Origin of the sequence: Maribacter litopenaei (assembly GCF_025244665.1) — a bacterium.
In the GTDB taxonomy this organism is placed as follows: domain Bacteria; phylum Bacteroidota; class Bacteroidia; order Flavobacteriales; family Flavobacteriaceae; genus Maribacter; species Maribacter litopenaei.
Window position 1 is genome coordinate 1037594 of record NZ_CP104205.1, and the last position, 115343, is coordinate 1152936.

The 115343-nt window shown below is 39.3% G+C and carries 110 protein-coding genes, 2 tRNA genes and 27 pseudogenes (1 of these 139 cut by a window edge); 62 read left to right on the forward strand and 77 right to left on the reverse strand.

Going from position 1 to position 115343, the window contains the following annotated elements; translation table 11 throughout:
- Nucleotides 1–73 precede the first annotated feature (73 nt).
- From NYZ99_RS05510 to lysA, 4 genes and pseudogenes are all read right to left on the reverse strand, one after another.
- A complete protein-coding gene (locus NYZ99_RS05510) occupies nt 74–1060 on the reverse strand; it encodes a M1 family aminopeptidase (protein WP_260574307.1) in 987 nt (328 codons plus the stop codon).
- Nucleotides 1041–1523, reverse strand: coding sequence for a gluzincin family metallopeptidase (locus tag NYZ99_RS05515; protein WP_260574309.1), 483 nt, complete (start codon nt 1521–1523; stop codon nt 1041–1043). Before NYZ99_RS05515 ends, NYZ99_RS05510 begins: the two co-directional genes overlap by 20 nt.
- A gap of 228 nt (nt 1524–1751) precedes the next feature.
- A pseudogene (locus tag NYZ99_RS05520) lies at nt 1752–2221 on the reverse strand (thioredoxin family protein).
- Nucleotides 2222–2341: 120 nt separating this feature from the next.
- Nucleotides 2342–3580 (reverse strand): annotated as a pseudogene (gene lysA / locus NYZ99_RS05525) (diaminopimelate decarboxylase).
- 210 nt (nt 3581–3790) lie between these two features.
- Here lysA and NYZ99_RS05530 point away from each other — a divergent pair.
- From NYZ99_RS05530 to NYZ99_RS05540, 3 genes are all read left to right on the forward strand, one after another.
- Entirely contained in the window at nt 3791–4429 is a 639-nt protein-coding gene (locus NYZ99_RS05530) for an LON peptidase substrate-binding domain-containing protein (RefSeq protein ID WP_260574310.1), read from the forward strand.
- Between the two features lie 109 nt (nt 4430–4538).
- The gene (sucC, locus tag NYZ99_RS05535) at nt 4539–5732 is read left to right on the forward strand and encodes an ADP-forming succinate--CoA ligase subunit beta (protein WP_260574312.1); all 1194 of its coding nucleotides are present in this window, start codon (nt 4539–4541) and stop codon (nt 5730–5732) included.
- A 416-nt stretch (nt 5733–6148) separates the two neighbouring features.
- Entirely contained in the window at nt 6149–6484 is a 336-nt protein-coding gene (locus NYZ99_RS05540; RefSeq protein WP_260574313.1) for a hypothetical protein, read from the forward strand.
- 39 nt (nt 6485–6523) lie between these two features.
- On the opposite strand, the gene NYZ99_RS05545 is transcribed toward NYZ99_RS05540, so the two are convergent.
- Complete coding sequence (locus tag NYZ99_RS05545) at nt 6524–6886, reverse strand: DUF1456 family protein (protein WP_260574321.1); 363 nt, start codon at nt 6884–6886, stop codon at nt 6524–6526.
- 184 nt (nt 6887–7070) lie between these two features.
- Between NYZ99_RS05545 and NYZ99_RS05550 the strand changes: the two genes are divergently transcribed.
- Entirely contained in the window at nt 7071–7439 is a 369-nt protein-coding gene (locus tag NYZ99_RS05550) for a TerB family tellurite resistance protein (RefSeq protein ID WP_260574323.1), read from the forward strand.
- A gap of 28 nt (nt 7440–7467) precedes the next feature.
- On the opposite strand, the gene NYZ99_RS05555 is transcribed toward NYZ99_RS05550, so the two are convergent.
- On the reverse strand, nt 7468–8736 hold the full coding sequence (locus tag NYZ99_RS05555) for a DUF2254 domain-containing protein (RefSeq protein WP_260574324.1): 1269 nt from the start codon (nt 8734–8736) through the stop codon (nt 7468–7470).
- 199 nt (nt 8737–8935) lie between these two features.
- On the opposite strand from NYZ99_RS05555, the gene NYZ99_RS05560 reads away from it, so the two are divergent.
- Nucleotides 8936–9361 (forward strand): Hsp20/alpha crystallin family protein, encoded by a 426-nt coding sequence (locus NYZ99_RS05560; protein WP_260574326.1) that lies wholly within the window; start codon nt 8936–8938, stop codon nt 9359–9361.
- 139 nt (nt 9362–9500) lie between these two features.
- Here NYZ99_RS05560 and NYZ99_RS05565 read toward each other — a convergent pair whose 3' ends face one another.
- The 6 genes and pseudogenes from NYZ99_RS05565 to NYZ99_RS05590 all read right to left on the reverse strand — a co-directional run bounded on the left by NYZ99_RS05565 (nt 9501) and on the right by NYZ99_RS05590 (nt 16687).
- On the reverse strand, nt 9501–10931 hold the full coding sequence (locus NYZ99_RS05565) for a M20/M25/M40 family metallo-hydrolase (RefSeq protein ID WP_260574328.1): 1431 nt from the start codon (nt 10929–10931) through the stop codon (nt 9501–9503).
- A gap of 228 nt (nt 10932–11159) precedes the next feature.
- A pseudogene (gene uvrB / locus NYZ99_RS05570) lies at nt 11160–13151 on the reverse strand (excinuclease ABC subunit UvrB).
- A 105-nt stretch (nt 13152–13256) separates the two neighbouring features.
- Nucleotides 13257–14366 (reverse strand): T9SS type B sorting domain-containing protein, encoded by a 1110-nt coding sequence (locus tag NYZ99_RS05575; protein WP_260574329.1) that lies wholly within the window; start codon nt 14364–14366, stop codon nt 13257–13259.
- Nucleotides 14306–14686, reverse strand: coding sequence for a hypothetical protein (locus NYZ99_RS05580; RefSeq protein WP_260574331.1), 381 nt, complete (start codon nt 14684–14686; stop codon nt 14306–14308). The genes NYZ99_RS05575 and NYZ99_RS05580 overlap by 61 nt, the downstream gene beginning before the upstream one ends.
- Before the next feature lie 257 nt (nt 14687–14943).
- The gene (locus NYZ99_RS05585) at nt 14944–15777 is read right to left on the reverse strand and encodes an ABC transporter permease (RefSeq protein ID WP_260574333.1); all 834 of its coding nucleotides are present in this window, start codon (nt 15775–15777) and stop codon (nt 14944–14946) included.
- 8 nt (nt 15778–15785) lie between these two features.
- Nucleotides 15786–16687 (reverse strand): annotated as a pseudogene (locus tag NYZ99_RS05590) (ABC transporter ATP-binding protein).
- A 271-nt stretch (nt 16688–16958) separates the two neighbouring features.
- Between NYZ99_RS05590 and NYZ99_RS05595 the strand changes: the two are divergent.
- Nucleotides 16959–18038 (forward strand): hypothetical protein, encoded by a 1080-nt coding sequence (locus NYZ99_RS05595; protein WP_260574334.1) that lies wholly within the window; start codon nt 16959–16961, stop codon nt 18036–18038.
- Nucleotides 18039–18058: 20 nt separating this feature from the next.
- Here the strand turns inward: NYZ99_RS05595 and NYZ99_RS05600 are convergent, their stop codons facing one another.
- The 7 genes and pseudogenes from NYZ99_RS05600 to NYZ99_RS05625 all read right to left on the reverse strand — a co-directional run bounded on the left by NYZ99_RS05600 (nt 18059) and on the right by NYZ99_RS05625 (nt 23656).
- Complete coding sequence (locus NYZ99_RS05600; RefSeq protein WP_260574338.1) at nt 18059–19117, reverse strand: nucleoid-associated protein; 1059 nt, start codon at nt 19115–19117, stop codon at nt 18059–18061.
- 43 nt (nt 19118–19160) lie between these two features.
- Nucleotides 19161–19658 (reverse strand): annotated as a pseudogene (locus tag NYZ99_RS05605) (IS1096 element passenger TnpR family protein).
- Nucleotides 19659–19684: 26 nt separating this feature from the next.
- Nucleotides 19685–20395 (reverse strand): COX15/CtaA family protein, encoded by a 711-nt coding sequence (locus tag NYZ99_RS05610; protein ID WP_338039330.1) that lies wholly within the window; start codon nt 20393–20395, stop codon nt 19685–19687.
- Nucleotides 20341–20718: a COX15/CtaA family protein gene (locus tag NYZ99_RS21405; protein WP_338039331.1), complete on the reverse strand. Its 378-nt coding sequence runs from the start codon at nt 20716–20718 to the stop codon at nt 20341–20343. The genes NYZ99_RS05610 and NYZ99_RS21405 overlap by 55 nt, the downstream gene beginning before the upstream one ends.
- Nucleotides 20719–20827: 109 nt before the next feature.
- Complete coding sequence (locus NYZ99_RS05615; protein WP_260574340.1) at nt 20828–22246, reverse strand: CCA tRNA nucleotidyltransferase; 1419 nt, start codon at nt 22244–22246, stop codon at nt 20828–20830.
- Between the two features lie 16 nt (nt 22247–22262).
- Entirely contained in the window at nt 22263–22823 is a 561-nt protein-coding gene (locus tag NYZ99_RS05620) for an L-threonylcarbamoyladenylate synthase (protein WP_260574350.1), read from the reverse strand.
- Nucleotides 22820–23656, reverse strand: a complete 837-nt coding sequence (locus tag NYZ99_RS05625; protein ID WP_338039332.1) for a glycosyltransferase family A protein — start codon at nt 23654–23656, stop codon at nt 22820–22822. The genes NYZ99_RS05620 and NYZ99_RS05625 overlap by 4 nt, the downstream gene beginning before the upstream one ends.
- Nucleotides 23657–23757: 101 nt before the next feature.
- Here NYZ99_RS05625 and NYZ99_RS05630 point away from each other — a divergent pair.
- Nucleotides 23758–24564, forward strand: a pseudogene (locus NYZ99_RS05630) (glycosyltransferase family 2 protein).
- 5 nt (nt 24565–24569) lie between these two features.
- Here the strand turns inward: NYZ99_RS05630 and NYZ99_RS05635 are convergent.
- Nucleotides 24570–25361: a glycosyltransferase family 2 protein gene (locus NYZ99_RS05635; RefSeq protein ID WP_260574354.1), complete on the reverse strand. Its 792-nt coding sequence runs from the start codon at nt 25359–25361 to the stop codon at nt 24570–24572.
- A gap of 285 nt (nt 25362–25646) precedes the next feature.
- Nucleotides 25647–26461: pseudogene (locus NYZ99_RS05640) on the reverse strand (2,3,4,5-tetrahydropyridine-2,6-dicarboxylate N-succinyltransferase).
- 100 nt (nt 26462–26561) lie between these two features.
- On the opposite strand from NYZ99_RS05640, the gene ruvX reads away from it, so the two are divergent.
- The 7 genes and pseudogenes from ruvX (at nt 26562) to NYZ99_RS05675 (ending at nt 31519) form a co-directional block, all read left to right on the forward strand.
- Nucleotides 26562–26972, forward strand: a complete 411-nt coding sequence (gene ruvX, locus NYZ99_RS05645; protein WP_260574356.1) for a Holliday junction resolvase RuvX — start codon at nt 26562–26564, stop codon at nt 26970–26972.
- Nucleotides 26973–27564 (forward strand): annotated as a pseudogene (gene def / locus NYZ99_RS05650) (peptide deformylase). It begins immediately after the preceding gene.
- Nucleotides 27565–27621: 57 nt separating this feature from the next.
- Complete coding sequence (locus tag NYZ99_RS05655; protein ID WP_260574357.1) at nt 27622–28056, forward strand: DUF5606 family protein; 435 nt, start codon at nt 27622–27624, stop codon at nt 28054–28056.
- A gap of 107 nt (nt 28057–28163) precedes the next feature.
- A complete protein-coding gene (locus NYZ99_RS05660) occupies nt 28164–29441 on the forward strand; it encodes a hypothetical protein (protein WP_260574362.1) in 1278 nt (425 codons plus the stop codon).
- Entirely contained in the window at nt 29380–30036 is a 657-nt protein-coding gene (locus NYZ99_RS05665; RefSeq protein WP_260574363.1) for a TolB family protein, read from the forward strand. Before NYZ99_RS05660 ends, NYZ99_RS05665 begins: the two co-directional genes overlap by 62 nt.
- Before the next feature lie 30 nt (nt 30037–30066).
- Complete coding sequence (locus NYZ99_RS05670; RefSeq protein WP_260574365.1) at nt 30067–30705, forward strand: amidohydrolase family protein; 639 nt, start codon at nt 30067–30069, stop codon at nt 30703–30705.
- Nucleotides 30605–31519, forward strand: a complete 915-nt coding sequence (locus NYZ99_RS05675) for an amidohydrolase family protein (RefSeq protein WP_260574367.1) — start codon at nt 30605–30607, stop codon at nt 31517–31519. The genes NYZ99_RS05670 and NYZ99_RS05675 overlap by 101 nt, the downstream gene beginning before the upstream one ends.
- 46 nt (nt 31520–31565) lie before the next feature.
- Here NYZ99_RS05675 and NYZ99_RS21410 read toward each other — a convergent pair whose 3' ends face one another.
- The 12 genes and pseudogenes from NYZ99_RS21410 to NYZ99_RS05730 all read right to left on the reverse strand — a co-directional run bounded on the left by NYZ99_RS21410 (nt 31566) and on the right by NYZ99_RS05730 (nt 39415).
- Nucleotides 31566–32357: a family 20 glycosylhydrolase gene (locus NYZ99_RS21410; RefSeq protein ID WP_338039333.1), complete on the reverse strand. Its 792-nt coding sequence runs from the start codon at nt 32355–32357 to the stop codon at nt 31566–31568.
- Nucleotides 32260–33183: a family 20 glycosylhydrolase gene (locus NYZ99_RS21415; protein WP_338039334.1), complete on the reverse strand. Its 924-nt coding sequence runs from the start codon at nt 33181–33183 to the stop codon at nt 32260–32262. Before NYZ99_RS21415 ends, NYZ99_RS21410 begins: the two co-directional genes overlap by 98 nt.
- A gap of 112 nt (nt 33184–33295) precedes the next feature.
- The gene (locus tag NYZ99_RS05685) at nt 33296–33862 is read right to left on the reverse strand and encodes a GDSL-type esterase/lipase family protein (RefSeq protein ID WP_260574369.1); all 567 of its coding nucleotides are present in this window, start codon (nt 33860–33862) and stop codon (nt 33296–33298) included.
- A gap of 50 nt (nt 33863–33912) precedes the next feature.
- Complete coding sequence (locus NYZ99_RS05690; RefSeq protein WP_420845187.1) at nt 33913–34122, reverse strand: alpha/beta hydrolase family protein; 210 nt, start codon at nt 34120–34122, stop codon at nt 33913–33915.
- Between the two features lie 45 nt (nt 34123–34167).
- Nucleotides 34168–34773, reverse strand: a complete 606-nt coding sequence (locus tag NYZ99_RS05695) for an alpha/beta hydrolase (protein ID WP_260574371.1) — start codon at nt 34771–34773, stop codon at nt 34168–34170.
- A gap of 10 nt (nt 34774–34783) precedes the next feature.
- Nucleotides 34784–35505, reverse strand: a pseudogene (locus tag NYZ99_RS05700) (MIP/aquaporin family protein).
- Nucleotides 35506–35551: 46 nt separating this feature from the next.
- Nucleotides 35552–36010, reverse strand: a complete 459-nt coding sequence (locus NYZ99_RS05705; protein ID WP_260574372.1) for a DUF1569 domain-containing protein — start codon at nt 36008–36010, stop codon at nt 35552–35554.
- The gene (locus NYZ99_RS05710; RefSeq protein WP_260574374.1) at nt 35949–36908 is read right to left on the reverse strand and encodes an SMP-30/gluconolactonase/LRE family protein; all 960 of its coding nucleotides are present in this window, start codon (nt 36906–36908) and stop codon (nt 35949–35951) included. Before NYZ99_RS05710 ends, NYZ99_RS05705 begins: the two co-directional genes overlap by 62 nt.
- Nucleotides 36909–36931: 23 nt before the next feature.
- On the reverse strand, nt 36932–37543 hold the full coding sequence (locus NYZ99_RS05715) for an amidohydrolase family protein (protein WP_260574375.1): 612 nt from the start codon (nt 37541–37543) through the stop codon (nt 36932–36934).
- Nucleotides 37530–38393 (reverse strand): N-acyl-D-amino-acid deacylase family protein, encoded by an 864-nt coding sequence (locus NYZ99_RS05720; RefSeq protein WP_260574376.1) that lies wholly within the window; start codon nt 38391–38393, stop codon nt 37530–37532. The genes NYZ99_RS05715 and NYZ99_RS05720 overlap by 14 nt, the downstream gene beginning before the upstream one ends.
- Complete coding sequence (locus NYZ99_RS05725) at nt 38327–38584, reverse strand: hypothetical protein (protein WP_260574379.1); 258 nt, start codon at nt 38582–38584, stop codon at nt 38327–38329. The genes NYZ99_RS05720 and NYZ99_RS05725 overlap by 67 nt, the downstream gene beginning before the upstream one ends.
- Nucleotides 38585–39415 carry a sugar phosphate isomerase/epimerase family protein gene (locus tag NYZ99_RS05730; RefSeq protein WP_260574381.1) on the reverse strand — a complete coding sequence of 277 codons (831 nt, stop codon included), beginning with the start codon at nt 39413–39415 and terminating at the stop codon, nt 38585–38587.
- A gap of 116 nt (nt 39416–39531) precedes the next feature.
- Between NYZ99_RS05730 and mazG the strand changes: the two genes are divergently transcribed.
- The 13 genes from mazG to NYZ99_RS05795 all read left to right on the forward strand — a co-directional run bounded on the left by mazG (nt 39532) and on the right by NYZ99_RS05795 (nt 49095).
- Complete coding sequence (gene mazG, locus NYZ99_RS05735) at nt 39532–40308, forward strand: nucleoside triphosphate pyrophosphohydrolase (RefSeq protein ID WP_260574389.1); 777 nt, start codon at nt 39532–39534, stop codon at nt 40306–40308.
- 122 nt (nt 40309–40430) lie between these two features.
- Complete coding sequence (locus NYZ99_RS05740; RefSeq protein ID WP_420845215.1) at nt 40431–41735, forward strand: MATE family efflux transporter; 1305 nt, start codon at nt 40431–40433, stop codon at nt 41733–41735.
- Nucleotides 41736–41778: 43 nt separating this feature from the next.
- Entirely contained in the window at nt 41779–42579 is an 801-nt protein-coding gene (locus tag NYZ99_RS05745; RefSeq protein WP_338039335.1) for a phosphatase PAP2 family protein, read from the forward strand.
- Nucleotides 42576–43331 carry an ArnT family glycosyltransferase gene (locus NYZ99_RS05750; RefSeq protein ID WP_260574392.1) on the forward strand — a complete coding sequence of 252 codons (756 nt, stop codon included), beginning with the start codon at nt 42576–42578 and terminating at the stop codon, nt 43329–43331. Before NYZ99_RS05745 ends, NYZ99_RS05750 begins: the two co-directional genes overlap by 4 nt.
- Nucleotides 43332–43646: 315 nt before the next feature.
- Nucleotides 43647–44240 carry a hypothetical protein gene (locus NYZ99_RS05755; RefSeq protein WP_260574393.1) on the forward strand — a complete coding sequence of 198 codons (594 nt, stop codon included), beginning with the start codon at nt 43647–43649 and terminating at the stop codon, nt 44238–44240.
- A 248-nt stretch (nt 44241–44488) separates the two neighbouring features.
- Nucleotides 44489–44911, forward strand: a complete 423-nt coding sequence (locus NYZ99_RS05760; RefSeq protein ID WP_260574395.1) for an ABA4-like family protein — start codon at nt 44489–44491, stop codon at nt 44909–44911.
- 46 nt (nt 44912–44957) lie between these two features.
- Nucleotides 44958–45833 carry a hypothetical protein gene (locus NYZ99_RS05765; protein WP_260574397.1) on the forward strand — a complete coding sequence of 292 codons (876 nt, stop codon included), beginning with the start codon at nt 44958–44960 and terminating at the stop codon, nt 45831–45833.
- 215 nt (nt 45834–46048) lie between these two features.
- Complete coding sequence (locus NYZ99_RS05770) at nt 46049–46930, forward strand: sensor histidine kinase (protein WP_260574399.1); 882 nt, start codon at nt 46049–46051, stop codon at nt 46928–46930.
- Complete coding sequence (locus NYZ99_RS05775) at nt 46911–47510, forward strand: LytR/AlgR family response regulator transcription factor (protein ID WP_260574401.1); 600 nt, start codon at nt 46911–46913, stop codon at nt 47508–47510. The genes NYZ99_RS05770 and NYZ99_RS05775 overlap by 20 nt, the downstream gene beginning before the upstream one ends.
- Nucleotides 47483–47662 (forward strand): LytTR family transcriptional regulator DNA-binding domain-containing protein, encoded by a 180-nt coding sequence (locus tag NYZ99_RS05780; protein ID WP_260574403.1) that lies wholly within the window; start codon nt 47483–47485, stop codon nt 47660–47662. Before NYZ99_RS05775 ends, NYZ99_RS05780 begins: the two co-directional genes overlap by 28 nt.
- A 109-nt stretch (nt 47663–47771) precedes the next feature.
- On the forward strand, nt 47772–47975 hold the full coding sequence (locus NYZ99_RS05785) for a hypothetical protein (protein ID WP_260574404.1): 204 nt from the start codon (nt 47772–47774) through the stop codon (nt 47973–47975).
- Nucleotides 47976–47994: 19 nt separating this feature from the next.
- Nucleotides 47995–48423 (forward strand): M20 metallopeptidase family protein, encoded by a 429-nt coding sequence (locus NYZ99_RS05790; RefSeq protein WP_260574405.1) that lies wholly within the window; start codon nt 47995–47997, stop codon nt 48421–48423.
- 216 nt (nt 48424–48639) lie between these two features.
- Nucleotides 48640–49095, forward strand: coding sequence for a M20/M25/M40 family metallo-hydrolase (locus NYZ99_RS05795; protein ID WP_260574406.1), 456 nt, complete (start codon nt 48640–48642; stop codon nt 49093–49095).
- 172 nt (nt 49096–49267) lie between these two features.
- On the opposite strand, the gene NYZ99_RS05800 is transcribed toward NYZ99_RS05795, so the two are convergent.
- The 7 genes from NYZ99_RS05800 to NYZ99_RS05830 all read right to left on the reverse strand — a co-directional run bounded on the left by NYZ99_RS05800 (nt 49268) and on the right by NYZ99_RS05830 (nt 53704).
- Nucleotides 49268–49552: a flippase-like domain-containing protein gene (locus tag NYZ99_RS05800; protein ID WP_260574407.1), complete on the reverse strand. Its 285-nt coding sequence runs from the start codon at nt 49550–49552 to the stop codon at nt 49268–49270.
- Complete coding sequence (locus tag NYZ99_RS05805; protein ID WP_260574408.1) at nt 49533–50162, reverse strand: lysylphosphatidylglycerol synthase transmembrane domain-containing protein; 630 nt, start codon at nt 50160–50162, stop codon at nt 49533–49535. Before NYZ99_RS05805 ends, NYZ99_RS05800 begins: the two co-directional genes overlap by 20 nt.
- Nucleotides 50146–51105 carry a glycosyltransferase family 2 protein gene (locus tag NYZ99_RS05810; protein WP_260574409.1) on the reverse strand — a complete coding sequence of 320 codons (960 nt, stop codon included), beginning with the start codon at nt 51103–51105 and terminating at the stop codon, nt 50146–50148. The genes NYZ99_RS05805 and NYZ99_RS05810 overlap by 17 nt, the downstream gene beginning before the upstream one ends.
- 70 nt (nt 51106–51175) lie before the next feature.
- Nucleotides 51176–51361 carry a hypothetical protein gene (locus tag NYZ99_RS05815; protein ID WP_260574410.1) on the reverse strand — a complete coding sequence of 62 codons (186 nt, stop codon included), beginning with the start codon at nt 51359–51361 and terminating at the stop codon, nt 51176–51178.
- 51 nt (nt 51362–51412) lie between these two features.
- Nucleotides 51413–52135, reverse strand: coding sequence for a methylmalonyl Co-A mutase-associated GTPase MeaB (gene meaB / locus NYZ99_RS05820; protein WP_420845188.1), 723 nt, complete (start codon nt 52133–52135; stop codon nt 51413–51415).
- A 78-nt stretch (nt 52136–52213) separates the two neighbouring features.
- Nucleotides 52214–52774 carry a DUF2911 domain-containing protein gene (locus NYZ99_RS05825; protein WP_260574411.1) on the reverse strand — a complete coding sequence of 187 codons (561 nt, stop codon included), beginning with the start codon at nt 52772–52774 and terminating at the stop codon, nt 52214–52216.
- A 21-nt stretch (nt 52775–52795) separates the two neighbouring features.
- Nucleotides 52796–53704: an aldose epimerase family protein gene (locus NYZ99_RS05830; protein ID WP_260574412.1), complete on the reverse strand. Its 909-nt coding sequence runs from the start codon at nt 53702–53704 to the stop codon at nt 52796–52798.
- Between the two features lie 107 nt (nt 53705–53811).
- Here NYZ99_RS05830 and NYZ99_RS05835 point away from each other — a divergent pair, with 107 nt between their 5' ends.
- From NYZ99_RS05835 to NYZ99_RS05845, 3 genes are read left to right on the forward strand one after another with little or no spacing between them, the layout of a single operon-like run.
- A complete protein-coding gene (locus NYZ99_RS05835) occupies nt 53812–54354 on the forward strand; it encodes an RNA polymerase sigma factor (RefSeq protein ID WP_260574413.1) in 543 nt (180 codons plus the stop codon).
- Nucleotides 54338–54925 carry a hypothetical protein gene (locus tag NYZ99_RS05840; protein WP_260574414.1) on the forward strand — a complete coding sequence of 196 codons (588 nt, stop codon included), beginning with the start codon at nt 54338–54340 and terminating at the stop codon, nt 54923–54925. The genes NYZ99_RS05835 and NYZ99_RS05840 overlap by 17 nt, the downstream gene beginning before the upstream one ends.
- Nucleotides 54897–56336 (forward strand): hypothetical protein, encoded by a 1440-nt coding sequence (locus tag NYZ99_RS05845; RefSeq protein ID WP_260574415.1) that lies wholly within the window; start codon nt 54897–54899, stop codon nt 56334–56336. The genes NYZ99_RS05840 and NYZ99_RS05845 overlap by 29 nt, the downstream gene beginning before the upstream one ends.
- A gap of 19 nt (nt 56337–56355) precedes the next feature.
- Here the strand turns inward: NYZ99_RS05845 and NYZ99_RS05850 are convergent, their stop codons facing one another.
- The 6 genes and pseudogenes from NYZ99_RS05850 to msrA form a co-directional block, all read right to left on the reverse strand.
- Complete coding sequence (locus NYZ99_RS05850) at nt 56356–57684, reverse strand: Gfo/Idh/MocA family protein (RefSeq protein WP_260574416.1); 1329 nt, start codon at nt 57682–57684, stop codon at nt 56356–56358.
- 3 nt (nt 57685–57687) lie between these two features.
- Nucleotides 57688–59067 (reverse strand): annotated as a pseudogene (locus tag NYZ99_RS05855) (3-keto-disaccharide hydrolase).
- Between the two features lie 83 nt (nt 59068–59150).
- On the reverse strand, nt 59151–59900 hold the full coding sequence (locus NYZ99_RS05860) for a hypothetical protein (protein ID WP_260574417.1): 750 nt from the start codon (nt 59898–59900) through the stop codon (nt 59151–59153).
- Between the two features lie 31 nt (nt 59901–59931).
- Nucleotides 59932–61086, reverse strand: coding sequence for a hypothetical protein (locus NYZ99_RS05865; protein WP_260574418.1), 1155 nt, complete (start codon nt 61084–61086; stop codon nt 59932–59934).
- Nucleotides 61059–61685, reverse strand: a complete 627-nt coding sequence (locus NYZ99_RS05870; RefSeq protein WP_260574419.1) for an MG2 domain-containing protein — start codon at nt 61683–61685, stop codon at nt 61059–61061. Before NYZ99_RS05870 ends, NYZ99_RS05865 begins: the two co-directional genes overlap by 28 nt.
- Nucleotides 61686–61743: 58 nt before the next feature.
- On the reverse strand, nt 61744–62442 hold the full coding sequence (msrA, locus tag NYZ99_RS05875) for a peptide-methionine (S)-S-oxide reductase MsrA (protein ID WP_260574420.1): 699 nt from the start codon (nt 62440–62442) through the stop codon (nt 61744–61746).
- A gap of 101 nt (nt 62443–62543) precedes the next feature.
- Here msrA and NYZ99_RS05880 point away from each other — a divergent pair, with 101 nt between their 5' ends.
- The 3 genes from NYZ99_RS05880 to NYZ99_RS05890 all read left to right on the forward strand — a co-directional run bounded on the left by NYZ99_RS05880 (nt 62544) and on the right by NYZ99_RS05890 (nt 64213).
- A complete protein-coding gene (locus NYZ99_RS05880; protein ID WP_260574421.1) occupies nt 62544–63227 on the forward strand; it encodes a peptidoglycan DD-metalloendopeptidase family protein in 684 nt (227 codons plus the stop codon).
- Nucleotides 63228–63408: 181 nt separating this feature from the next.
- The gene (locus NYZ99_RS05885; protein ID WP_260574422.1) at nt 63409–63645 is read left to right on the forward strand and encodes a hypothetical protein; all 237 of its coding nucleotides are present in this window, start codon (nt 63409–63411) and stop codon (nt 63643–63645) included.
- A gap of 331 nt (nt 63646–63976) precedes the next feature.
- Nucleotides 63977–64213 (forward strand): hypothetical protein, encoded by a 237-nt coding sequence (locus NYZ99_RS05890; protein ID WP_260574423.1) that lies wholly within the window; start codon nt 63977–63979, stop codon nt 64211–64213.
- Here NYZ99_RS05890 and NYZ99_RS21420 read toward each other — a convergent pair.
- Entirely contained in the window at nt 64210–64623 is a 414-nt protein-coding gene (locus NYZ99_RS21420) for a GDSL-type esterase/lipase family protein (protein WP_338039337.1), read from the reverse strand. The genes NYZ99_RS05890 and NYZ99_RS21420 overlap by 4 nt on opposite strands.
- Complete coding sequence (locus NYZ99_RS21425; RefSeq protein WP_338039338.1) at nt 64608–64934, reverse strand: SGNH/GDSL hydrolase family protein; 327 nt, start codon at nt 64932–64934, stop codon at nt 64608–64610. Before NYZ99_RS21425 ends, NYZ99_RS21420 begins: the two co-directional genes overlap by 16 nt.
- A gap of 58 nt (nt 64935–64992) precedes the next feature.
- Here NYZ99_RS21425 and NYZ99_RS05900 point away from each other — a divergent pair.
- From NYZ99_RS05900 to NYZ99_RS05910, 3 genes and pseudogenes are all read left to right on the forward strand, one after another.
- A pseudogene (locus NYZ99_RS05900) lies at nt 64993–65684 on the forward strand (ABC transporter ATP-binding protein).
- A 47-nt stretch (nt 65685–65731) separates the two neighbouring features.
- A pseudogene (locus tag NYZ99_RS05905) lies at nt 65732–68231 on the forward strand (ABC transporter permease).
- Between the two features lie 223 nt (nt 68232–68454).
- Entirely contained in the window at nt 68455–68712 is a 258-nt protein-coding gene (locus NYZ99_RS05910; RefSeq protein ID WP_260574424.1) for a hypothetical protein, read from the forward strand.
- A gap of 220 nt (nt 68713–68932) precedes the next feature.
- Here NYZ99_RS05910 and NYZ99_RS05915 read toward each other — a convergent pair.
- The 12 genes and pseudogenes from NYZ99_RS05915 to NYZ99_RS05975 all read right to left on the reverse strand — a co-directional run bounded on the left by NYZ99_RS05915 (nt 68933) and on the right by NYZ99_RS05975 (nt 82312).
- Nucleotides 68933–70519 (reverse strand): annotated as a pseudogene (locus NYZ99_RS05915) (amidohydrolase family protein).
- A gap of 220 nt (nt 70520–70739) precedes the next feature.
- Nucleotides 70740–70982, reverse strand: coding sequence for a sensor histidine kinase (locus NYZ99_RS05920; protein ID WP_260574425.1), 243 nt, complete (start codon nt 70980–70982; stop codon nt 70740–70742).
- Nucleotides 70983–70988: 6 nt separating this feature from the next.
- Nucleotides 70989–71429, reverse strand: coding sequence for a sensor histidine kinase (locus tag NYZ99_RS05925; protein ID WP_260574426.1), 441 nt, complete (start codon nt 71427–71429; stop codon nt 70989–70991).
- Nucleotides 71430–71444: 15 nt separating this feature from the next.
- A complete protein-coding gene (locus tag NYZ99_RS05930; RefSeq protein ID WP_260574427.1) occupies nt 71445–71864 on the reverse strand; it encodes a hypothetical protein in 420 nt (139 codons plus the stop codon).
- A 109-nt stretch (nt 71865–71973) separates the two neighbouring features.
- Nucleotides 71974–73368, reverse strand: a complete 1395-nt coding sequence (locus NYZ99_RS05935; RefSeq protein ID WP_260574428.1) for a Gfo/Idh/MocA family oxidoreductase — start codon at nt 73366–73368, stop codon at nt 71974–71976.
- A gap of 147 nt (nt 73369–73515) precedes the next feature.
- A pseudogene (secA, locus tag NYZ99_RS20815) lies at nt 73516–76879 on the reverse strand (preprotein translocase subunit SecA).
- A 197-nt stretch (nt 76880–77076) separates the two neighbouring features.
- The gene (locus tag NYZ99_RS05950) at nt 77077–77301 is read right to left on the reverse strand and encodes a DUF2795 domain-containing protein (protein WP_260574431.1); all 225 of its coding nucleotides are present in this window, start codon (nt 77299–77301) and stop codon (nt 77077–77079) included.
- Between the two features lie 137 nt (nt 77302–77438).
- Complete coding sequence (locus tag NYZ99_RS05955) at nt 77439–78014, reverse strand: cob(I)yrinic acid a,c-diamide adenosyltransferase (RefSeq protein WP_260574432.1); 576 nt, start codon at nt 78012–78014, stop codon at nt 77439–77441.
- A 301-nt stretch (nt 78015–78315) separates the two neighbouring features.
- Nucleotides 78316–78726: a hypothetical protein gene (locus tag NYZ99_RS05960; RefSeq protein WP_260574433.1), complete on the reverse strand. Its 411-nt coding sequence runs from the start codon at nt 78724–78726 to the stop codon at nt 78316–78318.
- 147 nt (nt 78727–78873) lie between these two features.
- A complete protein-coding gene (locus tag NYZ99_RS05965) occupies nt 78874–79110 on the reverse strand; it encodes a hypothetical protein (RefSeq protein ID WP_260574434.1) in 237 nt (78 codons plus the stop codon).
- 223 nt (nt 79111–79333) lie between these two features.
- Nucleotides 79334–81200, reverse strand: a pseudogene (locus NYZ99_RS05970) (ABC-F family ATP-binding cassette domain-containing protein).
- Nucleotides 81201–81238: 38 nt separating this feature from the next.
- Nucleotides 81239–82312 carry a lipoprotein N-acyltransferase Lnb domain-containing protein gene (locus NYZ99_RS05975; protein ID WP_260574435.1) on the reverse strand — a complete coding sequence of 358 codons (1074 nt, stop codon included), beginning with the start codon at nt 82310–82312 and terminating at the stop codon, nt 81239–81241.
- 272 nt (nt 82313–82584) lie between these two features.
- Between NYZ99_RS05975 and NYZ99_RS05980 the strand changes: the two genes are divergently transcribed.
- The 7 genes from NYZ99_RS05980 to NYZ99_RS06010 all read left to right on the forward strand — a co-directional run bounded on the left by NYZ99_RS05980 (nt 82585) and on the right by NYZ99_RS06010 (nt 87568).
- Entirely contained in the window at nt 82585–83322 is a 738-nt protein-coding gene (locus NYZ99_RS05980) for a CDP-alcohol phosphatidyltransferase family protein (RefSeq protein WP_260574436.1), read from the forward strand.
- Nucleotides 83323–83332: 10 nt separating this feature from the next.
- Nucleotides 83333–83773: a DinB family protein gene (locus tag NYZ99_RS05985; RefSeq protein WP_338039339.1), complete on the forward strand. Its 441-nt coding sequence runs from the start codon at nt 83333–83335 to the stop codon at nt 83771–83773.
- 113 nt (nt 83774–83886) lie between these two features.
- A complete protein-coding gene (locus tag NYZ99_RS05990) occupies nt 83887–84369 on the forward strand; it encodes a GyrI-like domain-containing protein (protein ID WP_338039340.1) in 483 nt (160 codons plus the stop codon).
- A gap of 234 nt (nt 84370–84603) precedes the next feature.
- Complete coding sequence (locus NYZ99_RS05995) at nt 84604–85644, forward strand: MFS transporter (protein WP_338039341.1); 1041 nt, start codon at nt 84604–84606, stop codon at nt 85642–85644.
- Nucleotides 85645–85682: 38 nt separating this feature from the next.
- Nucleotides 85683–86027: a DUF4345 domain-containing protein gene (locus NYZ99_RS06000; protein ID WP_420845189.1), complete on the forward strand. Its 345-nt coding sequence runs from the start codon at nt 85683–85685 to the stop codon at nt 86025–86027.
- 50 nt (nt 86028–86077) lie between these two features.
- Nucleotides 86078–86884, forward strand: a complete 807-nt coding sequence (locus NYZ99_RS06005; protein ID WP_260574437.1) for a DUF4198 domain-containing protein — start codon at nt 86078–86080, stop codon at nt 86882–86884.
- Between the two features lie 75 nt (nt 86885–86959).
- A complete protein-coding gene (locus tag NYZ99_RS06010) occupies nt 86960–87568 on the forward strand; it encodes a low molecular weight phosphatase family protein (RefSeq protein WP_260574438.1) in 609 nt (202 codons plus the stop codon).
- Nucleotides 87569–87669: 101 nt separating this feature from the next.
- Here the strand turns inward: NYZ99_RS06010 and lptB are convergent.
- The 4 genes and pseudogenes from lptB to NYZ99_RS06035 form a co-directional block, all read right to left on the reverse strand.
- Nucleotides 87670–88412, reverse strand: a pseudogene (lptB, locus tag NYZ99_RS06015) (LPS export ABC transporter ATP-binding protein).
- 52 nt (nt 88413–88464) lie between these two features.
- A complete protein-coding gene (locus NYZ99_RS06020; RefSeq protein ID WP_260575200.1) occupies nt 88465–88818 on the reverse strand; it encodes a carboxymuconolactone decarboxylase family protein in 354 nt (117 codons plus the stop codon).
- Nucleotides 88802–89622 (reverse strand): annotated as a pseudogene (tatC, locus tag NYZ99_RS06025) (twin-arginine translocase subunit TatC). Before tatC ends, NYZ99_RS06020 begins: the two are co-directional and overlap by 17 nt.
- A 28-nt stretch (nt 89623–89650) precedes the next feature.
- A pseudogene (locus tag NYZ99_RS06035) lies at nt 89651–90616 on the reverse strand (KpsF/GutQ family sugar-phosphate isomerase).
- Between the two features lie 322 nt (nt 90617–90938).
- Here NYZ99_RS06035 and NYZ99_RS21430 point away from each other — a divergent pair.
- Nucleotides 90939–92308, forward strand: a pseudogene (locus NYZ99_RS21430) (RecQ family ATP-dependent DNA helicase); the annotation flags it as partial.
- Nucleotides 92309–92350: 42 nt separating this feature from the next.
- Nucleotides 92351–93013 carry an HRDC domain-containing protein gene (locus NYZ99_RS21435; RefSeq protein WP_338039439.1) on the forward strand — a complete coding sequence of 221 codons (663 nt, stop codon included), beginning with the start codon at nt 92351–92353 and terminating at the stop codon, nt 93011–93013.
- Nucleotides 93014–93021: 8 nt separating this feature from the next.
- Here the strand turns inward: NYZ99_RS21435 and NYZ99_RS06045 are convergent, their stop codons facing one another.
- Nucleotides 93022–94041, reverse strand: coding sequence for a S66 peptidase family protein (locus NYZ99_RS06045; RefSeq protein ID WP_260574442.1), 1020 nt, complete (start codon nt 94039–94041; stop codon nt 93022–93024).
- A 186-nt stretch (nt 94042–94227) separates the two neighbouring features.
- On the opposite strand from NYZ99_RS06045, the pseudogene NYZ99_RS06050 reads away from it, so the two are divergent.
- Nucleotides 94228–94705 (forward strand): annotated as a pseudogene (locus NYZ99_RS06050) (fasciclin domain-containing protein).
- A 159-nt stretch (nt 94706–94864) separates the two neighbouring features.
- Here the strand turns inward: NYZ99_RS06050 and NYZ99_RS06055 are convergent.
- The 4 genes and pseudogenes from NYZ99_RS06055 to NYZ99_RS06070 all read right to left on the reverse strand — a co-directional run bounded on the left by NYZ99_RS06055 (nt 94865) and on the right by NYZ99_RS06070 (nt 98357).
- Complete coding sequence (locus tag NYZ99_RS06055; protein WP_338039342.1) at nt 94865–96013, reverse strand: carboxypeptidase-like regulatory domain-containing protein; 1149 nt, start codon at nt 96011–96013, stop codon at nt 94865–94867.
- 217 nt (nt 96014–96230) lie between these two features.
- Nucleotides 96231–96967 (reverse strand): annotated as a pseudogene (rluF, locus tag NYZ99_RS06060) (23S rRNA pseudouridine(2604) synthase RluF).
- Nucleotides 96968–98128: a class A beta-lactamase-related serine hydrolase gene (locus NYZ99_RS06065; RefSeq protein ID WP_260574443.1), complete on the reverse strand. Its 1161-nt coding sequence runs from the start codon at nt 98126–98128 to the stop codon at nt 96968–96970.
- Entirely contained in the window at nt 98115–98357 is a 243-nt protein-coding gene (locus tag NYZ99_RS06070; RefSeq protein ID WP_260574444.1) for a hypothetical protein, read from the reverse strand. The genes NYZ99_RS06065 and NYZ99_RS06070 overlap by 14 nt, the downstream gene beginning before the upstream one ends.
- A gap of 216 nt (nt 98358–98573) precedes the next feature.
- Between NYZ99_RS06070 and NYZ99_RS06075 the strand changes: the two genes are divergently transcribed.
- The 6 genes and pseudogenes from NYZ99_RS06075 (at nt 98574) to NYZ99_RS06100 (ending at nt 104887) form a co-directional block, all read left to right on the forward strand.
- Complete coding sequence (locus tag NYZ99_RS06075; RefSeq protein ID WP_260574445.1) at nt 98574–99428, forward strand: peptidyl-prolyl cis-trans isomerase; 855 nt, start codon at nt 98574–98576, stop codon at nt 99426–99428.
- Nucleotides 99421–100847, forward strand: a pseudogene (locus NYZ99_RS06080) (peptidylprolyl isomerase). The gene NYZ99_RS06075 and the pseudogene NYZ99_RS06080 overlap by 8 nt, the downstream one beginning before the upstream one ends.
- A 2-nt stretch (nt 100848–100849) precedes the next feature.
- Nucleotides 100850–101802 (forward strand): annotated as a pseudogene (locus NYZ99_RS06085) (AAA family ATPase).
- A 181-nt stretch (nt 101803–101983) separates the two neighbouring features.
- Nucleotides 101984–104255, forward strand: a pseudogene (locus NYZ99_RS06090) (aconitate hydratase).
- A 78-nt stretch (nt 104256–104333) separates the two neighbouring features.
- Nucleotides 104334–104687 (forward strand): TlpA family protein disulfide reductase, encoded by a 354-nt coding sequence (locus NYZ99_RS06095; protein WP_260574446.1) that lies wholly within the window; start codon nt 104334–104336, stop codon nt 104685–104687.
- 8 nt (nt 104688–104695) lie between these two features.
- Nucleotides 104696–104887 (forward strand): hypothetical protein, encoded by a 192-nt coding sequence (locus NYZ99_RS06100; protein WP_260574447.1) that lies wholly within the window; start codon nt 104696–104698, stop codon nt 104885–104887.
- 6 nt (nt 104888–104893) lie between these two features.
- Here the strand turns inward: NYZ99_RS06100 and NYZ99_RS06105 are convergent, their stop codons facing one another.
- The 5 genes and pseudogenes from NYZ99_RS06105 to NYZ99_RS06125 form a co-directional block, all read right to left on the reverse strand.
- Nucleotides 104894–105346, reverse strand: a complete 453-nt coding sequence (locus NYZ99_RS06105; RefSeq protein WP_260574448.1) for a sterol desaturase family protein — start codon at nt 105344–105346, stop codon at nt 104894–104896.
- Complete coding sequence (locus NYZ99_RS06110; RefSeq protein ID WP_260574449.1) at nt 105346–106185, reverse strand: phytoene/squalene synthase family protein; 840 nt, start codon at nt 106183–106185, stop codon at nt 105346–105348. Before NYZ99_RS06110 ends, NYZ99_RS06105 begins: the two co-directional genes overlap by 1 nt.
- A 9-nt stretch (nt 106186–106194) precedes the next feature.
- Nucleotides 106195–107651: pseudogene (locus tag NYZ99_RS06115) on the reverse strand (phytoene desaturase family protein).
- A 2-nt stretch (nt 107652–107653) separates the two neighbouring features.
- Nucleotides 107654–108427 carry a cobalamin B12-binding domain-containing protein gene (locus NYZ99_RS06120; RefSeq protein ID WP_420845216.1) on the reverse strand — a complete coding sequence of 258 codons (774 nt, stop codon included), beginning with the start codon at nt 108425–108427 and terminating at the stop codon, nt 107654–107656.
- Nucleotides 108428–108666: 239 nt separating this feature from the next.
- Nucleotides 108667–108750 (reverse strand) — tRNA-Leu (locus NYZ99_RS06125).
- A gap of 207 nt (nt 108751–108957) precedes the next feature.
- On the opposite strand from NYZ99_RS06125, the gene NYZ99_RS06130 reads away from it, so the two are divergent.
- From NYZ99_RS06130 to NYZ99_RS06165, 8 genes and pseudogenes are all read left to right on the forward strand, one after another.
- Nucleotides 108958–109362, forward strand: coding sequence for a hypothetical protein (locus tag NYZ99_RS06130; RefSeq protein WP_260574450.1), 405 nt, complete (start codon nt 108958–108960; stop codon nt 109360–109362).
- A pseudogene (locus tag NYZ99_RS23180) lies at nt 109338–109454 on the forward strand (hypothetical protein); the annotation flags it as partial. The gene NYZ99_RS06130 and the pseudogene NYZ99_RS23180, both read left to right, overlap by 25 nt.
- Before the next feature lie 162 nt (nt 109455–109616).
- Nucleotides 109617–109829, forward strand: coding sequence for a hypothetical protein (locus tag NYZ99_RS06140; protein WP_260574451.1), 213 nt, complete (start codon nt 109617–109619; stop codon nt 109827–109829).
- Nucleotides 109796–110161, forward strand: coding sequence for a hypothetical protein (locus NYZ99_RS06145; protein ID WP_260574452.1), 366 nt, complete (start codon nt 109796–109798; stop codon nt 110159–110161). Before NYZ99_RS06140 ends, NYZ99_RS06145 begins: the two co-directional genes overlap by 34 nt.
- Nucleotides 110148–110789, forward strand: a complete 642-nt coding sequence (locus NYZ99_RS06150) for a hypothetical protein (RefSeq protein ID WP_260574453.1) — start codon at nt 110148–110150, stop codon at nt 110787–110789. Before NYZ99_RS06145 ends, NYZ99_RS06150 begins: the two co-directional genes overlap by 14 nt.
- Before the next feature lie 135 nt (nt 110790–110924).
- Nucleotides 110925–111641, forward strand: coding sequence for a beta-L-arabinofuranosidase domain-containing protein (locus NYZ99_RS06155; protein WP_260574454.1), 717 nt, complete (start codon nt 110925–110927; stop codon nt 111639–111641).
- A gap of 42 nt (nt 111642–111683) precedes the next feature.
- On the forward strand, nt 111684–111917 hold the full coding sequence (locus tag NYZ99_RS06160) for a hypothetical protein (RefSeq protein WP_260574455.1): 234 nt from the start codon (nt 111684–111686) through the stop codon (nt 111915–111917).
- Nucleotides 111886–113016 (forward strand): glycoside hydrolase family 127 protein, encoded by a 1131-nt coding sequence (locus tag NYZ99_RS06165; protein ID WP_260574456.1) that lies wholly within the window; start codon nt 111886–111888, stop codon nt 113014–113016. Before NYZ99_RS06160 ends, NYZ99_RS06165 begins: the two co-directional genes overlap by 32 nt.
- Nucleotides 113017–113103: 87 nt before the next feature.
- Here NYZ99_RS06165 and NYZ99_RS06170 read toward each other — a convergent pair.
- Nucleotides 113104–113178 (reverse strand) — tRNA-Lys (locus tag NYZ99_RS06170).
- Between the two features lie 138 nt (nt 113179–113316).
- Between NYZ99_RS06170 and NYZ99_RS06175 the strand changes: the two genes are divergently transcribed.
- Nucleotides 113317–113832 carry a shikimate kinase gene (locus tag NYZ99_RS06175; RefSeq protein WP_260574457.1) on the forward strand — a complete coding sequence of 172 codons (516 nt, stop codon included), beginning with the start codon at nt 113317–113319 and terminating at the stop codon, nt 113830–113832.
- Here the strand turns inward: NYZ99_RS06175 and NYZ99_RS06180 are convergent.
- Nucleotides 113824–114322, reverse strand: a pseudogene (locus NYZ99_RS06180) (phosphoribosyltransferase domain-containing protein). The gene NYZ99_RS06175 and the pseudogene NYZ99_RS06180 overlap by 9 nt on opposite strands.
- 102 nt (nt 114323–114424) lie before the next feature.
- Complete coding sequence (locus NYZ99_RS06185; protein WP_260574458.1) at nt 114425–114808, reverse strand: RNA-binding S4 domain-containing protein; 384 nt, start codon at nt 114806–114808, stop codon at nt 114425–114427.
- A gap of 162 nt (nt 114809–114970) precedes the next feature.
- Here NYZ99_RS06185 and NYZ99_RS06190 point away from each other — a divergent pair, with 162 nt between their 5' ends.
- On the forward strand, nt 114971–115343 hold the 5' portion of the coding sequence (locus NYZ99_RS06190) for an FKBP-type peptidyl-prolyl cis-trans isomerase (RefSeq protein WP_260574459.1). The gene runs 260 nt beyond the window's last position; the window shows 373 of its 633 coding nt (coding positions 1–373); its start codon is at nt 114971–114973; its stop codon lies off the right edge, out of view.

Below are 115343 nucleotides of genomic sequence, written 5' to 3' on the forward strand. Positions count from 1 at the left end.
CCAACCGCTTCGGTTACTTTTACGGTGTTTCCTGTAAATTCCACGGGAATTCTTTGAATGGTATCGGTGTGGATTAAGGAGATCTCGAAAATCGGGGCCAAATATAGTCCGAAGCATCTTCGGCCATTTGTCTCAATTCAAAAGAGGATATCTTGCCGCCCTCCGTATATGTTACACTATCCTTGAAAATAGGCCTGCCGGAACTGTTTACCCATACGTTACTCCAAGTAAGAAGGTCTATATCCGTACGGTCATCCAAAATCTTCACGAGGTCGTTCCAATTCGCATTCGAATTTTGATAGGTTTTTATATATTCCTGAATACCCATTTGAAAGTTTTCCTTACCCAAGACCGCTTCCAACTGTCGCATCATAATGGGCGCCTTGTTATAGATGATACTGCCATAAAGCGAACCCGCATTGTTGAGGTTTTTCAATTCTTGCCTGATTGGATTCGTACCTTTTGTACGGTCTTCACCGTAAGCACTTGGGTAATGGCCCACCATAAATGCCAATTCATGGTTTATTGAAGGAAATGTGGGATTTACGATTTTATCCGCCATGAAGTTGGCAAAAACTTCCTTCATCCAAACATCATTGAACCAATCCATGGTTACCAAATCCCCGAACCACATATGGGAGGTTTCATGGGCGATCAGTTTGGCCCTACCCAGTTTTCTGTTTTCCGTAGCGCTGCCATCCAAAAAAAGGGAACTTTCCTTGTATTGAATGGCCCCCACATGTTCCATGCCACCGTATTGAAAGCCTGGAATCGTGGCAAAATTCAATTTTTGAAAGGGGAAGGGAAAATCGTTATAGAATTCGAGAAACAGTTTGGAACTGTGGTGCAACTGGAAAATGGAATCGATACTGTACCTGATTTTTTCTTCATCGGTTTCCCGATATAACATTTTCATAGGAAAATTGGCTATTGCCATTTCTTCGGATTTAAACTTTCCCGCCACGAATGAAAAAAGATAGGTGCTCATTTTGTCCGACTCCCCAAACCGGTGCTCCGTAAATCCGTTTTTGTTGACCTCGTCAATTTCTCGGAGCGGCACAGAGTACTTTCCAGTTTTCAGGGGCGGTAATTGTCAACGTGTAGGTAGACTTTAAATTAGGTTGGTCAAAGCAGGGAAAAAGGGTTCGTGCACGATCCGGAACCAATAACGTATATAAGTATTCTTCATTTCGATTTAGCGAAAGTTCACCTGCCCAAAAATCGATTTCTATTGTATTTGTTCCTTCCTTTAAATGATTCGTAGGAATTATAATATGTTCGTTCCTATGTTCGATTTCAATTTCGGAGCCATTGACTACTAACTTTTTTAAATGGTCCGATTCTTCTTTGAAATCGAGAAAAAGTGGAGTGTTTGAATCTTGGAGTGATAGTGCTAGTAATAATTTGGAGTCAATTGGGTTCGCTTTGTTTTCGGGTATACTAAAACTTAAATGGTAATTTACATTGGATATATTTTCCTTCCTGATTTTGGCCAGCTTTAAGGGAACACCGGCTTCAGGCATATATTGTTTATCGGGACCTGAACTACAATTGAAACAAATAAGAACAGGAAGGAGAAATATTATAGGACGCATATTTTAATCTAATTTATTACAAGAAAATTAGTTAAATACGCTTGAGTGGGCAAGGTTGTAATTAAATAAGAGAGGATACGACCATCATTTGTCCAATAGGGTAAAACAAAAAAGGCGTGGTTTCAAAACCACGCCTTTTTACTTTATCTCGTTTTTCTATTTACCAGCTCCCGAATAAGTCTTCCAGTCTTTGTCCTTGTAAATATTATCACCAAAATATCTAGCAATATTTAAGAAGGGTTCTGGTTTTTGGTAACCTGGGACGGGGGATAGCATATTGAATTGTTCGTCTAAGAAAATAGTTGTTGGGTAGCTTAATCTTCCCTGCATTAATGCTGCGGCCAATTCATGATATCCTTTCCTGCCTGAAGGCACAAATTTATAGGTTTTTCCTTTGAATTCGATAGGTTCCGCGCCTTCGCCGTCAAGCTTTACCATATAGAAATTTTTAGTCATATAAGCGGCTACTTCGGATTTTGGAACGTATCCTTGTCCATTTTTTTGCACCACCCGCACCAATCGGTATAGACGTCAACAAAAACTTTTTTTGGATTTTTATCAGTAGCCGCCAACTCAGCAGCTTCGTTCCAGGAAAGCCATTTCACTTCCTGGGCCTCGATTCCCATGGAAAGAAGGAAAAAAGAAGCTAAAAAAAGGTGTTTAATATGAGTGGCAATGCTAGTTTTCATAAGTTTTTATGGAGTTAGTCCAACAATTATACCAAAACTAACGTTTTTTTTCGCTCTTTATTTCACTTTTTCTCGCTGCTTGACAGCAAATAGATCCTTTACATCTACTTGATTTTTAATCAAATCGTCAAACGTCTCACGTTCCCTAATTAAAATAGCTTGTCCTTTATGCCATAAAACCTCCGGTGGTCTAAATCCGGAGTTATAATTGCTGGCCATAGTAAAGCAGTAGGCGCCGGCATTTTTGAAACAAAGAATATCTCCTTCCGATATCTCATTAATCCTCCTATTGCTGGCAAATGTGTCGGTTTCACAGATATAACCAACAATGGAATAGTAGCGCTCCCTTCCTTCGGATTTGAAATGTTTTCTATGGAATGGGTAGCACCATAAAACATAGGTCGTATCAAATGGTTAAAACCGGAATCAATACTAGCGAATACCGTAGAAGTGGTTTGTTTTACAACATTTACCTTTGCCAAGAAGAATCCGGCTTGACTTACCAAGAATTTTCCAGGTTCGAAAGCCAAGGTCAATTCCTTTCCATATTCCTTGCAGAATTCATTGAATCTTGAACCCAACTTTTTTCCCAATTCCTCAACGTTCGTCTCAATATCGCCTTCTTTGTAGGGAACCTTGAATCCACTTCCAAAATCGATAAAATCCAAATTTTTGAAGTTTTTGGCGGTTTCAAAAAGAATTTCCGAAGCGTAGAGGAATACATCGATGTCCAAAATATCGCTTCCGGTATGCATGTGGATTCCGTTGATGTTCATTTTGGTAAGCTCAACAATTCGCAATAAATGCGGTATTTGATGTATGCTAATTCCGAATTTCGAATCAATGTGACCCACGGATATTTTAGAATTCCCACCGGCCATTACATGTGGATTTATCCGAATACATACAGGGATATCAGGATGTTTGCTACCAAACTGCTCTAAAATGGAAAGATTGTCAATATTTATTCGAACGCCCAATTTGGCCGCTTCCTCAATCTCTTCCAAGGAAACGCCATTGGGAGTGAATATAATGGATTCACGGTTTGAAACCTGCCAACAGGCCGAGTTGTACCTCCTGTATAGATACCGTGTCAAGACCACTTCCTAAACTGTTCATTAGTTTTAAAATGGTGATGTTTGAAAGTGCTTTGGCAGCATAGTTTAATTTCAAATTCTTTACGGTACCAAAAGCCCTGGTAAGACGATTGAATTGGGAAATTATTTTTTCGGAGTCATAAACGTATACTGGGTCTCCGTAGGTTTTAGCGATTTTTAGTAAATCCGCATTTTTCATAGCGATATATTTTTGTCAAAGCTAGTAGTATCAGAGGATAACAACAAATAAATACAAGTAAAAATAAATAATACAACAAATTGTGTTAAATATAACAATCAAAGATAGCCTTTTCCTTGTTCCCCTTATCATAGCTTTGTATTTTAGGGACAATTGCTGATTCCTCCAAATAAAAGATTGATTACAAACCCCATTATCATAATCCTTTCAATGAAGCTACCACTATTTCCTTTAAAATCTGTCTTCTTTCCAGGTGATACCGTACCCCTACATATTTTTGAACCCCGGTATAAGCAATTGATTCAGGATTGTAGGGAAGAAGCCATCACGTTTGGTATTCCGGTTTTGTACAATAATAAATTAGAATATGGTACAGAAGTCCAATTGGTGGAGGTTGTGAACACCTATGACGGTGGGGAAATGGATGTGGTCTGCGTGGCGCGGCAAGTATTTAAGGTCGTCTCTTTTGAACCCCAAATGGGAGGTAAACTGTATCCTGGGGGACAAGTGGATTTGTTGGAATATGACTACATATGTCCTTCCAGTTATAAGGCAGAGGTGGTACAAAAGATTCGAAAGCTCTATGAAATTATGGAACTTCCTAATATTAGTATTGATCTGGCAAAGTATAACAGTTTTGTTTTGGCCCATAAAATTGGCTTATCCTACGAGCAAGAATTTGATTTACTAAAAATACCTAGGGAGAAGGATCGACTTGATTTTATTTTGAATCATCTTGTAACTACCATAAATGTGCTGTCGCAAGTGGAGAGAGCTAGAAAAATTATAGAATTGAACGGTCATTTTAAAAATTTTGACCCGCTAGATTTTAAAAATATTGAAACATAGCTTATTTCTGTTTTTGGTAACTGGGGCGGCATAATCAATTAATTTAGTTTAATTTTCAATTATTACCCTGTCTTTCCTATTTTTGCCCAACAAATAAAACTACCCTAATATGAACCTTCACGAGTATCAAGGAAAAGAGATATTATCAAGTTTTGGCGTTCGCATACAAAGAGGAATCGTAGCGCACAGTGCCAAGGAAGCGGTTGACGCAGCAAAACAATTGACAGCAGAAACCGGTACAGGTTGGCACGTAATAAAGGCTCAAGTTCACGCCGGTGGTCGTGGAAAAGGAGGAGGTGTTAAATTGGCTAAAAACTTAAAAGAGGTAGAGGAACTTGCAGGGCAAATTATTGGTATGAATTTGGTTACGCCACAAACCTCCGCTGAAGGTAAAAAAGTACATCAGGTTTTGGTCGCCGAAGATGTTTATTACCCTGGTGATAGTGAAACGAGCGAGTTTTATATGTCAGTTTTGTTGAATAGGAGTACGGGTAGAAACATGATTATGTATTCTACTGAGGGTGGAATGGATATTGAGGAAGTTGCGGAGAAAACACCTCATTTAATTTTTACGGAAGAAATAGACCCTGCAACAGGTTTACTTGCTTTCCAAGCCGGAAAGATTGCCTTTAACTTAGGATTGTCGGGAACTGCCTTTAAGGAAATGACAAAGTTTGTGACAGCATTGTACAAGGCATATGTTCAGAGTGATTCCAGCATGTTTGAAATCAATCCTGTACTAAAGACTTCCGATGATAAAATAATGGCAGTAGACGCCAAAGTTTCTATCGATGATAATGCACTTTACCGAAGAAAGCAATATGCTGAAATGAGGGATTTAAGAGAAGAAAATCCAATTGAGGTAGAGGCAAGGGCCGTTGGTCTTAACTATGTAGATTTGGATGGTAATGTTGGATGCATGGTGAACGGAGCCGGTTTAGCGATGGCTACCATGGATTTGATCAAGATGGCCGGTGGGGAACCTGCAAACTTTTTGGATGTTGGAGGAACCGCGGATGCAAAAAGAGTAGAAGAGGCTTTCAGGATAATTTTAAAGGATCCTAACGTAAAAGCTATCCTCATTAATATTTTTGGAGGAATTGTTCGTTGTGACAGAGTTGCCCAAGGTGTAGTAGATGCCTATAAGAATATGGGTGACAGTATTCAAGTTCCAATTATAGTTCGTTTGCAGGGAACCAATGCTGAAATGGCCAAGGAGATTATAGACAATTCCGGGCTGGCCGTACACTCTGCAGTACAATTCAAAGAAGCTGCTGATAAGGTGGAGGAAGTATTGAAATAGTTGGTACAATAACTTCATATAAAGATTACAAGGCAATGTTACCGTAACATTGCCTTTTTTTCATTTCCATTATAAGTACACTATTTATTTATCGAGCTTTTGTGAATTTTATTAAAAATTTTCATGTGTTTTGGGAGCCCTAATTAGAAAAATTTAAGGGTCTTTTTTTTGATTTAATGTGTTGAAATTAAGTCTAGGTTAACCATTTGAAATTTTGGTTAACACTTTTTGATACCGATGCACAACGTCAATTTCACTGTAACTTTGACTTGATGTTTAAAAGCATGATTTTGATTAAAAAAATGTTAAAACCTAGTTTTATTGTAACATTCTCATTTTTGAAGCGTCTTTTTAGTAAATCATCATCAATCAATTATTAATCAACTTTCAGAAATGAAAGAAAAAAACAACAAGTCATGAGAAAATTAAGTTTAGTTTTTGTAGCAGCTTTGCTATTCGCAACAGGTAATGTTTTAGCCAACGACACAGAAGGTGTTGAACCTGCCAAAAGCCTTTCGGGTCAAATTACCAAAATGTTGGAAAATAATTCCTTTTCTGATATAGAATCGGATTTAACAGCCCAAGTTAGGTTTACCTTGAACAGTGAAGGAGAAATAGTAGTCCTTTCCGTGGATACTGAATCAGTAAATCCGGAGAGATTTGTGAAAGGTAGACTGAACTATCAAAAAGTAGACATTTCCAATGTAGAGGAAGGGAAGCTTTATACCGTTCCTGTTAGAATTGCCTCTTAACCATACAGAAAACGTACAGAAAATCCTGATTCTTTAGAGTCAGGATTTTTTTTTGTTCTTGTATTTTCCGTGGCTCAAGTTCTTGTCTACGTTTTGGAGCTGTTTTTTTTTGAAACTTTTGGATTTGTCAAAATTTTTCTGTGGTTCCTTTTTCAAAAGGACCTCACCCGGATTTTTAGGGTTTTCCTTAGTGCCTCGCATATATATAACTAATCCGTTCAGAAAATTTCTAAGTATCTGGTCGCCACATTCCATATAGTTGGGATGGTCTTCCTTTCTAAAAAAAGCTCCTAGCTCACTTTTGGAGATTTTAAAATCTACCAGTGCTAAAATTTCTACTATTTCGTCATCCCGCAACTTTAGGGCAACTCTCAACTTCTTAAAAATATCGTTGTTGGTCATTTGTTTAAAATTTAATGCAAGTTATCATTATTATTCTTAAGCACTGTCCTATTTGGAATAGTGACTTTGAACGATGATTAAGATATTCTCAATTGTTAAATAACTGTTTTTCATGCACTAGGCAATACTATTATTTCAATTTTAATGTTATCTCCATAGACGTAATTGGGTAAAGGAAAGTTCTATGAACACCTTAAAGGAAAAATTAAGTATTCTTTCGGAAATGATTGCATTTGCAAGGATAGATAATACCTTGAAGCAATCTGAATATGATTTTCTTTTCAATGTGGCCCAAAGCCTGGAAATAAGTAAGAAAGAATTTGATGCTTTGTTTCAAAAAGAAGTAGAACATGTTATTCCCCGATCTCAAGCAGATAGATTGATCCAATTTAATCGTCTTATATTATTGATGAATATAGACAATAACAATAACCTAAAAGAAATAGAACGATTACACGACATAGGCTTAAGGATGGGATTGCCGCCATCGGCGATTGAACAGGTTCTGTCAATCATGCATAAGTATCCCAATAAAATAGTCCCCCCGAAGTAATCATTAATATTTTTAAGGCGCATTACAATTAAGACCAAGAATGAAACCCGTCTTTTAGTCGGGTAAGGTCCCTTTCATTTTGTATCAACCTCTTTATATCATTTTCTAAATTGTCGGTCTCTACTCGGATAGCGTCGGTTTGCTCCGAATTTACGGTTCTTTGACTTAACAGTGTTAGCATGTACAATAGTTTGCGTGTGACCATGACATCATGAGTGCAATAAGGCCTATAGGTGGCAAGAACATTGTATAAAACCTCTGGAAAAGTGCTTCTTTTTATTTGTACTCGGTTATTTCCCTTTTTATCGGATACATACTCAAAATCCTTAATGCGTAGCAGAAATGTAAATAGTTCCGTCAAATAGTCTATACTGTTCAGGGCCGTTCCAGGATCATTTATTCCAGGTGACATGGCTTTTATCCCAATTTCGGAGATTTGCCTAAAACCATAAATATAATTATCGCCGGTAAGCTCTTCATTAGATATGATCAAAGACTTTAAAATCTTCTTTTTTAGTTTTTCGGAAACAGGTTTACTGACCATTATTCCCTCTTCATCACAAAGAACAAATTGTCCCTTCTTGATATTTAGAGTAATTTTCAGTTCATTTTCAAGACATATCCCCAATAAATCATCCTTTAGAATACCTTGAAAATATCCTGTGGTACCTAACTCTAATGCTGTCCAGTTTTTAATAGGTGTAAATTCATTTGAAGTCTCTTTTTCTGCTTCGATGGTGTTTGCTAATCGCTCCTTTGTTCTTGAATGAATGGAATATAGAATGGTGCTCACCTGTATCGATTGGGATATGTGATGAATGAAATAAATAAATGAAGCCAAACAAATGACCGTAAGAATAATAGCAATCAATACAGAAAACCCTGGAGTCTGATAAGTAGCATCGGTTGGCTCTATCGATACAAGAATGAATATATTATAAAGTATAACCGCAATGTAAAGTCCTAGAACAATTTGATGTTTCTCGTCCGAAATGATTCCCGGAAGCACCCTTGGGGAAAAATTGCTGGAGGCTTGGTTCAGCAGAATCATTACCATAGAGAAACTAAAAACCATTAACGAAATCAACCCTCCGATCAATGTGCTTAATAGGGTTCTTGCGGTTTCGGTATTATCTATTACGAGCCCCGGGGCAATTTCCATTAAATATTTTGATACGTGCCTCTGCTCCAAATAAATAAAAATAAAAGCTACCAATATGCCCGTAATGGAAATAATGGTCGGGTAAAAAGCAATCTTGCTCCTTACCCTGTAAAAAATGTTCTTTAATCTATTCATAAACTGTACTTTCTAAAGCTAATATGAAGTGGGTCAGTTTTCTATTTAAAACGCAATATAAATGAACTCAAACGCTATATTGAGACATAATGTCACTAAACAAAGTAAAAATTAGGACATATTGACACAAAAATATTGATGGTATAAGATTTGTCTCTTGGTAAGCGTAATAAAGTTTAATCAAAAAAAATACATAGTTATGAGTTTAATCAAAAGAAATGACGTACTGTTTCCTTCACTAATGAACGAAATTTTCAAACCTGATTGGTTTGGTGGTATGGAAAACTATAACGGAAATGTTCCTGCTGTTAACATTAAAGAAAGCGAAACCGGTTTTGAGCTTGAATTATCGGTTCCAGGTAGAAAAAAGGAGGACTTTAATATTGAGATAGACGATAGTCTATTAACAATATCCTCTGAGGTGAAGACCGAAAATGAAACCAAGGAAGAGAATTATACGAGAAGGGAGTTCGGTTTTTCTTCTTTCAAAAGGTCGTTCACGCTACCGGAGTCCGTTGATGAGGATAAAATTGATGCTTCATATGAAAATGGCATCTTGAGGTTTACATTACCAAAAAGGGAAGAGGCGTTACCTAAGCCTAAAAGAATGATTGAATTGTCTTAAAAGAATTGTGTAATCCTTCAATGGATTTCATGATGTTTGGTTGAGTTGGTTAGTTAGAAAGTGTCCTGAGAAATTGGGGCACTTTTTTATAGGTCTTCTTGAGATTTACTAAAGCTAGAGACTACAACCATGGGCTAAACTAATCCAGTTTCTCTGTAAGAATGGCCAAACAGCTCATTATACCTTCCTTATAATTCCCCAAACGTAAATTCTCATTGGGATCATGAATGGCATTATCGGGATTTGGAATACGAATGGATACTGCCGGTATTTCCAAAGTTTTAATGAATGGCGCAATGGGTTGCGAACCTCCGGTGGTACGCATATTTACTATATTCTCTCCAAAAACTTTATTCATTGCCCTATTTAGGAACTCTCCAATTGGACTGTCCATATCCGTTCTAAAGGGCTGTGACCCCAAACGATAATTAAAAGATGCCAATTTTGGAAATTGGGCCCTCTCTTCATTTGTGGGAATGGAATCTACTAGATGGTATCCGAAATTTGAGATATGGTCTTTTAAAAGTTCCACCTGCCGAGTTCCGGGCGTTTCGGGTACTAACCGCATATCAATTTCAATGATTACGTCAGAAGGTATAATGGTCCGTACCTCTTTTTCTACCCAGGCAGCCCTAAGTCCTCTAATGTTTAAGGATGGATACTGTAATGATTCTTGATAGTTGGGTGCCACTTTATCGGCGCTGGCAATTCCCAGGTTAATCAAGGTGCTATCTAAATTTTCGGGAATGGCGTCTAAACTTTTCTTGTCCATAGAGGTTAGTTGCACGCCATCGTAAAATCCGGGAATGGTTACTTTTCCGGTATCATCTTTCATACTGGCTATGAGACGTGATGCCTCAAAGACTGGATTAGGGGCAAAGTTTCCATACTGTCCGCTATGTAGCCCATATTTTGGTCCAAAAATCCTTATACTGGCTGTTGCTATTCCTCTTGCTCCATAGGTTAGTGTAGGCAAGTTGGACAAATGTCGTGTGCCATCCATAATAAACAACATCTCGGCATCCAGTAATTCCCTATTATCCAAAACCGCTTTGGGAAGATCTGGAGACCCCAATTCTTCCTGGAAATCCATGATAACCTTGATATTAAATTCAGGTTCGATGTTTATGGAATGAAGAATCTGAAGTGCGGATATCAAAGACATAGCTGGCCCTTTAGAGTCAGAAGATGAACGGGCAAAAATTCTCCAGTCCGGATCTATTTTTTGATTGATTTTTTCAAATTCGATAATCTCCCATTGACCGTTTATTTTTTCTTTTAGAATCGGTCTAAATGGACTAGGCTGAAACCATTTTGTGGTATCCACTGGTTGTCCATCGATTTGTAAATAGAAAAATACGGATTTACTTTTTTTCCGATATATTTTTTCAGCGAATAGGAGGGGGGCTCCTTCTGTATGTATGACCTGAGTCTTGAACTTTAATGCCGAAAAAAGACTATCGCACCAAGACAGATTTACAGCAATTTGTTCGGGAAAATTACCATCATTTGGAAGTGTTAAAAATTGTCGTAAATTGGAAACTGATTCAACGAAATTTTCATCTGTCATTGCTTCAATTTTTTCGGCCGATAAAGTTTGCGACCAGCTTTTCTGAACAAATAGACAGCTGATAAAAACTGACAAAAAAATACACTTTTTCATTTATAATAAAAGGAAATATAGGTTTTTAGACTTATCTAAAAATTATTATTATTCATTGATTATCAGTATTTTTATATACTATTATATGAATTGATTATTCAATAGGGTATTATTTAAAGAGATTTTATATTTCCTTTAAGTTTCTTGCTCCTGAAGCGCCTTGATTTCATCCCTAAGTTTAGCGGCTTGCATAAAATCCAACTCCTTTGCTGCCTTTTCCATCGCCTTTCTTTTTTCTCTAATGAGCTTATCTAATTGATCTTTTGTGATGTATTCCAAGTCAGGTTCCGCAGCCCTTAATTCTTCTTTTTGAAAGTGGTAAGTGGAGACAGAATTTTTAGAAAGTACACTGTCCAAATTTTTGTTGAGGGCCTTGGGAGTAATGTTGTTTTCTGTGTTGTAATTGATTTGTTTTTCCCGACGATAATTTGTTTCATCAATGGTTTTTTGCATGCTCTCTGTGATCTTATCGGCATACATAATTGCCTTTCCGTTTAGGTTTCGGCAGCTCTACCAACGGTCTGAGTCAACGATCTATTATTACGTAAAAATCCTTCCTTGTCCGCATCCAAGATAGCAACCAAAGAAACCTCTCGGAAGATCTAATCCCTCCCTAAGGAGATTGACCCCAATCAGCACATCAAAAATTCCCTTTCTAAGATCTTGCATAATCTCTACACGCTCCAAGGTATCCACGTCACTATGGATATATCTACATCGAACACTAATTCGATCTAAATACTTTGCAAGTTCCTCTGCCATCCTTTTGGTAAGCGTGGTAACCAATATCCGTTCATCGCGTTCTACTCGTTGATGGATTTCTTCCACTAGATCATCAATCTGATTCAGGCTGGGACGCACCTCAATAATAGGGTCCAACAATCCCGTGGGACGTATGACCTGCTCTACGTACACACCTTGACTTAGCTGCAATTCGTAATCCGCTGGCGTGGCACTAACATAAATGACTTGGTTTTGTAAAGCCTCGAACTCTTCGAATTTTAGGGGTCTGTTATCCATGGCTGCAGGCAGTCTAAAACCATAGTCCACCAGATTGACTTTTCTAGAACGGTCCCCTCCATACATTGCATGTACTTGCGGAACGGTAACATGACTCTCATCGATGACCATTAGATAATCATCTCGGAAAATAGTCCAACAAGCAGAAGGGTCTTGTTCCCGGTTTTCTGCCGTCCAGATATCTAGAATAGTTTTCTATACCTGAGCAGTAGCCTAATTCCCGAATCATTTCCAAGTCAAAATTGGTCCTTTCCTCCAACCTTTTGGCCTCAAGAGGTTTGCCTATTTCCTTGAAATACTCAATTTGCTTCACCAAATCATCCTGTATTTCATGAATGGCGTTTTGCAATACATCTTGAGAAGTCACAAACATATTGGCGGGGTAGATATTCAGATTTTCGTATATCTCCAATACGTTGTTATTAAATGGGTCGAAGGCTTCTATTTCCTCAATTTCATCCCCAAAAAAATGAATCCTAAAAGCATGATCCGCATAACTAGGAAATACATCTACCACATCTCCTTTGACCCTGAAATTCCCATTTCTGAAATCTCCCGTTGTTCGGAATAAAGGCTTTGTACCAATTGATGAAGAAACTTTGTTCCGGATATGACCTGGTCTTTTTTGATCGAGATAACATTCTTTTGAAACTCGATCGGGTTTCCAATTCCATAGAGACAGGAAACGGAGGCCACAACCAATACATCCCTTCTTCCTGACAATAGGGAAGAAGTGGCACTTAGCCTAAGTTTTTCAATATCCTCGTTTATGGATAGGTCTTTTTCAATATAAACACCGCTAGTTGGGATGTATGCCTCCGGTTGATAATAATCGTAATAGGAAACAAAATATTCTATGGCATTTTTTGGAAAAAATTGTTTGAATTCTGAATATAGTTGTGCCGCCGGAGTTTTGTTATGGGCCAAAACCAAGGTGGGTCGCTGTACCCCTTCAATAACATTCGCAATAGTAAATGTCTTTCCTGATCCCGTAACACCTAATAGGGTTTGATACTTTTCACCGTCCTTGATTCCGCTGGATAATTGTTTTATAGCGTTAGGCTGATCTCCAGTGGGATTAAATTCTGATACTACATTAAATTTCATGAACTAAAAGTACGAAAGACAATTTCTTTTGTTGACGGAAGGAGTACAATTCTTACTCGGTATTTAATTTTTTCTCGGATAACATGGAATGACTTAGTAATCATTTCAGCGTTTAAGTGTAAAGTGCCCCTTTATTTCCTTTTTGTTAAAGGAAATGGCTCTGAACCAATAATCCGAAGCAGGCATAAGCCTTCCGTTAAAAATCCCATTCCATCCTACCGATTTTGGATCTATTTGGGCAATGAAGTTCCCATACCTATCAAATATATGGATGACTTCGACCGAAATCTCGCTCGAGTTGTTTGGGTTCCTATACTGCCAATAGTCATTATAACCATCTCCATTTGGAGTAAAAAAAGAAGGGAAGTCCTGAAGTGATAATTCCTTTTCTATAAGCCGCTCGGTAATGCCACAACCAAGCCTGTCTTTTACAAATACCTTTCTTTCCCCAGGTTTGACATTTGTAAATACAGGACTGTCTTGAAAATTCTTATCGGGACTATCTAGGGCATATTCAAACTCTCCTAATTCTTCAACCCTTACAGTTATCGTGAGCCCGCTATTTCCTCTAGTTATGATTACATCTTCTATGATTGGCACTATGGAATTTACTACTTGAAAATTCTTAGATACGGGACACTCTATAGTTCCGCCAAATTCATTTATGGTGTTGTAAAGTTCCAAACGATATTGTCCAACTTTTTCATATTTTAATTCGGGTGCCTCTGAAATTATGGTTTCGCTTCCATCGGCCTCAATGAATATCCATCGATATCCCCTAGCTGGATTGTTAGATTTAAGAATTCCAAATGGTTCGTTTTCACATAAGGCCACCTTATCGGGAATTGAAATTATTGGGTAGTCGAATTCTTGGCAGCTAACTGTTGGTACCCCTGTGGTAAAGCTTTCTTCCAAACATCCGCTCGCCGAACCATTTTCATTTAGTGGTATTATTAAAACAAAATACTCTTGATTGAGTTCCAAATTTTCATCTAATCCATAGAAAATTGTATTTCCTGTTAGTTCATTTTCAACAATGTCATAAATACCAGGGGAGGTTCCAATTGAAATTCTGTAATCGGTTGCCCCTGGGGCATATTCCCATTTAAGATTGGTGTTTACCCGTACCCCCGTTTCATTATTTTGGGGATTGGCTAGCCTTGTACATTCGGAGGAGTGGTAATGGTTTCCGTAGTGAAAATTTTTAACGGGCACACTTTAATTGGGGCATCCGGAAGAAATAAACTTATAGTGACATATACCACAGTGTTCGAAGGTAAACCCACCTCAGGTTGGTAGAAATTATTGAGACCGGAAGATCTTCTGTTTATAATTTCCCCACCACCTGGCGTGGTTCCAAGGGATACAAGGTAACCAATGATGCCATCAACGGCTGTCCACTCTATTAGGTTATCCACGGGTACATCGGTAGCACCGTCAAGTGGAGAAATAAGTGTTGGGCATTCTTGGGCATTTCCCTTTAATGTGAGAAAACTAATCACGATAAATAATAAAGGGATAATCCTTTTCCTCACAGCAATTGGTTTTTTGTCGAAATAAAGCATGTATTCATTGAAGCTTTCTTTTCGTCAAAATACCAAGGACTTTTTTTCTTCTTGCCCAATCCAAACCAAATGCTATACGATGTATAGCAGATTGACTGTATCCGACGATTTTCATAGCGTATTGATAAACAACACAATATAATTAAAAAAGAATTTTGTCTGTGCTAATAAGTGTTAAATAGCTGATATCGACGACTAAATTCTAAAGCTATGAAGGTCCGAGCTTTTTATAAATCGCGCTTTTTGAGCAAAATATAGGATAGGTATATGAATATTGCCGTCCAAGCAATGACAATAATAAATTCATACCAATGAACTTGGTAATTCAATCCGATTTCCTCTCCAACTTGATTTGCTACAGTCTGAACAGCTTCAAGCCGTGCAAAAGGCTGTTTTATCAAATTGAACATGGATTGCAGAGGGAAAAAGCCCATAATCGTGTCCGTAGTATCTCCATCAAATAACTTCCAACGAATCAATCCTCTTATAATACCCTCCAATATTTGCCATAGGATTAAAAATCCTAAAGCAAAGGCTGAACGCTTCACGAGTATTCCCAAAAAAAGGCAGAATGAGAAAAAACCCATTAACTTAAAAAAGAACGCCGCTAGAAATTCCAAATCTGAAAATATAATGGACAACTCATCGTAATCAGAATATATAAGTCCTAATATCAAGGACACCACAAATACAAATAGAGTTGAGATTACAGAAAAGGATACGACCGTCAAAAATTTTGAGAGTATGAATTCTTTTTTGGAAAGTCCATCAATGAGGTTCTGCTTGATGGTTTTATTGCTGTATTCGTTGGACATCATTGACACTATGACGATGGCCAAGAACAGTTTAAAAAAGGCGGTAACAAACGTGTTGAAGTGCCATATATATGGAAAGTTAAATATTCCAATCTCTGCCAAATGAAACTTAACAGGACCAATATCGAACTTAATGGCAGCCACCAATGCTATAGATGTTAGGATGAAAAAATAGGAAATAATAAGCACCTTGCTTGCCCTATTGTTCCATAGCTTGATGAACTCTATTTGTAATAATCGTATCATGATTTTGGCTAGTTTGATTGATTTTTGGTGAGTGTCAGGAATTGTTCCTCAAGACTTTCCTTCCTTTTTACGAGATGGGATAATACTATGCCATTTTTAAAAAGGGATTCGTTCAAGGTCTTAGCATCCATTTCTTCGGAGAGGAATGCGGTAATCAATCCATTTTCATATTTTATCTCGCCAAAATTTGGATTGGATTTAAGGGTAATGGCCAATTTTTCCATGTCATTGGATTTCAATTCAAAGAAGCCATGGCTAGCCATCATACCATCGACTAGTCCGAATATAATTTCTCTCCTTTTCTTAGGATAATCACATGGCTACATACCTTTTCTACCTCGTCCAATAGGTGGGAAGCCAATAAAATAGTTGTTCCCTGCGATGCAATTTTTTTTATGATTTCCCTAATTTGATGGATTCCTTGTGGATCTAATCCATTGGTTGGTTCATCTAGAATAAGAATTTCAGGGTCATTAAGAAGGGCGGAGGCAATGGCCAAACGCTGTTTCATACCTAGTGAATAGGTTCTAAACTTACTATTCTTTCGGTCTAATAGCCCCACTAACTCAAGTTTCTCATCAATTTTATCGGCACCAACTTCCTTGATTTTACAAACCAGTTTTAAATTCTGAACGGCCGTCATGTATGGGTAGAAATTGGGACGTTCTATAATGGCGCCTACTTTTTTCAAAGCCTCATGGGTCGAAGTATTACCATCGAACCAATAAAAGTCCCCACTGGTTTTGTTTACAACGTTCAGAACAATACCCAAGGTGGTGGATTTTCCACTTCCATTGGATCCAAGAATGCCATAAACATTACCTTTTTCTATGGAAAAGGATAAATCCTTTACAGCGGTTAAATAGCCAAATTTTTTGGTGAGGTTGTTTACGGTAAGAATAGTGCTCAAAGCAGGAGTTTTTTGATTGATTGTACTGGTTTGACGAAGCAGTTAAGAAATTGTTACAATTTTAAAAGTAAAATATCCTGGCCATTGCTTCAACATAGGCAATCGATACAAGTCTAGATGTCAATGAATTTTATACTCGCCAGGCATGACCGTAGATGGTATTCTTGTATTATGAAGTAGCTTAAAGGTTAATGGGACGGGACCTTTCATTCTTTTAAGACTTGACTTTATGTAATGGCTTTATTGTATCTTTAATTGGTAAAGAAGTGCTATGGAAGAAAGATTGATGTCAAAGAAAAAACCTGCCTATCCTGTCAGTAAGGCATTGGATGACTACCTTAAACATTACAATCGAAAAAGTGAGATACCTATTTTCTATGACGACCTACTGCGGTTTTCTGGTTCTGTTGTGGTATATGACAATAATGATGAGGATACACTTTGGATTAGGGTATATTATTCTGAATTTGACAGAAAGGAAATTGATGACAGTTTAAAAAAAGTCTATTCAATTCTTCACTCAGATGGTAGTAATAACATTCATCAATATCTAAATGTGGATGCTGTGGACTTCTGTACCTTTGGAAATTCTAAACCATTTAGGATAAAGATTAGAAATATCCTAAACGACAACTTCACTTATTTCTATATAAAACGTACCGATGCTTCGCGTATTTACGGGTTGGAATTGGAACATATGCTTTCTCCCTATAACTTGAATTTTTTAGTCTATAAGGATACCTTGATTGAAGAGCATATCGCTGGTATTCCTGGGGACGAGTTCATTAGGAATATGCTCCCCAAATGTTCGGAACCGGAAAAAGCTCAGCTTGCAAAGGAGTTTGTAAAATTCAATGAACGATGTATGATTCGGTTATTGGGGGATATGCGCTCTTATAATTATGTAATCGTACCTACACATGATTTTGACCATGTAGTCTACAAAATTAGGGCGATAGATTTTGACCAGCAGTGCTTCGAAGGAAAACTCAAAGTATATCGTCCACAGTTCTTCAAGGAAAATTATCAAATGGTAGAAATGGTAAGAAACAAACTTTTAAGGGATTCAGTAGACCAGTATAAGCTTGAAGAGCGCTCTATGGTGGCCAAACGGATATTGAGTTCGCGTAATCGAATCAAGAAGCTAAGGGCGATTTGCAAGGAAGATACCATTTCCACGGAGGAAAACATAGCTTTATTGAAGGATCAGATAGGGACCTTAACCTCGGACTCTAATTTTAGTAAATGCAGAACAATGGGGGAGGTATTGGACCTAGCCCTAAATTTTGTACGCCGCAACTACGAGGATGTTAGTATGAAGCAGATTATTGAGCAGAATATTAAAATTTAGTTTTAAGTTATAGGTCAATCTTAGCTTTTCTGCTCTTTGTTGAAATACACCAAGTAATAGTACATTTGACGTTCTTCGTCCCAGCCTTTTTCTACGAATTTCTCAGCAGACTCGGGATTAATGAAATCCATCTTAATTTGGATATTGGTATCCAAGTTGATTACATTCTTAATTTTCTTCTCGGCATCTGAAACGGCCTTATTGGCAATGTCGAAATTGGAAACATCCTCAATGCTATATTTAGGACCTTTTTCAACCTTGTAATGTTTAAACTCCGGTATTAGGGCAGGATTCTCCATTACTTCGTTTAGGAAATTTGTTTCCTCAAAGGCATCGTTTTTAGCAAAATGATTTACGGCCCTGTTCATAAACAATACCTCTTGTTGTTTATCCTCAGCAGGTAAAACCACATCCTTTGCAAAGTTACGGCAGAATTTCAAATAGTTTTTGGTCTTAAAATTATCATCCGACAGAGGAACTACGCTCAAGAAATTTTCCAACCAGTATTTGGTGTCATACTTGTTGCTGTCGACAGATAAAACTTTGTATCCGTCCTCCTTATTAACATTAAAAATTAGGCACCCTTTGTCTAATTTATTGATATTGATTCCCTGTTGAACAATGATGTCCAAATTGGATTCATTTTCCTTGAACTGCAAGAAATCATGTTTCAACTCGCTTTTGAATATGCCAATGGCATCCACCTTTTCGTTGTCCAAATGAACTCCTGTCAAATACGTAACATAGACTTCACCACTTTTGATATGGGGATGGTTCGATTGTTCAAATAACAAAGTGGCAATTTTTTTAGAAGCCAAATGTGAATTGGAAGTATCTTCAAAAACGGAATTGGCCAATTTGTAGAGTTCATTGAACTCCACATCTACTTCATTGGATAGTTTAAAATAGTTCTCTTCCTTTTCCCTAAACGGTTTAAAGAAGTATTCCTTCAACAGTCCGGTAGTTTCATCGTTTAATGCAAATGGTTCTGCAGATAAGAATACTCCTTCTCCCTTATTTTTATTTCCAACTCTGTGAATGGAAATATGTTCAATTTGGGTTGCATATAAGTTGATCATAGGTGTTCTAAAAAATTAAGTAAGGAATAGTGGATGTATGGACTTAGTTCCAATTTTCGTCAAAGTCCAAGTCGTCATAATTTTCAAAAGTATCGTCAAAATCAAAGGCGCTATTTTCCGATTCGAACTTTCTTTCCGGAGGTGATTCCGGCAACTCACCAAAACTGAAAAGTACATTGGGATAGGCTCTCCCGTCCTCTTTTTCCACAATATCGGCCAACTCTACGAAAAAGGTTCACATGTTCAAGAAATCGTATACGTATATCATCTTTGGACTATCTTCGGTCATTACATCCTCCAAAAATGTTTCGTTCATGAGACGAACGTCAGAACCCGTTTCACTCATATCGAATAAGGCAATTTCCTCGTCCTGTTTCCAATTTTCGTCGCAGGTGTAAAAAGATGCCATTTCATTTCCCAAAAAGCCAAATGCTTGGGTGATGCCATTATGAAATTCCTCTAAAGAAGTATCGGCTTCCACTTCCAAATCCCTGAAGATATCTTCCTCGGCATCAAGTATTATTCTAATTTTATAGATCATACCTCGTTTTTTATGGGAAGGCAAAGTTACAAAGAATTAGCACTTATTTTAGGCTTAAGCGCATCTAAAACCAAATAGAATTGTACACCGAACAATATGGAAGCAATTACTAGATGTAATGGCTGACTCGCGAATGGAAAATCTAAATAATACATGGCCATTCCGGAGAATACCTCTACCAAAAGTAGAAAGAGAATCCAAATTATTTTAATATGTCCAAGATTCAGTTTAAAAATTCTATACGCCAAAAACGAGTTTACTATTAGTACCACTATAGAAAAGCTACGGTGAATATAAAAGGATATAGAAGGGTCTTGCAACCATAATCTCTTAGTATCGTCCCCTATCAGTTCAATTTGGTGGTCTACAAATTGTCTAACTTGCGTGCCAAGGACAATTTGAATGAGTGTCAAAATCAATGCAAATGAGGCCAAAACAAGTGTAGTCCGGTCATAATAGATTCTTTTATCCTCATTGTTGACACTATAAATTATGTAGAGTAGCAAGGCCACAATTAATAAGGCCATTAGCATATGCAATGTTATTTTAACAGGTTCCAATACCGAATACACTACTGTGGCACCCAACCACGCCTGAAAACCCATTCCAAAAACAACCAACCAGGATAAAAGGGTAATTCTTTTTTTCATTCTCCAGTATGAAAGGGATGCAATTGCCAATATTAGAGTGGCCAATCCCGCCGAGCTCCAAACAATCTGTTGATATACTCTATCCATGTATGCCAAGGGTTAAAAATGGCATAATCATGTTTGGTGTATAATTTCCAATTTTCCGGGTTAAATGTTGAAGAGGTGGTAAAACTGCTACTTGCTACCTGTAACGTCTCCTCTACAATTATCACCTGGCCTTTTTTATAGTCATGTTCGGGCTGCCATTTTAGTTCCGAGTCTTCCGTTGGCGGGATGTAGTATCCAAAACACTTTGGCCAGTCAGGACACCCCATTCCACTTCCCGTCATTCGCACTACCGCACCTGCAACTATAACCAGATAGACCAATATCAGGGTTAATTTGGCAAGTTTTCTAAATGTTAATTTCATGGCTCTGTGTTTAAGTAAAATTACCGTTCTTTCAGAAAAGGTCAGAGTAGACTATGAGGTAAAAAAATACTTTCATTCTAGAGAACCATAAATTTAGGTTCTATGACAATTAATTCTCTAAGTGTAACCCCATGGATTTACCCTTCTCAATCATGTATTCTTTTGCGGCCTCATATTCATTTGGAATAACTCCCTCTAATATGGCCTCTTTAATAGCGTCCTTAATTATTCCAATTTCTTTGGAAGGTTTTAGATTGAATGTTTCCATAATCTCCTCTCCGGAAACTGGTGGCTGAAAGTTTCGAATACGATCCCTTTCCTCTACTTCTTTAATTTTTTCACGGATCAATTTAAAATTGTTCCTATACTTTCGCTGTTTTTTGGGATTCTTTGTAGTGATATCCGCTTCGCACAAGGTCATTAAATCATCTACGCGATCACCTGCATCAAAAACCAATCTTCGTACTGCTGAATCTGTTACATGTTCCTCCGCTAGAATAATTGGACGAGAACTCATCATGACCAATTTTTGAACGAGTTTCATCTTGTCATTCAATGGCATACGAAGTCTTTTGAAAAGTTTGTACACCATTTTGGAACCTACAAATTCATGACCATGGAAGGTCCAACCAATTTTCTTATGAAAACGCTTCGTAGGTGCTTTTCCAATATCATGTAAAAGAGCCGCCCATCGCAACCAAAGGTCGTCCGTTTCTTCGGCTATATTGTCCACAACTTCCAAAGTGTGCCAAAAATTATCTTTATGGCGCTGTCCTTCAATTTCCTCGATACCTTGTAGGGCTGTCAATTCCGGAAGAATTATTTCGAGAAGTCCTGTTTTATGAAGTAATGAAAATCCTTTAGAGGGAACCTTGCTTAAAATGATTTTATGAAGTTCCTCAACTATGCGCTCTTTAGATATAATCTTGATTCTATCCTTGTTTTGGGTTATGGCTTTCAAGGATTCGGTTTCTATCCTAAAATCCAATTGTGTTGCAAAGCGGATGGCCCTCATCATTCGGAGAGGGTCATCAGAATAGGTTATATTGGGGTCTAAAGGAGTCCGTATCAATTTGTTTTCTAGGTCCTTTAATCCTTTAAATGGGTCTAAAAGTGCGCCATAATTTCTTTGATTTAAGGAAATGGCCAAGGCATTTATGGTAAAATCCCTTCTTTTCTGATCCTCTTCCAGGGTGCCATCTTCAACTACAGGTTTTCTGCTATCTCTATGATAACTCTCTTTTCTTGCACCAACAAATTCCAATTCAATATCACCATATTTTACCATGGCGGTACCAAAATTTTTGAAAATGGAAACTTTTGGTTTTCCCGGTAGGTCAGATGACAATTTTGTAGCTAGTTCAATCCCACTGCCCACAGCGACTACGTCTATATCTTTTGGGGTTCCTCTTTTCAAAAGATAATCCCTTACATAACCCCCTATGACGTAGGTTTCTAAATTTAGGTCGTCTGCAGTCTGACCAATAATTTTAAAAATGGGTTGGCTTAAGGCCTTTTTGTAGTCCATTAGATATTCACTGGCATTATTCCCTGATCACTTCTATAAGCCCATCCATGCCTAATTTTATAATTGAAGAGGGCACTGCGTTCTGATTTTCAGGTTCCAAATTTACCACATAGTCTACACCTGATAAAATGGCTTGGTCAATTTCTTTATAATTAGCTGGAGTCTTTTTGCCGGCCATGTTCGCAGAGGTAAAAACGATGGGTTTTTTAAACTTTCCGATAAGGTACCGAGAAAATTTATCGGACACGACCCTAATCGCCATGGTATTGTCACTGGTAACCAAGTTGGGAGCTATTCCTTTTGGATTATCATAAATAATGGTAGTTGGTTTGGTGGCCATTTCAATAATATCATATGCTAAATCCGGAACCTTTTCAACATGCCTTTCTAGCATGGCATCATTGGCGACTAGACAACTAAGCGCTTTGGTATCTTTCCTTTGTTTTAAAGCGTATACTTTTTCTATTGCTGCTTCATTTGTGGCGTCACATCCAATACCCCATAGGGTATCGGTAGGGTATAAAATAAGCCCCCCATTTTGTAAAACTTTAATTGATTTGTTCAATTCATCCATCATAACTGTCCATCCTCATTTATACCTATTTTAAAATATTCCGTAACCGCTAACCACTGGGTTCTATTTTTATCTTCATCAACATTTTCTCTTTTCAAGGATTCTTTTTGAGAATTAATGATGGGAATAGGTTTTTTGGGGTTAAAATCAGATAATTTGGATTTTGTTCCTTTAAGTAGAGACATGGCCTTGAACCATAAGTCATCCGCCCTTGGTGTTATTTTCAGATATAGGTCTTTATTACTTACTTCTTTTGAAAGACTTTCGGCTGGATATAAAACACCCCCAACCCCAATGGGTAATATAGCTTTAGAATTAGAAGGTTCATTCTTCTTTAAATCCCATTGCTTATAGGGTAAAAGATTTCCATTTATATCATATTTTATGTACCTCACTTGGTTTGCGGAAATACAATCAGGATATCTTTGATGGTCTTTATAAAGCAACTCAAGCCATTTTGGATGATAAATGACATCGTCATCACATGTTACTATAGTTTTATTTGGTAATTTTTCCAATGCCAATACTAATTTTCTATGAGAGCTTTTTTGATTTGTATAGTGGATAGAAAAAAGATCATCTTTCAACACCGTAAGTTTTTTAGGTAGCTCATCTTTCAAGTCTTCATGGAGCCAAAGAATTACTTTTTCGGGTAAGACACTTTGATTCAAAATACTACGAACAACAATGTGCAATATTCTTACTCTAGAGGGAATTGATGTAAAGGAAACAATTACTGGTATTTGCTCCTTTTTGCTATCCTTCATTTTTCTTGTAGACTTGGTTAATAGCTTAAGGGTATGGTAAATTGAGCTAGGATATTCTTTTAACTTCATCTTAGAAAAACCTTAGGGTTTCAGTAGCATTTGACATTATATTGAACAATGCCCTTTAAAAAACCAAAGATACAGGAAGACTTTTATATTTTTGCCAAACTATGACCGATACATCAGAGGACCTAAAAATAAGTGTAATTGTTAGCACCTACAATGCTGAGGAGTGGCTGAAAAAGGTGTTATGGGGTTTCAATCAACAAACTTTCAAAAATTTTGAAGTGGTCATTGCTGATGACGGTTCGAAACCGTCAACTAAGGAATTGTTGGATCAAATGTCCAGGGAAGTTTTTTATCCCATTGTCCATGTATGGCAAGAGGATGAGGGATTTCAGAAATCCGAATATTGAACAAAGCTGTTGTAGCTTGCCGTACGGAATATATTATAATGACGGATGGTGATTGTATTCCAAGAGAGGATTTTGTCCATGTGCATTACATCAATAAGGAACCAGGCTATTTTATTTCACGGAGGATATTATATGTTACCTATGAATATCTCCAAATTGATAAGCCTAGAGGATATTGAAAATCAAAGATGTTTTGACATCCACTGGCTTAAGGAAAAAGGCATTCCAAAAACCTTTAAAAACAATAAGTTGACGGCCAGCGGCCTCATTTCTAAAGTCCTGAACTGGGTTACTCCTACAAACGCTAGTTGGAACGGTCATAATTCTTCAGGTTGGAAGAAAGACATTCTTAATATAAATGGCTTCGATGAGAGGATGCAATATGGCGGACAGGACAGGGAATTGGGAGAACGGCTTTTCAACTTCGGAATAAAGTCCAAACAACTAAGATACAGTGCAGTATGTGTCCACCTTGATCACAAGCGAGGATATAAGACTCCTGAATCCATTGCAAAAAATCAAGGGATAAGAAAAAACACAAAAAAAGAAAAGAGGGTATGAATCTTTTACGGCATTACTAAGTAATAGGCCAATTCGTTCTTCTGCTCCAGCCGTTTTAATTCTCTGAACCTTTCCAAAACGCCTAGGGCATTCAAATAACAAATTGCAAACCCTTTTTTACCATCCAAAAATCCGAGTCTGAGAACGTAATGGTTAAAGAATTTCCATCCCGTTTTTAAGTACATTGCCAAATAATTGAATTTTCTTTCTGTGTAAAAACACTCTACAGCCTTTAGTTGTCCGTACTTTAGCATTTTAGACTTGTAGTCCTCGTAATTTTTATAGCAATAGTGGGTAAGCTTCTCGGTTAATATGCCGGATGCCCCGTCCACGTCCAAGGTTTCATGCACTATTCTTCTATCTGAAAATTTTGCCTTACTTTTTCTAAAAAGTCGATAGTTTTTATCGGTTTGCCATCCACTGAACCTCAATTTTTCATTTTGGAACATGAATTGTCTATAAAACCAATAGGCAACTACATCGTTTTCAGCTGCCACTGTGTTTAAGATTTCGGTCTTCAAAGGTTCCGGAACCACTTCGTCGGCATCTAAAAAAAGAACCCAGTCATTTGTAGCCTGTTTTAAGGCAAAGGATTTTTGGGCCGTGAAATTTTCAAAGGGATTTTGAATGACCTTTACCTTGGGATGTTTCAAAAGATATTCATAGGTGCCATCCGTACTAAAGGAGTCTACCACAATGATTTCATCAACAAAGGAAACGGACTCTAAACACTTTTCAATGTAACCAATTTCATTGAAAGTAATGATAAGGGCCGTTATTTTTTCTCTATTACTCATAAATTACCGAATAAGTAGGGTCGATAGCATTGGGCTAACAAAGGTATAACAAAAAAAAAAGGCAAAAATTGTAATCCTTAGTAAATTTCTTACAAATTCATTTATATAACCTCCTTTTGAAAATAGAGATGTAACTACCCATTTGGGGTTGCGTACTGAAGTGCATTTATATCGCATGTATGGAAAACTTTCTTAAATTTTAAAGTCTTCACAATGAAAAAGGCTGAAATTTTAGGAATTGTAAAATCCAAAAATTTCAACCTTCTCAATTATATTCAATATTTCTTAAACTGCTACGTCATACTCCCTTAGTGCATCGTTCAATGAAGTTTTTTTGTTGGTACTTTCCTTACGTCGACCAATGATAAGGGCACAAGGTACCTGATATTCCCCTGCCGCAAATTTTTTGGTATAGCTACCGGGAATTACTACCGATCTTGGAGGAACGAAACCTTTGTTCTCAACGGGTTTCTCTCCAGTGACGTCAATTATTTTGGTAGATCCGGTAAGAATCACATTGGCACCCAGTACGGCTTCTTTTCCAACACGAACGCCTTCCACCACGATACATCTTGATCCAATAAATGCATTGTCCTCTATGATAACAGGAGCTGCTTGCAAAGGTTCCAAGACACCTCCAATACCTACACCGCCGCTTAGGTGCACGTTTTTACCTATTTGGGCACAGCTACCTACGGTGGCCCAAGTATCTACCATGGTTCCTTCGTCTACATAGGCACCAATATTTACATAGCTGGGCATTAAAATGGTTCCTGGGGATATATATGCTCCATGTCTAGCCACCGCATTGGGAACAACCCTGATTCCTTTTTCCTTATAGCCTCGTTTTAGGGGCATTTTATCATGATATTCGAATATACCTGCTTCCGAGTCTCCATTTTTTGAATAGGAAAATAAAGCACTACGGCCTTTTTAACCCATTCATTTATTTGCCATCCATCTTCGGTAGGCTCTGCACAGCGTAACTTACCGGAATCTATAAGGTCAATGACTTCCCTAATGGCTTTTTGCGTATCCGTTTCTTTTAAAAGGTCCCGGTTTTCCCAAGCTTTTTCTATCGTATCTCGTAAATCTGTCATTTCTATTAAAATTTTGTCAAATATAAGCTGAAGCCTAGGAATTAGCTATGGGTTCATCTTCATATAACAAATTATCCTTTATTTTTGCCAAAAATTAAAATTGGGAAGGATTCTTGCGTTGGACTTTGGTCAAAAGAGAACGGGTGTTGCCGTAACAGATGAGCTGCGCATCATAGCATCGGGATTGACTACGGTGCCTACAAATGAACTTATACCTTTTTTGATCCATTATCTTAAGGAGGAAAATGTTGATGAACTAGTGGTAGGGGAACCAAAACAAATGAACAATCAGCCATCGGAATCAGAAGCTCACATCACCCCATTTTTAAAACAACTTTCGGATAATTTTCCAAATTTGAAAGTGATCCGTCAAGATGAACGTTTCACCTCAAAGATGGCCTTTCAAAGTATGTTGGATGGTGGATTGAAAAAGAAGCAGCGCAGAAACAAGGGTTTGATTGATGAAATAAGCGCGACAATTATTTTACAAGATTATTTAAAGCGAATATAAATGACATTACCAATTATAGCCTATGGCGATCCGGTTTTGAGAAAGGTAGGGGATAACATTGACAAGGAGTACCCTAATTTAAAGGAGCTCATTTCCAATATGTGGGAAACCATGTATAATGCAAGTGGCGTAGGTTTGGCTGCACCTCAGATTGGATTGCCTATACGTCTGTTCCTCGTGGATACCACACCTTTTTCCGATGATGAGGAGCTCTCCAAAGAAGAACAGGACCAGTTAAATGGTTTCAAGAGGGTATTCATCAATGCCCAAATCGAGGAAGAAAGTGGTGAGGAATGGCCCTTTAACGAGGGTTGTCTAAGTATACCGGATGTTAGGGAGGATGTTCAACGTAAAGAACGTATAAAAATCACCTATCTCGGACGAGAATTTTAAAAAGCATGTTGAAACGTACGATGGACTTTTGGCTAGGGTCATTCAGCATGAGTACGACCATATAGAGGGAATTCTTTTTACGGATAAACTCTCCACTTTAAAAAAGCGATTGCTAAAAGGTAGATTGGCCAACATATCAAAGGGGAAAATAAATGTGGACTACAGGATGCGTTTTCCCAATCAGAAAAAAGGTAGATAGGATTTTTTAATCATTAGAAAAGTGGCATCTTTGCCCACTCAAAAAGCAAAAAAATATATGGGTTTGGAGAAAATTTTGTCGGTGGCCGGAAAACCTGGCTTGTACAAATTAATAACACAAACAAGGACCGGTTTTGTAGCGGAGTCCTTATTGGATGGAAAAAAAATCAGTGTAGGTTTACGAAGTAACGTTAGTGTATTATCTGAGATAGCTATTTACACTTTGGATGAAGAATTACCTTTAAGGGAGGTTTTTTTAAAGATTCAAGAAAAGGAAAATGGAGAGAAAACTTCGGTAAGCCACAAAGACGAAAAAATCAAGCTTGAGGAGTATTTCTTTGAGGTATTACCAAACTATGACGAGGATAGGGTATATGGTAGTGATATAAAGAAAATCATTCAGTGGTACAATATTTTAGTGGAAAAGGATTTGGCGGATTTCTCCAAGGAAGAGCCAAAAGATATGGAAGAGGAAACAAAAGCCAAGGAGTAGTTTTCTTTGTTCCAACACAATAGAGCCCCGAATTTTAAATCGGGGCTTTTTTATGCAATCCATTTTATGATTCTGTATATTTAGAAAGCTCAATTAAATTTAAAGATATGAAAATGTGTTTGCGCCTTATTGCCTTAGCTTGTTGCTTGGTTTATACTTACTCGACCAAGGGTCAGGACTCCAAGGATTCGACTAAACTGGCAACCAAGGAACTTCCTTTGGAACCTGAAAGAAAAATAAGTTTTACTACGGATAGAGGTACTTGGATTTCCCTTGATGTGAGCCCGGATGGGAAGACTATTGTGTTTGACCTGATGGGGGATATCTACTCCATGCCTATCGCAGGTGGAATGGCCACTAGAATCACCAAGGGCATGCAATATGATGTACATCCTCGGTACAGCCCGGATGGTAAAAGTATAGTTTTTATATCAGATAAAAGCGGTTCCGACAATATTTGGACCTTGAATCTACTGTCGAAGGAGGAAAAGCAAATAACGGAGGAGAAAAAGCACAATTTCTTTTCGGCAGAATGGACTCCGGATGGTGACTACATTATCGGGGTAAAGGGAAGAAGGAACATAAAGCCACATATTTATCATAAAGATGGGGGTTCCGGAAGTCAACTTGTAGGTGAACCGGAAAACATTAAGCTTATAGACCCTGCAATAAGTCCAAATGGAAAACTGGTGTATTTTTCGCAAAGAAGAAGTGCCTGGAACTATAATGCCCAATTACCACAATATCAAATAGGTACCTATGATATGGAGGATGGTGAAATGGCGGTGATTACCTCAAAATACGGTTCGGCTTTTACGCCAACCCTTTCCCCGGATGGTAAATGGTTGGTATATGGAACAAGATACGAGACGGAAACGGGTCTAATACTTCGTGATTTGGAGACCGGGAATGAAGAATGGTTGGCATACCCTGTGCAAAGGGATGAGCAAGAATCTATAGCGCCATTAGGTGTGCTTCCGGCCATGTCCTTCACGCCGGACAGTAAACAATTGATTGCCTCATACGGCGGAAAGATATATGCCATTTCAATTGAAGAAAAAAGTGCCAAGGAAATTCCTTTTTCTGTAGATGTGGCTTTGGATATGGGGCCCAGGCTCTCCTTTAAATATCCTATTGAGGATTCAAAGGAAGCCTTTGCCACGCAGATTCGTGATGCAAAACCTTCCCCGGATGGCAGTAAATTGGCTTTTACCGCTTTAAACAGACTTTACGTTATGGATTTTCCTAATGGTACACCAAGAAGAGTGACCGAAAATGACTTTATAGAAGCGCAGCCTGCTTGGTCTCCGAGATGGTTCTACTTTGGTTTATACAACATGGGAAAAGAATGTAGGCCATTTATATACTGTAAATCTCAATGGTAGAACTAGAATTAAGAAACTGACTACAGTTCCAGGTTTGTATACCTATCCGGCTTGGTCTTTCAATTCAGATCGTATTGCCTTTCATAGAGGGTCTGCCCAGTCATTTCAAGATTTATTGGGATTGTTTTCCAGTCGGAATATGGAAGATTTGGTATGGATTTCTTCTGAGGGCGGTGATATTCAATTTATTGACAAATCCAAAAAAAGGTCTGTGCCGCATTTTACGAAAGGGGACGACCGAATCTATTTAACGGACTCCGAAAAAGGTCTTGTTTCCATTAGGTGGGATGGTACAGACGAAAAGGAACATTTAAAATTGAAGGGAATCGTTACTTATGGATCTCAAGATATTTTCCATGACCATGCTGCGTTACCAAATTCCATTGAAGCAGATGATAACGATAAATCCTCAAAACCTGATGAGATTCTAATTTCCCCGGATGGCACATCCGCCTTAGCTAAAATCAATAATGATATCTACATAGCGACCATCCCAAAATATGGCAAGACGCCCATGGTGTCAGTAGCAAAGGCTGAAAAAGCTGCATTTCCGGCCATGAAATTGACCAAGATCGGTGGGGAGTTTCCTGTTTGATCCAACACCGGTAAGAAAGTTCACTGGTCTTTGGGTGCAAGTCATTTTGTATATGATGTCCCCGCAGGAAAAAAATATAAGGATAGTATTGCGGAGGTTAAAAAGAACAAAAAAGACGGGGTTAAAAAGGACTCCTTGGATAAAAAGGAAGATGAAAAGGACCTTTCGGAATTCAAGGCCGAAGAATATAAAATAAAGGTGAGTTATGAAAAGGACATCCCCAAAGGCACCCTGTTGATCAAAGGTGCTAGAGTCATTTCAATGAAGGATGATGAAATTTTAGAGAACGGGGATATACTCATTGAAAATAATAGAATAAAGGCTGTTGGACCTTCCGGAAGTCTTTCGGTTCCTGATGGTACCAAAGAGATAGATATGTCCGGCAAGACCATATTACCGGGTTTCGTGGATACTCACGCCCATTTAAGGCCTGCCTGGGGTATTCATAAACAACAGGTATGGATGTACGCGGCCAACTTGGCTTATGGGGTGACTACTACAAGGGATCCTCAAACGGGTACCACAGATGTTCTTACTTATGGGGATATGGTAGATGCCGGTATGATCGATGATCCCCGAATTTATAGTACAGATCCAGGTTTGGGGTATTGGGGATATCAGTTGGAAAGTCTCGGAACATACCAAGGATGTTTTAAAACAATACAGTGATTATTTTGACACCAAGACCATTAAAATGTATTTGGTGGGAAACAGGCAACAACGTCAATGGGTGATTGAGGCCTGTAAAGAATTAAAACTGATGCCTACAACAGAAGGTGGTCTCGATTTTAAATTGAATATGACCCAGTTAATTGATGGTTATCCTGGCCATGAACATTCTTTACCCATTTATCCCATTTATGAGGATGTGGTCAAAACCATAGCCGAATCTAAAATGGCCGTTACCCCAACGTTGTTGGTCTCCTATGGTGGGCCTTGGGCAGAGAATTACTACTACTCCCGGGAAAATGTATGGGGCGATGAAAAACTACAGCATTTTACCCCATACAAAGAATTGGCTAGTAAGAGTAGGAGGAGACCAGGTTGGTTCATGGATGAGGAACATATCTTTAAAAAGCATGCCGAATTCATGACATCTTTGGTGGAAGCTGGCGGCTTGGCCGGGATTGGTAGTCATGGTCAATTACAAGGGCTTGGATTTCATTGGGAGCTTTGGTCAGTGGCCAGTGGGGGAATGAAACCTATGGATGCACTAAAAGTCGCTACGATTATTGGGGCGGAGGCCATAGGCCTGGATGGTGATCCGGGTAGTTTGGAATCGGGCAAATTGGCCGATATTGTGATATTGGACAAGAACCCTTTAGAGGATTTAAGAAATACCAACACGGTTTCCCATGTCATAAAAAATGGTAAGGTCTATGAGGCCGGGACATTGGATGTTGTTTGGCCCAAAGAAATAAAAGCCGAACCATTTGAATGGAACAACAAAGGTCCGGTGAACGTACCGGGAATCGATGAATAAAAAAAAGGCCCTGATCAGGGCCTTTTTTTTAGGAATTAAATAACCGCTAATCCTTTTCAATAGTTTCATACGTAAACTTACTCTTCTTCCAATCAATGAGTTCGGAAGGGTAATAGTTAACATTGTTCCGCTCCAAAAATGGGGCTTGGTCGGCCAATCTCCCTTTGTACTCCTCCCAGTCCCTATGTTCCGGTTGGGTCCAAGCCAACTCGGAATACCCAATGATTCGGGGAAAGGCCAAATATTCCAATTCACTTAAATTAGTTATGGTTTCGGACCATAAAGGTGCTTCCGTTCCCAAAATGTTCGCTTTGGGAATTCCATACTCTTCTGGAGTCCATTGATACGCCGTATCTACGGGAATGTAACCTGCCCAATGAAGTCCTAGTTTGGTGAGCGAATCATATTGCATATCTAAATAGGATTTTTTGGCCGGTGAAACTATGACCTTCATATTTTTTGCTACCGCTTTCTTCGCATTTTCTTCACTGGCCCACCATTGCGCAATGGCATTGGAATCAATATCGGCATTGGCGATCTCGTCCCAGCCTATCATGCGCTTTCCGTGTTTTTGAACAATTTTCTCTACGTTATTTACAAAATGTATATAGTCGTTTTTTTTGGTCACGTGGCTTTCATCGCCCCCCATATGGAAATAAGATCCAGGGGTCATTTCAGAAATCTCTCGCACTACGTCATCGATAAAGGCATACACTGTATCCTTTCTTGTATCAAAGGTGCTAAAGCCTACCTGCATACCCGTGTACAATTTTGGGGTCTTTCCATTGCCATTTAAAAAGGGATACGAAACGGATGCAGAGTTGGTATGCCCTGGCATATCTATTTCTCGGAATGATGGTCATATAGCGTTCTTGGGCATAGCGTACAATTTCTTTGTAGTCCTCTTGAGTGTAGAAACCTCCTTCACCTCCACCTACTTCAGTGCTTCCACCCACTTCGGTAAGTTTGGGCCATGATTTTATTTCAATACGCCACCCTTGGTCATCGGAGAGATGTAAATGCAGTCCATTGAATTTGTAGTAGGACAAAAGGTCAATGTATTTCTTTACATCCTCCACGCTAAAGAAATGTCTCGCTACATCCAACATGGCCCCACGATACCCAAAATTAGGATGATCCGTTATCTTACCGGAAGGAATGGGCCAAATCCTTTGTGCAGCGAGTGTATCATTGCTTACATCCGGAACCAACTGGCGTAAGGTCTCGGATACCTCTAAAGGCACCTTCCGCGGTGTTTGCATTGATGATGATGGAATCTTGGTTAATATATAGTTGGTAGGCTTCGGAGTATCCAATCCCGGACTATCCGATTGGTTAATATATATAACCCGGTCAATAGTATGGGTCCCCTCTTGGTTCACAGGGATATCCAAATCGATTTTTGCCTTTAGCTTTTCAGCTAAAAATTCGCCCACTTTGTCAAAACCTGTGGCGCTTTTGGAGGTATAAATGGCCGTAAACTGATCTAGGGCAAAGGCTGAGTTTGTCGGAATGATTTTTACAGGTTTCGGGATGAGGCTCGACATCGTCAAATCGGTATCGGGCATTTTTATCCTGGGCTTTTTCGGCTCGCTTTGGCAGGCCAAAACGACCAATCCCAGCGAAAGAAAAAAAAGACTTCGAATGAGAATTGTTCTAATCATTGTTATGGTTTAGGGGTTATTTACTAAATGCTGCATGGCGTTGTACCAAATATCATATCCTTTCTTATTCATATGAAGACCATCCGAAACAAAGATATCTTTTTTGACTTCCTTACCGTTCAACATGGGGTACCGAGACATCCACAAATAGTAGGGAATTATCCTTTTTGGCCAATCTTCGGAATTTTCTATTGAGCCGCTTATACTTTCTTCGCAGGTTCCATCTGCTGATACTTGGTTTGGCGGAAATCAATACAATTTTCATTTCCGGGTTCTTTGCTTTGAGCTTGCCTATAATTGTTTGCGTGGTGCCTATAATCTCCCGTGGGCTCTTTTTGGCCGAAATGTCATTATCACCTTCATAAATAAAAACTTTTGTAGGATTGTATCGTATTACCAAGGTGTCCAAATAGTATAAGAGGTCATTTGCTTGCGAACCTCCAAAACCGGCATTTAAGACCTGATGATTTGGAAATGATTGTTGCAAGTTATCCCATTTACGTATACTGGAACTTCCCGTAAAAACAATAGTTTCTTTGTTTTGATTCCAAAGGGAATCGTTTTTTTGAGTCACTCCCTGTACTTCCTTTTCAAAACGTTCACTATCCTGGGCTAGAAAACTAGTAGAGGTGAATAGAAGTAAAATTGTTAGTTGGGTGATTTTTTTAGTGAATTGCATTTTAGGTATTTGAGAGTTTTTAACCTTACGTGTTCTACATGTTATTTCTCTTAATCGTTAATTTCTATTTCCCACCAATCATAAAAACGTTGAATCCAATCATCTGAAGGTAAGTTTTGTTCTTTCATACCAAAACCATGTCCACCTTTTGAATACATGTGAAGGCCAACGGTTTTGTTTTCCTTTAGCCATGAAGAATATAGTTCAATGCTCCCAGTTGCCAATCCCAAGGGGTCGTCTGTGGCACAAATAACCAACATAGGTGGGGCATCCTGTGGTACCGCCTGTACGGGTTGGGCCGTGATTCAGGGATATACGGGTACTAGAAAGTCAGGTCTGTTTTTTTCATTGTAGTTGTAGGCCACGCCCATGGTGACGGCACCCCCTGCGGAAAAGCCCATAAATCCAATTTTATTTGGTTCCAGTTTATAGTATTCTGCGTTGGTTCGCACGTAGTTAATGGCGTTGAGTCCATCTTGAACCGAAAAAGGAAGCACTGGTGCTACCCGTTGCATAATTTGCATGGGATTGGTTGCTCCTTCTTGGGTGATTTCCTGTACACCGTCCTCTCCAGTGGGGACCAGTCGGTATTTCAATACAAAGGCCGTAATGCCCCTCTCGGCCAACCATTTTGCCACCTGATTGCCTTCACTTTCGATACTCAAGGCATATAAGCCTCCCCCGGGCGCTACGATAACGGCGGTACCATTTGGATTTTTGGGAGTAAATATCTCCATGGTAGGGGTAGACACGTTGGTGACTACTTGGGTCTGCCGGATTTCGGAATAGTATTCTTTTTCCCCTCCTTCCCATTGAACATTTTCGGCCGTTTCATAGGGCAGTTCGATAATTTGTTGGGCAAAAAGACTGCTTGAAAAGCAGAGGACTAAAACTTTGATTATATTCTTCATAGCTATCTTATTAATTGAGTAACAAAAATACACCTGCGGCCGGAAGGGCTCCTATAATTGGACTGACAACAGGAACCCACGCATATCCCCAATCACTTTTCCCTTTATTTTTTAAGGGCAAAAGGGCATGCATGATTCGTGGCCCTAGGTCCCGGGCGGGATTGATTGCATAGCCCGTAGGGCCGCCCAATCCAAAACCGATTCCCATCACCAATAGCGCTACGGGAAGCGCATCCAAAGACCCTAGGGATATAGGCTCATTGGCGAACGCGCCACCGGCAATATAGAATACCCCAAAAACTAGGGCGAAGGTTCCAATGGCTTCTGTCACAACATTCCATCCATAACTTCTAATGGCCGGGGCTGTGCTAAAAGTGGCCAAAATTGCGCTTTTATCCTCGGAAAGCTCATATTGTTTTTTATAGGCTAGCCATACTAAAAAGTTGCCCAACATGGCCCCTAAAATTTGTGAAACAATATATCCTGGCACCAGGACCAGGAGAATTTTCCGGCGGCGGCCAATCCTATGGTCACTGCAGGATTCAAATGGGCGCCACTGACATCGGCCGAGATAAAGACTCCAATAAATACGGCAATTCCCCAGGCCAGGGAGATGCCCACCCATCCGCTATCGGAACCCTTGGTTCCTTTTAGGACAAGATTCGCGACCACCCCATTTCCGATAAGGATAAGCATACCGATCCCGATAATTTCAAAAATATTAGCTGTCATACTGTTGGTTTAAGTGGGTTGAAGATACAGAATTACAATTTCATGCTTAGACTCCAAATTGCTGTAAGTGATGATCCAAATGTTTGGAAAAAAGCGTATTCCATTCCGAATGGGTGAGGGGACCTATGGCAAAGGATTCCTTACCATCAAAGTAGTCCGCTCCCAGTTCTTGGGTCTTCCTTATATTCGCAATCAAGTTATTTTTTTCCTTTTCAAAATCCCTCTCGTCACTGATTTTAAATACGGGTGAGGTGGGACCGTTTTTTTTGTAGGGTTTTGGGCCTACAATGGTGTTTTTTGCCAACAATTTGATAAGGATTTTTTTAATACCCTTTGGCTTTGGATGTTTGTCCGTATAGATAGTCTCATAAGCGACATTGCAATGCGCCAACATCTGTGAAACGTTCATTTTGCCCCAATTGGGCTGGGTTTCAGGGGTGAGCTTACTGATACGCACTATAGTTTCTTCGCATTCTTGTTTGTCGAATAGATTTTTCCAGGTCATCTTCTTTTGGTTTTAGTGGGCTCCTTTTACATTCATTTTTAAAGTGTAGACGGCGTCCATGGCTGTTATGAACAGTAGGTCTTTTTTGGGACCGGCAAAAGTGATGTTCGCCGTCCAATTTTCTCGGAACTTCAATATGCTCTATTTGCTTTCCATTTTTGTCAAAAACGGTGACCCCCTGTCCGGTCAGGTACACATTTCCTTTATGGTCGACAGTCATCCCATCAGACCCCAGTTCACAGAACAGTTTTCTTTCCGATAGACTCCCGTCCTTGTTTATGGTAAACTCGTATGTTTTTTTATCACCAATATCCGCTACATACAATTTCTTGCCGTTTTTGGAACCTATGATGCCATTGGGCATCACAAAGTCTTCAGCTACGATTTTAAGTTCCTTGCTACCCGGAGCCAAATAATAGACCCTTCTTTTTTCTACCTCAGGTTCTCTAGTTACCCACCAATCCCTTTTGTACAACGGATCTGTAATGTAAATACCTCCTTCTTTATCTATCCATAGGTCATTGGGGCCACCCAACAGTTTGCCTTGGTAGTTGTCAATTAATACCGTCACGTTCTTGTCAGATCCAATTTTCCGGAGTTCATTTTTATTGTCGGCACAAGAGATGAGGTTTCCATCGGCATCAAAGTAAAGTCCGTTGGAACGGCCACTGGGTTGCATCCAGTCCGAAACCGTATTTGTGGTCGCGTCCCATTTAACGATGCGGTCGTTGGGCTGATCCGTGAAATATACATTTCCATGTGAATCCCTCGCCGGTCCTTCCGTAAACTCAAACGTTTCGGAAATTAATTGAAGGCTTGCCCCTTCCTCAATGATATCCTGAGCTTGCATGTAAGAGTGTAGAAGAACTGCAAGTAAAAAAGTGTATCGTACTTTCATTATTAATTTTGTTAGTGCATTATTTATTTAGATGCTCCCGGACCTTTTACAAACCGGCCGGAGAAAGTTCCCGTATGTTCCCCATTCTTTAAGACATGACCGCCATTTACGAACACGTGTTGCATGCCCGTGGCATACTGATGGGGTTCTTCAAAAGTGGCATTGGCCTTAATGGTGTTTGGGTCGAAGACGACCACATCGGCAAAATAACCTTCCTTAAGAGCCCCCCTTTTCTTCAATTTAAGGTTTGTAGCCGGTAAAGTTGTTAATTTATAGATGGCCTCTTCCAAGGAAATCACCTTTTCATCACGCACAAAATGGCCCAATAGTCGGGCAAAGGAGCCATAGGCCCTTGGATGGGTGCTCTGCTCCAAAAATACACCCTCTTTGGTATACGAACCGGCATCGGAACAAATACTCATGTAGGGCAGTTTTAATTTCTTTTTTACGTTTTCTTCGGACATGGAAAAATAAACCACCTGAATCCTGCTATCATCCTCGTAGATAAGATCTACCAAGGTTTCATTGGCCGATTTTTGGCGCTCCTCGGCTACTTCTGCCAGGGTCTTTCCTATTAAATACCGCAACTCTTTGTTTCTAAAGCCAACGAGTAGAATATTTTCACGGCGGTACATGGAAGTCGATTTCGTCCATCATCTTTTTTCGGGTGGTGGGATTTTCCATCAATGAAATCGTGGATTTATGCCCGCCTTCCTTGGCCCATGAGGGCAATACCACGTTCAGTCCCGTGGAACTGGCGTTGTACATGTACATATCCGTAGTGATCGCTAGACCTTCGGCACGAGCGGCATTTACCTTTCGGATGGCACTGTCCAATAAGTGCCAATTGGCATTTCCTGATGCTTTAAAATGATAAATTTCAGCAGGGAGTTTCGCTTCTTTGGAAATGCTAATGAGTTCGTCCACGGCTTCTAAGAGGCCGCCCTCTTCGTCCCTAATATGGGAAATATACATGCCGTCATACTCGGCAACAACCTTTGCCAGTTCTATGATTTCTTCTGTTTCGGCATGGCCACTGGGCACATAGATCAAGGAAGTGGACAATCCTACGGCTCCCTCTTCCATACCTTGGCGCAATAGGTTTTTCATGGTTTCCATTTCTTCCGGTGAAGGAGGTCTTTTTTCGATGCCGATGGCATACTCCCGTAAGGTGGCATTACCTACGAAGGAGGCGACATTAGCGGAAATTCCTTTTTCTTCCAAATAGGTAAGGTATTCACCCAAAGATGTCCACGGGATATCATACTTGATATCGCCCTGTCCTTCTTTCATCTCCTGCTTCATTTTGGCACTTAAAGGTCCCATAGAAGAACCTTCGCCCATCACTTCCAAGGTAACACCCTGACGGATATCCCCTTGAGAACGACCATCCTCCAATAGAGCGACATTGGCCCAGCTTAACATATTGATGAAACCTGGTGCAACTGAAAGTCCGGTAGCATCAATTTCCTCTTTGCCCAACACATATTCCGAGATCCTATGGCGGCAATAGTATCGGCATTAATGGCAATGTCACCCACATAAGATGTCTTCCCCGATCCATCCAAAATCCGGCCGTTGCGTATCACCATATCGTAGATGGTTTTTTTCTGATTTTGGCAGGAAAGGAAGATGGTAAACAAAAAAAGCAGGATTGGAATAAGAGACCTTTTCATCTAAAGATTATTTAGAAAATCCATATTATGTTTCATGCTTTCCAATGGAGTACTGGCGTATTCTTCCTGTTCTATGAGTATGTGTTTTACTCCGGAGGCTTCCTGATGGTTCATCATGGCCTGGATGTCCAAACCACCCTTGCCGAATTCCGTGCTTTCCTTTTCGGTCATGTTCATGTCCTTCAGGTGCCAAAGTGGGAATCTACCAGGGTACTTTTTAAAATAGTCCAACGGGTCCTTTCCTGCTACTACTACCCAACCTAAATCTAGTTCCATATGCACCAATGCAGGGTCGGTATGATCCATAAGTACATCGTACAATACTTTACCTTGATCCGATTCAAATTCATATTCATGGTTATGGTAGCCGAATTTGATACCCATTTTTTGACAAGCTTCCCCTGCTTTGTTGAATTCCTCGGCCACCTTTTTATAGTTTTCTATCGTTTGACCATCCGACGGCATAGACGAGCAAATTAAGTAGTCCTGTCCGGATGCAGCCGCCTCTTCCATTGTTCTATCAAAATCGGAATCAAGATGTACGTGGCCGCTCACCAATTTCAAGCCCAAATCTTCGCAGGCCTGTTTCATACTTTTTGGGGATAGACCATAATAATGACCCTTGCTGCTTTTGGCAGATTCTATTTCTTTAATACCGATTGATGCTATCTGCTCTAAAGTGCCTAAAGGATTCTTGGCCATTTCATCACGGAAACTATATAATTGTACCCCAAACCTTTGCGAAGTTTCCGAAGCAAAACTAAAGGAAGGCAATAAAACCGTGCCTGCCGAAAATAGGGAGGAGCGCACTAAAAAATTTCTTCTTTTCATGAGTTCTTGATATTGTTAACGATGCGATGCAAAGCTAGCATCACAATTTCCCAAGTTACTAAATATAACAACATGGCCTCTACCCTTAGATTTGTACTTTTGCAAAAACTTTTGAAATGAATACCAAGGAAGAAAAGCTTAAGGCGTTTGATCGTTTGCTTACCATAATGGAAGATTTGCGCGAACAGTGCCCATGGGATCGAAAGCAGACTATGGAGAGCCTTAGGCATTTAACCATTGAAGAGACCTATGAGTTGGGCGATGCCATTTTGGATAATGATTTGGCCGAAATAAAAGGGGAGCTAGGCGATTTGCTGCTTCACATTGTTTTTTATGCCAAGATAGGTTCTGAAACGAATAGTTTTGATATTGCCGATGTGGCCAATGGTATTTGTGAAAAGTTGATTAATAGGCATCCCCACATTTATGGTGATGTAAAGGTGGAAAATGATGAAGAGGTAAAGCAAAATTGGGAGAAAATAAAGCTCAAGGAAGGGAAGAAAAGTGTACTGCAAGGGGTGCCAAAAAGTCTTCCCGCAATGGTAAAGGCCAATCGTATTCAGGATAAGGTGGCAGGGGTTGGCTTTGATTGGGAACAACCGGAGCAGGTGTTTGAAAAGTTACAAGAAGAATTGGGGGAACTACAGGAGGAAATAACCCATGGCAACAAAGAAAGGATAGAATCCGAATTTGGGGACGTGCTTTTCTCTTTGATCAATTATGCCCGGTTTTTGGGCATAAATCCTGAGAATGCCTTGGAACGAACCAATAAAAAATTCTCCAAGCGGTTTCAGTTTTTGGAAAATGAGGCTGAAAAGCAAGGTAAAGCATTAAAGGATATGAGCTTGGCCGAGATGGACACTTATTGGGACAAGGCCAAGGAAATGGATTAAGTCATTCCTCTAAAATCGTTTTATAAAGCTAATTTTGAAAGTTTAAATTTCCATAGGTGTTCTCCAAATACTCAAAAGAATTCTCATATAATATTAAACTATCTGTGCCCGTAATTTTGGGAATGCTAGGGCACACGTTTGTCCAATTCGCCGATAATATTATGGTGGGACAATTGGGTACTGCGGAACTTGCAGCAGTTTCCTTAGGAAATAGTTTTGTATTTATTGCCATGTCCTTGGGCATCGGTTTTTCAACGGCCATTACGCCTTTGGTCGCCGAAGCCGATGGGGCAGGGAAAAAGCAAAATGCCAAAAGTGCATTAAAACATGGATTGGTACTCTGTACCATCTTGGGATTTTCCCTATTCCTGTTGATACTGCTTGCAAAGCCATTAATGTATTTTATGGAGCAACCCGAAGAAGTAGTTGAACTTGCCATGCCCTATTTGGATCTGGTTGCATTTTCGTTGGTACCGCTCATAGTTTTTCAGGCTTTTAAGCAATTTTCAGAAGGGTTGTCACAGACTAGATATCCCATGTATGCTACAGTCATTGCTAATATTGTGAACATAACGCTCAATTATCTTTTGATATTTGGTTCTTTGGGTTTTCCAAAGTTGGGAATTGTGGGTGCGGCATTAGGAACACTAATTGCACGTTTAGTGATGGTCCTTTATTTGTGGATGCTTCTTAAGAACAAGAAAAAATTTCATGACTATGTGACTGGTTTCAATCTGAAAAATATTGAGAACAGTGTCCTAAAAAAGATTATCTCGCTTGGATTTCCTTCTGCTTTACAAATGTTTTTTGAGGTAGCGATTTTTACTGGGGCCATATGGCTAAGCGGTGTTTTGGGTAAGAATCCTCAGGCTGCCAATCAAATCGCCTTGAATTTGAGTAGTATGACCTATATGTTTGGAATTGGGCTAGGGGTAGCGGCCATGATTAGGGTAGGCAACCAAAAAGGACTTAAGAATTTTAAGGAATTGCGTCGTATTGCCCAGTCTATTTTCTTTCTTACACTGTTGTTGGAAGTAGCCTTTGCTGCTTTGTTTGTCATCTGTAGGCACTGGTTTCCCACATTATATTTGGATGTAGATGATATGATGAATTTTGAAGATAATACTGAGGTGATTCTAATGGCTTCCCAGTTACTTTTAGTAGCTGCTTTTTTTCAAATATCGGATGGTGTACAAGTGGTGGTTTTGGGAGCCTTGAGAGGTTTACAGGATGTAAGGATACCAACGTTCATTACGTTTGTGGCGTACTGGTTGATTGGTTTTCCCATTTCCTATTACCTAGGTTTGCATACTACATTGGCGAGCGTAGGTATTTGGATCGGACTTCTAACAGGGCTAACGGCTTCAGCGATTATGTTGTATATTCGATTTAACTATTTGACAAAAAAATTGATTCGGATCGCATAATTTTTTGAATGTACCTTTATCCTAATTAAGTAAAAGCATAGCAATGGAATTACCCAAATTTTTATTAGGCGATAATACGGATTATCCTAACGCCATATATGTTATACATACTGATTATCCCGCATTTGTTATTAATCTAGAGGACGATGAGGTGGAATGGTTGGAAGAGTTCTCCAAGGAGGACGAAAAGGAGTTGGAGTCCGAGGCCGAAAACCTAATCGAGGCGGCCACCGCCTTTTATGACAGGGAAGTGTCCGAGATACGAGGAATAGGGATGCTGGACCAGCTACTTCAGTTAGACAAGGATATTTTTATTTACCTGAATGGTTTGGGTACCCCAACTTGGGATACTTTTTGGCAATTCATTTCCCATAAGTTCAGTACACTTCCCTTATATCTTTTCTTGCTGATTCTATCCTATAGAAAATTTGGATGGAAAGGAATCTTGGTTTTGGTAGTGTCCGTTGGCTTGTTAGTTACCGTATCCGACCAACTGAGCAATTTTTTTAAATATGGGGTAGGAAGGTTTAGGCCCTGTCATGATTCTGAAATTTCTTCTTTGATGCGGTTGGTAAAAAGCTATTGTGGTGGAAAGTTTGGATATTATTCAGCTCACGCGTCCAACTCTTTTGCCATTGCCCTGTTTTTTGGTATTCTCTTGAAGTCAAGTTTAAGACACCTAGGTTTGGCCCTAGTGTTATGGGCTTTTTTGGTTGCCTATAGTCGGATATATATCGGGGTACATTTTCCATTAGATGTGTTGACCGGAGCCCTAATAGGGAGTTTCTTGGGATGGTTGTTTGCAAAGTTGTATATATTTGCACATCGGAAATTCTTGGTATGATATCCAACCTAAGGTATTGGTTTTTAATACTTCTAATCGTTCTGGTGTATATCGCCGGAAGCTTCGTGACCCTCTTTGAAAACGATTCCGCCCAATTTGCTGTGATGGCCATGCGAATGGTCAATGAGAACGATTTTGTGAATCTGTTCAAAGGTCCCAATGAGTATTTGGACAAGCCCCATATGCATTATTGGTTGGCGGCTATTTCCTTTAAAATATTTGGTATCCATGATTGGGCATACAGGATTCCCGGCATATTGGCCACCTTATTAGGGGCATATAGCTGTTATGGACTGGGAAAACTTCTTTATAACCCACATACCGGGAAGTTGGCAGCCTTGGTATTTATGACGGCACAAACAATCGTTTTAGGAGCCATCGATGTTCGAACGGATGCCGTTTTGACCGGCTTCACCATTTTCGCTATTTGGCAACTAACGGCTTATATTGAAAAAGGAAACTTATTGGCAATACTATTGGGAGGTTTTGGTGCTGGAATGGCTTTTTCCACCAAGGGCCAAATTGCATTAGTGGTAATAGGACTGCCCATTTTGTGTCATCTTGCCTATACTAGAAAATGGTACCGATTTCTAAGCTGGAAAGTTTTACTGGCCATAACAGTTTTTGGCTTGACCATCGCCCCTATGCTTTATGCCTATTATTTGCAATTTGATTTGCACCCTGAAAAGGTAATTCGTGGAAGGGCGAACCGAAGTGGCATCTTTTTCATTTTCTCGGGAACAGAGTTTTGAGCGAATGAGTGGTGAAGGAATTGGAAAGAACAGCAGTGATTACTTTTTCTTCTTTCATACGTTTTTATGGGTTTTTCTCCCATGAATCATCTTGGCCCTAACGGCCTTTTGGTGTCGGATCAAAACCTTTATAAAATTGAGGTTTGTCTACAATCCAAAATATGAATTTTTGACTCGGGGGGAATCTCGCTGGTCTTTATTTTAATAAGCTTCGCTCAATTCAAATTACCGCACTACCTTAATGTAACTATACCATTGTTTGCGGTACTTACCGCTTCTTATATGTACGATTTGTATCGGTTTGATAAAAAAAAGATGACCAAATTTCTAATGGGCGCCCAATTTTTCATTTTGTCCATTGTATTCATTGCCACCGCCTTAATATGCTTTTTTGTCTTTAAGTTTGATGGTGTTTTGATTCCCATACTTCTTTGTGGGGCCGGTTTGGTAATCGTATACTTTGCCCTGAAAACGGAGAACAACTATGTAAGATTGATTACGGTTTCGGTAATGGCATCTTTACTTTTAAATGCGGTTTTGAACCTTCACTTTTATCCGAACTTACTTAAATATCAGGGAGGCTCCAATTTGGCCAAATTGATTGAGGCAAAAGAGATACCTGTAGACCGTATATACAAAATAGGGGAGGATCATACCTGGGCTCTAGACTTTTACAATAAATTTCCAGTTCAGATGTCTTCCTTGGAAAACCTGATAAGTAAAAAGGATATTTGGGTCTATGTGAACGATGCTGAATTGGAGACAATAAGGCAATCGGAATTGGATTGGGATGAACAATTGACGGTTGATCAGTTTAGGATTACCCGACTACAGGGTAAATTTCTTAATCCAAATACAAGAAACAAAGTGGTTAATAAGATGCATCTTGTTCATTTGATTCGTAAATAGCCCCATAGCTCTTTTAGCGTTTCTCTTTTCATTTCCATAGACTTTTGCCTTAAGTTTTTCAATCATGGAGTTGGAATTCCTATCAAGAAATTCTCCTCTTGTACAATGGCAATTTACCCATCTCCAGTATCGAATGGAGATTTTGACAATTCAACCCTCTTTTAAGACGATTCAAAATAAAGTCATTTTTATGGGCGCCTTTTGTGTTCATCTTTGGAACATCAAAATAATCCTAAAAATTACTAATAATGGCACCATCAACTGTTTTCTCACTGGCAAACATTCTTGTATTACCCATGTGGATATTGATGATTTTCTTACCTAAATGGAAGCTGACTAGATTTCTAATTGATTTCAAGATCATACCCATAGTTCTTTCGGTAGTATATGTTTTTTATATCCTACAGGCAATTATTGGAAACGGCATGATGGACTTTGGAAGTCTTGAAAGCGTGATGGAATTGTTTACCGTGCAAAATGCAGCTGCGGCAGGATGGATTCACTATTTGGCCTTTGATCTATTGATTGGCATGTGGATGGTAAACCAAAACAAGGAAATCAACATTCATAGCGTATTGATGGCACCTTGCCTTTTCCTAACATTTATGTTCGGCCCCTTGGGATTTATGTTGTTTACAGCGCTAAAGGCAATAAAGTCCAAACGCATATAAATTTTAAAAACATAGTATCCAAAAACTCACATTAAAAGTATCGATCATGGAACATCTTACATCAACCTTCATTGAGAGCACTCATTCCTTGCCGGAAAGCACAAGCATCTATTCCAATTTTAAACTGAGGCTTAAAAACCTATTTTCAATTATAAGAAGCGAAAGCCCCATTTTGTATTGGGTTACCATGATCATCTCTCTGTTAGGCTTGGTATGTATTTTGGGAATTTTAAGTGATGAAAGAACATTAATGGGAGTGAGTGTTTGGCTAAAGCCACTTAAGTTCTCCGTTTCCATTTCCATTTATTTGATTACAGTGGGTTATTTAATTACGAAATATCCATATTCCCGAAAAAAGAAGGCTATTATTAACCATATTACGGCCTGGACCTTGTTGTTAGAGTTTCTAGTCATTTTCTTTCAGGGTTCCGGAGGTGTTCAAAGTCATTATAATATAGCTACTCCTCTTGATGGCATTTTGTTCATGTTCATGGGGATATTTGTGGGAATCAATGTTTTGACGATGGTTTTATTTGTAGTAGATACACTTCGATTAAAACTTAAGGTGGCAAAATCCGTTCAATGGGCCATTTTTCTAGGTTGGCTAATAGTACTTTTTGGAAGTTGGGTGGGTGGACAGATGATAAGTCAATTGAGTCATAGTGTTGCTGTGCCTGACGGACAGGAAGGATTGCCTTTGGTCAACTGGAGTGTAAACGGAGGTGATTTAAGAGTAGCCCACTTCTTCGCATTGCATAGTATTCAGATAATTCCGTTATTCGCTATGTGGGTCACCAAGAAATGGAAGCATTCGCAGCGTAAACAGCTATTGATTGTGACCTTGTTTGCTTTCGTATTTGCCATGATGATCGGGTATGTTTTTTATCAAGCAAAACAGGGTATTCCGTTCATAGCATCTTAATCAATTTACTGTGATACTTAATAAAGAGAAACGCATAAAATATCTCGGGATTTGATGACTTTTGGTTTTCTGTTATTGGTATCTTTATTTTAAGCGTAGTTACTGCATACCTTTTCAGTAATTCAACAGCGGTTATATCTCCTTTGGAAGCGGTCTCGAGTTGGGCGGTATCTTTGCTCTTTTCCACAATTGACTGGGTGATCAATCGAGGAATAATGATTTATTTACGGCGTAAATACCCTGCATTTAGCGATGATTTTAAGCGTATTGTTTTGTTTTTTCTTGCTATAACTTGCACAGTTGTTTTGGTAGATTTTATAGGTGGTACGTTGTTATCCTTAATACCGGGCTTTAGTTACAACTATCCGGAGTCTAGAATTAAAGTGCTCCTACCGATTATATTAATCACGATAATGACCATGGCGATATACGAAGCCATTTATTATAACATTCGGCTCCGGAAATCCATCAGGCAGGAGGAACGGTCTAAACAAGCCATTGTACAGGCGCAACTGGACGTTTTAAGGAATCAGGCCCAACCGCACTTTTTCTTTAATACCTTAAACACGTTACGTGATATCATTGACCAAAATCCAAAGGAGGATGCCAAGGAATTTGTGGACAAGTTATCAGAAATGTATCGGTTTTTGCTGGAAGCAGGTAATGCAAACCTTATTTCGCTTCGAGATGAACTGAAGTTCGCAAAGGCCTATATCCATATTCAATCAGAACGATTCGGGACAAATATGATAGTAAATTGGGATATTCCCGAAACTTCACTTGAACTAATGATAGTGCCAATGAGCCTTCAATTATTATTGGAAAATGCTATAAAGCACAATGTCATATCCAAAGCAAAACCCCTTCAAATAGACGTAGTAGTTAAAGATAATAAATTGACAGTGGAAAATAAAAAGCAACCAAAATCCACACAACTACCCTCCACAAAGTTGGGACTCGCTAACATCCAAAAACGATATGCGTTGATTTCCGATACCTCGGTTGAAATCAATACTGAAGGAAATCGATTTAGTGTTACCCTCCCTTTGATAACACTTTCAGAACAAATGATTAGTCATGAAAATAGTAATTATTGAAGATGAAGCCAGGGCCGCAGGTCAATTGCAGCGTTTGCTGAAGGCTTGCGATTTTGAACACGAATTATTGGCCGTAATCGATTCCGTTGAGGATGCAGTACGCTGGTTTCAAGAGAATGCCACACCGGATTTGGTGTTTATGGATATTCAATTGGCGGATGGATTAAGTTTTGAGATTTTTCAGAACATCGATATAGGGTCACCCATTATTTTTACAACAGCTTTCGATAAATACGCTATACAGGCCTTTAAGGTGAATAGTGTTGACTACCTGCTAAAACCTATTCAAGAGGATGATTTGAAAAGGGCCTTGGATAAATTTAAAAAGTCCAATAAATCAAACTCCGTTGACCCAAGTGTATTAAAACAACTCCTAAACAGTTTTCAAATAACACCCAAACGGGAAAGTATCCTGGTAAAAGAAGGCAGTGGTTTTCTTCAGGTAAAGGTGTCGGAACTTTTGTACTGTTATTCCGAGGAAAGTGTCACTTTTGGTGTGACTTCGGCAAACGTTTCATCATCAATGAAACGCTTGACGAACTGTTTGAATCTTTGGATCAGAACAGATTCTTCAAAATAAACCGAAGTCAAATAGTCTCCAAAAATTCCATTGAAAAAATAGATTCCTATTTTAATCACCGGGTGAAACTTTCCATTACAAACCCACGTGATCAAGAATTCATTGTCAGTCGCCCAAAAACCAGCGATTTTAAGGAATGGTTGAATAATTAGATGTAATTCTAACAATTCAGCCATTTATTACGATAGTTCAATAATTGCGACTTCTCCTTCCTGATGTTAAAAATGATATTGCACCAATAAACATTTAAAATGTAATATCATGAAGAGACAAAAATTTATTGTAAGCATAGTAGTTGTACTTGTGGGAATCCAAGCGTTTTGTCAGAACAGTATTGGGACTTTACCTAACCTGAAGGAAAATGTATTAAGTATCCATAGCAACGTACAGGAGAGAGCAAATAAAATTTTCGACAGCCTTGTTAAGATTCGTAGGGATTTTCATAGGTATCCGAGAATTGTCTGAGGAAGAAAAAAGAACTTCAATGAAGGTAGCCTCATATCTTGAATCATTGGGTCTTGAAGTCAAAAAAGGTATTGGGGGATATGGTTTAGTGGGAATTTTAGATACAGGAAGGCCAGGAAAACATATCGCATGGCGCGCAGATATGGATGCCATAGCTACAAATATGCCGGATGTTGTGGAGTTTAACTCTAAAAACGATGGGGTCAGACATATCTGTGGCCACGATGTACACACTACTATTGGACTCGGTATTGCAGATGTACTGACTGGTTTAAAAGAATACTTAAATGGTACGGTCTATTTTATTTTCCAACCTGCGGAAGAAAAATTTACGGGAGCTAAAGCGATGATGAACGATGGATTATTCGATATTATTAAACCGGACGAAATTTATGGTCTACATCTATCTCCTTCGCCATTAGGAACAATTTTAACCAAGCCGAGATAACATCTATGCACATAGGGTAAAAATTGAAGTTTCGTATAAACATCCCAATTCTAAGGATGCAGTAGTCAATTACACAAAAGAGTTGGTGGCTAGATTACAGACTTATGATTCCACGAGCGCATTTTGGGATGAAAGAAATATTTTGAGCCCGAATGGGGCGTAAACAGCCCAACTACTCTTTACAAAAACTACATAGCGGTTAGAAGTGATTTTTATGTGGATGAATCTGAGGCCGACTTGAGAATAGGTGCTTATGTTGATTCCAGTAATTTGAATGCCTTACATACTTTTTTAGAATCTATAAGAGGGGAGATTAATCGTTCTGAATTTTCAAAGGACTTACAATCAGTTGATTTTTCATATGCTTTAGGGGTAAATAAATCGCCCATGAATGATAAGGTGCTGGCAAATGAAACCATGAACAGTATTTCAGGGATTTACGGAAAACATAACGTACTGCCTATGTTTGGTGTAGCTCCAGGTAGCTTTGGAGACGATTTTGTCTTCTTTCAAAAACAAGTGCCCGGTGTCTATTATTTCTTAGGTGGATCTAACTATGAGAAGGGAATCATTGCCATGCCACATACTCCAAATTTTGAAGTTGATGAGGAATGTATTAGAATAGGTGTTACTTATTTTTCCTCAATGATACTTGAAAGGCTGAACAATTAACTTGTTTGGAATCCATTATAAAAATGGTCTTGGACTGTCAGTTTTTTTGTTCTCTTTCTTTATTCGATTCCCCGCGGATGAAAGTTAAATAGACGTTCAGCCGTGGGGATTTTTTTATCGGCATATCAACCAAATAAATCAGAAGGTTCTTAAATAAAGGATCGTTTGAAAACTAAGGAGTTTTACTTGATTTTGATGGTACGGTAGTTTTTAAGGTCACTTTCTTAAAATGATATGGCAACCCCATAAGCGACACCAAAGCGGTAATTAAGAAGAAGACCACACTTATCCCTACCGATGTGCCCTCGTTTAAGTTTAGAAGGGCCGCCCCATAGAAAAAAGTAACCTCTCTACTTCCAAGTCCACCAATGGTCAATGGAATTACGGATACGATTGAAGAAACTAAAAATATAACCAAGTAAGCAATGGTATTTCCCTCAATGGACAGTGCTTTCATGATGCAAAGTACGGAAAGCATCTCGGGCGAATTGCACCAATGCTGAATAACCTAGGGATTTCCAAAAAATAGGGAGGACATACTTGAAAAATTTCTTATTTAAGAAGTAAAAGACGCCCATCGATAACGGTATTAAAATCAAGAACACCCACTTATAGGTATTGAAAGGTTCACTTTCCAATACCCATAAAAGACCACAGGCATAAATAAAAAGTAAAAGCAAGCCACTAAGTCTATCCAATACCGTAATACTCACCACACGTTTGGTAGGTACTTCGAATGTCTTTTTTATTAGATACCCCTTGTAGGCGTCACCTCCAATTCCTCCCGGTAAGAATAAGTTATAGAACATGCCCAATAAATAGAGCTTTAAATTGCTTATTTGAGTCAAAGGAATTTCTAGTTGATGAAAATAAGCGTTTAGCCTAACCGAGGCGATGATTTTGGAAACCGTAAATAATAGGATGGCGGCCAATAAATAAATCGGATTGCTTCTTTTTAAAGTGTCTGCCACCTGCGAAAGGTCAATCTTCGTAAAGATAAAGTAGACAAGCGCAAAGCTTATCATTAACTTAAGTAGGGTGGTAAGGGTCTTACGTGGATTGGCCACCAATGCTTACTTTTTTAATTCGATATGGTCTTTTTTGCTGGGATTCGTAGTAGGTTCTTATCAACAACTCCATGACAATACCTATTGTGAATAATTGGATTCCACCCAAAATGAACATCAGCCCGAAAGTAAGCAAAGGCCTGTTGCCTATGTCCTCACCTAGGCCAAACTTCACAATCAATAAGTAGATATTTATTAGAACACCTAAAATGATTAGTAAAAAACCAAAAATTCCAAAAAGGTGAATGGGACGTTGAAAGTATTTGCGTATGAACAACAACAACATCATATCTGCCACCACTTTGAATACACGCTCCGGACCATATTTCGAAACCCCTGCATGTCCGGCATGGTGCTTAACGGGCACCTGCTTAATCTGGGCACCTTCCAAATGTGCCAAAAGAGTAATAAAGCGATGCATTTCACCATAAAGATTTAAGTCTTTGGCAATATCCTTTGTAAACACTTTTAATGCGCATCCGTTATCCTTGATATCCAATTTGGTAACTCGTCTTACCATATAATTGGCTATTTTGGAGGGTATTTTTTTAATTAAGGAATCCTTTCGCTTTTGCCTAATACCTGTTACCAGATCATAGTCTTTATGAATCGAGTATGAGAGCATTTGAGGGATGTCACTAGGGTCGTTTTGTAAGTCCCCGTCCATAGTAATAATGTAATCCCCTTCGGCGTAATCTATACCGGCGGCCAGTGCCAAACTTTGACCGTAATTTTTCTTAAGTTCAATCAGATGGACTTTTGGGTCTTCCATTCCCTTCACGACCTTTTTCGTATTATCAGTAGAAAAATCGTCGATGTAAATAATTTGATAATTATAACCTGGAAGGCTCTCATGGATTTTTTGCGTCAACAAAACCACATTTTCTTCCTCGTTATACAGAGGTACCACCACAGAGAGTAGGGAAGGAGTAACGATATCCATTAAGCAGCTTTTGGATTATTGGGCAAAGTTAAGTTTTTATCCCCACACTGGTAAAAAACGAATTTCCAATCTAAGAATTCTTAAACTCTTTCAATAAGTCTTCTGCGGCTATAAAAGCGGTGACTTCCCCATTCATAACTTTTTCCTCCATGACTAAAAGTGATTTGGAAATTTTTGGGTCGTCATAAAAATCCTGAAGCAGGCTATGATTTATATGTTGTCTAAGCCACTTTTTGCTTTGAATTTTTCTGTTCAAAGTAAAATAACCATTGTCCTTTGTCCGGGAAACGAATTTCTCAATACAGGATCAAATAGGTTGCAATCCTTTGTTCTCCAAGGCTGAGCAGGTGAGTACCTTTGGTGACCATCCATTGTCTTTTGGGGCAAAAAGATGTAAGGCTGTAGTAAACTCAACTTTAGCAGTTTCGGCAGTATTTATGTTATGACCATCTGCTTTATTGATTGCAATGGCATCGGCCATTTCCATGACCCCTCTCTTGATTCCTTGCAACTCATCGCCCGCACCGGGTAATTTTAATAGTAGAAAAAAGTCGGTCATTTCCCTTACAGTAGTTTCATTTTGACCGACACCTACGGTTTCTATCAAAATAACATCGTACCCGGCAGCTTCCAAAAGAATTATGGTTTCTCTTGTTTTTCTTGCTACCCCACCAAGTGAGCCACTAGTTGGAGTAGGTCTAATAAAGGCATTTTTTTCTTTTGATAAGGTTTCCATTCGAACCTTGTCCCCTAAAATACTGCCCTTGGTCTCGTTGCTCGACGGGTCGACCGTAAGTACTGCTACCCTCATCCCTTTGTTTACCAATAACTTCCCGAAATTTTCAATAAAAGTACTCTTTCCAACTCCCGGTATTCCTGTGATACCAATCCGAACAGATTCAGTTTTATTCCCAAGACAATTTCTTAGCAGGTTATCCGCCAATACCTGGTGTTCTTTTTTGGTACTTTCAATAAGGGTGATGGCCTTACCTAAGGCAGTAGGATCGTTAGAGAAAACATTTTTGGTCAAGTTTTCGATATAGTCTGCAGAGGAAGCAGTATCAGAACTATTTTTCGGAGGTGCTATGGCTTGGGCTTTATAGGTTAACTATTTGCTTATGGGAACATTTACAATAGTGTCGTCCCAAGAAAGACTAAGATATAGCTGATCTTTATTTGTAAAGTCAATTGTAAAGTTTTCTATGGGTTCAGGTACCTCCCTAGATGGTACCTCTACGTTGATTACATCTTCACTGGCGTCCCTTGTGGTCCGGGTGCCATCCCCCATAACGGATACACCCCAAGAAGGTACTTCCTTATTGAAAATTACATTCCAACTTTCCTTATTAGGTATTGTCCACAGGGAATAGGTTCCAGCAGATAAGGGTTTATCGATTATTTTTATGGTTTCTGAGGTGGTAAAGGTGGTAGGTTCATTGGCTCCGGTACGCCAAACTTTATCAAAGGGAACAAGCTGACCGAAAATTTCCCTTCCTTTTTTAGAAGGACTGGAATAGTGTACAGCCAATTCGGCCCCTTTTAGATTATAGGTGCTCGTTTTTTCGGGACTATATTTTTTGGTCTGATTCCGTAAATAGGGTAGGCCCACAAAGTAAAACAGGCCAAATAGTACTAAAAGTACCGCTATCAGTCTTTTCAAAAATTTCATGGGATATGGGGTTTAGTAGTTCTAAGGTACTAAATCAAACTTAAAGATGGTAATGTTGTTATAGGTTTCCCCAGGTCTTAAAACGCTATTTGGAAAGTCCGGCTGGTTGGGTGCATCCGGGTAATTTTGTGTTTCAAAACAAATTCCAGGAAAGTCCAAGGGAGCATAGACCACCATGGCTGGCTGATTGGTAAATACATGCATTGAAATACCGGATTTGGCCGAGTGTAATTCCGCAACTTTCTCGTTTCCCTCGTCTTTAATAAAAGGAGTATTCAAGCGCAATACACCAATTTCTTTGGGCAATAGAAAATCATATTTGGTCTTTCTTACGGGAATCATATCGCCGGTAGGTAGCAAGTTCTCGTCTGTTTCCAAAATATATGGACAATTGAGCTGTAATTCGTAATTATCTATATATGGGCTATCATCCAGTTTAAAATAGGAATGGTTGGTTAAATTGACTACGGTGCTTCGATCCGTCACGGCCTCATGAATAATCTGAAGGGCATTGTTCACCAATCTGTATGTTACATTTACGGTCAAGTTTCCAGGATAGCCTTCTTCCAAATGTTTACTTCTGTAGGAGAGTTTTACCATCGGGTCGTTTGAGTAGGATACCTCCTCTATATTCCAATATTTCTGATGAAAACCTTCTTTTCCACCGTGTAGATGAACCCCATCTTCATGATACAGCAAAAATTTCTCACGATCCAAAACAAAACTTCCTTTAGAAATTCGGCCCGCATAGCGGCCTATACAGGCTCCCAAACAATTATCGTCCAACCGATACCTGCTAGGGTGGTTGTAACCTACCACCACGTTGGTGTAGTTTCCGTCCTTTCCTTTGACTAGTAGTTTTTGGATTATAGCCCCATAGTCCAGGACCATCAACGTCAAATAATCGTTGGAAATCGTAACTTGTTTCAAGCGAAAAATTTAAAAAAGATTCGTAAAAATAGAAGTTTTTTGCAACACCTCTTTTTTTCTTTCGTCCTTAAAGTAACAACAACTAAAAACAAACACCAAACCGACCAATGTTTCAAATTGACATTGTGGAAAAATGTAAGGCAAACGACCGTTCTGCACAGTTACAACTGTATAGACAATATTGTGACGGAATGTACTGTGTGGCAATGCGTTTTTTAAAAAATGCGGACGATGCGGAAGATGTATTACAGGAGGCTTTTATAAAGGCCTTTCAGAAAATACACCAATTTAAGGGTGAGGTAACATTTGGGGCTTGGTTGAAGAGGATTGTTGTGAACAAATGCATCGATTTTTTAAAGACTAAAAAAGAACATACTATAGCATTGGATGAAATCTATATGAGGCCGGTAGAAGACGATGATTGGACGGTAGAGGAACATATTAATCTTGAGGAAGTTAAAGAAGCTATTGGTCAATTGCCCAGTAAGTATAAGTATGTGGTCATGATGTATTTGGTGGAAGGATTTGATCATAAGGAGATTTCAGAGGTCCTAAATATTTCCGGAACGGCCTGTAGGACAAGGTTACTAAGAGGAAAAGGACAGTTAAAGGAGCTATTAAAAACAAAAGGATATGGCACGGGATCTTAAAAAATTGTTCGATAAGGAACGAGAAGAACTAAAGTTCAAAATGAAGTATGGACATGAAGACCGATTCATGTCCAAGTTGGAGGAGGCCCTGCCAAAAGAACGTACTTCCTTTTGGAATACTTGGAGGATTGCAGCTTCCATTGTAATACTAATAGGAGTTGGACTTGTTACCTTTTTACAATTGAACAATGATGGGGATATTCCGGAAACTATAGTGGATAAAGGTGCAATTAATGAAGAAGACAAAAGCTTTTCCTTTGGAGACCTTTCGCCCGATTTGAAAAAGGTGGAAAACTTCTATGTAGCCAATATCAACATGGAGCTTTCGCAATTGGAGGTTTCGGAATCCAATAAGGAGCTCGTGGACAGTTTTATGGAGCGTCCGGCCGAACTCAATTCAGAGTATGAAAGCCTAAACAAGGAATTGAACGAATTGGGCCCAAATGACCGGACTATTGGGGCGCTTATAGAAAACTTGCAGCTTAGACTGCAGTTATTACAGAAGTTAAAAAAGAAGTTAAATCAATTAAAATCATCAAAAAATGAACAGATCACCGAAAATAGTATCTAAACAACTCATCATTGCTTTAGGTTTTTGTATCAGTACCCTTGGGACTTTTGCACAAAAGCAAAGTAGGATCTACAAGGAAAGTTTTAATGTCAACCAGGATGCCGTTTTGGATATCAATACGAGTTATGCCGATATTGAGTTCGAAACTTGGAACAAGAACACCGTTGAAGTGGAAGCCGTAATCGAATTGGAAGGAGCGGAAAAGGAGGAAGCGGAAAATTACTTTGAGAACGACCCCATTAAGATTTTGGGAAATAGCTCAAGAATCGAAATCACCTCTGGTTCCAGTAAATTCGGTCTTTTTGGTCCTCAGAATTTTGAGTTCGAATTTGGGGATTTGGATATTGAGATTCCCGAAATTGCACCCTTTGTGGTGGAAATACCTGAAATTGCACCTTTTCCCGAAATTGTTGAAATGCCTCGCGTGCCACCGTTACCACTTACCGAGGCCTATGAGTTTGACTATAAAGCGTATCAAAAGGACGGAGAAAAGTATATGAAAAAATGGCAAGAGGAGTTTAAAAAAAGCTTTGATGAAAAGCATCAGAAAAAATTGGAGGAATGGGCAAAACGTATGGAGGAACGAGGAAAGGAATTAGAAGAACGAATGGAAGAGCGTGAGAAACGACGAGAAGAAATGGAGAAAAGGCGCGAGGAACTTATGGAGCAGCGTATCGAAAAAAGAGAGGAACTCCAAAAGGTAAGGCAGGAGGAGCGAAAGGCAAGACAAGAGGAGTTAATGTTGAAAAGAAGACATGAAGGTCCTAATATTTTCTACTTTTCCACAGATGGTGAGAACAAGAACTTCAAGATTAAAAAGACCATAAAAATTAAAATGCCAAAATCGACCAAGATAAAAATGAACGTGAGGCACGGAGAGGTAAAGTTAGCGGAGAATACAAGAAACTTGAATGCGACTTTGTCGCATTCAAGCCTTTGGGCCACGACCATTGATGGTGACGAAACACAGGTATCCGTATCCTACTCTCCGGTCTCAGTTCGTAATTGGAACTACGGGCAATTAAAGACCAACTATTCCAAGGATATAGAATTGACCGAGGTAGGAAGCTTGCAGTTACAGGCAAACTCTTCAGATGTTACTATCAATAAATTGCTTAAAAAGGCTTTTATCAAGAATGATTTTGGCCCCTTAAAAATTATCTCGATATCCAATGACTTTGAAGAGATGGATGTATCTTTAAAAAATGCGGAACTGAATTGTAAGCTGCCAACAACAGCCACAACGGTCTATGTTAAGGGGACTTCCTCGGAACTAGTTTTACCCAAAAGTTTAAACCTGAAAGAAACCAAGAACGGTAATACCAAGATTTTAAAAGGGTATCACCTATCCGATAATAGCAACCGTTCCATTGTCATCACTTCAGATTATAGTGAAGTGTCCATCCAATAAGTAGCTCAGCCCTTTTTTCTTATAGCTTAGGTTCCCAGCCCGGCGCATATTCCCTCTTCCGGAAATTCATTGCCATTTCATTATTCAATACCTTTCCTGTAGCCGTATCAATTTTTAAGGTCTCCCCGGCATCCTGTGCCATATTCCCTAAATGGCATAACATTGTTGTTATACTGGCATCCTGGATATCCGAATGTAGACTTTCGTCCTGTCTAATGGCATTGAAGAAGTTGCCCACATGGTTCACGTCCAATTGGCCTTCCCCACGAGTATTGGTAGTTTCACTGGATCCGCCTTCTTTTTCTTCTTTTAGTAAATTTCCCTGAAGGTCATATAATTGGTAGAAATTACGATCCAGCATGATGGAACCTTTGCTTCCATAGATGGTAATACCCCTTCCCGGTCGTTCCGGTTTCATAATACCACGGCTGTGTCCTGTCCAGGTAATAAATTTATCATTGTCAAATGAAAATGTGACCTGTTGATTATCCACAAATTCCCAATCATCATCATAGGTGTATTTTCCACCGAAGGAAGTCACACTTTGGGGTAGGTCAACACCTAGTGCCCATCTACAGATATCAATTTCATGGGTTCCATTGTTGTGGATTTCACCGGTTCCCCAATTCCGGAACCAATGCCAATTATAAGGGTGTACGTTATCCTTATATTTTTTTCTAAGGGCATATCCTTGCCAAAGCTCCCAGTCCAAGGTCTTTGGCACATCAATTATGTTGCCTTTGCCAATACTGCCACGGTTATTGGAGTAATAGGCCTCGCCTTTATAAACATCGCCAATAATTCCTTCCCTAATATCCTTGATGGCACTAATAGACGTTACTGCTGAGCGTTGCTGGTTCCCCATTTGAACTTTTTTACCATATTTTCTTTGTGCGGCCGTCAACAAATCATTTTCATGGGGATTGTGGCTACAAGGTTTTTCCACATACACATGTTTACCTGCTTGCAACGCCAAAATGGCCATTGGAGCATGCCAATGTTCCGGAGTGGCAATAAAAACGGCATCCACTTTTTTATCCTCCAATACTTTACGAAAGTCCTTCTCTACCTTGGGTACATAGCCAATATTTTGTTGGCACCATGCATTGTGCTCCTCAATAATAACATCATCCACGTCACAACTATATAGAATGGTGGCATTTGGGTCTGCATGGATGGCCTTTACATGAGCTTTGGCCCTACTTCGTACCCCAATAACAGCACAGTTTATTTTATCGTTAGCACCTAAAATATTCGCGTAAGAGGCAGATGAAAAAAGTATTCCCCCTAAGGTTAAACCTGCCGTTCCGGCGCTCGTCTTCTTTATAAAGTTTCTTCTTGTTGTCATTGCCTATTCGTTTGTAGTTGGTTTTATTTTTATGTTTTTGAAGGAAACCCGATTCCCATGATCTTGCAAAAGGATGTGGCCTTTTTCCGCTTCCCCAAAGTTGGGCCAGGTTACATACTTGCTTTCAGATACCAATTTTCTATATGCATCGCTTCCCCGTTCGTATTCCAAAACTTTCATCCCATTTAACCAGTGTTCTACATGTCCGTCTTTGGATACGATATGGGCGGTGTTCCATTCTCCGATTGGGTTGATGGGCTTGTTTTCATCCGCTTTGATAAGGTCATAAAGTGAAGCAACCGTTCTACTTCCTTCATGATTGCCCAATTTGGCATCGGGATGCCGTTCATCGTCCAATATTTGATATTCCAAACCAATTGAGGAACCAGGGCCTTTGTTGAGGTCTGTATCCACATAGTATTTGATACCGCTATTGGCGCCCTCGGTAATTTTAAAATCCATCTTTAATTCAAAATCACCAAAGGTCTCCTTGGTCACAATATCACCACCCGCAGCAGATTCCTCACCACCTGAAGAGAGTACTGTCAATATACCATCGTTGATTTCCCAACCTTTTTCTCGGAAATTCATCCAATCGGGCGCCACGCCAGCCATCCGTAGTTTTACCATCCCGAGCATTTGCCACCCATTTTTTTCCTCATCTACACCAAGGCTGTTTTTAGTAATTATGGGTTTTACGGGAGTTTTTTTGCTGTATTTGGACAGACTGTCGGTGAGTATCTTAATATCTTTCCAAATTATTTCTGTTCCCTCCTGTTGTTCATCTCCAATACTATGCACCTGTAATGCTATAAATCCTTTTGAAGTTTTATCGTCGATGAGATGTGCAGCTGGGACATCGTTGATCCATGTCTTTATAGTATCGCCGATAGCTTCAATCCTATAATGGTTCCAATCATTTTGTTTGAAAGCTTTTTGCGCATCAGGATTCCCGGTCATGGGGTTTAACCAACCTCTACGGGCCTCGTCATAAATACCTGCACTCCAAGCTCTATCCGAAGGATCTATTTCAATTTGATATCCATGAATCCGTCCGTCCATGTAATGGGAAAAACTGTTGCTTCTAATTTGAATGCCGGAATTCATGGTAGAATCCACTTTATAATCCAATTCCATTATAAAATCCCCGTACATTTTGTCCGTTGTTAAAAAGGAATTTGGGGTATCATGTACGGTACTTCCAACGATGCTGTTATCCCGAATGGAATAATTGGCCGTTCCCCCTTTTTGTGTCCATCCATTGAGGGACTCCCCATCAAAAAGGGATACCCAAGGAGTGGTATCGGCTGGTTCTTGTTTGCAACTAAGAATGAAAATGGCAATTGTTGCAACTACCGAAATTATCAATCTGGATTTTGTCATGTTATTGATTGTTGTTATTAAAATGGTTGAAATAAAAAAGCGTCTTAAAAAAAGACGCTTGAAGATAGTGATTTTTAATTCTATTAATTAGAAGCATTGACTTCCATTTCAATTATTTTGCTGACCGGAATCCCGTCATCGGTGAGTCCCTCTACCTGTATGAGGTATTTGCCCGGGTTGTCCCCAGTAAAGAATTCGAGCTGGTTGCTACCATTATTTTTAAGGAGTATAACAGGTTCCCAAAATAGGGTGGAGCGGTAATCCGGTTTTTCATGTTCCTTTTGTTGTATGGAATAATTAGGTGCATAGAATTCCGGTACCTTGTTGAAACCGGGTATTTTGGTATTAATTACACCCGGGTAATCTTCGGGTATACCATCAATCCTTAAACCTTTTTCAGTATATATGGAGATAACACCTGCACCTCCTCTTGAACCAAATATAGCGCCATCAGATCCCCAAGTGACATCAATAAAACTAACCTCTGCGGCCCTTAGGCTTTGTAAAAATGTGAAATCAGACCATATGCCATCTACAAGGACAGCGGCATTGGTGCCACCCGCAGTGGATTTGGGATCACCTGGAAGGCTAACTTTTTGATTAGGATAGGTTCCTGTCACCCATACACCTGGAATTCTTGTTAATAGTTCAATTGCGCTGAAAGTTTCACCTCCAGTAATAGAATCGCGATACACCCGTTTTGAAAAAGGACTTGACGATAGTGTTGCATTATATGCTTCATTTATCATTTCTGTCCTTGATTTTTTCTTTTCTGTAACAACCACCTCATCCAATTGGGTCACTTCCTTTGGGTCATATTTAAAATCGGTCAACTTTTTTTTGAAAGCGTTTAGAAGGTAGTCGTTATCTCGGTGAGAAGTATCCGGTGGACTTGGGCAAACTATTCCTAGGCGCCGGCAGTTCTATGGGGAGTTCCGGGTCAAGGACAAAATCGATGGATCTTGGTTTCTTGGAGATGCTTTCCGCCTGTAGTATGGCGTCCATACTATCCTGAAAGAAAAAGTTGCCGAAACTGAACCTTCCATCGATGTCGGTCGAGTCCTTTTCATAGATCGAGTCCTCTCCCATGAGGGTGAGGGATGCCACGCTCTGCCTGGGCTTTTCGTTGTCGTGGAAGCTTACGGTCCTACCGCTGATGGCGATGCCCTTTTCAGGTTCGAACCTTGGTTTGTCTCCCGTCTTCTTCTCCAGGAGCTGTGACCATTGGAACCTTCTCCACCCGTGGGTGAGCATCAGCGCGTCGAGCAGCTGTTTCCTTTCAGTAGAATTTTCCCCGAAGAAGTACCCTGCATCGGGAACGGTGGCCCCCACGTCGGAATCCAACAGGAGCCAGCTGCGGATATCCCCGTCGCCCTTGGGGGATATGCCGTTGTCCGAGACCACGCTCATGGAGAACTCGCCTTCCACCGGACTTCCCTTGGGATTCCTAAGGGCAAGGTCCAGTTGTACCCGGTCCCGTGTGCCGTAGCTTTCATGGTCCGTTCGGATGTCGAGCGATGCCCTGTTATTGGGGTTCTCCACAAAGAAGAGCCGCTCGCAAACGGGCTTGCCCTTTGCGGTGAACAGGGTGAACTGCGCCACGCCCTCCTTGAGCCGTTCCGGGTATACCTTTACGGCATGGTCGGCCTTCCCATTTCCGTCCAGTACCTGTTTTAGGAATACCTCTCCCCTAAGGTGCCCTAGGAGCACGGCGCCTTGTAGCCCCCTGTCCTCGCTGGTAGCGACCTGCACCAGGATATATTCCTCCCGGTCGGTGACGTTGAGTACGTACCCTTTATCGTACACCTGTGGCAATTCGAAGTCACGTGGGGAACCCCCGGTTCCAAGTCCGGCGAAATAGGTCTTTCCGGGCAGCGGTTTAAAGTTAATCGCCCCCAGGCCGAACTCCCTACTTTCGAAATCGGTAATGGTGTTGCCCTCCCCGTCCAGGATACTTCCCCTAACGGCAAGACCGTTTCCTAGCCCATCGGTCACCTCGATACCGAGTTTTGTGGGCATCCCGTTAACGAGCTGCCCCCCTCCGGGAAGAAGCGTACGATGATCCGGGATGCCAGCTCCGAAATATCATCGTCATCATCATCATTTTTAATGGAACGGCCAAATTCCTGAGGAGTTTCGGGAATATCGGATGTGGCCATGCTCTGCATCCGGATGGGGATTTTCTTTTCGAAGAGTACGGGCTCGTCCTCGTTGAGCATGTATTTTGTATAGGCCCTAAGGGTATATTCGCCCTGTTGGAGTTCTTGGTCTAACCTGATTTCGCCCTCGGCCCCCGGCCCCAAGACGAACTGTTTCCTTCGTTCCACGACCTGTCCGTCCGGTCCCACAAGTTCCACATGTACGACCCTGCTCCTGTTGCTGGCCCTGTGGTCTATACCGTCCACCAGGTAGGTCTTGAACCAGATGGTCTCGCCGTTGGTATAGAAGTCCTTGTCCGTCTGCAGGTAGGTCTTCTCCGGCCTTTCGTTATTGTTGTATAGCATCAGCTTGCCCAGGATGTTGTCTAGCTGCAGGCTTTCCTGTACCGGCCCGTTGAAGGACAGCAGTGCCAGCATCGCAAGGGATGCCAAAAACCAAAAGGGACGTAAATTTTTCATAACGAAGTGTTTACATCCCTTAAGATAAGGAATTATTTCTTTTTCGTAAGTAAATTCTTTAGTGGGCTCCTTCCTTTAAATAATCCCCAAAATTAGCTTTGAACCGATTTAATCGTGGAATGGATACATTTCGTATATAGGAATTGTTGGGATGTTTTTTCTCGTAGTCCTGGTGATAGTCCTCTGCCTCATAGAATTTTGTAAAGGCAGTAACTTCTGTGGTAATGAGAGCGCCACTATAAACATCCTGATCTTTTAATGCTTGGATATAACTTTCAATAATCTTTTTTTCATCATCATTTTTATAAAAAGCTATAGAGCGATACTGCGTTCCACGGTCAGGACCCTGGCGATTCAAAGTGGTGGGGTCGTGCGACCCAAAAAAGACTTGTACCAATTCCACAAAGGAAATTTCCTTTGGGTCATAATAGACTTCTACCGCCTCGGCATGGGAAGTTTGTCCACCGCCTACCATTTCATAGGTAGGATTTTTTTCGGTTCCCCCGGAATACCCGGATATAACCTCCTTTACGCCTCTAACGCTCTCAAAGATGGCTTCTACGCACCAAAAGCAGCCACTTGCAAAATAGGCCGTTTCATACTTGCTAAGGTCTTGAGGACTTAATTTTTCCAACATCTCAGGTGTTTTCGTTTTCTCTGAGGTATTTTCGGATAATTTGTCCTGTTTGGTTTTGGATTGGCAGCTTGTAGCCAATAAGATCGCCACAGCCATAAATAGATGTTGTATATATCTCATTGTAATTGGTTTTGTAGAGTTAGTAGGAAAAATACAAAGTACTTACCCTTTAAAAGGTTAAAATATGTTAAGTATAGGATTTGCCATCTTATTTTTATCCCATGAATGTATTGGAGCAATTGCTTTTTTCATATTCGGAAAAGACTATTCCTATTTTAGATAGTTCAATTCCCCTATCATGCTATGTCCCTTTGGATTTATCTGTCGATAATGTAGAATTAAAAAAAAGGGATATTTCGAGTCCTACAGGATGTCAATCCTATATTGATGCGGTTTTGGAACAAAATTCGGGTCATGTGGCATATGGAGGATATTTGGAGCATAGAAATCTTTATGCGGATAAGGCCAGTTTCAATGATAAAAATAGTCATCCAAGAAATATTCATTTAGGAATCGATTATTGGGCACCTTCAGGTACCGCAGTCATTGCTCCTTTAGATGGAACAGTGCATAGTTTTAAAAATAATAATGTGATAGGGGACTACGGCCCAACCATTATTTTAGAACATCAACTCAATGCAATTGTCTTTTATTCCTTGTACGGTCATTTAAGTCTTGAGTCTTTAAGAGGAATGAAGACCGGTAAGAAGTTCAAGGCCGGTACTGTTCTTGCGACTTTAGGTACTCCTGATATCAATGTTAATTATGCTCCCCACCTACATTTTCAAATAATTCATGATTTAGAAGGAAATTGGGGAGATTACCCTGGTGTATGTGCTAAGGATCGCTTGGATTTTTATAAGGATAATTGCCCAGATCCTAATTTACTTTTGAAAATAACGTAATGCTTCTCGATTAAAAACACCTTTTCTCGGTGATCGGTTTTTAGTGTTATATCTTTTCGTCGATTGAATTTTACACTTTATCCCGATTGTTGCCGGATAACGAGAAACCGTTGTTTTTCAACGAATCGGCACCCCCTGAAATACGCTTGCTAAAGTTATAATAATGTAACAAACGCAAGTCATGAAAACAGTAGCGACCATCTTCTTCATCATCTTCATAGGAACCGCGGCAAGCGCACAGGATACGAATGAAACCGTAAAGGTTGACACTATCGAGATGGGCATCGTTACCCAAACCACTCCTTCGGTAATAAAGGAAAGGATGCAAGAAGTGGCCCGTTTGTACAAGTTCAAAAATTCAAGGATCAAAAAGGAGCTTTCCTTTGCCACTAAAAGGAACAGTCCCAAGATGGCTTAACCTACAATACTATCCCCCCGGTAACCCGGCCTGCCGAAAGGCAGGTTTGGGACTACCCCTTAAAAAGTTGCTTATAATTGTTTTAATCTTCTCCTTTTTTGTGACCTTTTTGAAAATTTATTTGGATTAATACTTGTAGGAATCGATCATTTTTATCGGTGAAAGGCTAAAAAACATCGATAAAAGTAAAAATATAATGTAGGAATTGACTTACTAAGGATTGTTGTTCATCGAAAAGATTGAATTTCATCGGTAAAATTGAACATTTCATCGAAACTCAAATTCTAAATCTGTAATCGAAGAGTTATATACAGACCAAATCGACCTACTAATGAAAACTATTCTATTTTTTATACTTGTTATCTGCATGGGAGCTTTTGCCCAAGCTCAGAAACAGGAACTTGAAATGAAAGTGAGTACCATTTCAATGCCTATTGCTGAACCCATGGATCAAACTAATTTGGGTGAAAAGCTTCCTGCGATAACCGGTATTTTTGTTCTAAAGCATTCGAGAGTGAAAAGGGCTTTGTCTTTTGTAGTAGAGGAGAAAATTGAAAAACTGGCTTAATCCGTTATTATTTCAACTCCCTTTTCATTTAGGACTTCAGGTCCCAAAATATCCCAAACATTTTCCGCAACTATTTTTTGGCCTTCTGCTGTTGGATGGATGCCATCTTCTAGATTGAGTTCAGGTTCTCCAGCTACACCTTCCAAAAGAAATGGAATCAATAGAACATCGTTCTTTTGGGCCAATTCAGGGTACATACTTTTGAATTCTGACGTGTATTCCACTCCCATATTGGGAGGAATCTGCATTCCCGCAAGAATGATGGTGGTTTCCTCATTTTTTTTGTGAACGGCATCGATTATTTTTTGAAGGTTTTCCCTTGATTTTTCCAACGGAATACCTCTGAGTCCGTCATTGGCACCAAGCTCAAGTACAAAAATATCTACCTCTTGGTTTAGGATCCAATCCAATCTGTTGAGACCCCCGGAGGTAGTCTCTCCACTAAGTCCGAGTTGATAACGGTATAATTTAGACCTAAAGAGTCAATCCGTTTTTGGATCAGGTTTGGAAATCCCTGTTCCGTTTCCAACCCATAGGCCGCCGTAAGGCTATTTCCAAAAAATAGAATTACTTTTTCATCGGATGTAGTATCGTCATCGACAACATTTGGGGATGTTTCAGGGTTCTTCGCCTCATTATTCGATTGTTTTGGTTCCTCACCACAGGCAAATACCAGCAAAAAGGCCAAAAAATAACTAAACTTTAATACTTTGTGCATCATGGATTCTTCTATAAGTAGAAATCATTTGTTTACTTTGTTAGCTTGTACCAAACGATTTATGACAAAGATATTAAACGTAAGCAATCTAAGGAAAACCTATAAAAGCGGTTCCAAAGATTTAACCGTTTTGGACGGTATTTCCTTTGACATTAATTCAGGAGAAACTTTTTCCATTGTATATCTGTCTCGGAAGCGGCAAAACCACTCTTTTAGGATTATGTGCAGGATTGGACCATGTGGATGAGGGAAGTATAGTACTCTGTGGAGTGGAATTGAGTAAGTTGAATGAGGACGAATTGGCCTTATTGAGAAATCAAAAAGTCGGTTTTATTTTCCAAGATTTTCAATTACTGCCTACGCTCACTGCTTTGGAGAACGTAAGTGTTCCATTGGAACTACAAGGAAAGCCTAATGCCCAAAACATAGCCAAGGAATTGTTGGACAAAGTAGGGCTAGGAGATAGGTATGACCATTATCCTTCCCAATTATCTCGGCGGGGAGCAGCAACGTGTTGCCTTGGCAAGAGCCTTTTCCACAACCCCGGATATTTTATTCGCTGATGAGCCCACTGGCAATTTGGACGAGGAGACCGGCGAAAAGGTAATTCAACTTTTGTTCGATCTTAATAAAGAAATGGGAACCACCTTGGTCATCGTTACCCATGATTTGGATTTGGCCCAATTGACCCGGAAGATTATTAGATTGAAAGGTGGTAAAATCATTTCCAATCAAACCAAAACATTCGCTTGAATACTTTAAATACAAACTCAAAAACCCCATTTTCATGGTTGCTTAAAATGGCTTGGCGTGATGGCAAAGCCAGTGGTAAGAGACTGTTCCTGTTTATGGGCAGTATAATATTGGGAATTGCCGCGGTAGTGTCCATACAATCTTTTAGTCAAAACCTTAAAGAGAATATCGGAGGGCAGTCCAAGGCTTTGATGGGAGCCGATTTCCTAATTGATAGTAACGAACCCGCAAATGAACGTGTTCTTGAAATAATGGATTCTCTAGGCGGGGCGGGAGCCAAAGAGGTGAAATTTGCTTCTATGGCCGCTTTCGTGAAGAGTGGGGAAACCAAATTGGTTCAAGTAAGAGGGGTGGAGGGTGATTTCCCGTTTTATGGTGAGTTGGAAACCGAACCCGTAGATGCAGCTTCGACTTATCAAGAGAAAGGAGGGGCCTTGGTTGATGCCACGGTTATGATTCAGTTCGATTTATCGGTGGGGGATAGTGTTAAGTTGGGTAATACTACTTTCCCAATTATTGGATCCTTAATTACGGCTCCGGGAAGTACTGGCATTGGTACATCCGTAGCTCCCCCAATAATGGTTCCTTTTGAATTTATGGAGCCTAGTGGGCTTTTGCAAAAGGGAAGCCGATTGGAATATGCCTATTATTTTAAGTCTCCGAGATGCGGACTTGGAACAGCTTGATGAAGAAGTAGATCCTATGTTGGACGAACAAAATGCCGATTTGGATACGCATACCTCCACAAGTGACCGACTGGGACGCAGATACGACAATGTGGGCAGATTTTTAAATCCGGTAGCTTTTATTGCCCTGCTACTTGGATGTGTTGGTATCGCAAGTTCCGTACACATTTATATTAAGGAAAAATTACGGGCGGTGGCCGTCCTTAAATGTTTAGGGGCCACAAGAAAACAAACTTTTTTAATTTACCTTTTACAAATTGCCGGAATGGGATTGTTGGGTGGATTCGTTGGTACGATTATCGGACTATTATTGCAACAGACATTTCCTTTAATATTACAGGAATTTTTACCATTTGAAGTGGAAATATCAACTTCGTATGCTGCGATTGCCGTAGGGTTGATTTTGGGGATTCTAATGTCAGTTTTGTTTGCTCTTTCTCCGTTACTAAATACTTGGTTCGTATCTCCTTTGCAAGTGTTGAGAGTGCAGGAGAATGTGGGGGTAAAATCCAGAAAGGCCCGGATTTGGGTAGTTTTGGCCATTGTACTCTTTGTCTTTTTATTCGCTTTATGGCTCTTGAACAATTTAAAATATGCGTTGAGTTTTGTTGTTGGAATTATAATTACTTTTTCTATCCTAGCGGGTATTTCCATATTGTTTATGGGATTGGTTAAGCGATATTTTCCAAAATCTTGGAGTTTTACCTCAAGGCAGAGTCTTTTAAACTTGTTCCGACCGAATAACCAAACCGCTGTTTTGATACTGGCTATTGGAATTGGCACTTTTTTAATCAGTACCCTATATTTTACCAAAGATTTTTTGTTGGCAAAAGCAGTAGTAGAAGCTAATGAAGAAAGCCCCAACATCATCATGTTCGATGTTCAAACAGGTCAGAAGCAAGATATTATAAATACTGTTTCTCCTAAAGGATTGCCCATTTTGGACAACATTCCTATCGTTACCATGCGTATGGAACGGATTAAGGATCGTAGTGTCAATGAAATTCGTTTGGATACCACTACAAGTATCAATAAATGGATACTTAACCATGAGTTTAGGGTAACGTATAGGGATTCCCTCATTGGTTCCGAAAAGTTGGTTTCAGGACAGTTTACTACAGAGGTGCCAAAAAATGGACCGGTTCCCATGTCTTTGGCGGACAATGTGGCCAGGGACGCACAGGTAGTGGTAGGCGACACCCTACTATTTAACGTGCAGGGGATGCTTATGGAGACAGTTGTTGCCAGTATCCGCGAGGTTGACTGGGGTAGGATGCAACTTAATTTTTCAATAGTCTTCCCAACAGGAATTCTTGAAAATGCACCACAATTCCATGTTCTCACAACCAATGTGCCGGACAAATCCACATCGGCCAATTTACAGCGTGAATTGGTACAGAAATTCCCCAATGTTTCCATTTTGGATTTGAGACAGGTTCTTACCCTTATAGAAAGTATTTTGGACAAAATATCCTGGGTGGTAAGTTTTATGGCCTTCTTCAGTATCCTAACAGGTATTATTGTGTTGATTGGCTCTGTGCGTAACAGTAAATACCAGCGTATTAGAGAGAGTGTTCTTTTGAGGACCATTGGTGCGAAAAGCAACCAAATTCTTAAAATTACGGCCTTGGAATATTTATATTTGGGAATATTAGGTAGCGGTATCGGTGTGCTGTTATCCCTTCTTGGTAGTCAGTTATTGGCGTACTTTATTTTTGAAACTCCTTTTGTGCCTTCTTGGATACCATTTCCGGTAGTATTGCCCGGCATTACGCTTTTAGTTTTGATAATAGGTCTTTTCAATAATCTTTCGGTTTTAAAAAGTCCGCCTCTTCAGGTACTTAGAAGAGAAAATAGCTAGAAATCATTTATTTCTTGAATTAAGAAATACTTTATTAGCATTAAAATAGTCGTCTAAGGACCATTTTCATCGGTAATGTGATTTTATCTTTTATTACGTTTACCGAGCTTTTTGTGCACTTAATCCAACAAAATTTCAATGACCGAAAAACAGTGTATTTCAGCGAGGTATAAGGATATCAATGTACTAGCCGAGTTAGCTTTATATAACCCAAATCGATGTTATGAAAGCTATTTTAACCTTATCCTTAGTTCTTTTTTTCGGAGGAATTTCTTTGGCACAAGACGCTAAAGTCAATCAAAAAGTAGATGCGGTACAAGCTGATGTTCTTTTGATTGAAAACAATTTCGAAACTGAAAATGTAACAATCTTTGGTGAGGGTAAACAAACTGGAATTGCAAGATTATATCGCTACAAGAATTCCAGGGTTAAAAGTGCTTTGTTTTTTACTACTAAAAAGGATAAGCCTAAATTGGCATAAAATTTGACCTACTTAATAAACTGTACTTTTTTGTACCATATACTTAAAACACAATGCTATGTTAGTATCTATTACACTTATTGCGGGATTATTGATCGCTTCTTATTTGATAATCTTCCCAAAATCAAAAGGAACTTTAAAGCCGATTAAAATACCTGTAGACCGAAATAAAAGATAGGAAAGCGGTTTAAGACCTCTTTAATATATTTCATATTCATCCTTACTGCTTTATTCCGGGTTGCTTTATGGTATAATTGTTTTTGGCCTTGGCTTCATCGACTTGGCGCTTAACATCGGCCAATAAAGCTTTTGAATCATAAATAATACCATCTTTGATGGTATATTTTACCCCACCAACACGGACTACTTCATTGTCTTCTGTAAGCTTTATGGCACCTGTTCCGTATAGTACTTTTAGATTTTTAAGTGGATTTTCGGCAACGACCGCGAAGTCGGCCAATTTCCCGATGGCCACACTACCAATTTTGTCGTCCATGCCAAGAGCTTCGGCGCCGTTCAAGGTGGCGGATCTAATAATTTCCAATGGATGGAATCCCGCCTCTCGTAACAATTCCAACTCTCGTATATACGCAAAACCATATAGTTGAAATATGAAACCGGAATCTGATCCGGTAGTTACCCGTCCACCTCTATTTTTGTATTCATTTACAAAGGTCATCCATAGTTTATAGTTTTTCTTCCATGCGACTTCCTGTTCCGTTCCCCAATCGTGCCAATAAGAGCCATGTGATATTTTACTTGGCTGATAGAATTCCCATAATGAGGGTAGGGTATAGTCCTCATGCCACTCTGCACGTCTAGCCCTTTGCAAATCCCTACTGGCCTCATAAATGTTGAATGTAGGGTCTAAGGTAAAGTCCAGTTCCAACAACTCGTTCATTACGTTGTTCCAATGCTCGGAATGCGGTGCTGCCGCCTGTGACCGAGAGATTGCCTGCATTTTCAAAGCGATGCTGTTCGTTTTGATAGTTATAGTCCAACGGATAATCCTGTACTGTTCTATCATCGAATAGGGCCTCCGGAAGACCGTACCAATGTTCCATGGAGGTAAGCCCGGCACGCGCCGAGTGCAATACGTTCCACCTTGCTACGCTCAATTGAGCATGATGGCAAGCGGAGCCCAGCCCCAATTTTTTATTCTCATCTAAAGCAGCGGCCATAATTTCAGGTTCCGCACCAAAAAACTTTATACCATCCGCCCCTTTTTTCGCATTGGCACGTACCCATTCCCTCGCTTGTTCTCGGTGTTGTAATAGGTATGTCATTGAGAGGATTGAAGGACTTACTTGTTTGTCCGAATCCCGTGTAGGCCATAATACGAGGTGCAATAATTTCATTCTTTTCACTTTTTTCTTTAGATCCATGGTGTAGTCAACGCCCCTACCGCTAGGTTCGCGCACCGTAGTGATGCCATGGGCCATCCAAAGTTTGAATACATAATCGGGTTCCGCACCTTGGGCTTTGCCTCCAATATGGCCGTGCATATCGATTAGACCGGGCATAAGGTACATTCCCGTACAATCTAATTCCTTGCCACCGGATTTTAATTGCGGCCTATCAGAATCCTTTATTTTAACCCCAGGATAGCCGACCACTTGTATATTCTTTATTATGTTATTTTCTACCACAATATCAATAGGTCCTGTGGGGGTGCACCATTTCCATTGATTAACATGACTCCTCTAATAATCAATTGGGGATATGAATCATCACCTTCCAAAGATTGAGAAAATGAATTGTTAAAGGAAAAAACTAGTAGAATAATCGGGAGAAATAACTTTTTCATCTGGTTTAGGTTGGTGAAAGCTTAAAATCTTAAATGACTTTCTAAATATAGGAAATAACAAGGTAAACCAAGTAGGGAGATAAATAGATTAAAGTGGAATTGTGAAGTAGTTAATCGGGAGGGATAAAATTAAGCAACTGGCGATAATTGCTGTTTGATTTCTTGGAACTTGATAATATAATTGGTTCCTTTTTTACTGGTATCTTTTTGAATGGAACCCTTAAGTTGTCCTGGTAAGGTTATGAATCAATTTAAGGCCTAAGGACTTTGAGTTTTTGTGATTAATGGTATCGGGAAAACCTATTCCATTATCACCTATGTTCAATACATAATGCTTGTCAATCTCCTTTTTTAAAGCAATGTAAATCTCCCCTTCCTGATCATCGGCAAACCCATACTTTAATGCGTTGGTTACTGCTTCATTGATCAAAAGCCCCAAAGGTATTGCGGTATCGATTCCCAATTTGATTTACGGAATATCGATTTTTAGATGAACTTTACTATCTAGACCTTTTATAGACCGAATCAAATACTCACTGAGTTCCTGGACATAGGATCGGTATTCGATTTGACTAATGTCTTTACGCATGTACAACATTTCATGCACCATGGCCATGGAGATTACCCGGTTTTGAGTACTTTTTAGAAGATTCTTCATTTTGTTTTCTTGAACACTTCTACTCCGGAGGCTTAAAAGACTTGAGACCGTTTGAAGATTGTTCTTTACCCTATGATGGACTTCTTTTAAAAGCATTTCTTTTTCGTGCATTTGGCGCGTTAATGCCTTTTTGGATTTGTAAAGGGCATTATGGGATTTTAATAGGTCTTTACCAAAGATACTGCCAAGCAAATAGAGAGAGAAGGATACCGATAAAAGGCTAAAAATGTTTCTCGGATTCCATGGGAACAAGGTTCTCCGTAAAACTTAACTCGGAAAACTTTGAGAAAATACGAACAAAATGATGGCAAAGGTAAAATACAGGTAGACCCTTCCATGTTTATGTGTATTCACATAACCTGCAAAGACCACCAATGCCAACATGAAAATAAAGGAACTATTGATTCCGCCACTATATAATGTCACCAACAAAGCACTAATAAGTGCCAATAAGGACGAAACATGGTATGTAAGGCTTATATTTTTAGTGGTTTTATATAGAAAGGTATTGATAAGATTGGCCACACCATAAAGAATAAGCACATGGGGAATTACCCTTGTAATGTCCAATAAAACAAGGCACGCAACCCCCATAGCAATCGCTAGTATGCTGGTAATGTAATTAACCTTTAATACTAGTTTTATTTTTTCCCTTATGTATTCTTGCTCTATATGAGAATCCGGCATAATATCAATATTAGATATTTGTTCTTCAATGTTTCCACTGTAAATCTAATTATGTTTTTAACATAATACTAAGATTTTTTGTTTTCTCCTAGTAATTCAATTCAGCTCCCTAAGCTCTCTTTACTAATGGTTTTAAATCGGTTAATTCTGATATTTTCATGGGTTTCCCGGACTGGATACTTTTTCTTGCGGCGATTCCAATTAAAATGGCCATGGCCCCATCCCTAACACCAGCCATTCTACCATAGGGATCTGGTACTTCAGGATGTAGAAATATTTTATCTTGTAAACGCTTGTCCCCACCTCCATGGCCACTTTTCTCCATATCTACATAAACTGTTTCAAACTCTTTCCAAAGTTTATGAACTACTATGGGTTTAAAGGAAGTATTTGCTTCACTATTTTGTGTCATTTCACTAGCGTGTTTTTCCGCTTCGTTAGTTGTGGTTTTTTCAAAATAGGGAATATCCATCCACGCATCTATCCTTCCTTTTGTGCCATTAAATGAGACCCTCCATCCTTCAAATGGGGAATAGGTCGTTAATGAGTAATTCAGAATTGTATTGTCTGTATATTTCACTTGAGCGGACATCTTATCGTAAATATTGATGTCTTCCCTAAAAAGACAGTTGTCACGTATGTATCCGTCTTCGTGCTCATGATCAACATACAGTTTTTTGGCAAATTCATCCTTATGGATGTCCCAATAAAAATCACACACATTTTTATGGTCACAAGATCTGCAATTATCTCCCCTATAAGGGCCATTTTTTCCATAAAACTCTAAATCCCCATAGGCAAAAACTTCATTGGGTTCAGAATTGATCCACCAGTTGAGTAAATCAAAATGATGGGTAGCCTTATGTACCCAAAGAGAACCGCTACTTTCCATTTCACCATGCCATCTTCTGAAATAGGAAGCGCCATGATAGGTGTTCAGATACCAATTAAAATCTACGGAGACTAAATCTCCGATAGCTTTTTTGGAGAGCAATTCCTTTATTTTTGTATCATAGGGTTTCCATCTGTAATTAAATCCTACGATTAGATTTTTGCTAGATACTCTTTCGGCGTCCAATATTTGCTGACATTTTACTTCATCAATTGTCATTGGTTTTTCTGTTAAAACATCGCAACCCATTTCCGGACCCTTTATGATAAATTCATGATGGGTAGAATCCTTTGTGGTTACGATTATTAAATCCGGTTCGGAAGTAGTAACCATTTCTTTGAAGGAAGTAAAAGTAGGACAGCTAACTCCTATATATTGTTTGCCGTATTCCAATCGGCTTGGGTTGATATCACTAAGGCCTACAAATTCTAAAATTTCAGAGTATTCGTCTACTAGACGTTTTCCCCAAAACGTAATACCACGAATTCCAGTACCTACGAGGGCTACCTTTAGTTTCTTTTCTTTGTCAAAAGAAAAGGCTTTTATGGGAATGGCACTGCTTGCGGCGAGCATACTTATGGAGAAAATAAATTCTCTTCCGGAATTTTTCATAATGAGTATTTAACTATCCTTTTAAAGATATTTAAAATTTACAATGTGCTGGGGATTATGGCTTTACTTTTTTATTAGGAAGAGAAGTAGGTTACATGAAATAAAAAAGACGCTACATTGAGCGCCTTTTTTATAGATTTAAAAATGTTAGTCCTGTATTAGAACCCAATCCCCTTTGGAAATTAAAGGCTCCGCTTGTTTATATTTAAGAGTTTTACTTTCTCCGGACATTACATTTTTAATGGTGACCTTTTCATTTCTGCCTATTTTGGGTTGCTCCCTTACAATAGTCTCGGTTACGGCAGGACGCTGACGCTGTGTCTGTCCGGCAGCCCTGTTCCGGGCGGCCAGTTCGTCGCTATTGGGTATTTCCTCTTTGGAAGTTTGTATGTTTTCTTTTTTTCGGGGTACGTTTCTGGCCTCTCGGATGTCATTTGGATTACCCGATGGCAATTCACCCTTAAATAAGAAGGATACGATTTCCTTGTTTACCTTTTCGATCATTGCCTTGAAAAGCTCAAATGCTTCGAACTTGTAAATCAATAAAGGATCTTTCTGTTCGTGAACTGCCAATTGAACGGATTGTTTTAATTCATCCATTTTTCGTAGATGCGTTTTCCAAGAGTCATCAATTATGGCTAAGGAGATATTCTTTTCAAAATCCGTCACCAATTGCTTACCATCACTTTCATAGGCTTCTTGTAGGTTGGTAACGACATTTAAGGTTTTAACTCCGTCCGTGAATGGAACAACGATACGTTCAAAATTGTTTGCGTTGTCCTCATATACTTTTTTAATTACTGGAAGTGCGGTAGCGGCATTCCGTTCCATTTTTTCCTTGTAATGGTCATAACCTGCCTTATAAACCCTGCCAGTAATTTCCTGGGCACTTAGCTTACCAAATTCTTCCTCGCTTACCGGTGATGTCATGGAGAAATATTTGATTAGCTCGAACTCAAAGTTTTTATAATCGTTGGCAGCCTTATTGCCCTCTACGATAACCTCACAGGTATCATATACCATATTGGCAATATCCACCTTAAGACGTTCTCCTTGAAGGGCGTGGCGCCTTCTTTTATAGACAACCTCACGTTGCGCATTCATTACGTCATCATATTCCAACAAACGCTTACGAACGCCAAAGTTATTTTCCTCAACTTTTTCACGGGCCCTCTCAATGGATTTGGTCATCATACTATGCTGAATGACCTCACCTTCTTCCAATCCCATTTTGTCCATCATCTTTGCAACTCTATCCGAACCGAAAAGTCGCATTAAGTTATCTTCAAGGGACACATAGAATTGTGAGCTTCCTGGGTCTCCTTGACGACCGGAGCGTCCTCTTAACTGTCTGTCGACTCGTCTAGAATCATGTCTCTCGGTGCCGATGATGGCCAATCCACCTGCTTTTTTAACATCCGGGGTCAGTTTAATATCCGTACCACGACCTGCCATATTGGTGGCAATGGTAACCACTCCAGGATTACCGGCATCGGCAACAACATCCGCTTCTTTTTTATGCAATTTAGCGTTCAACACGTTATGTGGAACCTTGCGTACACTCAATAATTTTGATAGTAACTCTGAAATTTCAACCGAGGTCGTACCAATTAGCACCGGTCTGCCAGCCTGACTTAATTTGGTTACTTCGTCTATGATGGCATTATATTTTTCCCGTTTGGTCTTGTAAATCAAGTCATTTCTATCGTCTCTAGCTATTGGTCTATTTGTGGGAATTTCAACAACATCCAATTTGTAGATTTCCCAAAACTCGCCTGCTTCCGTAATGGCGGTACCCGTCATACCGGCCAATTTGCTGTACATTCTAAAATAGTTCTGTAACGTAACGGTGGCAAAGGTTTGTGTCAACGCTTCAATTTTTACGTTTTCCTTTGCTTCAATAGCTTGATGTAGACCATCTGAATATCTGCGGCCATCCATTATACGACCAGTCTGTTCATCTACAATCATCACCTTATTGTCAATTACCACATATTCCACATCCTTTTCGAACAAGGTATATGCCTTTAATAATTGGCTCATGGTATGTATCCGCTCACTTTTTACCGTAAAATCCTTAAAAAGTTCTTCCTTTAGTTCCGCTTCCTCCTCAATTTCCGGATTCTGTTGCTCTATTTTGGCTATTTCTGCTCCAATGTCAGGCATCACAAAGAAATCCCTATTTTGCTCCCCTGAAATATAGTTGACCCCTTTATCAGTAAGCTCTATCTCGGTTGTTTTTTTCATCAATCACGAAAAGTAAATCCTCATCTACTTTTGGCATTTCGCGATTGTTGTCCTGCATGTAAAAATTCTCCGTTTTTTGAAGCAATTGTTTTACGCCTTCCTCACTCAAGAATTTGATAAATGCCTTATTTTTTGGAAGTCCCCTGTATACACGCAATAAAAGGAATCCACCTTCTTTGGAGTTGCCTTCTGCAATTAGTTTTTTGGCTTCGGCCAATACTCCGGTCAAATGCTGTCTTTGCTTTTGTACTATCTCGCTTACCTTAGGTTTAAGTTCGTTGAACTCATGCCTGTCACCCTCAGGAACGGATCTAGAAATAATCAACGGGGTACGAGCGTCATCCACCAATACTGAATCCACCTCATCCACGATGGCATAATTGTGCGGACGTTGAACCAAATCTTTGGGTGTATGGGCCATATTATCCCTAAGGTAATCAAAACCGAATTCGTTGTTGGTTCCATAGGTAATATCGGCATTATAAGCGGCCCTTCTACCATCTGAATTTGGTCTGTGGTGGTCTATACAATCTACTGATAGGCCATGGAATTCAAAAATTGGAGCCATCCACGCACTATCCCTTTTGGCAAGATAATCGTTTACGGTTACCAAATGTGCACCATTGCCTGTAAGGGCGTTCAGATATAAAGGTAGGGTAGCTACCAAGGTTTTACCTTCACCTGTTTGCATTTCCGCAATTTTACCCTGGTGCAGTGCAATACCTCCAATTAACTGGACATCGTAGTGCACCATATCCCAGGTAACCTGCTTCCCAGCAGCATCCCAAGAGTTTTTCCAAACGGCGTTGTCTCCTTCTAGCGATACGTAGTCCTTTTCGCCCGATAGTTTCCGGTCATTTTCCGTCGCTGCTACCGTCAAGGTTTCATTGGCCGCAAATCTTTTTGCGGTCTCCTTGACCACGGCAAATGCCTCCGGTAATATTTTGTTCAACGTTTCTTCGGATAGCTTATAGGCTTCTTCCTTTAATTTGTCTATTTCGGTGTAGATATCCTCATTTTTGTCGATATCATTGGATTCCTGTACTTCCATTTCAAGTTCAGTAATTTTATCGGTAATATCCTTGTAGGAATCTTTTATGGTCTGTTTAAAATATAACGTCTTGTTCCTTAGTTCATCATGGCTTAATTTCTCAAATTCGCTCTCAAAGGATTTTATTTGGTCAACTAAAGGCTGAAGTTCCTTAACATCTTTCTTGGACTTATCACCAACAAAGGCCTTCAGTATAGAATTTATGATACTCATAATATGTGTTTGTAATTTGATTTGAAAACAATGCCCACAGGGTTGCTAGCTATTAGCGAAATTTTATTCCACATTGAACTTGTTCAAAAGCTGTTCCAGTATGGAAATGAAGCTTGTTTTCTTTTTTAGACTGCCAAAATTACATAAAAAAAAAGCCTCCAAGGAGACTTTTAAGTAGTTATTGTGATATGGAAATATTAATATTCGTCCTCGTTCCGGAGGTAATCTTCTTCTGTTGGATAATCCGGCCAAATCTCTTCGATAGATTCATAGATTTCACCACCTTCTTCCTCCATGGACTGTAAATTCTCCACAACCTCCAAGGGAGCACCGGTTCTGATGGAGTAATCTATTAACTCATCCTTACTTGCCGGCCAAGGTGCATCACTCAAATAAGATGCTAATTCTAATGTCCAATACATGGTAATTGTTTGATTTTAAAATTTTTGCAAAAATAATTTTTAATTGGAAACGACCAAGCTAATTTGTGTTTATTTCGGCCGAGTTATCAACATATTTTTTGCATTGATAAATTGATAACGCTTAAATTGTGAATTTATTAGTCCCTCTTCTCGGGAATCCACTTTATTTCCTCAACTCCCAAATCCATTGACAACTTTCGTGCCAGTACAAAAAGGTAGTCTGAGAGCCTGTTTAAATAGGTGAGAACGGTATCATCAAAGGGCTCATTTTCGTATAAAATGGTCGATTTTCTTTCGGCTCTTCTACAAACTGTTCGTGCTATATGACAGTATGACACGGCAGTATGCCCACCAGGTAAAACAAAATGGGTCATTTGTGGCAAAACTTCGTCCATTGTATCCATCTCCTTTTCAAGAAACAAAATGTCATTATTATTTATTCTTTCTATATTCAATCTTTCCTCGCCATTTTTTAAGATGGCTTTTTGCGGTTCCGTAGCCAAGATAGCCCCAGCTGTAAAGAGTTTTTTTTGAATGGTTTGCAGTACGTTTTTATAATTCTCTGCAATATTTTGGTCTGCAATTAGACCCAGCCAAGAGTTCAACTCATCTACGGTACCGTAGCTGTCTATCCTAATATGATGTTTGGGAACCCTCGTGCCTCCAAAAAGTGAGGTACTACCATCATCTCCTGTTTTGGTATAGATTTTCATGCTATTTTCGACTGTTGTAATTTTTTAATACTGAGTGATTAGAAAATAACCATAAGTTATTATTCTTCTGTCTTACGACGTTTATAATCTCCCATAAACTTGCGAGACTTTCTCTCTCTAGCTTTTCTTTTGTGGGTAATGGTTATTACCAAATAGATGGCGAAAACAACCCCTAAGACTATGTAAATCGTATTATCCATAATTGGCAATTAAGCATGTTAAATTCTAATTTTAAAGTGTTCCTTAGCTTGTTCCCTTCTAAAGAATATTAAGCCACAATAAAATAAATCTATAGTAACTGTCACTTCGGTAGTTTTTTTATTTTTTCCCAAGTGGATTTGCGCTCCCTGCTTTTATACATTCCATTTAAAAACACCATGGTATTATTATGGTAATTTTCCTTGGAAATGGATGTAAATAAAGTACTATTGTTTTCCATATAAATTAAATCATATGGCAAACTATCATACTTCAATTGGTCAAAAGTAGCTTCCATCTTGATTTTAATATAATCGTCTGCACTGACAAATGCAATACTTTTATAATTAAAATATGAAATTGCCGTAATAAGCACGTGTTCCTTAAGGCTTATGTTCTTTTCTCTTTTCCTATAAAGTCCTTTGGTCACAAAATTGTAAACAAAAGGGGAATGTACCCCATGTTGATTGGTTGAAAAAATTAGAAATTTAAAATAGGAAAGAAATTGGAACACCTAAGGTTTACAAAATTTTTCAAATGTACTAATACCTTTTATTTTTCTGATTATTTCATCCTAGGTTAGGATATAAGCAACTTTTTAAGGGGTAGTCCCAAACCTGCCCTTGGGCAGGTAGGGATACCGAGGGGATACTGGTATTGGTTAAGCCATTTTAGGGCTGTTCGCTTTGGTAGTAAAGGAAAGCTCCTTTTTGATCCTTGAATTTTTGAACTTGTACAAACGGGCCACTTCTTGCGTCCTTTCCTTTATTACCGAAGGAGAGGTTTGGGTAACGATGCCCATCTCGATAGTGTCAACCTTTACGGTTTCATTCGTATCCTGTGCGCTTGCCGCGGTTCCTATGAAGATGATGAAGAAGATGGTTGCTACTGTTCTCATGACTTGCGTTTGTTACATTGTTATAACTTGCGCAAGCGTATTTCAGGGGGTGCCGATTCGTTGAAAAACAACGGTTTCTCGTTATCCGGCAACAATCGGGATAAAGTGTAAAATTCAATCGACGAAAGGATATTACCCTAAAAACAGGTCACCGAGAAAAGGTGTTTTTAATCGAGGGATTCTGTTTAGGAGTAAGATTGTTTTTTTGAATTTTTGGGAAATATCAGCCCATTTGGTCGGCAAGTTCAAACCAACGTTCTGTTTTTTGGTCTATGGTATCTGAGAGTTCTCCAAGCTCAATTGATAAGGACTCAATTTCCTCGCCTGTTAAAGAAGTATCCGTAAACTTGTCCTGTAGTTCAACCTTTTTGGATTCCAACTGTTTTATTTCCTTTTCCAAATTCTTGTATTCCTTTTGTTCCAGATAGGAAAGTTTGTTCTCTTGAGGTTCCTTCCATGTGTTCTTGGTCGGTTCTGATTTTTCCTTTTGTTCTCGTTGCTCAATCACCTTACTATCTTCATAGACCCTATAATCTGAATAATTTCCAGGAAAGTCTTCAATGACGCCTTCACCCCTGAATACAAAAAGGTGGTCTACGATTTTGTCCATGAAATATCGGTCATGGGACACAACAATGAGACAGCCTGGAAAATCCAGCAAGAAACTTTCCAGTACATTTAGGGTGACGATATCTAAATCGTTGGTTGGTTCGTCCAATATTAAGAAGTTGGGGTTTTGGATTAAAACCGTACAGAGGTATAGGCGTTTCCGTTCCCCGCCACTCAATTTTTCAACGAAGTCATATTGTTTCTTTCTGTCAAACAGAAAACGTTCCAATAATTGCTGGGCCGATATTTGTCTTCCTTTCATCAAGGGTATATAATCCCCAAATTCCCGTATAACATCAATAACCTTTTGGCCTTCTTTTATTTGAATGCCTTTTTGAGTATAATAACCAAATTTAATGGTGTCGCCAATAACCACTTTACCGCTGTCCGGTTTGTCTCGCCCAGTAAGAATATTCAAAAAGGTGGATTTACCCGTTCCATTCTTTCCTATGATTCCAACACGCTCCCCTTTGGTAAAGGAATAGTCGAACTTGTCCAGGATTATCTTGTTGGGAAAGGACTTGGAAATTTTATGGATTTCGATGATTTTATTTCCCATCCTTTCCATATTCAGCTCCAATTGCACCTCGTGCTCCTTTCTTCTTTGACTTGCTTTTTCCTTTATGACCTGAAAGTCGTCTATCCTAGATTTGGATTTTGTTGTCCTTGCCTTGGGCTGCCTACGCATCCAGGAAAGTTCTTTTTTATAAAGGATTTCCGTTTTATGTTGTTCAACGGCTTCCAGCTCCAAACGAGCCTCTTTTTTTCTCTAAATAGTAAGAGTAATTGCCCTTATATGGATACAGTTTTCCATTTTCCAGTTCAAGGATTTCGTTACATACCCTCTCTAGAAAATAACGGTCGTGTGTTACCATGAAAAGGGTTAGGTTTTCTTTGGCGAAATATTCCTCGAGCCATTCTATCATCTCCAGATCTAAATGGTTGGTAGGCTCGTCTAGAATAAGCAAATCAGGTCTATTGATTAGCGCGTTGGCCAGGGCCAATCTCTTTTTCTGCCCTCCCGAAAGTTTTCCCACCTTGGCATTTAAATCCTCAAGTTTTAGCTTAAAAAGTATTTGTTTGTATTGGGTTTCAAAGTCCCATGCTTCAAAACGATCCATGGCCTCAAATGCCTTTTGATAGGCATCTATATCCTCAGGGTTGGTCAATGCTTTTTCGTAATTGGCAATTACCTTAAGGATTTCATTGTCGGATGCAAAGATGGTTTCCTCTACCGTCAAATCTGCGTTCATTATAGGTTCCTGATCCAAAAATGAAACTCGAATACTTTTACGATAGTTCACCTGACCAGAATCTGGTTGATCGGCCCCCGAAAGAATATTCAATATCGAAGTCTTTCCGGTACCGTTTTTGGCAATAAGGGCTATTTTTTGATCCTTATTGATGCCAAAGGATAACTCTTGAAATAGTACGAGCTCTCCGTAGGATTTAGAAATATTTTCAACGGTCAGTAGGTTCATTATCTAGGAGCTAAGTATTAGGTATTAGGATTTTTGAATTAAGCTGTTTTTCTCAAATGATTCCGTAAAAATAGATATCTAAGAGACAAACTCAGTAAAATAAAAATCAGGAGTACAGAAAAAACCTGGAATTTTATCAGCCACAATAAGATGGTAAGACCTATAAAGCATAATAGAATAAAAACATAGGTTCTTATCCATTTGGGCAAACTGCTTTTGGCTAAAAGGAAAGCTACAAATAAATTGGGGGCAAAAGCCCATAATAAATTGAAGTTCATTTTGGTGGCATCATGATCTGTAAAGAACCAAAGAAATAGAATAAGTTGTCCTGCCAAACCGGTAATGAAGAACAATAGAAAGTCGAGCCACTTTGTTCTCTTTTTAGCCCGATGGTCTTTATACGTCATAAAAGCTACAGTTAATAATAGTATCAAGAGCCAAAAAACCGGTGATAGCAAAAATGGGGTAGGGTAGGATTGCGCGGGTATATCTACCAATACCGATTCGGTTTTTACTATGGGCTTTCCATCTACTGTTGTATGTTTCATTTGCTCATATACATAAAGGGGCAAAAACATAAGCTCGTAAGGCGTAGCTTTTCTATCGATAACGGCACCCAAGGCCAAGTCGATTCCAAAATTCGACCACGAGTTGAGTTCTAAGTTTTGATGTATCAATTCCCTAAAGGTGAATTCTTCCTCTAAATGGTCATAGTTGAGCTGAAGGGAATTTCCCAAGGTTTTTTCAAAGACTTGTGGTATTACGGTAGCACAGTTGTCAAAAAGAAAATCATATTGGTACTTTCTGTTCTCGGGCAAGAGGTTGTTTTCCAAAAAGGCCACAATAGCTGTTTTTTGTTCCAAGTCTAAATCCAGCTCCTGTTCCCGTACCCAGCGTTGTTCAATTTCGTAGCTTCTTTTAAAATATGTGAATGGAATTCGGAAATTGTATATGCCAGTTTGCCTCCGGTAAAATTTAAATAAAAGTTTGGAGTCCTCAAAATCATAAGTGCCATAGCCGTACACTTCATCAATTCCCAAGGAGGAATCTTGGAACCGAATAGCGCTATGCCCAAATTTGGCCGCTAGCTCTTCCCCTGTACCTACGGTCAACAAACTGATTTTGGATTGAGGGGAAAGTTGGTTTTTCGGGAAAACCCCATAAAGCCAAAAATCAAAACGAGAAGAAAAATAGTGGTTCTTCCAAACATATTTAAAAGGGTAGATGCTTGCGCAAAGATGCGAATAATAACCAATTTATCTTATTTTTACTTCAAATCGAAGTGTTAATGCTTCAAAGCATACTTCGAAATAAGGTCTAGGTACCTTGCTCCTGAAAATTATCGGGATGACCAGTGAGTTTACTAATATTGATTCCAAACAACATGCAAAAACACATTCCCAATTTTATAACACTATTGAATGTCTTTTGTGGCTGTGTGGCCACTGTTTTTGCTGTGTTGAACAAGTTGGAAATGGCCGCACTATTTGTGGCCTTGGGTATCTTTTTCGATTTTTTTGACGGTCTAGCTGCTCGAGTTTTGGATGTTAAAAGTGAATTGGGTCTACAATTGGATTCCCTGGCAGATGTCATTACGAGCGGACTGGTTCCCGGTGTGGTTATGTTTCAATTATTAGGTATGTCGCAGAGCGGCGGATGGAATCTTGGCAAAGCTTCGTTTTTGGACGAAGCTGGGGTTGATTGGTTTTCCTATTTACCCTTTTTCGGTTTTTTGATTACTATGGCATCTGCATATCGTTTGGCCAAGTTTAACTTGGATGAAAATCAGGTATCCTCCTTTATTGGGTTGCCAACGCCCGCCAATGCCCTGCTCATTATTTCCTTGCCCTTAATTCTCTTCTATAATGGTAGCGACACGATAAATACCATTATTTTAAATCCATGGTTTTTAGTGCTCCTAACTGTTTTAAGCGCATATTTACTTAATTGCAGCCTTCCACTTTTTGCCTTGAAGTTCAAAAATTTGAGCTTTAAGGACAATGCGCTGCGCTATATTTTCTTGATAACAAGTTTGGTAATGGTCGTCACCATGAAATTTCTGGCCATCCCATTTATCATCCTATTTTATATTCTGAGCTCCTTTGTACAAGAAAAATTTTAGAATCAGCAAAATGGCGGAAGCACCAAGAAAAGATACTACGGAATATTGGTTGCGGGGTCCCGTGAAGGATATACCCGCGGTTTTGCAACCGGCCGCACATGCCTTGCTTCAATCCAGCAAAGAATTGAATGAGTATCTTGAAGATTTTCCGGAGGAATTACTTTGGGAAAAATTGGAAGGCAAAGCCTCCATAGGATTTCATATGCAGCACATGACGGGCGTATTGGATAGAATGATGACTTACGCGGAAGGTAAGTCGCTCACTGATGCACAATTTGAATATTTAAAAAACGAAGGTGTGCCAAATGGTGGTTTGGACATTAATAGTTTAAAAGCAGCTTTTTCCAAAAGAGTGGAAGATGCGCTACAATATTTTAAGGGACATACAGAAGAAACCTTGAAAGAAAAAAGGACAGTTGGAAGAAAAAAATTATACCCTCCACGGTTTTAGGGCTGCTTTTTCATGCCGCTGAGCATAGTCAGCGTCATATAGGACAATTGCTGGTAACATCTAGTGTGTTAAAATCCCAACGCGGAAAGATGAATTAATTGATTTAAAAAGCTGTGAAGATTACACCAAGAATTGAAGAAATAAAAGAAAAGAAATTAATTGGTGTGTCTTGCCACATGAGCATTTCCAATAACAAAACAGGGAAACTTTGGAAAGGGTTTAGGCAAAGGGTTTCTGAAATTTCCCATATGGTTTCTTCTGATTCTATTTCACTCCAATACTACCCTGAAGACTATTTCACTTATTTTGACCCAAGAAGAAATTTTGTAAAGTGGGCTGCTGTAGAAGTTTCTAAAGAAACCGATATCCCAAAGGGTATGCAATGCCTAAAAGTACCGGCCGGCCGGTATGCGGTTTTTGAATATAAAGGGCCCAGTAATGACTCAGGAATATTCCAATATATCTATAACGAATGGTTGCCTCAATCTTTGTATCGATTGGGCCATCGACCCCATTTTGAAGTCCTCGGGGAGAAGTATAAAAACAACGATCCCAATTCCGAAGAGGAGATTTGGATTCCAATAGATCTTTTTTAATGGATATCGAGAAACGCCCCCCTTGGTATTATTTGGCCTTGCTCATTCTCGGCTGGAGAAAGCGTTTTCATTTTACCCTTCGTGTTACAGCGGGTATTTAGACCCACCGTTTTAAAAGTGTTCGAATTGAGCAATGTTGAATTGGGTCTTTGCTTTTCGGTATATGGAGTGGTAGCCTTGGTTTCATATTTCTTTGGGAATCATTGGCAGATAAATATCCGCCTAGAAAACTAATTGCCCTGGGTCTCTCGGACAACGGCAGCTGGGGGGGTATACTTTGCCACCTTTCCTGAATATAGATTATTACAGGTGTTATATGGGTATTGGGGTTTTACCACCATTTTCCTTTTTTGGTCTCCTATGATCAAGGCAACCCGTGTTTGGGGCGGAAGACATTCCCAAGGAAAGGCATATGGATTTTTGGACGGCGGGAGAGGGTTGGTCGGTGCGCTTTTTGGAACACTAGGAGTGGTCGTTTTTTCTTGGTTTATGGTGGGTAATTTGGAAATGGCCGATATGGTCGAAAGCAGGTTTGCTTTTAGAAAGGTAATCTTGGTGTCCTCCGCAATGGTAGTTCCGGTGGGCTTTTTAGTCCGGTTTTATATGAAATTGCCTAGTAACCGGGAAAAGGAAATCGTACTTGAAAAAATATCTATTTCCCAAATAGGACAGGTGCTTAAACTGCCTTCTGTTTTGCTATTAATGGTCATAATACTGTGCGCCTATGTTGGCTATAAACTTACTGATGTCTTTTCCCTGTATGCCAGCGAAATCATGTTGTACGACGAGGTTGATGCCGCCAAAACCGGGGCATTTTTATTTTATGTGAGACCCGTGGTGGGAATCTGCATCGGAATAATCGCGAATCGTTCCCTACCCAGCTATTGGCTATTCGTGAGTTTTATCTTATCATTCATTGGTGCTATATTATTCGCCCTTGGATTCGTGGTGGACACAACGGTATTTATGTTTCTTATTTCGATTTTAATTGTCACTTCCGGGATTTATGCCGCAAGGGCCCTGTATTTTGCGGTCATGGAAAGTGGTAAGATACCTTTGGTTCTAACAGGAACGGCGGTAGGACTTATATCGGTCATCGGATATACCCCTGATATTTTTGCCGGAACCGCCATGGGCTTCTTATTGGATTCAAGTCCCGGTTTGAAGGGTCATCAACAGGTGTTTTATATGATAGCCGGCTTTTCCTTTATTGGGGGCATTGCTGCTTATTGGTACTATAAATTGTATAGAAGGGATGGCAGGAAGATTTTCTAGTAATTTGCATTTAGTCCTATCTCGGAATAATTGTAATAATGGCAGGGTTGGTGTATGGTCTCAATCCGTCATATGTTATGCCGTTGACCCTTAACATTGAAGTTGAAGCCCTGGCTTTAAAGCATATTTTCAGAGCCATTATGGGCATTTATATGGGACTAGGTATCTTTTGGCTTTTAGGCGCTTTCCGTCCAACTTTATGGAAATCTGCTACCCTTAGTAATGTGCTATTTATGGGGGGAATCGCTTCGGGTAGATTTATAAGTTTGGGCTTGGACGGTTTTCATCTCAATTTCTTCATTGCTATGATTTTGGAATTGATATTTATGATATGGGGATTTTATAATTTGAAAGTTTATAATTCATCATTCGGCCTAAAATAAAACCCTTTATGTCATAACTTCGTAAATATCATAAAGCAAAATATATACTCATGAAAATTGCAAGTCGTTTCCTTTTTTTGTTGGCAGTAGTTGTCCTTTTTTCATCCCACGAGCTATTTTTAAAAACGGATAGTCATTTTTTGGAGCCCAACACTTCGGGTCTTTTGTATTTGTTCAATGGTACGTTTGATAGCAGTGAAAATGAAATTACCAGAGACCGTATTGTAAATGCAAAGATTTTGGGGCCAGGTTATGAGTTTAAGCCATCAGAGAACGATTACTATGGAGAGGAAAATATTACATATCTCAAGTATTCTACTGGTGAATCCGGAACGTACGTAGCCGGTATCTCCACCTTACCAAGGGTGTTGGAAATGAATGCAGAGGATTTCAATGAATACTTGGAACATGAGGGTTTGGATAACACAATTGCCGAAAGAAGAGCATCAGGCATTATCAACAAAGGAGCTAAGGAGCGGTATTCAAAACATGTAAAGGCATTGCTGCAGGTTGGCGAAAATACCTCCATCGACTTTATGAAGCCTTTAGGCTATCCCATTGAGTTTGTTCCTTTAAACAATCCTTTCGAGATAACATTGGGGGATAGGATTGCGTTTAAATTATTGCGAGACGGAAAGCCTTTGGCCAACCATACAGTTCATTATAGTACTTCTGTACCTGGACAGGATGCTCATGACGGTGAAAACTCCGTAAAGTCCAACGCCCTTGGTTTGGTGAGCATACAACCAACTTCAACCGGTAAATGGTATGTAGCTACGATACATATGGAAAATAAGGAGGGTGATGTGGTAGACTATGAATCCAATTGGGCGACCTTGACCTTTGAGATTAAATAATCGTTAGGTTTTAGTTATGGCGTTATTTTTTAATTGTAGGGTCGTAATATTGTCCTTGAATTTTATGTAGTATTTATGTTCAAGGATTTAAAAGTATGCATAAAGGAAATTAAAGGATATAAGCTTGATGCAGATCGCTTGCCTATTTTACATTCGCTAATTGATTTTATTCAAGAGAAAAGGGACGAAGGTGAAAACATCAATCTAAATTTTATTTGTACCCACAATTCTAGAAGAAGTCATTTGTCTCAGATTTGGGCGCAAACCATAGCTGCTTATTTTGATATCCCAAAAGTGTATTGTTATTCAGGTGGTACCGAGGCTACCGCGCTGTATCCAAAAGTTATGGAAACCCTAAAAAGTTACGGCTTTAAAATTGGCAAATTGTCGGAAGGGAACAATCCTGTCTACGCCATTAAATATGGATCTAATAGTCAACCCATAGTTGGTTTTTCAAAGACCTACGATGATACCTTTAATCCGGAATCTAATTTTGCAGCTATAATGACCTGTGGACATGCTGATGAAAATTGTCCATATATTCCAGGGGCGGAAAAGCGTATCGCTTTCACTTTTGACGACCCCAAGGAATTTGATGGGACTGACCTGCAAACAGAGAAGTATAAAGAGCGAAGCTTGGAGATAGCCTCCCAATTGTACTATGTTTTTTCTAAAGTGGTGTAAATGGATTTTAAACCTGATTGGTCTTTTTCAGAAAAATGTTTTGAGAAAGCATGGCTGATTAGAAGTAACAACTTTAAACAAGAAGTAAGTATCAAACCTGATTAAAAATCCAGCTTCTTCTTACGAAGCTCAAAATTCTGCCCCAAATATACCTTACGAACCATTTCATCGGCGGCCAAGTCTTCTGGTATACCGGATTTGAGGATGCCCCCTTCGAACATCAGGTATGAACGTTCTGTAATAGCCAAGGTCTCTTGTACGTTATGGTCGGTAATTAAAATACCAATGTTCTTATTTTTAAGTTGGGCCACGATTCGCTGAATATCCTCCACAGCCACGGGGTCAACGCCCGCAAAGGGTTCGTCCAACAAGATGAATTTAGGGTCGGTGGCCAAGGCTCGGGCAATTTCCGTACGCCTCCGTTCCCCACCTGATAAAAGGTCACCCCGGTTTTTGCGAATGTGTCCCAAGCCAAATTCCTCGATAAGGGATTCCATCTTCATATGTTGCTCCTTCTTGCTTAAATTGGTAAGCTGAAGCACGCTTAAGATATTTTTTTCAATGCTTAATTTTCTGAAAACTGAAGCTTCTTGGGCCAAATAACCAATACCGTTCACGGGCACGCTTGTACATAGGGAAATTTGTAATTTCCATATCGTCCGAGATAGATGTTGCCTCCGTTGGGCTTAATGAGCCCTACTATCATATAGAACGAAGTCGTCTTACCGGCTCCATTGGGCCCTAAAAGGCCTACAATTTCCCCTTGGTTTACTTCTAATGAAATACCCTTGACCACACGACGGCCTCGGTAGGATTTCATTATATTTTCTGCTCTTAACTTCATTTTTTCAAATCTAACCCTTATAGTTGCCGAGAAAAAAGCAATTATCAAATCTTTAACCTTGACCACTTTCTTCCAATACTTCCCAATATTCATAGGCTCTTCTAAGATGGGGAAGTACTATGGTTCCACCTACCAAGGTGGCAATGCTCAAAGTTTCCATGACCTCCTCTTTGGAAGCACCTTCCTTAAAGGAGCTTTCCAAATGATATTTTACGCAGTCATCACAACGCAAAACAGCAGAGGCGACCAAGCCCAAAAGTTCTTTGGTCTTTACGTCCAAAACACCAGGTGCATAGGCGTTGGTGTCCAAATTAAAGATACGTTTGATGACCTTATTGTTATCGGCTAGTAGCTTCTCGTTCATTTTAGAACGATAGGCATTAAATTCCTCAACTGGATTTGACATTTCTTTTGGCTCTTTTTGCTTCTCGTCTTGCTTCATTTTTCAAAACTCGGCAGAGATGTAAATACTTACTTGGTATAGAATTAGTACAGGTATGGCGACAATAATTTGACTAGCCACATCGGGTGGTGTAATTACTGCGGAAAGTATCAACACAATTACTAAAGCAATTTTTCTATATTTCTTCATGATTTCAGGGGTTACTAATCCCACTTTCGTCAAAAAGTAAATAATTATTGGTAGTTCGAATAGGACACCACAAGCTAGTACGGCAGATCTTACCGTTCCGATATAGGAGTCTAGATCAAATTCATTAAGCACTCTTTCGCTCACTTGATAGGTACCCAAAAAATTAATGGACAAAGGAGCAACGATGTAGTATCCAAATAAAACTCCTAGGAAGAACAAGAAAGATGCGATAAAAATGAAACCCTTTGAATGCTTACGTTCCTTCTCGTATAGTCCAGGGCTGATGAATTTCCATAATTCATAAAGCACATATGGAAAACCTACTATGACACCCACCCATATCGCTGTCCAAATATCCGCGGAGAACTGTCCGGACATAGTCCTACTTTGAATAGTAAAAGGTAATTGGTCTTTACAGAAGTCGGATTCAATTCCTATATAGGTGGCAGCCCTGCAAAAGAATTCATAGGTTGGAAAATCCATTTGAGATGGATCAAAAATAATGACATCAAAAATGAACCTACTAAATACAAAAGCTACAATACCAATAATAACTACCGCCAGGGTAGATCTTATCAAATGCCATCTCAATTCCTCAAGATGATCCAGAAACGACATCTCATCCGGGAAGTCTTGCTCTTTGCCATTATAAAATACCTTCGTTTATGAGGTTATGTAAATGAATTACTCCGGTGTAATCACCATTGTCCATGGCCAGTAATTGGGAAATGCCCTTCTTTTGCATTAATTCCGAGCCTTAATGGCCAAAGTATCCATTTCTATTGTTTTTGGTTCGGTCGTCATTATATCGGCGGCCGTCAGTCCCTTTATATTGTCATGATTGTTCAGCATTCTACGAATATCTCCATCGGTAACGATTCCTACCACTTTTTTGCCATCAAGTACGGCGGTCACGCCCAACATTTTTTTGGATATTTCCACTGATGACCTGTTTTACCTCGGTGTTTACCTGAACAGCTGGTATTTGATTGTTTTTGGCGATATCGGCCACCCGTAGATACAGTCTCTTGCCAAGTGCGCCTCCCGGGTGGTATTTGGCAAAGTCGGCACTACTGAAGCCTCTCAACTCCAACAAAACTATGGCGAGGGCATCGCCCATAACTAACTGGGCCGTGGTGCTAGTGGTAGGGGCCAAATCATTGGGACAGGCTTCCTTGTCTACATAGGTGTTTAAAATGAAGTCGGCTTGCTTAGCTAAAAAAGAATCGGAGTTTCCCGTCATTCCAATTAAGGTGTTATTCCCTCTTTTAATTAAGGGGATCAACATTTTTATCTCAGGAGTACTGCCACTTTTTGAAATGCAAATAACAACATCGTCATCTTGAATGGTTCCCAAATCCCCATGTATGGCATCTGCAGCATGCATGAATATGGCCGGGGTTCCAGTGGAGTTAAGGGTAGCCACAATTTTGGATGCAATAATGGCACTCTTTCCAATACCCGAAATAATAACACGTCCTTTGGAGTTTAGTATGCAATTGACCGTCTTGGAAAAGTCTTCATCCAATAGGCTAGCAAGGTGTCCAATAGCGTCCCGTTCCTTTTCAATAGTTCTTTTCGCCAGTTCAAGAATTGTGCTATCGGATGTCAAAGTATTATTTAATTTTATCAATGGTATTCTTATAAAGATATGTTATCTTTAAGAGTACAAAATTACGTAAACTTAATTTTATAGGATGGTAATCCTTGAATAATTTGGTACTACTGTTTTGGCCAAATTTAATAACTGATTTCCGTTCGGGTTTTGCGAGCTTACGGTTCAATTACCCTTAAAATTCTAGAAATACTTTATAGATTTGAATGAAATTGATATACATGCTGCGTTAAAAAAATATTTTGGTTTTTCTCAGTTTAAAGGACTTCAAGAAGGCGTTGTAAAGAATATTTTAAAAGGCAATAATACGTTCGTTATTATGCCTACAGGTGGTGGTAAGTCATTGTGCTACCAACTACCTTCATTGATGCAGGAAGGTACGGCCATTATTGTTTCTCCTTTGATAGCCTTGATGAAAAATCAGGTGGATGCCATTAGAGGTGTCTCCGCAGAGATGGGCATTGCCCATGTACTTAATTCTTCCCTGAACAAAACAGAAATAAAGCAGGTAAAAAAGGATATTAAAGAGGGCACTACCAAATTGCTATATGTAGCTCCGAATCCTTGACCAAGGATGAAAACGTGGAGTTTTTACGTTCTGTTAAGATATCATTTGTAGCCGTGGACGAAGCTCATTGTATTTCTGAATGGGGACATGATTTTAGACCGGAATACAGAAATCTAAAATCTATTGTATCCAGATTGGGAGAAAATATTCCGATAATAGGTTTGACAGCAACTGCAACCCCAAAAGTTCAGGAAGATATCATCAAAAATCTTGGCATATCTGATGCTACTGTTTTTAAAGCGTCGTTCAACAGGCCTAATTTGTTTTATGAGGTAAGGACCAAAACAGAAAACGTAGATGCGGATATCATTCGATTTATAAAACAGAATGAAGGTAAATCCGGAATTGTTTATTGTCTAAGCCGCAAAAAAGTAGAGGAATTGGCGCAAGTGCTCCAAGTGAATGGTATAAGTGCGGTTCCTTATCATGCCGGCTTTGATGCTAAGACCAGATCTAAATATCAGGACATGTTCCTTATGGAGGATGTTAATGTGGTGGTGGCCACCATTGCTTTTGGTATGGGTATAGATAAACCTGATGTTCGATATGTAATACATCATGATATTCCTAAAAGCATTGAAAGCTACTATCAGGAAACGGGTAGAGCCGGACGGGACGGTGGAGAAGGCCACTGCTTGGCCTTTTATTCCTACAAAGATGTAGAAAAATTGGAAAAATTCATGTCCGGGAAACCGGTGGCGGAACAGGAAATAGGAAATGCTCTTTTGCAAGAGGTAGTAGCCTATGCAGAAACCTCTATGTCGCGAAGAAAGTTCATGCTTCATTATTTTGGGGAAGAGTTCGATGAGGTAAATGGTGAGGGTGCCGATATGGATGACAATACCGGAAACCCAAAAGAAAAGGTGGAAGCCATGGACGATGCCATCAAATTATTGAAAGTGGTCAAAGGCACTAGCGAAAAATTTAAGTCCAAGGAAATTGTAAGTACCCTACGAGGGAAAAACAATGCCCTGATCAGTTCACATAAAACCAATGAGAAGGATTTTTTTGGAATTGGCTCGGATAAGGACAAAAGTCATTGGATGGCCTTGAAAAGGCAGATGCTGGTCGCTGGCTTCCTTAAAAAGGATATTGAACAGTATGGTGTGTTGCGTTTGACTGAAAAGGGACATGACTTTTTGAAAAAGCCACATTCTTTCATGATGACAAAGGACCATGTGTACAATGCTGAAAATGATAATGCCATTGTAGGAGCGGCAAAGAGTGGCGGTGTCACAGATGAAAAACTTCTCAAACAATTAAAGGATTTAAGAAAATCCCAGGCAAATAAGTTGGGTGTTCCTCCATTTGTGGTCTTTCAAGACCCCTCGCTAGAGGACATGGCCCTCAAATATCCCATAACTTTGGAAGAACTTTTAAATGTCCACGGAGTAGGGGAAGGAAAGGCAAAGAAGTATGGTAAACCTTTCGTTTCTTTTATAGCATCGTATGTAGAAGAAAATGACGTAATACGTCCGGACGACCTTGTAGTGAAAAGTACCGGGGCCAACTCAGGTTTAAAGTTGTACATCATCCAAAATATAGATAGAAAACTCCCATTGGATGATATAGCTTCCGCAAAGGGATTGGAAATACCTGAACTAATCAAGGAAATGGAACAGATTGTCTATAGCGGTACCAAGCTAAACTTGGACTACTGGATAGACGAAGTGTTGGATGAAGACCAACAAGAAGAAATTCATGAATATTTCCTGGAGGCCGAAAGTGATAATCCGGAAGAGGCGATGAAGGAGTTTGATGGTGAATATGAGGATGAAGAATTAAGGTTATACCGACTCAAATTTATTAGTGAGGTGGCTAATTAGGTATATTTTCAGGAAACCGGTTTTTCAATAAGTTTTAATAGCAGTTTATCAGCATCAAAATGGGCTTTGGCCCCAATTGGTAAGGTAAAGTTCTGATCAACGTGCCCAAAACTGAATCCGTAAGCCGCTGGTATACCCAGTGGTTTAATTCTATCCATGACCACTTGCTTTAAAGTGAAGGAGTTAGGATTGGTACTTGAATTACATCCCTTGCAAACACCAAACAGTATCCCCGAAGCTTTTTTGAACGTTTTTCCATCTATTAATTGGGTTAGCATCCTATCGATTCGATACGGAGCCTCTTCCACATCTTCTATACAAAAGATCTTATCCGTAAAATCAATTTCATGAGGCGTTCCAATGAGGGCATTGATCAAGGTAAGGCTTCCGCCGCAAAGTTCACCTGTAGCCTCGCCCGGGTTTATGGTATAGCGTTCATATTCCGGATTTGATAGCTGTTCCTCCGTAAGTTTCGCATTTCGTATCACCCTATTTTCTTTGGGTTTTCGAACGATGCTGTTAAGGGCTTTTTGGGAATAGCTATCATCAAGGGTACTTCCTACCGGGCCATGAAAAGTGATAAGACCAGTCATTTGATGAATGCCGTTCAAAAGAGCTGTAACATCGCTAAAACCGATTAGGGGCTTTGGGTTTGATGCTATTAAGGTGTAATCAATAAGATTCATTATCCGAGTGCAGCCATATCCGCCCCGTATACAAAGTATACCGTCCACATCTTTATTTTCGAACATATGGTTTAGGTCGGTTGCCCGTTCTTCATCGGTATTGCTGAAATAGCCATTTGGCTTGGAAAGCCTTTCCGTATAATAAACGCCGTATCCCATTTCTTGCAAGACCGACTTGGCCTTGGTCAATGTTTCCTCAGAAAAACGGTATCCTGGAGCTATCAATCCAATGGTCGCTCCTTTTTTCAGGGGCTTCGGATACAATTTATCTGTGAGTTTGACCGGTTCCCCAGTTTTGGAAAATCCTTTTCCGGATACAATTTGATAGATGGATAGGCTCAATACGGCGGTTAGGAACTTTCTTCGGGCAACATCGGCTAGGTATTAAAGGAATTTAATAATGTTTAACTATTTTAAAAATTAATTAAACAAAAATTAAGATTATGCTATGTATCATTCTCATACATTTGGATAAATCTAAAAAAAAGAACTATGAAAAATTTAAAAATTACCACATTATGCGCTTTTATGCTCTGTTTGACTATAGGGTTCTCACAATCGGACAATATAGTAGGAGTAGCCGCTGGAAACGAGAATTTTACGACTTTGGTTACCGCTGTGAAATCTGCAGATTTGGTAGGAACTTTAAGTGCTGAAGGGCCATTTACGGTATTTGCTCCTGTAAACAGTGCCTTTGGTGCCTTACCTGATGGTACGGTTGAAAGCCTTTTGAAGCCGAGAGAACAAGTCTATTTTACAGGGAATATTGACCTACCATGTCGTTTCAGGTGAGTATATGGCCAAGGATGTGATTAAGGCAATTAATGATAACAATGGCGAATTCAATGTTAAAACGGTTGCCGGAGGCGACATTACGTTGTCTTTGTCAGATGGAAATGTGATGTTGAAAGATGCCAAGGGTGGCATGGCCAAAGTTGTAATGTCCGATGTTGATGCCACAAATGGAGTTGTACATGCCATTGATGGCCTTGTAATGCCTAAATAAGGTTATCTTGCCCTACAAAAAAAGCCGTTGCAAATTATTGCAACGGCTTTTTTTCTTAATACTAATTTCTCTTATTGGGATGCGGCCGAAGTGCCGCCATCTATTTTCCCTCTTTTCAATTGTCGTTGAATTTTTCGAATGGCAGATTCTATGGATTTTTCAGGTTCGATGATGTTGTATTCTCCCTGCAACTGGGTCTGCAAAACCAATGGCTTCATCCGTTAAGATAATGTCAGATTTAATTCGGTCTTTATATTTTGGTATATCATTGCTCAAGTTTTCTTCCCAATCCGTAATAGCCATTTCACAGCTCATACTATAGACGGAATTGAACAGTTTTTTGTCCCAGTTAATTTTAAATTCCATCAAAACATTACTGTAACCGTAGTACCATTTACCATCCCTTTCCCTATAATCTACCCTATACGCTACTTCTGTAGGCCACACATCCGCATTTCTTGGTTTTTTCCTAACGAACATTTGCGCCGCCAAATTTCTATTGGTAATATTCAAGGAATAAATGGCACTGGTTAGAATTTTATTCTCAACATCTATATAAAGCTTACCCGTGTATAACGGATCAATAATTCCAGGTTTTTGCTCAAAATTTATTACATAAATTAATTTGTCGTCCACCCTAGTAGAGTTGGAGAAAGAAAAGTCGTAATATTCAAAGAGATCATCTGCAAAAATGTAGTCAGGATATTTTACCATATCCACAAACAATGCATTGAAAGGGCCACCTTGAAGCTTTAGGGCCAGCGTGTCTAATTTGCTGTAATCCGTACTCTTTCTAGCTTTAAAAAGCTTAAGTGCATCTGTTCTGTTACTAGTGTAAGGGGCTTTGTAAATATTAACGACCGCTTCGGAAAGACTGACATTTTGCCTTCTTCTTTTTATTGTTTCCCTGTAAAAAGCGGTCATCACTGTAGGATTGTTGATATAATTCTCTCCCCGTTTTTTTAAGGTTTCTCTAACTAAGGCCCTTGCATCCTTTGGTATGCTAAGGTTAACCTCTGATAATTGGGTAACCAGTTCAGTCATTACAATTTCATTTCTTTCGGCCTTAAATTGCAACATAGGGATTCTCTTGGTCCTATAACCTAAAAACGACACGATAACATTTTCACTGGTATTGGATTCGGGCACCTTCAGTGAAAACTCCCCTTCGGTATTCGTAATTGTACTTATATTGGTGTTTTCCAAAGTAAGCGTGGCAAATACTAATGGTTTTTTGGTTTCGCTGTCATATACTTCCCCTAAATATTCCTTAAAGCCTTCTTCTTGAGCAAAAAGACCAAAACTCAAAATCATACATGTAAAAAGCCGAGACAATCCTAAGATTGAAAGGGCTATTTATTTTTTGGAGGTTAATTTTCCTGTTCATATCAATTTAATTTTAAGCAACCTTTGGGATTAATTCCCTTTTTCTTACCTAAGATAGTGATATTAAGAGTGATATAAAATTAATTATAGTTAAAATAGAAGGTGTGGAAATTTTACTGAATTTAGAATAAGGCGGCTATTATCCTTTGTGAGTCTTGGAAGAATGACTGACCAATCTTTGTATTTCCTTTAATTCCGAATTAGTAAGATCTCGCCATTTTCCCACGGGCACATCCAAGGTAACGTTCATAATTCTGATGCGTTTCAATTTTTTGACCCGATAGTCCAGGTATTCGCACATACGTCTAATTTGGCGATTGAGTCCCTGAGTCAGGATTATCCTAAATTGATATTTACTAACCTGATGCACTTCACATTTTCGGGTGACGGTATCCAAAATCGGAACCCCGTTTCTCATTTTTTTAAAAATTACGGCGTTATAGGCTTGTCAACGGTAACCAAGTATTCCTTTTCATGATTGTTGCGCGCCCTTAAGATCTTATTTACTATATCGCCGTCGTTTGTGAGAAATATCAATCCTTCGCTAGGTTTATCCAATCTTCCAATAGGGAAAATCCTTTTTGGATAGTTGATAAAGTCAATGATATTGTCCTTTTCCACTCCCGTATCTGTTGTACAAACAATCCCAACGGGTTTATTAAAGGCGAGATATACTGGCTTATCGTTGGTTCCCGATATGCTTTCACCATCGACCTGTACCAAATCCCCTTCGGAAATCTTGGTGCCCATTTCAGGAACTTTTCCATTGATGGTCACACGCCCCTGTTCTATGAGCTTATCGGCCTCCCTTCGGGAGCAATATCCGACTTCGCTGAGGTACTTGTTAATTCTTGTTTGTTTGGCCTCTTCAGACATTTATCTAGTTCTTTGCAACTCCAATTTATAAATTTCCCTCCCTAATTCGGCCAAAAAAGGAATACCAATTTCTTCATATTCATAGGCATCATCATTAAATATTCCGTCCTTGTTTACCAAAATAGTAGCGGTTAGCATAAAATCCACCTTGTTTTTCGTATCCTTTATATAGGCGCAATCGGTCAGAGTACCATAAGCAAACCCCACTTTATTGTAGATTTCCATAGTTGAGGGAATGGTTTCCTTAGTGTCCCCATAGATAAAAAATTTGCAGTAGCCATCATAAAACTCCTCAGGGTCATAACCGGCATTCCTAGGTAAGGTTTTCATTGCTTTAAGTAGAAATGCTTTTTGCTCCTGGGAAAGCTCAAATTGTTGATTAGGAATAAAATGTTCAGGAAAAATCACCCTTTTCAAAACATCATGCTGTGCCTTTATGGAGTAGTAGTTTTTTAATGAAAAATCAAAAGGCTCCTCAATCAGGTTACCGTCTTCATAATACCCGCTGCCTTTTTTGACCTTATTTAAATCCAAAGGTTTCGGAGGACTGTTTAAGGTAGGCACTGTCATTGCGGTCGAGCTATCATTGAGATAGATGATCAAAGGCTTTGTTTCTAAATCTTCCGAAAGATATCCTAATCGATGTGAAATACGAAGTGGGCCTATTCCCTTTTCGACGAGAGATTTATTAATTGCGTCCTGACCTAAAAGTTCCACCAAACGGTTATTGGCCAAATTGTCACTTACTGTAAAAATTTGTAGAATGTCCTTGGAAAATGTCGACTCTAGGGTATCTCCCTCAACATAATATCGAACTTCCCTATTCAAAGTGTCGGTTTTGTTCAAGTGCTCTAATGCTAGTACGGCGATAGGAAACTTAACGGTACTGGCAGGATAGAAATAATTACTTTCATCAACTTGGAAATCATAATCTGTAAAGAAAACACTATCATTTTTTCTATCAATTTTTGTGTATCTAATCTGTACTTCAAACTGATCTAGGCTATCCATTACCCTTTTTATTTTTGGATTGTTAGACCTTAGGGCAGTTTCCAAAATGTTGTCATGAATTGGTGGGTTGGAACAGGAAAAGAACATTCCTAAAATGGTAGAGGATAAAATCTTTAAGAATATACTTGTACGTAAGTTAATTTTCGGCATACACTTCTCCTCTGTGCGGTTTTAATTTATCTCTCATGGCAATCATATTGATTTCGTTAACGACCATATAGGCGATGCTATGAACATCGTTCAATTCTGTAAAGCCTGTAGTAATAACATCCACCTTTTCCATGGAAATAAATTCCTTGAGATGTACTTCATGGTGTTCCGCCGTCCTAAGGGCCGCCGGACCTCTAAAATCCCAAATTAGTTTTATTTGTCTTTCCAAAACCTTAAAATGTGAATTTCAAAATTAATGTTTGAGTATTGTTTTTCAATGGATTTCGTAGTTTTTGTTTTGTACGTTCAAGCTTTTGGATTATAATTTTGATGCAAATCGATTTGAATTCTGTTAAGGAAAACCCATAGCGTTTGGTCGGGATTATGTATTTGCTATTTTTGCATGATGTGTGATTCTCAAATGATACGACGCAAAATCATTTTTTTGTTATTGGGAATAGGGGCTTTATTGAGCATGGCATCCTGTGATGCATACTTCAACAAAGAGGTAGAAAAGAAACCTTTGGCCCGGGTAGGTGAATCTTATCTTTATAAGGAAGACCTAGCACCATTTATTAAAGATGGAATGTCCGCTGGGGATAGCGCATCTTTCGTTACCAATTACATTAACAATTGGGCCTCAAAACAACTGTTGCTTTCAAAGTCGAAAATTAATTTGCCGGAGGAAAAGCTTTCTGAATTTGATGCATTGGTCGATACTTATAGAACGGATCTCTATACCAGGGCCTATCAGGAAGCTTTGGTCTCCCAAGGAGCCGATTCCGTAATTACGGATACTCAACTACAGGAATTTTACGATCGACAGCAGGAAAATTTTAAGTTAAAGGAGCGAATCGTTCGAATTCGTTTTGTACAGTTACCACTAAATTTTCTCAACCAGGACGAAGTTGAAAGGAGGCTAAGGAGTTTTAATGAAGAAGATTTGGTCTATTTGGATTCTATTGGGGTACAATTCAAGAAATTGAATTTTAACGATTCTATTTGGGTCAGTTCCTCAAGAATTTTTGAGGAAATTCCACCCATAACCTTTGATAATCAGGATAGATACTTAAAAAATTCACAATTTTTTGAATTACAGGATTCAATCGGGGTATATTTGGGAAAAATTGAGGAAGTAAAGGAGGTTAATGATATTGCTCCTCTTTCCTATATAACGCCTACCATTAAACAGGTTTTATTAAGTCGTAGAAAAATAGACTACCTGCGAAAATTAGAAACTGAAATCATAGATGAAGCAATTAGAGAAAAAGAATTTGAGGTTTACAACGACAATGAATAAACTGGGGTTTGTCCTTTTGGCAAGTATACTTTGTACCACTTTAGGTGCCCAAGAATCTACCACTGGCGATTCTCCCGACGAAACGGCGGTTGTGGAAACCCCTACAAAAAAGGACTCTACCAATTTCAAAAGAATTAAGTTGGACGGTATTGCGGCTGTAGTTGGTGATTATGTGATTTTGGATTCCGATATAGAAAAGACTTTGATCGATTTAAAAAGCCAAGGAGCCTCTACGGAGGACATTACTCACTGCAGTCTTCTTGGTAAATTAATGGAGGATCGTCTATATGCCCACCAGGCCGTACAGGATAGTATTTTGGTTTCAGATGACGAAGTGAATGCAACCGGAGACCGCCAGTTGCAATCTTTGGTTCAGCAAATCGGCTCTATGGAAAAGGTGCTGAAATATTACAATAAAGAGGACGAGCAAAGTTTTAGGGAGGAGCTTTATAAAATTAATAAGCTTAGAATGTTATCCGAAAAAATGCAGCAGGATATTATTTCAGAAATTGAAATCACACCTGAGGAAGTTCGTCAGTTCTTCAATAAGATTCCTGAAAATGAAAGACCGGTTTTTGGCGCTGAATTGGAAATCGCCCGGATAGTAAAGGCTCCTGAGCCATCCGAGGCTGAAAAACAAAAGGTTATAGATAAGCTCAATGAAATTAAGGCTGATGTAGAGGATAATGATGCCAGCTTTAGTGTAAAGGCGATTTTATATTCCCAGGATCCCGGTTCTAAATCAAAAGGTGGTTTTTATAGTATTACCAAGGAAACTGGTTTTGACAAAACATTTAAGGACGTGGCTTTCAGTCTTCGGGAAGGTGAGGTTTCGGAGCCTTTTGAGACCATCTTCGGATTTCATATCATATATATTGAAAAAATCAGGGGTCAGGAACTTGATTTAAGACATATTTTGATTCAACCGTGAAATTTCGCAAGATGCATTGGACGAAGCGAAGTCTGAATTGGATAGTATTCGTAAGAATATCATTGATGGTAAATTCACCTTTGCGGAAGCTGCACTTAATTTTTCGGATGAGAAGGAAACCAAATTTGATGGTGGCTTGCTCAGAAATCCACAAGATTTTAGTTCACGATTTGAGTTGACCAAGATGGATCCTACCTTATATAATCAAGTCCGTGATTTAAAGGATGATCAAATATCCTATCCCATTTTGGAACCGAGACCCAAGGGGAGGGCCTTCAAAATACAAGATTCTCAAAGTTACAAATCGCTATGATGAACATGTAGCTGATTTTTCTAAGGACTACACTAAAATTCAACAGCTTGCCCTTACAGAAAAGCAATACAATGCTATTAAGGAGTGGATGGAAGACCATATAGAAGATACTTATATTAGCGTTAGCGATGCCAACAGGGATTGCGATTTTGCTAATAATTGGGTAAAGAACTAAGTATGTCAGATGTTGCCGCTGTTAAAGTATTGATCCAAAAACACAATGCATTAAAAAAAGAAATTGCCAAAGTAATTGTTGGTCAAGAAGACGTTATAGACCAAATATTGCTTTCTATCTATACGGGGGGGCATTCCTTGTTGATTGGAGTTCCCGGTCTTGCCAAAACCTTGATGGTAAACACAATTGCCCAAGCACTTGGATTGGATTTCAAGAGAATTCAGTTTACGCCGATTTAATGCCTAGCGATATTCGGGTAGTGAAGTTTTGGATCAGAACAGGAATTTTAAATTTATTAAGGATCCCGTTTTTTCCAACATTATCTTGGCTGATGAAATTAATAGAACCCCTCCCAAAACACAGGCTGCACTTCACGGAGGCCATGCAGGAAAGAGCAGTTACCATAGCAGGACATCAATACAAATTGGATTTGCCTTATTTTGTACTTGCCACTCAAAACCCCATTGAACAAGAAGGTACGTACCCCTTACCGGAGGCCCAGTTGAACTGCTTTATGTTCGCAATAGAGTTAAAATATCCAAGTGTAGAGGAGGAAGTTAAGGTCGTAAAAAATACAACTTCCACTACCAAGTATCAAGTGGAACCTCAGTTCAATGCCAATCAGATTTTAGAAATTCAGGAGTTGGTTAGAAGAATTCCCGTTCCCGACAATGTAGTCGAATACGCCGTAAAATTGGTTAATAAGACCGGACCAAATTTGGAAACCGCTACAGATTATGTAAAACAATATGTAGATTGGGGAGCTGGTCCAAGGGCTTCACAAAATCTTATTTTGGCAGCAAAAGCGAACGCCGCTGTCAATGGAAAATTTTCACCCGATTTTGAGGATGTCCAAAAGGTTGCAAATGGGATACTCAAACATAGGATTATTAAAAATTACAAAGCAGAGGCCGAGGGTATATCCGAAGAAGATATCATTAAGCAGCTTTTGTAATTATCTAGGTTCAATAGTCTTTATTTCCGTTTTAAGAATCCCATATTTTCTTTTTTTTAGAAAGGGCTACGTTTAAAATGTAACGAATGCTAAAAAAGGTTTTATTCCTTTGTCTAAAATTTTAATTGCGCCTTAGATTTTCTTAATTTTACGGAATTGCTTTAACATTAAATAGATAAATATGGCATTTGATATTGATATGATTAAAGGGGTGTACGCCAATATGGCGGAGCGCGTGGATAAGGCTCGTGAGATAGTGGGCAAGCCACTAACCCTTTCGGAGAAGATTTTATATTCTCACCTATGGGATGGTACTCCATCCAAAGCCTTTGTCAGAGGTAAGGATTATGTTGATTTTGCTCCAGATCGTATTGCTTGTCAGGATGCAACCGCCCAAATGGCATTATTACAATTTATGCAGGCCGGTAAACCTAAAGTGGCGGTTCCAACAACCGTACATTGTGATCACCTGATTCAGGCGAAAAGCGGTGCTGCTGCAGATTTAAAGTCGGCCAACTCGACGAGTGCCGAGGTATTCGACTTTTTGGAGTCCGTTTCTAATAAATATGGAATAGGATTTTGGAAACCCGGTGCTGGGATAATTCATCAAGTAGTTTTGGAAAATTATGCCTTTCCTGGAGGAATGATGATTGGAACCGATTCCCACACCGTTAACGCCGGTGGTTTGGGAATGGTAGCCATAGGTGTAGGTGGAGCTGATGCTGTGGACGTTATGGCTGGTATGGCATGGGAACTTAAATTTCCCAAGTTGATCGGTGTTCGATTGACTGGTGAGATTTCGGTTGAATCGCTCCTAAGGATGTTATACTTAAAGTTGCTGAAATCCTTACGGTAAAAGGAGGAACGGGAGCCATTGTTGAATATTTTGGATCTGGTGCTAAGGCCCTATCCTGTACAGGAAAAGGAACCATTTGTAATATGGGTGCGGAAATCGGGGCCACTACTTCTACCTTTGGCTATGACGAGTCTATGGAAAGATATCTTAGGGCCACAGATAGAGCAGATGTAGCCGATGCGGCTAATAAAGTGAAAGAACACCTTACTGCAGATGCAGAGGTTTATACCAATCCGGAACAATATTTTGATCAAGTTATCGATATTGACCTTTCTAAATTAAACCCATTATTGAATGGTCCTTTTACTCCTGATTTGTCTACGTCAGTAGGAAAGGAAATGACCGAAAAGGCTACAAAAAACGATTGGCCAATGCAAGTGGAATGGGGTCTTATAGGATCTTGTACCAACTCTTCCTATGAAGATTTATCCGAGCTTCTTCCATTGCGCAACAGGCATTGGATAAAAAACTAAAGACGAAAGCGGAGTTTGGAATAAACCCAGGTTCTGAGCAGGTTCGATATACGGCGGAACGTGATGGAATCCTTGGAATCTTTGAAAAATTGGATGCCAAGATTTTCACGAATGCTTGTGCACCATGTATTGGTCAGTGGGCCCGTTACAATGATCCAAAGAACGCTCCAAAGAACAGTATTGTACATTCTTTTAATAGAAACTTTGCAAAACGCGCAGATGGTAATCCAAATACCCATGCCTTTGTAGCTTCACCGGAGATTACGGCTGCTATAGCCATCGCCGGAAGATTGGATTTTAACCCAATGACGGATACCCTGATCAATGAAGAAGGGCAAGAAGTAAAGTTCGATGAACCAACAGGATGGGAATTACCACCAAAAGGTTTTGAGGTAGAGGATGCTGGATACCTAGCGCCTAAAGAAGATGGGTCCAGTGTGAAGGTCGTGGTAGACCCAACTTCGGAAAGACTCCAATTGTTGGAGCCATTTGAACCCATTAAGAACGAGGAACTTCAAGGGGCCAAATTATTGATTAAGGCCTATGGAAAGTGTACTACGGATCACATTTCCATGGCGGGATCATGGTTGCGATTTAGGGGACATTTGGACAATATCGCTAATAACACCTTAATTGGAGCTGTAAACGCTTACAACCAAAAAACAAATTTGGTGAAAAATCAGTTGACCGGTGAATATGAAGGAGTACCCGATACACAACGAGCCTATAAGGCCAAGGGGATAAAGTCCATTGTAGTAGGTGACCATAACTATGGTGAGGGTTCTTCTAGGGAACATGCTGCAATGCAACCAAGACATCTTGGCGTGGCGGCAGTTTTGGTTAAATCCTTTGCGCGTATACATGAAACGAACTTAAAAAAACAAGGGATGTTAGCATTGACTTTTGCCAATGAGAAGGACTATGATTTGATAATGGAAGATGATACGTTCAACTTTGTGGACATCGCTGATTTTGCTCCGGATAAACCATTGACAATTGAAATTGTTCATGCTGACGGTTCAAAGGATACTATTAAGGCAAACCATACCTATAACGATGCGCAAATTGGCTGGTTTAGGGAAGGTTCTGCTTTGAACGTAATCAAAAGGCAAAACGCGTCTTAACATAATTTTAAAATAAATTAGGAAAACTCCCAATACTATTTGGGAGTTTTTTAGTTTTGGATATTCCATAAACTTAAAATGAAGAAACAAACTTTTTACACGCTTTTGGTCATAGCATTTGTGTTGTCTTTCTTTGTAACCCCTCTTGGTGATTATAGCAAGATTCTTTTAAATAGGTGGTTGGCCACCGCACCTACCGTTATTAGTCCCGAGAAGCGAGGTAAAATTGCGAGTTACGATTGGATCCTAAAGGATGAAAAGTGGAATTTTTTCAATTTTGAAGAAGCTAAAGGAAAAGTTGTTTTTATTTCATTTTGGACCTCATGGCATATGCCATCACAAGCACAGTTAAAGGACATTCAAAATCTATATGACAAATACAAGGGAAAGGTAAAATTCTATATCATTACCAATGAAGAAAGGGTCCTGTAGAACTTTTTATGGAGAAACATGGGTATAATTTTCCAGTAACATATCGTATTGTTGGAGAAAATAGTCCAATAACTATTTTAAATCCACCCGGATCGTACATTTTGGATAAAAACGGCTATGTGGTCGTGCACCAAAATGCCGTAGCTGACTGGGATAATTCAAAAGTGGACCAATTATTGGAAAAACTGGTCAACGAATAGTCCTTCTTATTTGGCATTTCTAAAATACTTAAATGGGACAAGGAGCATTCCAAAGCATTCCCCATCATTTTTACCCAAATGTTTGTGATGGATTTTGTGGGCACGTCTTACTCCCTTGGCATACCAATTGTTTGCATTCCTAAACAATTTAAAACGCTGGTGAATAAAGATGTCATGTACAAAAAAATAGGCGATACCATAGGCTAGAATTCCAAAACCTAATGGCCAACCATACCAAAATCCATTGGCTCCGGAATAAAACAGTAGCATACTCACGATGGCATAGAAAATGAAAAAGGCATCATTTCTTTCAAACCAAGAGTCATGGTCTTTATGATGGTGATCTTTGTGTAAAGACCATAAAAATCCATGCATAATATATTTATGGGTAAACCATGCCATAAATTCCATAAAGGCAAATGTGCCTAAAAATATTAGTATCCAAAGAAAAGCGTTCATCAAACCAAATTCATTTTATATTTAACGTAGGATCTTGCCAATAGGCCAAATTTTTCATAATCCGGTACACGAATTCGCGTACTTTTTATCTCCATGGATGGCGTATCCTGTAGTTTTTTAAGTAATCTAGAATAATATCTATAGGCTGTATAAACCCCAAATTTCGCTTCGATGGGTAATTTTACGATGCCCTTATAACCTTCTTGAAAATCTTTCCTTATTTCATCAACGATCTCCTTTTTAGAAATTTCATCTAATGCGGCTAAATTGGCATTTGGAAAGTAGGATCGATTCAACTCCTCAAAATCCGCTTTTACGTCCCTTAGAAAGTTAACCTTTTGAAATGCCGATCCAAGGGCCATGGCGGATTCCTTTAGATCCTCGTAGGAGTCATCACATCCCTTTACGAAGACTTTCAAACACATTAAACCAACTACATCGGCAGAACCATAAATGTACTCTTTATATTCTGCATCTGTTTTATATATGCTTTTGGTCAAGTCTGCTCGCATACTTTTCATAAATGAGTCGACCAAGTGCATGGGTATTTTATACTTGTGAAATGTATGTTGAAAGGAATTAAGAATAGGATTAAGACTGATTTTGTTGTCAATGGCCGCGGCAAGTTCCTCTTCAAATTTAATAAATAGAGTGTTTTTGTCGTAGTCATGGAAGGTATCCACGATTTCATCGGCAAACCTTACAAAGCCGTAGATATTATAGATATCTCCTCTAATTGAACTATGAAGCATTTTTGTTGCCAAGGCAAACGACGTACTATATTTTTCGGTAACTATTTTACTACACTCGTAGGATACCTTGTCAAAAGTAATTTTCATAGTTTTAAGTTAGTTATTTTTAGTTAGAAGTTCGGAAACTAATTTCCCTGAAATGAGCGAAGGAGGTACTCCTGGCCCTGGAACTGTTAGTTGTCCTGTAAAATAAAGGTTTTTGACTTTACTGCTTTTTAATTTTGGCCTTAAAAATGCGGTTTGTGATAGTGTATTAGCCATTCCATAGGCATTTCCTTTGTACGAATTATATCTTTCAACAAAGTCATTGACGCAAAACGTTTTCCTAAAAAGTATCTTATCCAAAACTTTTTGATTGGTTTTTTGCTCGAACCTATCCATAATCAAGTCAAAATATTGCTCTCTAAGTTCTTCGGTGTCCTCCAATCCCGGTGCTATAGGAACCGAAAAAAGCCTGTTTCACAACCCTCGGGAGCCATGCTGTCATCCGTAATTGAGGGGAAGTTGGCATAGAAAAGAGGGCTGGTTGGCCATTGAGGATTATCATAAATTTCTTCTGCATGCCTTTCAAAATCTGTATCAAAGAATAAATTATGGTGCTCAACATTTCTCATTTTACTATTAAAGGCGATATAGAACAACAAAGATGATGGCGCAAACGTCTTCTTGTTCCAATACATCTCACTATACTGTCTATATTCTTGATCTAATAAACCTTCGGAATGATGATAGTCCGCCCCACTAACCACAATATCCGCCAAGATTTCTTGGCCTTTGCAAACGATACCATTGCAATTGCCTTTTGAAACCAATATTTTTTCGACTTCTGAACCAACATGGATTTTAACACCAAGTTCTTTGGCCGGATTACCCATTGCCTCAATAATTTGGTACATACCACCTTGGGGGTGCCAAGTACCGAGTCCGAAATCTGCAAAATTCATGAAACTGTAAAAGGATGGGGTATCGCTTGGCTTTGCACCAAGAAAAAGTACGGGAAACTCTAAGGTAGCAATAAGCTTCGGATTTTTGAACCTTTTTCTTACCTCAGAACTTATGGTCTTAAAAAACTGGTCTACTTTAAGTATGGTTTCTTTTGTAACCAACTCAAAAGGAGATACGCCAGGTCTCAAAACAATTTTATTAATGGCAACATTGTAATTCTCCTGAGCGAGGGCGATAAATTTTTTAAGTTCCGCGGAACTTCCCTTTTCAATACGCTCAAATTCCGGACATATTTTATCCATGGAGTCACCTACGGTGATTACATCGTCTGCAAAGAAAATTTTATAAGCTGGATTTAATTTGTCCAATTTGTAATAGTCAGATGTGGATTTGCCAAAATCCCTGAAAAATTTTTCAAAGATATCGGGCATCCAATACCAACTTGCACCCATGTCAAAGGTAAATCCATCTTTGATGAATTGAGCTGCTCTGCCACCTATGGTATCATTTTTTTCGTATATACCCACATCATGGCCGGCCTTGGCGAGATAACAAGCTGCCGATAGAGAGGAGAAACCAGATCCTATAATGGCTATATTTTTTCCCATTCTTATAAATTTTGAACTACCTCCTCAATTGAAGTAAATATTTTTAAAAATTTTGGGAGATTTGGTTTTTCTAAATATTGAGTTTGACGGCCTAGAATCCATAAATTGGGATTTGCATAATCTTCCAAAAACTTTTCAAAATCACTTATATAATCGTTTATTCCGGATTTATCGGGTTTTACAGTGAAGTAAGATAAAAAATAAATATTGTCGAAATACTTTTTTAAATCAACTAAGCTTTCTATGGGTATGGTTTGCCCCAAATAAATTACTTTATATCCTTTTAGAAGAATTTCATAATTAAGGTAAAGTAAGCCAATGTCGTGAATCTCATTTTCAGGCAGAAAAGAAACAAATACCTTGTTATCCTTTATAGGTTTTTGGTGTTGAATACGTTCTGTATTCACTAATATTTTTTGTTTGATTAAGCTGGTAATGAAATGCTCATGTGCTGGACTGATAGTGTCCGTTTGCCATAAAAGACCAATTTCGTTTAACAATGGAATGAAAACCTCTTTGAAAACTTCCCGGAAAGATTTCGTTTTTAAGAGTTTATCATAGGTATCGAAGAAAATAGTTTGGTCAAAATTCATCATGGCCAATTTGAAGGCGTTCAGATTTTTTGACTTATTTGTTTTATTTGAAACTACCTCTTTTACCGCGTTCGGGATATCAGCCTCGGGAATTTTGGCAATCTTCGATATCTTATACCCATTGTCATAGAGAAGGGTAATATTTAAAAGCTTCTGTAAACTTGACAGACTGTAAGTTCTGATATTGGTATCCGTTCTTTCCGGAGAAAGTAAATTGTATCTTTTTTCCCGAGATACGAATGGTGTGTGCCTTGATACCGAGACAGGTTCTCAAGATCTCGAATGCTAAAAATCTTTTTTACGTTGTTCATAATTTTAGGAAAAACGTTAAACAAACTTATGAAATTGAATGCAAAGTTGGTTGGAAAAGAAGTTAAAATCTCGCTAAATAAAAAGGCCAGGTATATTGTACCTGGCCTTTGTGCCCACGACTAGATTCGAACTAGCACGTCCTTACGAACACTACCCCCTCAAGGTAGCGTGTCTACCAATTTCACCACGTGGGCGTTTTATAACAAGGCGTAAAGATAAAAAGGTATTGTGTATTTCAAAGCATATCCATTGCGAGTTTTAGTTATTGGAGGATAAAAATAACTTATTCGAAATCCAACCTTAAAAATTCATGAATTTAGGATGCTCCTTTTTGTCAATCTCAAGTTTCTGAGGAAAATATTTATAAATTGTTATCTCATACTCACCTAAATGACAATTACATGTACAGAAGAAACATCGCTATTAATTATTTCGTCTTATCCATTTTTATAAGTTCTATTTCTATATCCTTTGGTCAGTGGAAACCCGCTGGGAACAAAATCAAGTCAAAATGGGCTACCGAGGTTAATCCGGCCAATGTTCTCGGGGAATATCCAAGACCCCTAATGGTCAGGGAAAGTTGGAAAAATTTGAATGGTCTTTGGGATTATGCGATCATGGAAAAGGGAAGCTCCGTTCCCACTAATTTTGAGGGGCAAGTACTTGTACCCTTCGCTGTTGAATCAAGCTTGTCAGGTGTTATGAAAGAAGTAGGCAGCTATAAGGAGTTATGGTACAAAACAACATTTGATATACCGAGAGGATTGGATCGGACAAGGATATTCTACTCCATTTTGGAGCTGTAGATTGGAAGGCCGATGTTTGGCTAAATGATATTCTAATTGGTTCCCACACTGGAGGATACACTCCTTTTCACTTTGACATCACTCCGTTTTTAAAGGAAGGAAATCAAATAATTACGGTAAAGGTTTGGGACCCCACCAATGATGGCCCACAACCTAGGGGAAAACAGGTTAAGAAACCTGAGGGTATTTGGTATACCCCGGTTACAGGTATTTGGCAAACCGTTTGGTTGGAACCCGTTCCAAAAAAGCGGATTTTGAATATAAAGACAATTCCAAATGTTGATAACAATACTGTTACCGTAATTCCAGAAATTAAAGGTAGTGACTTCGGGGATATCGTTGAGGTATCCGTTTTTGACAAGGGAACTCTAGTTTCTAATGCCATGGCAAAGAATGGTTTAGAAATGGTACTGCCGGTAGGGAACTCAAAATTATGGTCACCGAATCTCCTTTTTTGTATGATTTAGAAATAAGGTTACTGTCTAATGAAAAAGAAGTAGATAAGGTGGGTAGTTACTTTGGCATGCGGAAAATCAGTATGAAAAAGGATGAATTTGGGATAGTACGGATGCAATTGAACAATAAGGATTATTTTCAGTTTGGCCCATTGAATCAAGGCTGGTGGCGAGATGGACTTTACACGGCCCCAACAGATGAGGCACTTAAATATGACATAATAAAAACCAAGGAACTCGGTTTTAACATGATACGGAAACATGTCAAGGTTGAACCGGCCGGATGGTATGCCCATTGTGACAAATTGGGTATTTTGGTCGCGGCAAGATATGCCAAACGGTGATAAGGATTCGCAATGGCAGAACCATGACTATTTCAACGGTTCGGAATTTCAAAGAAGCCCACAATCGGAAGAAATATATAGAACCGAATGGAAGGATATTATGGATTATCTCTTTTCCGTGCCCAGTATTGTTGTGTGGGTTCCCTTTAATGAAGCCTGGGGTCAATTTAAGACAGAGGAGATTGCGGAATGGACCAAAACATATGATCCAAGTAGATTGGTAAACGCTGCCAGCGGCGGAAATTTTTACAGAACCGGAGATATCGTGGACTTACACAATTATCCTGCTCCGGCGATGTACTTATACGATGCGCAACGGGTCAATGTGTTGGGCGAATATGGAGGTATTGGTTTACCGGTTGAAAATCACCTTTGGAAGCCCGATAACAATTGGGGCTACGTAAAATTCAAAAACTCAAAAGAAACAACAGAACAGTATGTGGAATACGCCGAGCAATTAAAGAAATTGGTGAAGGCAGGCTTTTCTGGTGCAATCTATACCCGGACCACCGATGTGGAAGGAGAGGTGAACGGTTTCATGACTTATGATCGTAAAGTCGATAAAATGAATGTTCCAGTTGTAAAAAAGGCAAACCAAGAAGTAATTGAAGAATTCCAATCTAACTAGGACTTAATATTCGCTCTAAAAATCAAAATAGTGTCGAATTGGAAGTTTGTTGTAAGAATGAGGGAAATTCATTGAGTATAAACACATGTGACATGGTCGATTTTTTTAAAAGGGCATACTATATTTTCTCGGATTTTGCTGGTACTTTTAGGTTGTAAGAATTTTAAATGTAGCGATTTAAAATCGGAAGTCAATCAAACTAACTATCTACAGAATCGCTTACCGTTACGTGAGATGCCATATCTAGAACTTCCTCCGGGTGCTATTAGACCCAAAAGTTGGCTAAAAGAACAACTACAAAGAATGGCGGACGGGATGACCGGACATTTGGATGAAATATATCCACAAGTTTTAGGTCCCAGCAACGGATGGCTAGGCGGTGATGGAGACGGTTGGGAACGAGGACCCTATTGGGTGGACGGGTTGTTGCCTTTGGCATATATTTTGGATGATGCCGATTTGAAGGCCAAAGTTTCACCCTGGGTTGAGTGGACCTTAACCCACCAAACAGAAGATGGCTATATCGGCCCGGTTCCTTTTAATACGAAACCCGAAATTATGCCAGGGGTACAACGTTCGAATCGTAAGGATTGGTGGCCCAAAATGGTAATGCTAAAGGTATTGCAACAGCATTACAATGCGACTGGGGATGAACGTGTAATTAAGGTACTTACAAACTATTTTAGATATCAATTAAAAGAACTTCCAAATCGACCACTTGATGACCTGACATTTTGGGCCAATAGAAGGGGAGCAGATAATTTACAAGTAGTATACTGGCTTTATAATATTACCGGTGATACTTTTTTACTTGACTTAGGGGAGATTATTCATGAGCAGACCTATCCGTGATTCACCGTTTTTTTGAATAAGCCTAACAAAAATGATTCTGTAGTGCCTTACGGTTATTTTCAATCAAAAAGATATCCTTTCGATTCTGTAGAGATCAAAAACACCTCTCTTTCGCAAATAGGGGGTATACATACCGTAAACTTTGCCCAAGGGCTAAAGCAACCTGGGATACGGTACCAAAAGGAACCAGATGAAAAATATATCTATGCGATAAGAAACGCTCTTCAGGACATCAAAAAGTATCATGGACAGCCACAAAGGAATGTATGGTGGTGATGAACCTTTACATGGAACCAATCCTGTGCAGGGAGTTGAATTCTGTTCTATATCTGAGAAAATGTTTTCATTGGAAACCCTCTTAAAGATAACAGGGGATACTGAGTTTGCAGACTTGCTGGAGCGTATTGCTTATAATGCACTTCCGGCACAGGCTTCCGATGATTTTTCGTCACGCCAATATTTTCAGGCTGCAAATCAAATAGAACTTTCAGACCGCCTAGAAAACTCGTTCGAGGCTCAAAACCATAAGGGGATAGATTTTGTGTATGGTGTTTTGACGGGGTACCCATGCTGTACTACAAACATGCACCAATCGTGGCCTAAATATGTACAGAACCTTTTTTATTCCACTGCCGATGCTGGTGTTGCAGCTTTATTATATGCTCCTAGTGAAGTTGATATCAAGGTTGCCGATAATGTAGACCTGACCATAACTGAAACAACTGGTTTCCCATTTGAAGATAATGTCAATTTTAGTTTTGCTCTTTCTAAATCAGCTACTTTTCCCTTTCATCTCCGTATCCCAGCATGGATCAAAAATCCCATCGTAAAAGTTAACGGACAAATAGTAAAGGGTAGGTTGGATAGACAGATTTTCATCATAAACAGGACATGGAATAACGGAGATGAGGTTACCATTACACTACCTATGCATATCATAACATCTAAATGGCATCAAGGTGCTGTAAGTATAGAGAGGGGGCCTTTGGTCTATTCCCTAAAGTTAGAAGGTAATGAAAAGGTAAAAAATCGGAATGATGGTTTCGGGGAATTTACTGAAATTAGCACAAATGAAGATTGGAATTTTAACTTGTTAAAATCCGAGTTAAACCAGTTACCCAGTTCGGCTAGAATAATCAAAAAACCGTGGGACGGTAGTTACCCCTGGAATTTAGAAAAAGCTCCTATTGAAATAAGGATTAAAGCAACAAAGTTTCCGGAATGGAAGCTAGTAGGTGGTGCTCCGATTTTTCCGGAGTCTACTGATTCGATTGGAAAGCAAAATTCAAGGCGCTTAGAATTGGATGAGATTACTTTGATACCCTATGGTTGTACTACTTTACGAATAACCGAATTTCCATTGATAAATCTTTAATCCGGAATAAAATTCAAGACGTAAGAAACAGAATATCCGTGAATTTTAATCATAAAAAAACCTTGACCGAAAAGTCAAGGTTTTTAGGTGACCGGGCTGGGGCTCGAACCTGCGAACCTCTCCTTAAAAGGGAGATGCTCTACCAACTGAGCTACCAGGTCAAAATTAATCTACAAAGATTCCTCGTTTGCGGGTGCAAATATAAGGTCTATTATTTATTTACCAAGACTAAATGGGGAGAAATTTATTTTTTTTTGAAATCGGTCGATTTTAACGGATTTTTACAAAAAAATAGAAGCTGTGAAAATTATTCTAATAGGTTATATGGGGAGCGGGAAGACAACAATAGGTAGGGCATTGGCTAAACAATTGAACTATAATTTTTTAGACCTTGACCAATATATTGAGGAAGCTGAGGGAATGTCCATTGGGCAGATTTTCAAGGATAAAGGTGAAGTTTATTTTAGGAAAAAGGAAACTGACTATTTGAAGGAGGTACTTCAATCAGATCAGGAATATATACTATCTGTAGGGGGTGGAACACCTTGTTTTGGTAATAACATGCAACTTATAAATGAAGCGAGTCCTAATTCAGTCTATGTTCGAACGGATTTACAGGTCTTGTACGAAAGACTTTTAAAGGAAAAGGATGAGCGTCCATTAATTACAAAACTCTCTAAGGAAGAGTTACCTGATTTTATAGCAAAACATCTTTTTGAACGAAGTTTTTTTTACAACCAAGCGCACCACAAGATTCATAATCAAAATAAATCCGTCGAGGATGTGGTGATGGAAATTCAAAAAATTCTAGTCTAAAAATACCCTATTTTTTTTGGGTTCAAAGAGAACGTTTACGTGTTCCTGCAAGGAAGTTGAAAGGGAAATACCTTTATAATCCGCCTTTACAGGATATTTTTTATGGTTCCTATTGACCAATACAGCTGTTTTTAATTGTTTAAGCGGAGTTTTAAGAAAGTGATGAATCTCATATATCAAGGTAGTGCCTGAATTAAGAACATCATCGACCGAGAACAACAGATTTATTGGCGTAATCGCTTTCAGGTAACGAAGTGGATACACCACTTTTAAGAGGGTCACTTTTGTCCATCATGACTTGACATAGGATTATCTCGGCATCCGTAATTTTCTTTAGAACAATCATTATTTTTTTGGCAAAAAGCAACCCACCACCCTCTATTCCTGCTACTACGATTTCCTTTTCGGAAACATTGGCCTCATATATTTGATAGGCTATTCTTTCAATTTTATGTTGAATCTGTTGATGGGTTAAAATCTGTTGTTGCATAACCTGAAATTATCTAGTGTAAATATAGAGGTAAAATTCGCTATTCCCTATTCGTTATTGGTTGTTGGCCGAACTGAAGATGCTTATTTGAGTTTTTTATTTTCACCCGTCGTTTTCTTCATTGGTATCTAAATAGTCATCGATTTCCCGTCGATCTTTTTTAGTCGGCCTTCCCGTTCCCTTTTTTCGATAATAGTCTTTGGAGTACTGTAAAAGTTCGTGATGGTCGAATGCTTCTTTTGGAGTGGTGTCCTTTCTATAGATATCCACGAGTTTGGCTCCAACTCGGTTCTCCGGAATATCCAAAACGGTAAGTTCATAGTCTATTTGATTTTTGCGTAGGACAATTTTGTCCAAAGGAAAAACTTCCCTTCCTGGTTTGGCTGTTTGGCCGTTGATTTTAACATGACCTTTTTTGCAGGCGGTCGTGGCAATGTTCCTTGTCTTAAAATAGCGTGTACTCCAAAGGTACTTGTCAATGCGCATGGCAACTAAAATCTTTGTTAAGGTATTCCACAAAAATAGGGGAAAATTGTATCTTGCGCGCTTAAATTATTGTTGATGAAATTAAAGAACATAGTAGTCCTTATTGTTGTTTTTATGAGTATTTGATCCTGTAAAAAGGATGACGATCCTATAGGTGAATTGGTGCCACCTAGATCGATCATTGAGGTTGCTGCTGAGGATGATGCGGAGATTCGTGAGTTTTTAAGTACCCATTTCTTCAATTATGATGAATTTATAAATCCTCCATCGGATTTCGATTATAAAATCAGATTTGATACCATAGCGGGAGATAATAGTCAGAAAACACCTATCATGTTCAGTGATACCATTTCGGGTGCTAATTTTGAATTTGGTATGGAGACCATTACCGTAGAGTCTTCTTCTTTTGGTGTTACAGATGAGGAAGTTTCTGATCATACACTATATTATTTGGTTGTGAGACAAGGTGGTGCTGAAGAAATGCCAACCATAGGGGATAATGTCGTATTAAGATACGAAGGTACCTTATTGGACG

Bases quoted from the DNA above. Each gene is read 5' to 3' on its own strand.
- NYZ99_RS21415 (WP_338039334.1), bottom strand. From the start codon at position 33,183: ATGATTAGAACAATTCTCATTCGAAGTCTTTTTTTTCTTTCGCTGGGA.
- NYZ99_RS05770 (WP_260574399.1), top strand. From the start codon at position 46,049: ATGATTTATTTACGGCGTAAATACCCTGCATTTAGCGATGATTTTAAG.
- NYZ99_RS05690 (WP_420845187.1), bottom strand. From the start codon at position 34,122: ATGTTGGTTATTTGTGCCACAGACGACCCCTTGGGATTGGCAACTGGG.
- NYZ99_RS05565 (WP_260574328.1), bottom strand. From the start codon at position 10,931: ATGACAGATGAAAATTTCGTTGAATCAGTTTCCAATTTACGACAATTT.
- NYZ99_RS05880 (WP_260574421.1), top strand. From the start codon at position 62,544: ATGAATGTATTGGAGCAATTGCTTTTTTCATATTCGGAAAAGACTATT.
- NYZ99_RS05980 (WP_260574436.1), top strand. From the start codon at position 82,585: ATGCAAAAACACATTCCCAATTTTATAACACTATTGAATGTCTTTTGT.
- NYZ99_RS06110 (WP_260574449.1), bottom strand. From the start codon at position 106,185: ATGAAAATTACTTTTGACAAGGTATCCTACGAGTGTAGTAAAATAGTT.
- NYZ99_RS05785 (WP_260574404.1), top strand. From the start codon at position 47,772: ATGAAGAGACAAAAATTTATTGTAAGCATAGTAGTTGTACTTGTGGGA.
- NYZ99_RS06185 (WP_260574458.1), bottom strand. From the start codon at position 114,808: ATGCGCATTGACAAGTACCTTTGGAGTACACGCTATTTTAAGACAAGG.
- NYZ99_RS05675 (WP_260574367.1), top strand. From the start codon at position 30,605: ATGATCCCCGAATTTATAGTACAGATCCAGGTTTGGGGTATTGGGGAT.
- NYZ99_RS05685 (WP_260574369.1), bottom strand. From the start codon at position 33,862: ATGCAATTCACTAAAAAAATCACCCAACTAACAATTTTACTTCTATTC.
- NYZ99_RS05560 (WP_260574326.1), top strand. From the start codon at position 8,936: ATGAGTTTAATCAAAAGAAATGACGTACTGTTTCCTTCACTAATGAAC.
- NYZ99_RS05730 (WP_260574381.1), bottom strand. From the start codon at position 39,415: ATGAAAAGAAGAAATTTTTTAGTGCGCTCCTCCCTATTTTCGGCAGGC.
- NYZ99_RS06020 (WP_260575200.1), bottom strand. From the start codon at position 88,818: ATGTCAAATCCAGTTGAGGAATTTAATGCCTATCGTTCTAAAATGAAC.
- NYZ99_RS05545 (WP_260574321.1), bottom strand. From the start codon at position 6,886: ATGACCAACAACGATATTTTTAAGAAGTTGAGAGTTGCCCTAAAGTTG.
- NYZ99_RS05540 (WP_260574313.1), top strand. From the start codon at position 6,149: ATGAGAAAATTAAGTTTAGTTTTTGTAGCAGCTTTGCTATTCGCAACA.
- NYZ99_RS05870 (WP_260574419.1), bottom strand. From the start codon at position 61,685: ATGAAAAATTTACGTCCCTTTTGGTTTTTGGCATCCCTTGCGATGCTG.
- NYZ99_RS21435 (WP_338039439.1), top strand. From the start codon at position 92,351: ATGACAAAGGACCATGTGTACAATGCTGAAAATGATAATGCCATTGTA.
- NYZ99_RS06105 (WP_260574448.1), bottom strand. From the start codon at position 105,346: ATGAACGCTTTTCTTTGGATACTAATATTTTTAGGCACATTTGCCTTT.
- NYZ99_RS05890 (WP_260574423.1), top strand. From the start codon at position 63,977: ATGAAAACTATTCTATTTTTTATACTTGTTATCTGCATGGGAGCTTTT.
- NYZ99_RS06150 (WP_260574453.1), top strand. From the start codon at position 110,148: ATGCCAAACGGTGATAAGGATTCGCAATGGCAGAACCATGACTATTTC.
- NYZ99_RS05710 (WP_260574374.1), bottom strand. From the start codon at position 36,908: ATGAAAGTACGATACACTTTTTTACTTGCAGTTCTTCTACACTCTTAC.
- NYZ99_RS05775 (WP_260574401.1), top strand. From the start codon at position 46,911: ATGAAAATAGTAATTATTGAAGATGAAGCCAGGGCCGCAGGTCAATTG.
- NYZ99_RS05845 (WP_260574415.1), top strand. From the start codon at position 54,897: ATGAACAGATCACCGAAAATAGTATCTAAACAACTCATCATTGCTTTA.
- NYZ99_RS05840 (WP_260574414.1), top strand. From the start codon at position 54,338: ATGGCACGGGATCTTAAAAAATTGTTCGATAAGGAACGAGAAGAACTA.
- NYZ99_RS06145 (WP_260574452.1), top strand. From the start codon at position 109,796: ATGGTCACCGAATCTCCTTTTTTGTATGATTTAGAAATAAGGTTACTG.
- NYZ99_RS05965 (WP_260574434.1), bottom strand. From the start codon at position 79,110: ATGAGAACAGTAGCAACCATCTTCTTCATCATCTTCATAGGAACCGCG.
- NYZ99_RS05550 (WP_260574323.1), top strand. From the start codon at position 7,071: ATGAACACCTTAAAGGAAAAATTAAGTATTCTTTCGGAAATGATTGCA.
- NYZ99_RS05695 (WP_260574371.1), bottom strand. From the start codon at position 34,773: ATGAAGAATATAATCAAAGTTTTAGTCCTCTGCTTTTCAAGCAGTCTT.
- msrA (WP_260574420.1), bottom strand. From the start codon at position 62,442: ATGAGATATATACAACATCTATTTATGGCTGTGGCGATCTTATTGGCT.
- NYZ99_RS05800 (WP_260574407.1), bottom strand. From the start codon at position 49,552: ATGAAAGCACTGTCCATTGAGGGAAATACCATTGCTTACTTGGTTATA.
- NYZ99_RS05955 (WP_260574432.1), bottom strand. From the start codon at position 78,014: ATGAAAATCTATACCAAAACAGGAGATGATGGTAGTACCTCACTTTTT.
- NYZ99_RS05515 (WP_260574309.1), bottom strand. From the start codon at position 1,523: ATGCCTGAAGCCGGTGTTCCCTTAAAGCTGGCCAAAATCAGGAAGGAA.
- NYZ99_RS05885 (WP_260574422.1), top strand. From the start codon at position 63,409: ATGAAAACAGTAGCGACCATCTTCTTCATCATCTTCATAGGAACCGCG.
- NYZ99_RS21410 (WP_338039333.1), bottom strand. From the start codon at position 32,357: ATGCCAGGGCATACCAACTCTGCATCCGTTTCGTATCCCTTTTTAAAT.
- NYZ99_RS05810 (WP_260574409.1), bottom strand. From the start codon at position 51,105: ATGGATATCGTTACTCCTTCCCTACTCTCTGTGGTGGTACCTCTGTAT.
- NYZ99_RS05625 (WP_338039332.1), bottom strand. From the start codon at position 23,656: ATGAAGTTAAAAGAATATCCTAGCTCAATTTACCATACCCTTAAGCTA.
- NYZ99_RS05745 (WP_338039335.1), top strand. From the start codon at position 41,779: ATGGAATTACCCAAATTTTTATTAGGCGATAATACGGATTATCCTAAC.
- NYZ99_RS05715 (WP_260574375.1), bottom strand. From the start codon at position 37,543: ATGTACCGCCGTGAAAATATTCTACTCGTTGGCTTTAGAAACAAAGAG.
- NYZ99_RS05705 (WP_260574372.1), bottom strand. From the start codon at position 36,010: ATGACCTGGAAAAATCTATTCGACAAACAAGAATGCGAAGAAACTATA.
- NYZ99_RS05555 (WP_260574324.1), bottom strand. From the start codon at position 8,736: ATGAATAGATTAAAGAACATTTTTTACAGGGTAAGGAGCAAGATTGCT.
- NYZ99_RS06010 (WP_260574438.1), top strand. From the start codon at position 86,960: ATGTTCAAGGATTTAAAAGTATGCATAAAGGAAATTAAAGGATATAAG.
- NYZ99_RS05620 (WP_260574350.1), bottom strand. From the start codon at position 22,823: ATGATGGATGAATTGAACAAATCAATTAAAGTTTTACAAAATGGGGGG.
- NYZ99_RS05635 (WP_260574354.1), bottom strand. From the start codon at position 25,361: ATGAGTAATAGAGAAAAAATAACGGCCCTTATCATTACTTTCAATGAA.
- NYZ99_RS06065 (WP_260574443.1), bottom strand. From the start codon at position 98,128: ATGCCGAAAATTAACTTACGTACAAGTATATTCTTAAAGATTTTATCC.
- NYZ99_RS05910 (WP_260574424.1), top strand. From the start codon at position 68,455: ATGAAAGCTATTTTAACCTTATCCTTAGTTCTTTTTTTCGGAGGAATT.
- NYZ99_RS05615 (WP_260574340.1), bottom strand. From the start codon at position 22,246: ATGGACTACAAAAAGGCCTTAAGCCAACCCATTTTTAAAATTATTGGT.
- NYZ99_RS05850 (WP_260574416.1), bottom strand. From the start codon at position 57,684: ATGACAACAAGAAGAAACTTTATAAAGAAGACGAGCGCCGGAACGGCA.
- NYZ99_RS05935 (WP_260574428.1), bottom strand. From the start codon at position 73,368: ATGAAAAATTCCGGAAGAGAATTTATTTTCTCCATAAGTATGCTCGCC.
- NYZ99_RS06005 (WP_260574437.1), top strand. From the start codon at position 86,078: ATGAAAATTGCAAGTCGTTTCCTTTTTTTGTTGGCAGTAGTTGTCCTT.
- NYZ99_RS05825 (WP_260574411.1), bottom strand. From the start codon at position 52,774: ATGAAATTTTTGAAAAGACTGATAGCGGTACTTTTAGTACTATTTGGC.
- NYZ99_RS05765 (WP_260574397.1), top strand. From the start codon at position 44,958: ATGGAACATCTTACATCAACCTTCATTGAGAGCACTCATTCCTTGCCG.
- NYZ99_RS05610 (WP_338039330.1), bottom strand. From the start codon at position 20,395: ATGGATAGAGTATATCAACAGATTGTTTGGAGCTCGGCGGGATTGGCC.
- NYZ99_RS06100 (WP_260574447.1), top strand. From the start codon at position 104,696: ATGGAGAAACATGGGTATAATTTTCCAGTAACATATCGTATTGTTGGA.
- NYZ99_RS05585 (WP_260574333.1), bottom strand. From the start codon at position 15,777: ATGATACGATTATTACAAATAGAGTTCATCAAGCTATGGAACAATAGG.
- NYZ99_RS05755 (WP_260574393.1), top strand. From the start codon at position 43,647: ATGACCAAATTTCTAATGGGCGCCCAATTTTTCATTTTGTCCATTGTA.
- NYZ99_RS05660 (WP_260574362.1), top strand. From the start codon at position 28,164: ATGAAAATGTGTTTGCGCCTTATTGCCTTAGCTTGTTGCTTGGTTTAT.
- NYZ99_RS05530 (WP_260574310.1), top strand. From the start codon at position 3,791: ATGAAGCTACCACTATTTCCTTTAAAATCTGTCTTCTTTCCAGGTGAT.
- sucC (WP_260574312.1), top strand. From the start codon at position 4,539: ATGAACCTTCACGAGTATCAAGGAAAAGAGATATTATCAAGTTTTGGC.
- NYZ99_RS06000 (WP_420845189.1), top strand. From the start codon at position 85,683: ATGGCAGGGTTGGTGTATGGTCTCAATCCGTCATATGTTATGCCGTTG.
- NYZ99_RS21425 (WP_338039338.1), bottom strand. From the start codon at position 64,934: ATGATGCACAAAGTATTAAAGTTTAGTTATTTTTTGGCCTTTTTGCTG.
- NYZ99_RS05790 (WP_260574405.1), top strand. From the start codon at position 47,995: ATGAAGGTAGCCTCATATCTTGAATCATTGGGTCTTGAAGTCAAAAAA.
- NYZ99_RS05725 (WP_260574379.1), bottom strand. From the start codon at position 38,584: ATGAAAAGGTCTCTTATTCCAATCCTGCTTTTTTTGTTTACCATCTTC.
- NYZ99_RS05865 (WP_260574418.1), bottom strand. From the start codon at position 61,086: ATGCCCACAAAACTCGGTATCGAGGTGACCGATGGGCTAGGAAACGGT.
- NYZ99_RS06095 (WP_260574446.1), top strand. From the start codon at position 104,334: ATGAAGAAACAAACTTTTTACACGCTTTTGGTCATAGCATTTGTGTTG.
- NYZ99_RS05595 (WP_260574334.1), top strand. From the start codon at position 16,959: ATGGAAGAAAGATTGATGTCAAAGAAAAAACCTGCCTATCCTGTCAGT.
- NYZ99_RS05930 (WP_260574427.1), bottom strand. From the start codon at position 71,864: ATGCCGGATTCTCATATAGAGCAAGAATACATAAGGGAAAAAATAAAA.
- NYZ99_RS05760 (WP_260574395.1), top strand. From the start codon at position 44,489: ATGGCACCATCAACTGTTTTCTCACTGGCAAACATTCTTGTATTACCC.
- NYZ99_RS05750 (WP_260574392.1), top strand. From the start codon at position 42,576: ATGATATCCAACCTAAGGTATTGGTTTTTAATACTTCTAATCGTTCTG.
- NYZ99_RS05740 (WP_420845215.1), top strand. From the start codon at position 40,431: ATGCTAGGGCACACGTTTGTCCAATTCGCCGATAATATTATGGTGGGA.
- NYZ99_RS05950 (WP_260574431.1), bottom strand. From the start codon at position 77,301: ATGTATTGGACATTAGAATTAGCATCTTATTTGAGTGATGCACCTTGG.
- mazG (WP_260574389.1), top strand. From the start codon at position 39,532: ATGAATACCAAGGAAGAAAAGCTTAAGGCGTTTGATCGTTTGCTTACC.
- NYZ99_RS05655 (WP_260574357.1), top strand. From the start codon at position 27,622: ATGGGTTTGGAGAAAATTTTGTCGGTGGCCGGAAAACCTGGCTTGTAC.
- NYZ99_RS21405 (WP_338039331.1), bottom strand. From the start codon at position 20,718: ATGAAATTAACATTTAGAAAACTTGCCAAATTAACCCTGATATTGGTC.
- NYZ99_RS05600 (WP_260574338.1), bottom strand. From the start codon at position 19,117: ATGATCAACTTATATGCAACCCAAATTGAACATATTTCCATTCACAGA.
- NYZ99_RS06130 (WP_260574450.1), top strand. From the start codon at position 108,958: ATGTACAGAAGAAACATCGCTATTAATTATTTCGTCTTATCCATTTTT.
- NYZ99_RS05835 (WP_260574413.1), top strand. From the start codon at position 53,812: ATGTTTCAAATTGACATTGTGGAAAAATGTAAGGCAAACGACCGTTCT.
- NYZ99_RS06165 (WP_260574456.1), top strand. From the start codon at position 111,886: ATGGACAGCCACAAAGGAATGTATGGTGGTGATGAACCTTTACATGGA.
- NYZ99_RS05985 (WP_338039339.1), top strand. From the start codon at position 83,333: ATGGCGGAAGCACCAAGAAAAGATACTACGGAATATTGGTTGCGGGGT.